The sequence below is a fragment of the Nonomuraea sp. H19 genome, assembly GCF_052068215.1.
Lineage (GTDB): Bacteria > Actinomycetota > Actinomycetes > Streptosporangiales > Streptosporangiaceae > Nonomuraea.
In genome coordinates this window covers 54,061-167,675 of record NZ_JBQHCV010000001.1, presented here as the reverse complement: position 1 = coordinate 167,675, position 113,615 = coordinate 54,061, and the positions used below count along the sequence as shown (strand labels likewise).

Sequence of the window (113,615 nt, the reverse complement as noted above, 5' to 3'; positions counted from 1 at the left end):
CTCCTCCCTGGCGAGATTTCCGCGGCGGCCCGGCCCTGCCGATGCCGCCTGAGGACACCGACGAGCTAGACCGCAGGCTCGGACCTGTCGACTTCGACCACCCGCGCAAGGTGGATGAACGCGAAGTCATCGCCGTCAACGCCGCCCTCTTTCTACGCCGGCCGCTGCTGGTCACCGGAAGTCCGGGCGTCGGCAAGTCGACGCTTCCCTACCAGGTGACCAGGGAACTGCGCCTCGGACCCGTGCTGCGCTGGCCCATCAACAGCCGCACGACCCTGCGCTCCGGCCTGTACGAATACGACGCGATCGGCCGGGTGCAGGAGGCGCGCAGGCGCGTCGAGGCCAACGACATGGAGCCGGAGACGGACATCGGCGACTACCTGCAGCTCGGTCCGCTCGGCACCGCCCTGCTCCCGCACGAGCTGCCCCGCGTGCTGCTGATCGACGAGTTCGACAAGGGCGACGCCGACCTGGCCAACGATCTGCTCGATGTGCTGGAGGAGGGCAGTTACAAGATTCCCGAGCTCTACCGCATTCGAGCCCGTAACCCCGAAGTCACCGTCCCCACCTCCGATCACGGGCATCCGGCCCGCATCAAAGAGGGCATGGTCCGCTGCCGCGCGTTCCCCTTCATCGTCATCACCAGCAATCGCGAGCGCGAGTTTCCGCCGGCCTTCCTGCGGCGATGCGTTCAGTTCGAGATGCCGGAGCCGGGGCCCGAACGCTTGGCCGATCTCGTGGCCGCGCATTTCTCCACGGCCGCGGGGCCGCACAAGGACAGGCTGATCCAGGAGTTCATGAGCTATCGAAAGCGCCAGCCGGTGGCCGCCGACCAGCTCCTGAACGCCCTCTACCTGGCCATTCAGCGATCCGGGCAGGAGCCAGAGGCGGACGACGAGGGCTGGCGGCAGGTTCTCGAGGTCGTGCTCCAGCGACTGGACACGGTGAACACGGCGTGAGGGGACAGGGCGATCCGCCAGAGCGCGTCTCAGCCGCGGGACCGCAGTGGGAGCTCGCGGCCGATGTGCTCTGGCTGGCCTCGCGGGTGGCCGAGCCACAACCTCCCATGGAGGCTCCGGTGCCGCCGAGCCCTGCACCGATCAAGGAGTCCCCGCAAGAGCCGCCCTGCACCCCATCGGACCCCGCGCCGCGGCTGGAATCTTTCCCCGACCCCGACGAGGTCCTGGTCGTCGAGAATGGGCTCGCGGAGACGCTGGATTCGTCGTCGACGGCGCTGGAAGCCGACCGGCCGCAGCTCGCCCGCCGGGCGGTCACGCGGGCGTTCAGTCCTCTGAGCACGACGGTCCCCTCGCCTCACCACCCGCCCGTGCTCAACGAGGAGGCCACCGCCGAACAGGCCGCTCATGACGGGCTCTTTCTGCCGGTCGTGGACGAAGCCCGCGAGCGCCTCCTCGATCTGGACATCGTGCTCGACGATGGGCGCTTCGCGATGATCCACCGAGAGCAGATGCTCGGCTTGGTAGCCGCGCTCGCTCATACCGGAGCGTTTCGCCGGCAACGGGTGCACCTGCTGAACACCGACATCGAGGCCGGGGAGGAACTGCAGCTACGGGCACTGCATCCGGCAAGCCCGCCCTATACCGCCACGAGACTGGCTCGTCCGGAGAAGACGCGACGGCGACTGATCATCGTCGTCACGGACGGCGTGGGCAACGCCTGGCACAACAAGGCGGCGCATCGCCTGCTGGCGCATTGGGGACGCGGATCCACCGTCTGCATGGTGCATCTCCTGCCTGCTTGGCTCTGGCGGCACACGGGCACAAGGGCGGCCCGGACGACCTTACACAGCCCCTCACAGGCGAGCCCGAATTCCTCCTACCGCGCGGATGGCCGCATTTCCGGTGCGGTACACATTCCCGTCATCGAGCTGGCGCCCGAACAGATTCAGTCCTGGGCGGAGTTCGTCATAGGCGATCACACCTCGTGGCGGGGGACCGCCATGGCGTGCTCCGCGAGGGACGAAGCAGCCGACCTGGAGGACGCCGACGACGACCTCTCGCCGGAGCAGCGGGTCCGGCGCTTCAGGATGGACGTCACACCGACCGCTTTCCAGCTTGCCGTGCATCTGGCCGCGGCACCGCTGAGCCTTCCGCTCATCCGGCTCGTGCAGCGCAAGCTGCTGCCGCGCTCCACCGAGGAACACCTGGCCGAGCTGATGGGCAGCGGGCTCGTGCAGGCCAATGCCCCGCACGGCGAGCGTCTGCCCGTGGTCGGCGCCATACCGTACGACTTCCGGCCGGGCGTCCGCGAGGAGCTCCTCCTGGCGGGGCGCAGGTCGGACACCGCCAGAGTGCTCATGACGGTCGCCGATCACCTCGGGGACGAGATCCATGAGCTACGCGAGTTACGCGAGGTGATCGCCTCTCCAGGGTCGGCCCCCTTACCGGAGCTGCCCGAGGAACTCACCCCATTGGTCGAGCCCACGGTGGCCGGGCTCGAGGCGATGGCGGGCCCGTACAGCAAGCCGGCGCGCGAGCTGAAGAGCGCCCTCAGCAGTGAAACGGAACCCGGGCGATCAGGCCACGCGCATCGCGAACTGCTGCCTCCAGAAGAGAACGTCTATCAGCACGTCGCCAGAAATCCCCCTGAACCAGATTATTTCGGAGTCACCGTGAACATGACCTCGACGCCCTCGGCCCGAAAGCGGCAGCCTGACGACCCACCTCCGGTGTGGAACGTCCCGGCGAGAAACGCGATGTTCACCGGGAGAAGCGACCTGCTGGACCTGCTCGACAAGAAACTCCAGTCGGGAAAGACGGCCGTGCTGCCCGAGGCATTGCACGGGCTCGGCGGCGTCGGGAAGTCGCAGATCGCCATCGAATACTGCTACCGGCACCAGGAGGACTATGACCTGGTCTGGTGGATCCCCTCCGAGCGCCTTCCCATCGTGCGCCAGGCGTACGTGGATCTGGCCACGCATCTTGAGCTGGACGTCAGCGAGCCGACAGTGACGGTGCCCGCCGTCAAGGAAGCCTTGCGGCTGGGCAAGCCATACAGCAAATGGCTATTGGTGTTCGATAACGCCGAAGACGTGGAAGAGATCCAGCGGTTCTTCCCGACGAACGGCCCAGGCAAGATCATCATCACCTCCCGCTCCCGCAACTGGTTCCGGCACGCCAACGGCCTGGAAGTAGACGTCTTCCATCGGGAGGAAAGCCGGGAGCTGCTGCGCCGGCGCGGCCCTGAGTTCACCGACGCGGAGGCCGACGAGATCGCCGAGCGGCTGGGCGACCTGCCGCTGGCCATCGAACAGGCCGCGGTGCTGCTGGCGGAGACCGGCATGCCGATCGCCGACTATCTGCGGCTCTTCGACGACAAGCGTGCCGAACTGCTGCGGATGGAGGGCTCCGCCCTGCCCGTGGCGGTGGCGTGGAACATCTCGTTCGAACGGCTCCGCCAAACCGATCCCGCCGCGCTCCAGCTGCTGCAGGTGTGCGCGCACCTCGCGCCAGAGCCCATCCCCTGGCAGATCCTGACCAGTAGCCGCGATCTGGCCGGGCCGGCCGAACTCGTGGAGGGGTTGCGCGACCCGATCGCGCTCCTCCGCATGATTCGCGCCATCGGTCAGTATTCCCTCTGCAAGGTGAACCACCGCGACAACTCGCTCTCCCTGCACCGCTTGGTGCAGCGCGTGGTGACCAGCCAGATGCCAACGGAGGACGCGCATCTGGCCAAACACTGCGGGCACCTGCTGCTCGCCAACGCCGACCCCAAGAAACCGCGGGATCGCCGCAGCTGGCCCGAGTATCAGGCGCTGCTGCCGCACGTGCTGGCATCCAACCTCGAGGAGTGCGACGACCCGTGGGCGAGGCAACTCTGCCTCAACCTCATCGACTACCTCTACCTATGGGGCGACAACGACGGCTATCTGGCGATGGCGCGGCGTACCGTCGAGACGTGGAGAGCGTTGGAGTCACTCGGGCCCGAGCATGACGCGACTCTCGACGCGGAGCTGCGCCTGGGCCGGGCACAGAACAGATTCGCCGACTTCGTCGGCGCGTATCAGACACACCTGCACGTCAGGGACACCCTGCGGGACCGCCTCGGACCCGACCACGAACGCACGCTCGAGGCCGAGGGCTTCCTCAGCACCGACTTGCGTTTCCTCGGCCGGTTCAGGGAGGCGCTGGAGATCGACCTGCACGCCTACGAAACCCTGCTCCGCCGCTTCGGCCCGGACGACCCCCTCACACTGGAGCAGGCCCACCTCTTGTGCATCGACTGGCGGCTCAACGGCGAGCCGGTCAAAGCCAAGCGACTGGACGAGGACACCTACCGCCGGAAAGAGGAGGTGCTGGGCCCCGACAGCATCAGCACCCAGAGCACCCGTGCCGCTCTGGTGATCGACGAGATGGAATGCGGCAACTACCTCGAGGCCCTCAAGCTGCAGGAGCAGCACAACGCCGTCATGGTCCGCAGGTACGGCAAGGGCCACCCAGGAGCCATGGAGAGCACCGCTCTGCTGTCAGTGATGAAGCGCAAGGCCGGTCATCACGACGAGGCGCTCAAGCTCTCCGAGGAGGCACTGGCGCTGTTCACCGCCCGTTACGGGGAGAACTACCAGAGTACGGTGGCCACATCACTCAACCATTCGGTGAACCTGCGCCACATCGGTGATCTCACCAAGTCGGTGGAACTCGGGCAGAAGGCCAGGGAGTCCTACGAAAGGCTCTTCGGCCCGGAGCATCCGAACGCGCCGATCGCCGACGTCAACGTCGCGGTCAGCCTCCGGCTCCTCCGGCAGCTCGACGAGGCCTACAAGCTGGATCAGGAGGCTCTGGCCGCCTTCACCGCGCTGCTCGGACCCGACCATCCACGAACGCTGGTCTGCGCGGTCAACCTGGCCAGCGATCTGTACGAACTCGGGCAGTACGACAAGGCGCTGGCGCGCGACCGCGACACCCTGGAGCGGCTGCGCACGCTGCAGGGCGCCGACCACCCGACCACCCTGGCCTGTGCGCACAATCTCGGCCTCGACCTGCGCGCACTGGGGCAGGAGAGCGAGGCACGACCGCTACTGGCGGAAACGCTCACGAGATACCAACGAGTGCTCGGAGAGAAGCATCCCGCTTATGCCTCCGCTCGCAAGGGGGATCGGCAGAACTGCGACATCTATCCCATCCCGCTCTAGGGGAGGCTCGTCCAAGCGCTGGTAGGTTCCCAAACCGACCTGGAGTCAAGCAACGTGATCAACGAAGCGGATCTCGCAAGGGCCAGCTGGCACAAGAGCACGTGGAGCAACGAACAAGGGGGCTGCGTCAGTGTCGCGAATCTGGGGCTGCATTGCGCGGTCAGGGACAGCAAGAACGTCGACCGGTATTTCGTGGTGTCGTTGTCGTCCTGGCGGGCTTTCGTCACGGGGGTGAAAGAGGGGAAGTTCGGCTTTCCGGGGCGCGAAGCCGGCGGATCCGCGCCCCAGCCCGTCAGAGCGACCGAGACCTGATCGCCCGGACGAACGCCGACCAAGAGTCCCTGGAGAACGTCAAATGAGGCCCGCTCGGGTCCTTCGAGTCACGCACCCCCAGATGCGAACCGAGCTCCGCCACCTCCACACAAGTGCCGAAGTCCTGCTCAGCGCTGTAGCTGCTCTTACGCCAAACTGGCGCCTGCGCGTCCCGCATAGATCTTCCTCTCTCATAGGGTGGGCGTCCACAGCCAGGATAGCTGTATGCAATCAAACGAACACTCTCCGCGACACATCGTGCGGACACGAGTCCTCGTGCCGCTCCGCTGATCGCCCCGATCCGGATAGGATCCACGCATGACGCAGGTCAAGCCCACGCCCGATGACTTCGATCTGTCCGCTGTCGAGTGGGTCGGCAGCGCGGAACATCTTAGTGAAGATCCAGTCCAGGTGGCATTCGTCGGTGAAAACGTTTTGATGCGCAACGGCGCGGAGACGGATCGGGTGCTGGTGTTCACCCAGGCCGAGTGGGACGCCTTCGTCGCCGGCGCGGTGGACGGCGAGTTCGACTACTGAGAGAGCGCGGCGGCGAGGTCGCGTAGCGGCTCGGAGTCCTCGCCCTCGAGGCCGGCGAGCACCGCGATGAGCCGGTCGAATCCCGCCGGGTGCTGGGCACAGGCGTGCGCCAGGCTGAGGAGCGCGTACCGGGTCCTGTTGTCGCGAGCCACCTTGCCCTCCACCGGTGGGCCCATGAGGCGGAGCACCAGGTCCCGGTCACCGGGGGTCTGCAGCGACGGGACGAGCTCCATGAGCTTGACGAGGTCGAGCAGCTCCGGGGTGCTCTGCTGGGGGGTGACCGGTTTCAGGACATCCAGCAGCACCCGGAGATAGGCCGCCGCGGTCAGGGATGCGTACGGCTGCCAGAGATCGTTCTTGCGCGCATCGCCGTAATCACTGACCCCGCGGATCACGAGGCATTCACGCCCGCCCAAGCCCGCGCTGTTCGCCACCCCCGCCCCCTCCATTTCCATGGCGATCAGATCGTGTGCCCGCGCGGTCTCGTCTCGTCTGGCGGCGCTGCGCAGCAGCTCATCACCGCTGCCGATGAAACCGTAAACGGCCTCCGGTCCCCGCTTCGGCGCCCCGGCGGGGCGGCGGTAGGCGAGCGAGGGCAGCGGCTCCAGCCACGTCTCCCACGGCCGTTCGCCGCGTAACTGGGCCGCGCGTATCTCGTTCACGCCACGCATCAGGAACGGCGAAGCCGGTAACGGTATGCCGCGTAAGGTGACGCTCTCGTCGGTGATCCGGCGGTGGCCGTAGTGGATGACGCCGGCGCTGCCCACCACGATGTCGCCCAGCCGCACGTCCCGCTCTGGATCTTCCGGGCGCGGCACGCCCAGCGCGATGCCGCACATGACGACGGCTCGTACGCCCGGAAAACTGCGGACGAGGTGGGCGGTGGCGTCCGCGGCGCTCGTGTTGCCCGTGGTGACCAGGTTGGTCGACACCACGAGGCCGCATCCGAGCTCGGCCATGGTGTAGAGGTTGGGGTCGTTACGGCGGCGCCCTGGCTCTTTACAACCCAGGACATAGCGTACGGCGGTGGTTTCCACCGGAAGAGCGGTGATCACGCCGACGAGAGGAGAGCCGGTCATCCGTCGCTCCGCGAAAGAGGTGTCTGCTCACAGACTAGATTGGCGCGGCCGTCAACGGACGATATTTCCGAAGCATCCCGGTGAAAGGGAGGGTTCGCTACTCCCGCTCCATCAACTGAGCTTCCCGGCGCTCGATGATCCGGCGGGTGAACGGGATGAACTCGACGACGCGGCTGCCGAGGTAGGCGCCGACGAAGGCGAGCACCAGGAGCACGACGGGGCTGGTGGCGAAGCCGTTCATGGTGACGAAGGCCTGCAGGATCAACTCGAGCAAGGGGCACTCCGGGGACTGGGAGCGAGCGGGGAGGAAATCAGGCTAACCGCACCCGACCAATGCTCGCCGCCAAAACCACCAAAAGGGCGACATGATCGGTCATGTCGCCCTTTTGGGATGATCAGTGGAAGAAGTGCCGAGTGCCGGTGAAGTAGAGGGTGATGCCGGCCTTCTCGGCGGCCTCGATCACCAGCTCGTCCCGGATGGAGCCGCCGGGCTCGACGACCGCGCGTACCCCGGCCTCGATCAGCACCTCCAGGCCGTCGGGGAACGGGAAGTACGCGTCCGAGGCCGCGACCGAGCCGGGCGCGCGCTCGCCGGCCCTGGTGACCGCGAGGCGGCACGAGTCGACCCGGTTGACCTGGCCCATGCCCACGCCCACGGTCGCCCCGCCGCTGGCCAGGAGGATGGCGTTCGACTTCACCGAGCGGCAGGCCCGCCAGGCGAACTCCAGGTCGGCCAGCACCTCGGGCGAGGCCGGCGCGCCGGTCTTGAGCTCCCACTGGGCGGCCGCGTCGCCGGGCGCGTCGACCCGGTCCACGGTCTGCACCAGGAGGCCGCCGTCGACCTTGCGGAACTCCGTCGGCTGCGCCGGCCCCTCCGGGCAGGCCAGCAGCCGCAGGCTCTTCTTGGCGCGCAGCACCTCCAGCGCCTCCGCGTCGTAGCCGGGGGCGATGACGACCTCGGTGAACACGTCGGCGATCTGCCTGGCCAGCTCGGCCGTGACCGGGCGGTTGACGGCGATCACACCCCCATACGCCGACCCCGGGTCGCAGGCGTGCGCCTTGCGGTGCGCGTCGGCCACGTCGGCGCCGATCGCGATGCCGCACGGGTTCTGGTGCTTGATGATGGCCACGCAGGGGTCGGAGAAGTCCCAGGCGGCCCGCCAGGCGGCGTCGGCGTCGAGGTAGTTGTTGTAGGACATCTCCTTGCCGTGCAGCTGCTCGGCGTTGGCGAGGCCGTCGGTGCCGTCGGTGTAGAGAGCGGCGCGCTGGTGCGGGTTCTCGCCGTAACGCAGGGTCGCCTTGCGCTGGAACGCGGCCCCGGTGAAGGCGGGCAGCTCCTCCTCCCCGTACGTCCCCGCGAACCAGTTGGCCACGGCCACGTCGTAGGAGGCGGTGTGGGCGTACGCGATGCCCGCCAGCCGGCGGCGCTCGTCGAGCGTGAAGCCGTCTTCGGCCAGCGCGGTGCGTACGTCGCCGTAGAAGGCGGGGTCGACCACGACGGCGCAGGTGTTGTGGTTTTTCGCGGCGCCGCGGATCATGGCGGGCCCGCCGATGTCGATCTGCTCGACGCACTCGGCGTCGGACGCGCCGGAGGCCACGGTCTCCTGGAACGGGTAAAGGTTGACCACGACGAGCTGGAACGGGTCGATCTCCAGCTCCTCGAGCTGGGCCACGTGGTGCGGCTTGGTGACGTCGGCCAGCAGCCCGGCGTGCACGCGCGGGTGCAGCGTCTTGACCCGGCCGTCGAGGCACTCGGGAAACCCGGTCAGCTGCTCGACCTTCATCACCGGGATCCCGTACGACGCGATCGCGGCGGCCGTGCCGCCCGTCGAGACGATCTCCACGCCCGCGCCGTCGAGTGCCCTGGCCAGCTCTTCGAGCCCGGACTTGTCGTAAACAGCGATCAGCGCGCGCCGGATGGCGATGCGAGTCACGTGGATTCCCCTCCTGATTGTTTGCCGATCCGGACGCTACGTCCGGTGACCGTCCAGCCCTCGCGGGCCATCCGGCCGACGATCTCGACGAGCAGGCGCCGCTCGACGGTCTTGATGCGCTCGTGCAGGCTCGCCTCGTCGTCGTCCGGGAGCACGGGCACCGCTTCCTGGGCGACGATCGGCCCGGTGTCGATCCCCTCGTCGGCCAGCATCACCGTACAGCCGGTGACCTTGACCCCGTGGGCCAGGGCGTCGCGCACGCCGTGCGCGCCGGGGAACGACGGCAGCAGCGCCGGGTGGGTGTTGAGCACGGGGAAGGCGTCGAGCGTCGGCTTACCCAAAATCTTCATGAAGCCCGCCGACACCACCAGGTCCGGCTCGTAAGATGTGATCTTGGACGCGATCGCGGCATCCCAGTCCGCCCGCGTCGGGTAATCACGCAATTTTTCGACAAAAGTCGGGACGCCTGCCCTGACGGCCCTGGCCAGCCCTTCGATCCCATCCCTGTCGGCACCGACCGCTACCACGCGGGCGCCGTACGAGGGGTCGGCAGAAGCGTCCAGCAGGGCCTGTAGGTTGGTTCCAGAGCCGGAGACGAGGACGACGAGCCGCCCAGCCTTAGACACGCACACGCTCCAAAGAGGAAACAGGGTGGGTAGCCAGGGTATCTGTTCGTCGTCCGGCGACGCAGAGGAGGTCAGGTGTCGACACCGGTGCAAGCACCGGCAGGCCAGCAGCCCGCCGATTCGGCGGGCCGCCGAGCGATCTGGTTGTCCATCGCAGCGCTGGCCATGACGTTCATGTTGCCGCTCGCCGGCCTGGTCATGGCGCTGTTCGCGCTCGTGGCCGGGATCCGCGCGCTGCCGCTGCTCAAAGCCGCGGGCAAGCCCACAGGTGTGGCCGTGGGCGGCATCACGGTCTCCTCGATCGCGCTGACGCTGTCGGCCTTGGCCACGGGGATGCAGCTGTATCTGATGGACGAATACTCCGCCTACCAGGAGTGCATGAAGGGCGCGGGCACCGTGTCCTCGCAGGGCGAGTGCTTCACCCAGTTCAGGGACGCGGCGCAGCGCAAGCTCCCTGCCGACGTGCTCGAACTGCTCGGCGCGATGCAGCCGTAGCCGGCTAATCGCGGTCCCAGGCGTAGGGATCGACGTAGATGACGTGCCCGCCCCGGTCGTCGGACTCGTCCACGATGTCCTTCCGCGGCGGGCGCGGTGCGGGCTCGGGCGGCTGCGGGCGGGCCTGGGCCAGCGTCTCGGCCTCCGCGGAGGCGTGCTCGTCCTGCCAGTCGTCCCTGATGACCGGGATCTCCTGGGTGTCGGCCTCGGTGGCGTCCATCCAGTGGCCGGGCAGCGGCCGGTGGTCCGACTCGGCGAGCCCCACCTTGCTCGCCGCCTTGGCGATCGCGGCCCCGGCCTTGCGTACCGGGGCGGCCGCCTTGTCGAGCGGCGCGCGAGCCTTATTGCTGAGCAGCAGCAGGTTGGTCACCCCCGCCGAGATGCCCGCGGCCACGCCGACCTCCAGCGCCACCGACAGCGCGACCTCCCAGGGCGAGGGGCCGATCGCGGCCAGCCGCCCGCCGCCGATGGGCCCGCCGGACAGCGCCGCCAGCACCCCCGCCACCACGCCGGTGGAGACCCCGGTGAAGAAGCCCCAGAGCGGCGCGGCCTCATATGACGGCGACGGCGAGATCCTGGCCACCATCACCCCCGCCACGGCCCCTGCCGCGAACGGCAGCGCGACCACCGCCATCATCCACGCGGGCACGGGCCCGCTCTCCGGCAACGCCCCCAGCAGCGGCAGGCTCGGCACCGTGCCGAGCTGCACCCCCGTGGGCGCGACCAGGGTGTCCGCGCCGATGGCGAATCCCGGGCCGGCGATGTAGGAGAAGGCCCAGATGACGGCGTTGAACAGGTAAAGCACCTGAAGCAGCACCAGCAGCGCCCCGCCCACGAACCCGGGCGAGAGCACGCTGGACAGCTCCTTGACCTGGTCGAAGTTCAGCACGACGGCGACCAGCACCAGCCCCAGCCCGGACACCACCAGCAGCGCGGTGGCGACCGCCGTGCCGACGGTGAGGGCGCGCACCCGCTCGGGCAGCAGCCGGAGCATCACCCGCCAGGGCCCGATCATCCGCGCCGTGGCCAGCGCCCCGGCGAGGAACGCCAGCACGAAATGGCTGAACAGCGCCTCGCCGATGAACGGCTGCGTGATCTCGTTGCTCGCCACGAGCGCGATCAGGCCGGCGAGCAGCGCGTACGGCGCCGCCAGCGACACCCCCGCCTGCAGCACCAGCACGAGCTGCGCCCGGCGGCGCGCCTGGGCCTGCTCGCGCGGGCTGTTCTTGGGCAGCCGCGCGGGTAGCCGCAGCCGCAGGTCGGCGTCCCTGGCCATCCACCGCCCGGCCCGGTAGAGCAGCATGGCCGGCAGGAAGATCAGCCCGATCGGCAGCAGCCCGACCCGCCCGCCGGGGATCGCGAACCCGGCGTGGTGCGCGGCCAGCCAGAGCTGCGCCGCCGTACGGAACACGCCCGGCAACCCGGCGCCCAGCGTGCCGCGGGGGGCGGCCATCCAGCCGACCAGCGTGAGCGTGGTCAGCACGGCCAGGCCGACGCCCAGCGTGCAGGCGGCGGCGAGCATTCCTGACACGGGGAGCGGCCGCCTCGCCTCGTCGTCGTCGCCTGAGGCCCCGGGGAGCTTGCCGAGCACCGACCGGGGGGCAGTGCGCAACTGGTCGAGAATCGCCGTCACCGTGCGATTTTCTCAACCTTTCCCAACCAACGCTTGGTTGACGCGCCGGGCGGAGCTGCTTTCCAAGATTTACGCTCCGCCGTGGTCGCCCGTGCCATGGTCGCCCGTGGTCGCCCCGCCCATGGGAAAGCCCCGTGCGGTGAGAACCGCACGGGGCCATTCCGGGAAAGCGGCTAGCGGGACTGCATGATCTCGCGCATCAGGCGAGCCGTCTCCGAGGGGGTCTTGCCGACGCGGACGCCGACCTTCTCCAGGGCCTCCTTCTTGGCCTGGGCGGTGCCGGCCGAGCCGGAGACGATGGCGCCGGCGTGGCCCATCGTCTTGCCCTCGGGAGCCGTGAAGCCGGCCACATAGGCGACCACGGGCTTGGTGACGTGCTGCTCGATGAAAGCCGCGGCGCGCTCCTCGGCGTCGCCGCCGATCTCACCGATCATCACGATCGCGTCGGTGCCCGGGTCCGCCTGGAACGCCTGGAGGGCATCGATGTGCGTGGTGCCGATGACGGGGTCGCCGCCGATGCCCACCGCGGTCGAGAAACCGAAGTCGCGCAGCTCGTACATCAGCTGGTAGGTCAGCGTGCCCGACTTCGAGACCAGGCCGATGCGGCCGGCGGTGGTGATGTCGGCCGGGATGATGCCCGCGTTGGAAGCGCCGGGGGAGGCGATGCCGGGGCAGTTGGGACCGATGATGCGGGTCTTGTTGCCCTTGGCCACCGCGTACGCCCAGAACTCGGTGCTGTCGTGCACCGGCACACCCTCGGTGATCACCACGCAGAGCGGCATCTCGGCGTCGATGGCCTCCTTGACCGCGTCCTTGGTGAACGCCGGGGGCACGAACACGACCGACACGTCCGCGCCGGTCTGCTCCATGGCCTCCTTGACCGTGCCGAACACGGGCAGGCCCTCGTGAACGGTGCCGGCCTTGCGGGCGTTGACGCCGCCGACGACGTTGGCGCCGGAGGCGAGCATGCGGCGGGTGTGCTTGGTGCCCTCACCACCGGTCATGCCCTGAACAATGATCTTGCTGTTCTCGGTCAGCCAGATAGCCATGACTTACACACCTACCGCAGCGAGCTCGGCGGCCCGCTTGGCCGCGTCGTCCATCGTGTCTACCAGCTCGACCCGCGGGAGTGCGGCGTCGGCCAGGATCTGCCGCCCGAGCAGGGCGTTGTTGCCGTCGAGGCGGACCACCAGCGGGTGGGTCACGGCCTCGCCGCGGCTCTCCAGCAGCTTGAACGCCGAGACGATGCCGTTGGCGACGGCGTCGCAGGCGGTGATGCCGCCGAAGACGTTCACAAAGATCGACTTCACGGCGGGGTCGGAGAGAATGATCTCCAGGCCCGCGGCCATGACCTCGGCCGAGGCGCCGCCGCCGATGTCGAGGAAGTTGGCGGGGGACGGCTTGCCGGGGACCGCCTCACCGGCGTAGGCCACGACGTCGAGCGTGGACATGACCAGGCCCGCGCCGTTGCCGATGATGCCGACGCTGCCGTCGAGCTTGACGTAGTTGAGGTCCTTTTCCTTGGCCTTGGCCTCGAGCGGGTCCTCGGCGGCCTTGTCGGCCAGCGCCTCGTGGTCCGGCTGGCGGAAGGAGGCGTTTTCGTCGAGCGTGACCTTGCCGTCGAGGGCCTTGACCTGGCCGTCCGCCGACAGGATCATCGGGTTGACCTCGACGAGCGTGGCGTCCTCGTCGACGAAGCAGCACCAGAGCTTCTCGATGAGTTCGGCGGCGCCGTCGAGCGCCTTCTCCGGCAGGCCGCCGGCCACCGCGATCTCGCGGGCCTTGGCCTTGTCGATGCCGTCCAGCGCCGAGACCGGCACCTTGGCGACCTTCTCGGGCGTGCTGTGGGCGACCTCTTCGATGTCCATGCCGCCGGCGGCGGAACAGATCGCGAGGAACGTACGGTTGGCGCGGTCGAGCAGGAAGGAAAAGTAGTATTCCTCCGCGATCGCGCTGGCCTCCTCCACGAGCACCTTGTGGACCGTGTGGCCCTTGATGTCCATGCCGAGGATGGCGGTGGCCTTCTCGACGGCGTCGGTGGCGTCGTCCGCCACCTTCACGCCCCCGGCCTTGCCGCGGCCACCGGTCTTGACCTGGGCCTTGACGACAACGCGGCCGGTCAGCTCCGTGGCGGCCGCCCGCACCTCCTCCACGGTGTGGGCGACGATGCCGCGTGGCACCGGGATGCCGTAGTCAGCGAAGAGTTCCTTCGCCTGATGTTCGAACAGGTCCACGAGGGTCCGTCCTTGCTTATCCGACTGATGTTCGACGGCCCGGGCAACCCCGTGCGTGCCGGGCGTTTCCGCCAGTGAAGCCTAGCCCCAAGCTTGACCTCCCCAGGTCATCGGGGTCACGGTTCTTCCGCTATGTGACGGTCATCTCACTTCTCGACGACGTCCCCTGCACGGAAATTGCACCAATTAGACGTCGTACTACCCGACTCTCGATATACGGTCGTGATCTTCAATTGGCAGGCTTGCTCCCCCTCCTTTTATGTCGAAGGAAACCTATGAAGCGAATTCTCGCGGGCTTGGCGCTGGCGTCGTCGGCCGCGCTCATGACCGGCCCGTCCGCCCAGGCCGCGCCCGTGGATCCGGTAAAGGCGCTGAAGAAGCAGTTCGTGGCCGGGCAGGGGGTGCGAGTCTCGGAAACGGCTCGCACACTGACGAGCGGGAAGACCACCTCGGTCATGAGAACGACCGGCGCCTTCGAGTTCGGCAAGCGAGGAGTCGTCGCCGCGGACCTGCGCAACCGCGTGAAGACCGGGGACGCCGAGCTCGCCGCGCTGCTGACGCCCCTGCGGACGATCACGGTGGGCGAGCACGCCTACGCCCAGGGCGGAGTGTTCAGCAAGGACCTGCCCGAGGGCAAGAAGTGGGTGCGCTACGCGAACGCGGGCAGCCCGCGCACCGGCAACCAGCCGCTCGACATCTTCGAGCCCAAGGTGCTGAAGGCGCTCGTCTCGCACGCCAAGAGCGTCAAGGGCGGAACGTACCGCGGCTCGGTCACCTTCGGCGATCTCGGCAAGATATACGGCGAGCGGATCGACAAAAGGCTGGCTAAGATCAACATCGGCTACGTGCTCGGCCTGAACTCCAAGGGGCTGGTCACGGAGATCCGCAGCGCATATTCGCTGGACTTCGGCATTCTCGGCAAGACCACCACCGTCGCGGAAACCCGTTACACGGGATGGGGCGCCAAGATCACGATCAAGGCCCCGCCCGCCGACGAGGTGGTCGACGTCAGCGACCTCGGCTCGGACACCGAGGTCCCGCAAGAGATCCCGGACGGCTCGCCGAACTCGTTCGGCAGGATGAAGTAGTCGTCCTCGGCTCCGCCGAGCCACGTAGGTCCTCGGCTCCGCCGAGCTGATCCACAAGGCCGCACTTTGACCTTGACGCACTGAGCAAGACCAGCTTCTCCCCCTCAATCCAATGGCGACCCTCTCCCGCCGCCTGGCGGGAGAGGGTTTTGTGGTAGCCGGTCGGTCCGGCACTCCGCGAAGCCGCGCCGGACCGGACTCGCAGCGGCTATCCGAGCCGGGAATCCCGCAGGCGTGCCCACTCGAGCGAGTGCCTGATCCCCTCCTCGACGGAGTAGCGGGCCTGCCAGTCGAGCAGGCGCCGGGCGCGGTCGCTGCGGGTATAGGCGCCGGCCACGTCGCCGGGGCGCGCGGCGGCCTCGACGACCTCGATCGGGCGGTCCACGACGCGGTTGAACGCCTCGGTCAGCTCGCGCACGGTGGTCCCGGCGCCGGTGCCCAAGTTGATCACGTCGGGCTCCAGCGCGTCGAAGCGGCGCAGCGCGGCCACATGGGCGGCGGCCAGGTCCCAGACGTGGACGTAGTCGCGGATGCCGGTGCCATCGCTGGTCGGGTAGTCGGTGCCGGTGATCTGGAAGGGCACGCGGTCCTCGTACGCCTCGATCATCTTGCCCAGGGCGTGGCTGGGGCGGCGCAGCTGCAGGCCCGTGCGCATCTTCGGGTCGGCGCCGATCGGGTTGAAGTAACGCAACGACAGGATCTTGATCGGGCGGGTGGCGGCGATGTCGGCGAACATGGCCTCGCACACCGCCTTGGTCCGCGCGTACGGGCTCTGCGGGTCGAGCGGGGAGTCCTCGTCCACCGTGTGGTCCGCGCCGGTTCGGTAAATGGAGGCGGACGAGCTGAAGATCATCCGAGAGCAGCCGTTGCGCAGCAGGTGGTCGACGAACTCGAGGCTCTTGGCGACGTTCGCGCGGTAGTAGCCGACGGGGTCGGCGACGGAGTCCGGCACGACGATGAGCGCCGCGCAGTGGATGACCGCCTCGATATCCGGATATTCAGCAAAAATCTTGTCAATCAGCGCGCCGTCGCTGATATCTCCCTCATAGAACACCCGCCCATCGGCGAACTCCCGCCTCCCGGTCACGAGACTGTCGAGGATCACGGGCGTGATCCCGGCATCCAGGCACGCCGACGCGACCGTGCTGCCGATATAACCCGCCCCGCCGCTAATCAATACACGCATCCCAGCACCCTAACTTCTGGGGCTGATGGCGGCTGAGCGCCGGCGCTGCAGGCCGGCTCCGTGGTCACGGCTGGGCGGGCTCCGCGTCTCACGGCAGGGCTGTGTCCTGGGAAAGTTTGCAGGTCGGGAGGCGTTTGGCCTGGTCTTTCGGGCGTTGGCGTGCGACATTTCGTGGTATGGGCAGGGACGTGCCGGTCGTTGTGTTCAGTCGCGATGATCGCCGGAAGTATCGGGAAAAGGTGCGACGGTGTCTCGACGTCTTCGCCCAGATGCTGCGCGAATCTCGCTTCGAACTCGAACGCCCGCTCGCCGGCCTGGAGATCGAGCTCAACATCGTGGACGCGTACGGCGAGGCCTGCATGCGCAACGCCGAGGTGCTCGCCGCGATCGAACAGCCTGACTGGGCCACGGAGCTGGGCCAGTTCAACGTCGAGATCAACGTCGCGCCCCAGGAGCTGAGCGGCGACGGCCCGCTCCGCCTGGAGAACGACGTCCGGGCAAGACTCAACCACGCCGAGGAACGCGCCCGCTCCCAGGGCGGCCACCTGGTCCTGACCGGCATCCTGCCCACGCTGCGCGAAGAGGACATCGGCGAGGGCACGCTCTCCGCGAACCCCCGCTACCGCCTGCTCAACGAGCAGATCTTCGCCGCCCGCGGCGAGGACCTGCACCTGTGCATCGAGGGCGTCGAACGCCTCGACACGCACGCCGACAGCCTCGCGCCCGAGGCCGCCTGCACGAGCGTGCAGCTCCACCTGCAGGTCAGCCCGGAGGCGTTCGCCGCGAATTGGAACGCCGCCCAGGTCATCGCGGGAGCGCAGGTCGCGGTCGCGGCCAACTCCCCTTACCTGTTCGGCAAGGAGCTGCACCGCGAGACCAGGATCGCGCTGTTCGAGCAGGCCACGGACACGCGACCGGACGAGTTGAAGGCGCAGGGCGTGCGGCCGCGCGTGTGGTTCGGCGAGCGGTGGATCACGAGCGTCTTCGACCTGTTCGAGGAGAACGTCAGCTACTACCCGGCCCTGCTCCCCCTCTGCGAGGACGAGGATCCGCGCGCCGAGCTCGAAGAGGGCCGCATCCCGCAGCTCCACGAGCTGACACTGCACAATGGCACGATCTACCGCTGGAACCGGCCCGTGTACGCGGTGGTGAACGGCGTTCCGCACCTGCGCGTGGAGAACCGCGTCCTGCCCGCCGGCCCCACGGTGGCCGACATCGCCGCGAACGCCGCCTTCTACTACGGTCTGATGCGCGTGCTGCCGTACGACGAGCGGCCGATCTGGAGCCGGATGTCGTTCCGCGCGGCGGAGGACAATCTCGGCGCCGCCGCCCGGCACGGCATCGACGCGCGGCTCTACTGGCCGGGGATGGGCGAGGTGCCCGCGGCCGAGCTGATCCTGCGCCGCCTGCTGCCCATCGCGCACGAAGGGCTCGCCGAATGGGGCGTCGACCGTCCCGTCGCCGACCGGCTGCTGGGCATCATCGAGGGCCGCTGCCTGGCAGGACGTACCGGGGCGAGCTGGCAGGTGGATCGCGTACGCGCCCAGGGAGGGGACCGGCACGAGGCGCTGCGGGCCATGACTCTGGAGTACATCGAGCGGATGCACAGCAACGACCCCGTGCACACATGGGACGTGTGATGCCCGGGTCCCGTCCGCTGATCGTCGTCCTGGCGCTGTTGCTCACCGCCTGCGGCGTCGCGCCCCAGCCGTCCATGGACACGGCGGAGCAGGACTCGTTCGAGGACGACGTCCGTACGGCGCGGACGCTGACGGAGCAGTTCTGGAAGCAGCAGTTCGACCGGCTGGGCCGCACTTATCGGCCCCTCTCCGACTTCATCCCCTACTCGGGGCGCTCGGGACCGGCCTGCGGCGATCGGCCATCCGCGCCGAACAACGCCTACTACTGCCCCAAGGGGCACTTCATCGCCTACGACCAGGACTGGATGGAGGCGTTGTGGAGCGAGATGGGCGACGGGTCAGTCTATCTGATCATTCCTCATGAGTTCGGGCATGCCGTGCAGGTCCAGCTTCGTACGGACTTGGAGCTGAACGTACGGATGGAGCTTCAAGCCGACTGCTACGCGGGCGGCACCCTGTCGGCCCTGGTCAACTCGGGTGCGCTGCGAGCCGAACCGGGCGACGACAGCGAACTGCTGCTCAGCCTGGCCGCCGCGGGCGATCCCACGGACGACTGGCTCGACCCGGCCGCCCACGGCACGGCGGAGCAGCGGCAGGCGTCGTTCGCCAAGGGGTACCGGAACGGGGTCGGCGCCTGCTGAGGATGTACGTCCCGATCAACCCAAAGGATGATGTGGTCGATCACGACCACGCCTTACCTTGGATCCATGCCATCGCAGGACATCGGCTGGCTGCGCAAGGGGGCGTGCAGATCCAGCGATCCTGACCTCTTCTTCCCTCCAGCCCCCTCGCCCCTGCAGGAGGCGCGGGCCAAAGCGGTCTGCGCCGGCTGCCAGGTCATGAAGGAGTGCCGAGCCTACGCATTACGCGCCGGCGAGGCAGAGGGCATCTGGGGCGGCCTCACACCCGAGGAACGCCGCCGCGCCCGCTTCCCCGAGGGCTGGCGCAACTCGGCCGCCTCCTGACGCCCTGGGCCGGCGCGCCACCGATCTCGGCGCGCCCCCGGCCAGTCCAAGGCTCAGGGGTTCAGATGTCGCGCGGAGCGGGCCGATACGGGCGGGTCGCGACGTAGCCTTGCAAGGGTGCTGCTCCGCTCGATCGCCATCCTCGCCGCCGCCAACATCATGAACAACAAGGTCGCCCCCCGCCTGGGCCCTTTAACGTCAGCCGCCGCGACGGCCGCTCTGGTGGCCATGGCCCGCAGGTCGGGCCTGTCGTGGGAGGAGCTCGGCTTCGAGCACGGCCGCCGCGGCGCGATCGCCGGGGGCGCGCTGGCGGCGGCGGTGGCCGCCGGCTACACGATCGGCATCTCCTGGGAGCGCACCAGGCCGCTCTTCCACGACGAGCGCGCCCTGTCGCTGTCGCGTGCCCGCGTCCTGGAGGAGGCCCTGCTCCAGGTCCCGATGGGCACGGTGCTGCTGGAAGAGGTGGGCTTCAGGGGCGCTCTCTACGCCATGCTGCGCCAGCGTCACGGCACGGTCGCCGCCACGTCGATCTCCTCGGCCCTGTTCGGCCTCTGGCACATCCTCCCGGCCATCGACATGGCCCGTGCCAACCCGGCGCTCGGCGCCCTGACCGCGGCCGAGTCCCCCAGCCACCTGGACACGGCCCGGGTGGTGGCGGGCAGCGTGGTGTCCACGGCGGCGGCCGGCGTGCTGTTCTGCGAGCTACGCCGCCGCAACGGTCTGGTGGCCCCGGCCATGCTGCACCTGGCCACCAACTCCCTGGGCTACCTCTTCGCCCGGATCGCCGCCAGACGAAAGTAAGCCGCCGCACGAGGGATCACACCGTTTCTCGCGGGTGGCGGCGCAGGTTGTGATCATTCCGGGGATGAAGGTTTTCGCCCGACGGATGAAGATCCTCCCCCGGACCCTGGGGCGCTCCCTGGCAGCCGACCTTGATGCTTTACCGTCTCCTGTGCGCACTCTTTGAAGTCATTCGACTTCGGAGAGTGTGTACATCAAGATCGAAGTTCTGATATCCGGTGGAGGCACGGAGGTGTTGTCGCATGCGTACGGTGATCGATATCGACAAGGAGCTCCTGGAAGCAGCCCAGCGGAAGCTGGGGACGCCGACCATGAAGGAAACGGTTCATGCCGCGCTCCAAGCCGTCGTCGACAGGGACGCGGAAAGGGCGAGCGCGATCGAAGCGTTCGAGTTCTGGCGTACGGAGGGGAGTCCGGACCTGCTGGATCCGGAGGTCATGAAGCATGCGTGGCGACGACAGGACTGATGTACCTTCTGGACAAGAGCGCGCTGGCCCGCATCCGCACCAGCGACGTCGTCGCCAAAGCCCTTCATCCGCTCTACGCGGCCCGGGTCGTGGCGACCTGTAGCGTCATCGACCTCGAGGTGTTCTACAGCGCTCGCGATCACGCCCACTATCAGCGCATCTTGCGTGCCCAGCGCCAGTGCATCATGCTCCCCGTCGATCAGGAGGTGCAGGCACGCGCCGTAGAGGTGCAGAAGCAGCTCATCGAGATCGCGCAACACCGCGGCATCGGGCCCAACGGTCTGCTGATCGCCGCCTGTGCCGAGGTGCACGGCGCGACGATCCTGCATTACGACCGCGACTTCGACATCATCTCCGACGTCACCGGGCAGCCCTCGCTCTGGGTGGTGCCGCCCGGTTCGGTGCCGTAAGCGTCCCTAGGCCGTGGGGACGACCTGGAAGGCCTCCGCGTAGCGGCCCTCGCCGAGACCGGCCTGCTGGGCCCAGGCGGCGAAGCGGCTCTTGACGAAATCGGCGAAACCCTCCACGTGCGCGACCTGGCTCACATGCGACTGCAAGGCCGCGAGCTTGCGGTCGATGGCTTCGGTGATGTCCACCCAGTGGTTGGGTGTCGAGCCGCCGTTCAGCCAGACCTCTCGCACCGTCCACGCTTCCAGCCCCTCCTGCTGCAGCAGTTCGGGGAAGGCGTAGGGGTTGCGGGCGTCCGGGTAGACCGCGTCGAGGGCGGCGCCGCCGACGGCGCGGTGGTCGGGGTGGCTGGGGGCGATGAACTGGTAGTTGCGGTCCGGGTGGTGGGTGATGACCAGCTCCGGTCTGACCTGGCGGATCACGCGGGCGATGTCGCGCCTGAGCTCCAGTGAGGGGACCACCTGCCCGTCCGCATAGCCGAGGAAGCGCACGTCCGTGACGCCGACGGCCTTGGCCGCGGCGCGTTGCTCGGTTCTGCGGAGCTCGGCCATGCCGGAATTGTCCAAGGTACGTTCGTTGCCACCCGCGTCACCGTCCGTGACCAGCAGGTAGGTGACCTCCACACCCTTGTCGACGAACAACGCCACGCTCCCCGCGGAGCCGAAATCGGCGTCATCAGGATGAGCGGTCACGACAAGTACCCGGTTGATCTCGCCTTCCGGCAGCATGGCTCCCCTTTCTTGACTCTTCATTGGTGGACAACCCGCACCCCGGCGATCGCATTCCGGGCGCCGGTTGTCGGTGGGGCGTCTTAACCTAGGTAGGTGCAGACCCAAGTCTCTGTTGACCACCCCTTGCTCGACGGTCTCAACCCGCAGCAGCGGGAGGCCGTGATCCATCACGGCAGTCCGCTGCTCATCGTGGCGGGGGCGGGGTCCGGGAAGACGCGGGTGCTCACCCACCGCATCGCCTACATGCTGGCCGAGCGCGACGTGCATCCGGGCGAGATCCTCGCCATCACCTTCACCAACAAGGCCGCGCGCGAGATGAAGGAGCGCATCGACAAGCTGGTCGGGCCGCGGTCCAAGGCCATGTGGGTGATGACGTTCCACAGCGCGTGCATGCGCATCCTGCGGCGCGAGGCCAAGCGGCTCGGGTTCCCGTCCAGCTTCTCGATCTACGACCAGGCCGACTCGCAGCGGCTCATGGCGATGGTCTGCAGGGAGATGGACCTCGATCCGAAGCGCTATCCGCCGCGGTCGTTCTCGGCGCAGGTCAGCAACTTCAAGAACGAGCTGATCGACTACGAGACGGCGATGGAGAAGGCCGGCTCGCATCTGGAGAAGACGCTCGCGCAGGCGTACAAGGCCTATCAGCTCAAGCTGACCGAGGCCGGGGCGATGGACTTCGACGACATCATCATGAACACGGTGACGTTGTTCCAGCTCTTCCCCGAGGTGGCCGAGCACTACCGGATGCGGTTCAGGCACGTGCTGGTGGACGAATATCAGGACACCAACCACGCCCAATACATCCTGATCCGGGAGCTGGTGGGGCATCCCGAGTTGCGCACGACCGACGGCGATCTCGTGCGGTCGGGGGCCGACCAGTCCGAGCTGTGCGTGGTGGGCGACGCCGACCAGTCGATCTACGCCTTCCGCGGCGCCACGATCCGCAACATCCTGGAGTTCGAGCGGGACTACCCGGACGCGCGGACCATCCTGCTGGAGCAGAACTACCGATCGACCCAGAACATCCTGGCCGCGGCCAATGCCGTGATCTCGCGCAACGAGTCGCGCAAGCCCAAGAACCTCTGGTCGGACCAGGGCGACGGTCCCAAGATCGTGGGATACGTCGCCGACAACGAGCACGACGAGGCCATGTTCGTGGCGCAGGAGGTCGACCGGCTCTGCGACGAGGACGGCGTCAAGCCGAGCGACGTGGCGATCTTCTACCGGACCAACGCCGCCTCCCGTGTGTTCGAGGAGATCTTCATTCGCACCGGACTGCCGTACAAAGTGGTCGGGGGCGTGCGCTTCTACGAGCGCAAGGAGGTCAAGGACCTGCTGGCCTACCTGCGCGTGCTGGCCAATCCGGCCGACGTGGTGTCGTTGCGGCGCATTCTCAACGTGCCCAAGCGCGGCATCGGCGAGCGCGCGGAGGCGATGATCGAGGCGCTGTCGTCGCGTGAGCGCATCCCATACTGGGAGGCGCTGCGCCGGGCCGATGAGGCCTATGGCATGGCGACGCGTTCGCTCAACGCAGTGCGCGAGTTCGTGGCGCTGATCGAGGAGCTGATCGGCAAGGGCGCGGGCATGCCGCCGTCGGCGCTGGCCGAGGAGGTGCTGGTGGCCACCGGCTATCGCGCCGAGCTGGAGGCGTCGGAGGATCCGCAGGACGAGTCCCGGCTGGAAAACCTCAACGAGCTCATCTCCGTGGCCTCGGAGTTCGAGGAGGCCAATCCGGAGGGGACGCTGGTGGAGTTCCTGGAGCAGGTGTCGCTGGTGGCCGACGCCGACCAGATCCCCGACGCGGACGGCGGGCAGGGGGTCGTCACGCTGATGACCCTGCACACGGCCAAGGGGCTGGAGTTCCCCGTCGTCTTCCTGACGGCCATGGAGGACGGGGTCTTCCCGCACATCCGGTCGCTGGGCGAGCCGAAGGAACTGGAGGAGGAGCGGCGGCTGGCCTACGTCGGGATCACCCGGGCGCAGCAGCGGCTCTACCTCACGCGGGCGGCCGTGCGCAGCTCGTGGGGGTCGCCGTCGTTCAATCCGGCCTCGCGCTTCGTCAGCGAGGTGCCGGGCAAGCTCATCGAATGGCGCACCGATCCGGAGAAGTCGGCCTGGAGCGCGGCCACCCGGCGAGAGCCCGCCGCCCGGCCCGCGCCGGCGAAGAGCGGCGGTGCGGGCGGGCGCACGATGCCCACGTTGACGCCTGGGGACCGGGTCTCGCACGACGCGTTCGGGCTGGGCACGGTGGTGTCCGTGGACGGGGTGGCGGAGAAGACCAAGGTCAAGGTCGACTTCGGCAGCGGCGGGGAGAAGACGCTGCTGCTGGCGTACGCGCCGCTCGAGAAGCTGTGAGGCACGCCTAGGCTGCGGCGGGCGTCCCCCGCCGCAGCGGCCGGCCCTTACAGCGCGCTGCCCTTCTTCCACTGGGTCCAGTTGAGCTGCCAGTAGCTCCAGCCGTTGTCCCACTGCAGCTTGCGCTTCGTGCCGGTGATCTTGACGACGTCACCGCGCTGGGCGATCGTGTAGAACCACTTGGCGCCGGCCGGGGTGGCGCGGACGCAGCCGTGGCTCTGGTTCGACCGGCCCAGATACTGGTAGTAGCCGGCGCTCTGGTGGACGTACTCGCCGCTGGCGGAGATGCGCACCGCCCACGGGATCTCCTCCTTGTAGTAGCGCGGGTCCTTCGGGTCCGTCACGCCGAGCCAGGAGGAGGTCATGGTCTCGACGGCCTTCTTGCCCATCGTGAGGTGCACGCCGCTCGTGGTCAGGTAGACGTCCACGCCGTTCTTGATCAGCCCGCCCCTGCCTGCGCTGATCGGGATCTTCTTGGCCAGCTTGCCGTTGCGGTAGACCTTCATCGTGTGCTTGCGGGTGTCCACCAGCGAGATGTTCTGGGCGCCCACGGCGAAGCGGCGGGAGACGTCCTTGGCGCCCTTGTTGCCGGGGAGCTCGGACAGCCGCGCGGTGAAGAGCACCTTCTGGTACGGCTTCCAGTACGTCTTCGTCCGGTAGATGATCTTGCGGGGCGACACCCAGCGCCAGGCGCCCTCGACCGGCTTCTCCGCCTCCACCTCTAGCAGCGCCTCGACGGCCGCCTTGTCTTTGACGTCGCGGTCGAAGGTGACGATGATCGGGAAACCGACGCCGACCTTCTCGGTCTTCTCCCCCATGGGAGTGATGTCGGCGATGCCGAGCTTGATCTTCTTCGCCGGAGCCGTGGCGCCGACGCGGGCGGCGGCGGCAGGAGCGGCGGCGTGTTGAGAGGCCGCGGCTCGCGGGGCGGGGACGGGTACGCTTTCCGCCGCACAGGCCGTCACGGTGACCAGTGCGACCAAGGCGGGCAGCATCCGGGGGACGCGGTTCAAAGGTGTTACTCCTGGACTAATATGCTTCGATCCACCTCCTTGTGTGACACCTGAAACTCCTGTTTCGTAGCCGAAAACGGATAACTATCCTGTAACGGTCCAAACGCGGCCGTACCGGCCTAGACCAGGCGGCGCGCAGTGGCCCAGCGGGACAGCTCGTGACGGTTGGAGAGCTGCAGCTTGCGCAGCACCGACGACACGTGGGTCTCCACGGTCTTGACCGAGATGAACAGCTCCTTGGCGATCTCCTTGTACGCGTACCCGCGCGCGATCAGCCGCAGCACCTCGCGCTCGCGCTGCGTCAGCGAGTCGAGCTCGGGGTCGATCGACGGCGCCTCCGACGAGGCGAACGCGTCCAGCACGAACCCCGCCAGCCGCGGCGAGAAGACCGCGTCCCCGTCGGCCACCCGGCGGATGGCGTCGGTCAGCTCCTTGCCGCTGATGTTCTTGGTGACGTAGCCGCGGGCACCGCCCCTGATCACGCCGATGACGTCCTCGGCGGCGTCGGAGACCGACAGGGCGAGGAAGCGCACCTGGGAGCCCGAGCCGAGGACACGGCGCAGCACCTCCTGGCCGCCACCGCCCGGCATGTGCACGTCCAGCAGCACGACATCGGGCTGGTGCTCGGCGATCGCCTTGACGGCCGACTCCACGTCCTCGGCCTCGCCCACCACCTCGATCGCCTCGCCCAGCTCGGCGCGCACGCCGGACCGGAACAACCGGTGATCGTCGACGATCAACACGCGCGTCATGCTTTCTCCACCTTCATCGTCAACATCACCTCTGTGCCCTCGCCGGGCTCGGTGCGTACCCTGGCCGCGCCTCCGTGACGTTCCATTCTCCCGATGATGGACTCCCTGATCCCCATCCGGTCGAGCGGGACCGCCTCCAGATCGAAGCCCTTGCCCCGATCCTTCACGAAAATCGTGATCTCTTCACCCTCTACTTCTGCATACACGGAAATAGATGGACTTTCAGAGTATTTGGCGGCGTTGACCATCGCCTGCCTGGCCGCCTTCAACGTGGCCGCCAGTTTGCCCGCCGGGTCGATCGCGATGTCGCCGACGCAGACGACCTCGATGGGTACGCCGTGCGCGTCCTCCTCCTCGGCCGCGATCCTGCGTACGGCGGCCGCCAGCGTGGCGTCGGCGTCCTGCGCGGGCTGGTAGAGCCAGTTGCGCAGCTCGCGCTCCTGGGAGCGGGCCAGCCGGGTGACCTCGCGCGGATCGTGGGCCACGCGCTGGATGAGCGTGAGCGTGTGCAGCACCGAGTCGTGCACCATGGCGGCGACCTCGGCGCGCTCCTCCTGCCTGATGCGCTCGCGCCGCTCCAGCTGCAGTTCCTTCCACAGGCCCGCGAGCCACGGCGCGGCGATGACCGCCAGACCGCCGACGACCACGACCGTGAACAGCAGCCCCGGCCTGGCCTGGGCCAGCTCTCCCTCCGAATACAGGAAGCCGGCCGCGCCGATCACGACGAGCACCACGCCGAGCACCGTGCGTACCCGGTTCTTCCTGATGCTGAGCGCCGCCCCGCTCATCCAGTTTCTGCGGCGTTCCGGATCGGCCTGCTGCCAGAGGATCAGCGCGCCGATCCCGCCCACCGCGAACGGCAGCATGCCGATCCCGCCCTGGGAGGCCCTCGTGAGCCAGCTGAACGCGGACAGCGCCACCCCGATCGCGGTGAACGCCGCGAGCTGGCTCCAGTCCCGCTGCGGTGGCTGCCCCTCGTACGGCTGCCGCGGCGTGATCATCCACAGCACCGCGTACGCCACCATGCCGGCCCCGTCGACGATGCTGAGCAGCACGAACATCAGCCTGATCACCACGGGATCAAGCGAGAGCTGCGTGGCCAGCCCCTGGGCCACGCCGCCGAGCAAGCGGCCCTCCATGGGGCGCATCATCCGCCGATAAGGCGTGTCGCCACTGGGCTCGGCAAGTGTCTTCTGGTCAGCCATAACATGGCCATAGTCACACGTCGCGGGCACCGCGGGCATCAGGGAACAACCCCCGGGTCGGGTCAGGGGTGTCCCGGATGCGAGCACAACGCGCGTGGGTCCACGATGGTTGCATGGCAGAAGCTCCGCCCAGGCAACCCACCACTCCCCCGAAGGTGCTGAGACGCAGCAGCGAGGGACGCTTCCTCATGGGAGTGTGCGCGGGCCTCGGGCGGTATACCGGCATCGACCCCGTGGTGTTCCGCGTGGCCTTCGCGGTGCTGCTGCTCGGCTCGGGCGTCGGCCTGTTCCTCTATCTCGCGGCGTTCCTGCTGATGAAGGAGCCGAACGGCGGGCCGGGCATCATCGAGCAGTGGACCCGCCGCGACTTCGACGGCGAGACCGTGATGGCGCTGCTCACGGCGGTGCTGGCGTTCGGGCTCGCGATCAACCTGGCCTCGGTCTGGATCGACACGGGCACGCTCGTGGTGGGCATGTTCCTCGCGGTGGCGCTGCTGGCGGCGCACTCCAGCGGGGTGGATCTGCTCGGGCTGGCCCGGTCGATGCCGCAAAGGCTCAACCGGCGGCGCACCGCGGAGCAGGCCGCGCCGTCCTACGCCCCCCCGGACGTGACTCCCCCGGTGCGACCCACGCCCACCCCGACGGTGCCGCCCGCTGCTTCGCCGCGGCCCGCGCCCACCGCCCGCCCGGCGCCCACCGTCCCGCCCGCGGCTGAAGCGGACCGGACCGCGCACGCCGAAGCGGTGCCGGCCGTCGAAACGCCTGCTGAGGGGGTGTCGGCCGGCGAAACGCCTGCTGAGGCGGCCACGGCCGATGAAGCCACCCGGGCCGGCGAGGCAACGGCTCCCGCCGAGGAGGAGTGGGCGGCGCGTGCCTCGGATGACGCGGTGACCGCCGAGCACCCCGTCCCGCCGCACCAGCCGGCCGCCTACCGCCCGCAGCCCAAGACCGCCGTCGACTACACCAGCTACGGCGCGCCTTTCGCGCCCAAGGGTCCCTACCAGCCGCTCGACCCGGCCAAGCGCGGGACGGGCCAGGCGCCGTACGACCCCGGACTGTACGGCCGCCCGCTCCCGAGGAGGGAGCGCAAGCAGCGGCCGAAGTCGGTCATCGGCGTCATCACCATCCTGCTGACACTCATCATTGGAGGGATCGTCGTGGCGGTCCAAGCCAGGTCGGCCGCCGGACTGAGCCCGACCATCGTCGGCGGCGCGATGCTCATCACCATCGGCGCCGGCCTGCTGGTCGCGGCCTGGTGGGGACGCGGCGCCGGGCTGGTGGCCGCCGGCACCGCGGTCGCGCTGATCGTGAGCATGGCGTTGATGCTGGGCGGCCTGCCGAAGAAGATCGGGCCGTCCGAGTGGGCGCCGACCACGCTCGCAGAGGTGAGCCGCCTCTACGACGTCGGCATCGGAGATGGCACGCTGGACCTGTCGGAGCTGAAGCTGGCGCCGGGGACGACGGCGACGGTGAACGCCGCGGTGTCGTTCGGCGAACTGGAGGTGATCGTGCCGCCCACGGCCAAGGTGGAGGTGCACGCCGTGAACAAGGTCGGCGACATCGAGGTCGGCCAGTCGATCAGGGGCGGCGTGGACATCCGCTTCGACAAGGTGCTCGAGCCCGAGACGAAACCGAAGGGCGAGGTCTCCACGATCGTGCTCAATCTGCGGGGCGGAATGGGGGACATGGTGGTGCGCCGTGCCGCGTGAGGTCGAGCGGCCCAGGCAGCTCCACAAGACCGACTGGATGGCCCTGCTCAGTGGCATGCTGTTCGTCGTCCTGGGCATTTTGCTGGTGACAGGCGCGATCAGGGATTGGCTGGTCCTGATCAGCGTCATGGTGCTGGGACTGGCTTTCGCAGGGCTTGTGGCGATCATCGCCAAGGCGGTCCGTCATAACTAACCCTTGACCGGGATAAACACCGGCGTAGGTTCGGGTATGTCCGCCTTTCCCCTGGTTCTGAGGGAGGACGCATGCCCCGAATCACCGTCACCGTCGACGGAGTCAAGTACGAGGAAGACGTCGAGCCGCGACTCCTGCTCGTCCACCTACTACGAGAACGACTGGGGAAGACCGGCACCCCTGTCGGCTGCGACACCAGCAACTGCGGCGCCTGCACGGTCATGCTGGACGGCAAGAGCGTGAAGAGCTGCTCCGTGCTGGCGGTGCAGGCCGACGGCTGCGATGTCGTCACCATCGAGGGCCTGGGCGTCAACGGGTCGATGCACCCGATGCAGCAGGCCTTCCACGAAGAGCACGCGCTGCAGTGCGGCTACTGCACGCCGGGCATGGTCATGGCCGCGATCGACCTGCTCCGGGAGGATCCCGAGCCGTCGGAGGAGACGATCAGGCAGGGCCTGGAGGGCAACCTCTGCCGGTGCACCGGCTACTGCAACATCGTCCGCGCCGTACGCAGGGGCGCCCAGGAGATGGGTCAGGCGGTGACCACGCCATGACGATGCAAGAGGTGGGCCGGCCGAGGAAGCGCAAGGAGGACACCAGACTCCTGACGGGGCGCACGCAGTGGACGGACAATCTCTCGCGCCCGGGCACGCTGCACGTGATGTTCCTGCGCAGCCCGATGGCGCACGCCAGGATCACCAAGGTCGACGTCACGGGGGCGCGCGGCCTGCCGGGGGTCGTGGCGGCGTTCAGCGGCCAGGATTTCGCCGCCGAGCAGGGCAGCCTGCCGTGCGCGTGGCCGGTGAGCGAGGACGTCGTCATCCCCGACCACCCGCCGATGGCCGTGTCCGAGGTGCGGTACGTCGGCGAGGCCGTGGCCTGTGTGATCGCGACCGACCGCTACCGGGCGGCCGACGCCCTGGAGGCCATCGAGATCGACTACGAGCCGCTGCCGCCGGTGCTCGACATGAACGCGGCCCTGGCGGCCGACAGCCCGAAGGTGCACGAGCCGGGCAACAAGGCGTTCTCGACGAAGAGCACCACGGGTGACATCGAGGCCGCGTTCAGGGACGCTCCCATCGTCATCGACCGGACCTACCGCCAGCAGCGACTCATCCCGAGCGCGATGGAGCCGCGGGCGGTCCTGGCCGACACCGACGGCGAGACGTTCACGATCTGGTCGGCCACCCAGATCCCGCACATCCTGCGGGTCATGCTGGCGGTGGTGACCGGCATCCCCGAGCACCGGCTCCGCGTGATCGCGCCCGACGTGGGCGGCGGGTTCGGCTCGAAGCTGCAGGTCACCGCGGAGGAGGTGCTCTGCCTGCTGCTCGCCCGCAAGCTGGGCAAGCCGGTCAAGTGGACCGAGTCCCGCTCCGAGGGCAACCTGACCGTGCACCACGGCCGCGACCAGATCCAGCACCTCCGGCTGGCCGCCGACGCCGACGGGCGCATCCGCGGTCTGCAGGTGGACCTGCTGGCCGACATGGGCGCCTACCTGATGCTGGTCACGCCGGGGATTCCGCTGCTCGGCGCGCAGATGTTCAACGCCATCTACAAGATGGACGCGTACGAGTTCGCCTGCACCGGCGTGTTCACCACCAAGATGCCCACCGACGCCTACCGCGGCGCGGGCCGCCCCGAGGCGACGTTCGGCATCGAGCGGATGATGGACGAGCTGGCCGCCGAGCTGCGCATGGACCCGCTGGAGGTACGCAGGCGCAACTGGATCAAGCATGAGGACTTCCCGTACACCACGATCTCGGGGCTGACCTACGACTCGGGCAACTACGAGGCGGCGACCGACAAGGCGACCTCGATGTTCGGCTACGACAAGCTGCGGGCCGAACAGGCCGACCGGCGGGACAGGGGCGACCCGGTGCAGCTGGGGATCGGCATCAGCACGTTCACGGAGATGTGCGGCCTGGCGCCGTCCAGACTGCTCGGCGAGGCCAACTACGCCGCGGGCGGCTGGGAGCACGGCTCGGTGCGGATGCTGCCGACGGGCAAGGTCGAGGTCATCACCGGCAGTTCCCCGCACGGGCAGGGTCACGTGACGTCGTGGAGCCAGATCGTGGCCGACGCGCTCGGCGTGCCGTTCGAGGACGTCACGGTGCTGCACGGTGACACGGCGATCTCCCACAAGGGCATGGACACCTACGGCTCACGATCGCTGGTCGTGGGCGGCATGGCCGTGCTGAAGGCGTGCGACAAGGTCAAGGACAAGGCCCGCAGGCTGGCCGCGCACGTGCTCGAATGCTCGCCCGACGACCTGGAGTTCGACGCCGGGGCGTTCAAGGTGCGCGGCACGGACTCGCAGAAGACCATCCAGGAGCTGGCCTACGCCGCGTTCACGGCGCACGACCTGCCGGACGGGGTGGAGGCCAGGCTGGACTCCGACGCCACGTTCGACCCGGAGAACTACTCCTTCCCGCACGGCACCCACCTGTGCGCGGTGGAGGTGGACACCGAGACGGGCATGGTGAAGATCCGCTCGTACGTGGCGGTCGACGACGTCGGCAAGGTGATCAACCCGCTGATCGTCGAGGGCCAGGTGCACGGCGGCATCGCGCAGGGCATCGGGCAGGCGCTGTTCGAGGAGGCCGTCTACGACTCCGAGGGCAACCTGCTGACCACCACGATGGCCGACTACCTGCTGCCGTCGGCGGCGGACCTGCCGGCGTTCACCCTCGGCAGGACCGAGTCCCCGGCGACCAGCAACCCGCTCGGGGTCAAGGGCGTCGGCGAGGCCGGGACGATCGCCTCGACTCCGGCCGTCGTGAACGCCATCGTGGACGCCCTGCGCCCGTTCGGCATCCACGACGTCGAGATGCCCTGCACGCCCGAGCGCGTCTGGCGGGCCCTCAAGGAACGGGCGCAGGAAGGAGTGCGGCAATGATTCCCGCGCAGTTCGAGTACGTGCGCCCGGACTCGCTCGCCGAGGCCAGCCAGGCGCTCGCGGCGGACGAGGACGCCAAGGTCCTGGCCGGCGGGCAGTCGCTGCTGCCGCTGCTGCGGCTGCGGCTGGCGTACCCGTCGAAGCTGGTCGACGTCGGCCGGCTGGCGGACCTCAAGGGCGTGCACGATCGTGGCGATCATGTGTACATCGGCGCGATGGCCACGCACGACGAGGTCATGCGCTCGCCCGTGGTGACCGCCGGCTGCCCGCTGGTGGCGCTGGCCACCGCCCAGGTGGCGGATCCGGCGATCAGGCACCGGGGCACGTTCGGCGGCTCGCTGGCGCACTCGGACCCGGCGGGCGACCTGCCTGCCGTGGTGCTGGCCCTCGACGGCGTGTTCGTGGCCAGGTCGGCGCAGGGCGAGCGGGAGATCGCGGCCGCCGAGTTCTTCGTCGACTACCTGGAGTCGTCGCTGGCGCCCGGCGAGATCCTGGCCGGGGTGAAGATCCCGAAGCTCGGCCCGGGGTGGGGCTTCCACTACGAGAAGTTCCACAGGACGGCGCAGTCGTGGGCCATCGTCGGCGTGGCCGCGGCGGTCAAGCGCTCCAACGGCGCGATCGCCGAAGCCAGGATCGGGCTGACGAACATGGGCCCGACGCCGCTGCGGGCCCGTGCGGCCGAGTCCGCCCTGCAGGGCATGGCGCTCGGCGATCAGCTGCGGCAGGCGTGCGAGGAGGCGGCGGCGGACACCTCGCCGCCGGCCGACCTGCACGCCCAGCCGGACTATCGCCGGCACCTGGCCAGGGTCCTGACCCACCGTGCGGTACGCACCGCCGCCGGCGCGCACTGACACAAGGGGGGCGCCTCTTCCAGGGCGCCCCCGCCCCGACGTAGTGTCGCAACATCGGCAGAAGGAGCGGATCGATGGCGATGCGGTTCGAGCACGAGTTCACTGTTCCAGTTCCGATCGAGCAGGCCTGGGCGGTGCTGCTCGATGTCGAACGGGTCGCGCCGTGCCTGCCCGGGGCGACACTTGACACTTTCGAGGGCGACGAGTTCACCGGCAGGATGAAGGTCAAGGTCGGCCCGATCACGGTGACCTATCGCGGCTCGGCCAGGTTCGACGACGTGGACAAGGACGCCCACGCGCTCACGATCCAGGCGTCGGGCAAGGAGGCCAGGGGCACCGGCACGGCTTCGGCCACGGTCAAGGCCCGCATGGCGCCGCGAGAGGGGGCCACGGCGGTGTTCGTCGAGACGACGTTCAACGTGACCGGGCGGCCCGCGCAGTTCGGGCGGGGCGTGATGGCCGAGGTCGGCGCGAAGCTGATCGACAAGTTCGCCGGCAACCTCGCCGAGCTGCTCTCCGAGTCCACCGTCGAGCCCGCCCCGGCCCAACTGCAGGGACCGCCGCTGGAGGAGGAGCGGCACCTGGCCGCGGTGCCCACGCCGGAGCAGGACGTACGTCCGGCGGGCACGACGCGCACCTCGCGTACGCCGGACGAGGAGGCGCTTGACCTGCTGGAGATCGCCGGTCAGCCGGTGCTGAAGCGGCTGGCGCCGATCGCGGGCGTGGTCGCGGCGCTGCTGGTCATCGCCTGGGTGATTCGACGGCTTATGCGCTGACTTTTCGGCAAACACTCACTCAAGTCCGGACACTTCCCCCTGGCTGGGGGAAGTTGCCCCGCACGTCATTGCACCAGCGGGGGGACTTGGGATGCCGGACTACACCGTTGTCGTGATCTCGTACAACGACGCGGCCCGCCTGCCCAGGGCCGTGCGTTCCGTGCTCCGCCAGTCGCTGCGCGACCTCGAGGTGATCATCGTGGACGACGCCAGCACGGACGGCACGCCGGAGGTGGCCGCCCGGCTGATGGAGGCCGATCCGCGGGTCCGCTACCTGCGCAGGGAGACCAACAGCGGGGGCTGCGGGGCGCCCAGGAACGACGGGATCGACGCGGTGGCGGCGCCGTACGTCATGTTCCTCGACAGCGACGACGAGCTGCCCAGGCACTCGTGCAAGAGCCTGCTCACCGAGATCGAGCGGACCGGGGCCGACTTCGTGTCGGGGCAGATCTCGCGGCTGTTCGAGTCGAACGGGCGGCTGCAGCCGTACTATCCGTCACTGTTCGCCCGGCGGCGGGTGGTCGAGGGGATCCGCGAGGAGCCGGAGCTGTTCCTGGACTGCTTCAGCACCAACAAGCTCTACGCCGTGGACCGGCTGCGGGAGTGGGGGCTGCGCTTCCCCGAGGACATCCACTACGAGGACCACGTCTTCGCGGCCGGGTTGTACGCGAGGTCGCGCAGGTTTGCGGTCGTGCCATGGGTGGTCTACCACTGGCGCCGGGCACGGACGGACGGCTCGATCTCGCTGAGCATCGGCGACATGGAGAACGTGCGGCAGCGGGTCATCGCGGCCAGGATGAGCGACAGCGTCCTGCGCGCGCACGGGGCCGAGGATCTGGTGCCGCACCGGCAGCGCCGGTTCCCGCTGCAGGACCTGCGGGTTTACCTCAATCCGCTGCCCGCGCGGGATCTGGTGTGGGTCAAGGAGTTCGCCTCGGTCGTGCGGCCGTATCTCGAGGAGATCCCGGCCGAGGTGCTCGACGCTCTGGAGCCGCTGGAGCGGGTCTGCTGCCGGCTCATCCTCGACGACCGGGCCGAGGACCTGCGGATCGCGGCGGGCTCGCTGACCGGGCCACGGGCCGCGCCGCGGGCCGCCGTGCGGCGCGGCGGGCGTACGTACTGGGGGACCTCGGTCTCGCCGGGCCTGGACATCACCCGGCTGCGGCTCGCCGAGCTGCCCTTCTCGGCCTCCAGGCTGCGGCACGAGGCGTCGGAGCTCACCTCGGACGGCGAGCGGGTGCGGATGACCGTGCGCACGTACGATCCGTTCGGCGCGTTGCCGCCGGACTGGACGGCGTTCCTGCAGCTCGGCGCCGAGAGGATCCCGATCAGCCCGGAGCCGTCCGGCGACGGCGGGTACGTCAGTCACCTCCTCTTCACGCCTTCCGGCAAGTGCGATCCGCGCATCGGCTTCACCAGGACCAGCGACGGGCACACCACGACCGACCGGATCATCGCCGATCCGCATACCGAGGCGATCGAGCTACCGGGGTGCCGGCTGCAGGTCGAGGGCTACGCCGCGTACCTGTGCGTGCGGCCCGACCCCAGCCCGCAGGAGGTGTGGCGGCGGGTGAGGCGAGCGCTGCTGCGCCGGTTCAACACGCCGCGGAACAAGCTGCGGGCGTACAAGGTGCTGATCAAGGTCTTGCCGCGGCGCGGGAACCTGGCGTTGTTCGAGTCCGACGTCGGCAACAGCTACGGCGGCAGCCCGCGGGCCGTCTACGAGGAGCTGCGGCGGCGCGCGCTGCCGATCGAGGTGGTCTGGTCGGCGGCCAAGGGGCGCGGCGACTTCCCCTCGGACGTGCGGCTCGTCCGCCGGGGAAGCTGGCGCTACCTCTGGACGATGGCGCGGGCCGGGTACTGGGTGGACAGCCACGGGTTCCCGCTGGACTATCCGAAGCCGCGCGGCACCCGGTATCTGCAGACCTGGCACGGGCAGGGCATCAAGTCGATCGGATTCGACGCGCCCGACCTGCGGGCCGACTTCGACCGGCCGCGGGCCCAGTGGCGGGCGGCGGTGGCGCGGTGGGACGCGCTGGTGTCGCCGAGCGCGGAGTTCTCGCGGATCTTCGTGCCGTCCAACGGGTACACGGGCACGGTCTACCGGTACGGGACGCCGCGCTGCGACGCGCTGGTCAGGGGCGAGGCGACCGGAGATGTGCGGAAGCGGCTGGAGATTTCGTCGGGGCAAAAAATCCTGCTTTATGCGCCTACTTACCGCGATCGGGTGAAGGGCAGCGGCCAGTCCGTACGGGTGGATCTGGAGCTGATGGCCGACGAGCTGGCCGACGAATGGGTGGTCGTCCTGCGTACGCATCCGGTCGAGCGCTACAGCACGCCCGAGCACCTGAGGCACTTCGTCCGGCCGGCCGGGTCCTATCCCGAGATCAACGACCTGATGCTGGCCTCGGACGCGCTGCTGACGGACTACTCATCGGTGATGTGCGACTACGCGATCACGGGGAAGCCGATGGTGTTCTTCATCGACGACTGGGACGACTACCGGCTGTCGGAGCGCGGCGTCCACCACGATCTGCCGGCCATCGCGCCCGGTCCGTGCGTCACGACGAGCGCGGAACTGGTGGCCGTGATCAGAAGGCTGCCCGAGGTCCACGCGTCCTTCGCCGACCGGTACACCGCCTTCCGCGAGCTGTGGTGCGCCGACGAGCGCGGGGACGCGGCCGCCCGCATCGTGGCCGATTTCTTTGGGGATGTGCGGTGAGCGTGGTCTTCGCCTGCCTGGACGCCGACACACTGGGCGGCACCCAGCAGGTGACGCACACGCTCGCCCAGGGGCTGGCCGGGCGCGGGCACGAGGTGCACGTGATCGGGCTGCACCGCTCCCCCGCGCCATTCCGGTATGTCGATCGGCCGCTCTACTTCCGGCACGTGATCAGCCGGGCGCCCATGGACTCGCCGGGCCGGATCGCCCGCCTGCGGGCCGACCGGAAGCTGCGGGAGCTGCTCCGGGCGATCAGGCCGGGGTACGCGGTCCTGACCTCACCCTCGGTGGTGGCCCGGCTGTCGGGGCTGCTGCCTGCGGATTTCCGGTCGATCGGGCAGTACCACGGCTCGTACGACCACGCCCGCGGCTGCTGGCACCTCGGCTCGATCCGGAGGCACTACCCCCAGCTCGACCAGGCGGTCTTCCTCAGCGACGACGACGCCTGGCGCTTCTCCGAGCACGCGCTGCTGCCCAACGCCTGGACGCTGCCGAACCCGCTGGCCACCTGGCCGGGCGAGGTGTCCACGCTCGATTCGCCCCGGGTGCTGGGCGTGGGCCGGCTGGAGGGGGTCAAGCGGTTCGACCGGCTGATCAGCGCGTTCGCCCGGTCGGGCGCGCCGCCGTGGTGGGAGCTGCACCTGATCGGCGACGGCGCCGAGCGGGATCGGCTGCGCGAGCACGCGGCCGGGGAGGGCGTCGGCGACCGCGTGGTGTTCAGGGGGCTGGTGCCGGCCGCGCGGATGACCGCCGAATACCTGAACGCCGCGCTGCTGGGGCTGACCAGCGAGCACGAGGGCCTGCCGATCGTGCTGCTGGAGGCGGGCGCGCACGGGGTGCCGGCGGTGGCGTTCGACGTGTCGGGCGGCGTGCGGTCCACCGGTTCCGTGCTGGTGCCGCCGGGCGATGTGGGGGCCTTCGGGGCGGAGCTGGCCCGGCTCATCGGCTCGCTGGAGGAGCGGCGGCGCCTCGGAGCCGAAGCCCGGGCACGGGCCGAGGCGTTCCGCCTCGACCACGTGCTGGACCGCTGGGAGTCGCTGTTCGCCCACATCGAGCGCTAGACGGCCGGTTCGGTCACCTCGGTGCGCTGGCGCGGAACGCCCGCCAGGGAGCGCTGGCGCGAGGTCAGCATCGCGGCCACCGGGCTCGGCTCGCGCAGCCGGTTGAAGCGGTCGCGCATGTGCTTGCGCATGCGGCTGGCCCGGCGCTTCTGCATCGTCCGCTGGCATTTCAGCACGTGCTCCTTGGACGGCTTGGGTGCGCCGCTCAGCTCGTACCCCATGGACTCCAGGCGGTCGCCGAGCATGTGCTCACACAGCGCGATCTCCCAGTCGTCCAGCCGGTTCGCCCAGCTCCCCACGCGGGTGCGGATGACCTCGCCGTGCGTGTTGCTGTGCCAGACCTTGTGGGACGGCACCGCCACGCTGGCCGCCTCGCGCGGGGAGACCATCGCCGGGGAGAAGTCCTCCTCCAGGAAGTGGCAGAGCTTCTTCAGCTCGGTCATCGGGTCGTCGGTGAGGTCCTCGTAGCGCAGCTCGTAGTACGTGTCCTCGGGCAGCGTGCGCCGCAGCCGGCCGCCCGCGTCGATGGCCTCGGCCCAGGTGGAGACGGCGTGGAAGGAGTCCAGGTTGTACCAGGGCATCTCCTTCAGCGAGGACACGCAGTCACGGCCGTCCCTGATCAGGTGGATGAACTGGGCGTCGGGGAACAGCCTGAGCAGCATGTCCACCTGCTTGACGTAGCTGGGCCGCTTGTCGCCCCAGCGGCTCTTGTCGAAGCGGTCGGCGTACATGCGGAAGGCCGTGCCGATCACCGAGCCCAGCGAGCCGGGGCCCTCCACGGCCTGCCGGACGAACTCGTCCTTGTCGATCTTGAGCTCGCGGAACTTCGTGCTGCGGTCGGTGGCGATCCACTGCGCCAGGGCCCGGCGGCGGTGGGTGACCCGCAGGTCGCCCCACGAGCGGCGGCGGTAATAAGCGGGAACGAGGAAGCGCGTCTCGGGCGGCACCGCCATGCGCGGGTGCGAGTGGAGCATGAGCTGGAGCATCGTGGTGCCGGAGCGCGGACATCCGATGACAAAGACTGGCCGGTCGGACATTTCGTACTAACCCCCGAAAACTTAGACGAGAACGTGCTCTCGGCTCTCCCGAGAGGAGGCCACGGCGTGCCTGCGCGTGAAGCGCCACATCCGGTAGACAAGGAAGATCTCGTTGACGAGCAGCAGGACCCCGGCCGCCGCCGCGAGCGGGATCAGTGCCCAGGGCCCCGCGAGCGGCGCGACCACGAACACCGCGGCGTGGAACTCGATGCCGCTGATCAGGTGCGAGCGGACCCGGTGCCGGGCCAGGAACCGGTTGAGGCGCCTGGAGAAGGTGCGCTGCCGCGGCACCCGCTCCAGCGGCAGGCGCTCCAGCGGATCCGGCTCCACGAACTCCGGCCCGTCGCCGGGCGCCGGCTCCACGAGCTCCGGCCGGCCGTCGGGCGCCGGCTCCTGCCGCTCCTCCCGGACGGCCTCGCGCACCCGCTTCATTTGCGGCGCGTTGACGTACCTGAACAGGTCGAGCACGGCCACCGCCGCGCCGAGGAGGACGTAGCTCACATCTCCGGTCAGGGCGTACTGCCCGTATGCCAGCCCCCCGGCACACAGGACCACCCTGACGCGGTCCCCCACGTAGTCGAGCCAGAGGCCGAAGGGCGTCCCCGTGCCCTTGAGCCTGGCTATTTTGCCGTCCACGCAGTCGATCATGAAGCTGAGATAGAAGACCAGCGCGCCCGCCGCGAGCTGGTTCGCCGCGAAACACGCGGCCGACACCACGCCGAGGACCAGCGAGAGCACGGTGAGGCCGTTGGGCGTCAGCTGGGTGTGATTGGCGACGGGAAGGGCGACCCGGCAGGCGACCGGGTCCACGAAATACACGGTCCACCAGGAGTCTCTCCGCTTGCGTGTCTCGTAGACGTCATCGAGCGAATAGGTCCTCATGGAGACCAGCATGAACACCCTTCGCGCCCCAGCGATTACTGTCTGGAACTACTGGGTGATGTCCATGCCGGTTCTTGACCAACCCGGCACTGAAAACCGCCACGTGGAATTGGCCTCGCCATCTCTGAACCAGCCCTTGAGCACGAGTCCGCGTGTCTCGACCCGCACTTGCAGCCGCCAGCTCGGCCCGCCGCCGTCGAGCTGCCCGGGGTCGATCACGGTCTCGAACCCGTGGCGGCCGCGGCGCCGTACCTCCAGGGGGATCCGGCGGCGGCCGCTGCAGAGCCACAGGTCCAGCCGGCCGACCCGGCGATCGACGCGGTGCATGGCCACGTGACCGCGGACCCGGTATTCGGCGCCGGTCCACTCGCACTCCTCGACCCTGGCGATCAATTTGATCTCGTTCGTGGCCTCGAAGATCTCGTCCGGAATCTTGAGCCGCCAGTTGCGGAAGAAGGGGTAGTCGCCATACCAGCCCGTGGTACGCCAGCCGCGCGGCACGATGCGGGTGCCGTCCACGCAGGAGCGCCGGAACTGGCGAATCTTGCGCAGCTCCGCCACCAGGCCGCGGCTGAGCAGGTGCAGCTCCAGGCGGCGCAGCGAGGGCGCGTCCTCCAACGTCTTCTGGCCCAGCTCGGCCACCCAGGAGCGGGCCAGGTCGAGCAGCTGCTCCGGCTCCTCGCTCGTCTCCAGCGCCTGGAACAGGAAGACGAAGTCCTTCTCCAGCACCAGCGCGTCGAAGCCGTCGCGCAACTCGGGCGCCCGCTCGTCGAGGAAGGCGCGGACCGCGCGAATGGCGGTCAGCCGCTCGTGCAGGTTGTCCGGCTCCGCCCGGCGCTGCGTGATCGACGTCTCCCCCTCGTCGTCGCGCCTGCGCCAGTGGTAGACCACGTCGCCCACCATGTCCACGCTGGTGGCCAGCACGTGCGCCTGCATCGCGACCGGCACGTCCTCGTAGATGCCCGCCGGGAACTCCAGCCCGTTGCGCTCCCAGAAGTCGCGCCGGTAGACCTTGTTCCAGACCGTGCGGTCCCTGATGAGCACCTGTTTGTCGGTGATATGGGTGCACAGCACCGGCCGCCTGAACACCTTCTCGTGCAGGATCGACTCCTCCAGCTCGCCGTCCACGAGCCTGCGCACCGCGCCGCACGCCAGGTCGGAGCCGGTCTCGGCCAGCGTGGCGAGAAGCCGCTCGTACGCCTGCGGCGGCACGACGTCGTCGGCGTCGGCGAAGGCCAGATAGGCGCCCCTGGCCTGCTGGATTCCCGCGTTGCGGGCCGGACCGGGGCCTTGGTTGCGCTGCTCGATCACGATGAAGCGGCGGTCGCGCGCGGCGAAGTCCTCGGCCACCTGACGGCTGCCGTCGCACGAGCCGTCGTCGACCAGGACGACCTCGATGTCGTCCAGCGTCTGGGCGGCCAGCGATTTGAGGCACTCCGTGATGTACGGCTCCACGTTGTAGACGGGAACGACGACGCTGAGCAGGGGGATCATGCCGATGTGCTCCTTGGCTGTCGGAATGGGGATCAACGGCAGCATGCCTCGGGGGCGGCATCCGATGTCCGTCCCTGACGAGCTCTTTACCGGATGCCGATCCGCTACGTTGGGCAATGAGTCGAGCACAGACAGTAGGAGGGGCGGTGCTGAGACAAGTCCGGGACGACGATCTGCCCGCCATGCGCCGATGGCGGAACCATCCGCGGGTGCGCGCGGCCAGCTTCACCACGCACGAGATCGGCGAGGACGAGCATGCCCGCTGGTGGGCGGCCACGTGCGCGGACGCGGGCAAGCGGGTGCTGATCTACGACCACGAGGGGACCGCCGCGGGCGTCGTGACGTACGCGGCCCTGGCGCCGGGGAGCGCCTGCTGGGGCTTCTACCTGGACCTCGACGGGCTGGAACGGTCGGGGACGCTGCTGCGGGCGTGGATCGGCCTGGAGCGGGCGGCGATCGAGCACGCCTTCGGGCCGCTCGGGCTGACCACGCTCCGCGGGGAAGTGCTGGCCGGCAACGCGCCGGTCAGGTCGCTGCACAGGCGGTTCGGGTTCGTCGAGGTGGGCGCCTACCAGCGCGACGTGGACGGGGTGCCACGCGACGTCGTGGCCATCGAGCTCAGGAAGGACGAGACATGATCTCCATCGCGGGGCGGGCGATCGGGCCCGCGCATCCGCCGTTCGTGGTCGCCGAGCTGTCCGGCAACCACAACGGCAGCCTGGAACGGGCGCTGGCCATCGTGGACGCGGTGGCCGACAGCGGGGCGCACGCGCTGAAGCTGCAGACCTACCGGGCCGACACGTTGACCATCGACGTCGACGCGCCCGCGTTCCGCGTCGGCGACGGGCACGCGTTGTGGGGCGGCGAGAGCCTTTACCGGCTGTTCGAACGCGCCCACACGCCGTGGGAGTGGCACGAGCCGATCTTCGAGCGGGCGCGCTCGCGCGGGCTCGTCGCGTTCTCCTCGCCGTTCGACCCCACGGCCGTTGAGCTGCTGGAGAAGCTGGACGTGCCGGCGTACAAGATCGCCTCGTCGGAGATCGTGGACCTGCCGCTGATCAGGCTGGCGGCCGGCACGGGCAAGCCGCTGATCATCTCCACGGGGATGGCCTCGGCCGGCGAGATCCACGCCGCGGTGACCGCTGCCCGCGAGGCCGGCTGCACCCAGCTCGCCGTGCTGTCCTGCACGGCGTCCTACCCGGCCTCTCCCGCCGAGAGCAACCTGCGGGCGCTGCCGCTGCTGGCCGCGCTCACGGGGGAGGTCGTCGGCGTCTCCGACCACACGCCCGGGCTCGGGGTCCCGCTGGCCGCGGTGGCGCTGGGGGCCTGCCTGATCGAGAAGCACGTAACCGCGTCCCGGGCCGACGGCGGAGTGGACGCGGCGTTCTCGCTGGAGCCCGCCGAGCTGGCGGCGCTGGTGGTGGAGAGCGAGCGGGCCTGGCAGTCGCTGGGAAGCGCGGTGATCGGGCCGCGCGCGTCCGAGCGCGAGGGGCTGCGGTTCCGGCGATCGCTGTACGTGGTGCGCGACGTGCGCGCCGGTGAGCCGGTGACCGGGGAGAACGTACGGTCGATCCGGCCTTCCGGCGGACTGCCTCCCGATGCGGCACGGGAGGTGATGAACCGCCGCTTCACCCGCGACGTGCCCATGGGCACCCCGCTGACCTGGGACCTGATCTAGGAGAGGGCCATCAGTGCGGCGGCGACGCGTTCCCTGCCTTTGCCGTCCACCAGGCCGCGGCCCCGCCGGCCGTGTTCCTCGCGGGCGGCGGGGTCTTCCAGCAGGCGGGCCAGCACGCCGACGGCCGCCGCGTCGGGCGTGCCCCCGAGCCCGGCCGCGGCTCCCCTGTCCACGAGTTCCCGGTAGCCGATGAGCTGGTTGTCCGCCACCCAGCTCAGCGCCGTGGGCACGCCGAGATGGAGCAGCTCCCAGATGGCCGAGCCCGCGGCGGTGACCACGAGGTCGGCCGCGGCCATGAGCTCGGGCAACCGGTCCGTCGGCGGGATGACGGTGATCTGGTCGCTCGCGGGGAAGGGCGTGGGGCTGACGACCGTGCCCTGGAACGGCACCCCGGTCGCGTGGAGCGCCTCCGCCCAGGCGGGGGCGACGCCGGCGCTGTCGGTGCCACCGAAGAAGCACAGGACGCGCGGCACCGCACCGGCTCGTCGCGGCGACCGTGCACGCCCCCGCACGCTGTCGCGCAGGAGCACGTAACGCGCCCCGGCCAGCCGCCGCCCGGATTGTGCGGCCGGGAGCCGGGGGAAGGGGCGGTGCTCGGCGCCGAGGTTCTGGTCGAGGTAGAGGTCGGCCTCCTGGCCCAGCGGATCGCCGTCGACGATGGCGAGCACCGTCAGTCCCGCGCCCCTGAGCACCGCTCCCGTCTCCGCGGGCAGCTCGTAGGAGTCGAGCACCACCGCGTCCAGCCGCAGCTCGCGGGCCAGCGCCGCCAGGCGGGCCGGCGTCCGGGGCGCGGCCACCAGCGGCAACCCGCGCTCGCGAAGCTGCGCCCGCGCCCACTCCGAGCCGCGCACCTCGCCGAGGAAGACCACGTGAACCCCCCGAGCGCACAGCTCCTCGGCCAGCGCCACGCAGCGCACCAGATGGCCGACCCCGCCACGGACCCCGGCGTCGCAGCGGAAGCCCACCCGGCGACCAGAGCTCCCGGTCACGCGTCCTGGAGCGCCTTCTGCTGGACGTGCGCGTTCAGCCCGCACACCTCGGGCCGGGCCTGCAGCCAGCTCACCAGCCTCCTGGCCGGCACGCATCCGTCCCCCAGAGCGTCCACCACCCGGGAGATCAGCCGCCAGTCGTCCTCGGTGTCGAGCGTGACCCGCAGGTCGGCGGCGACCGGCCGGTATGCGAGCCCGAGCAGCCGCGCGTCCCCCGGATGCTCGTAGACGTAGGAGGTCACGTGGGCCCGGTGGAACGACGTGGCCTCCCGGTCCGCCCACTCCAGCGCCGAGCGGCTCACGATCTCCACGTCCAGCCCGCGCGGCAGCGTACGCGCCAGGCTCGTGCTCAGGTAGTCGAGCCCGGGGACGGCACGATAGACCAGCGCCGCCTCCCTGATCACGGTGGGGTCCAGCAGCGGGCAGTCCGCCGTGAACCGCATCACCGCCTCCCCCGCCCGGCCCTCCAGCACCTGCATGAACCGCGCCAGCACGTCGTCGACCGGCCCCCGATGCCAGGCCACGTCCAGCCGCCGGCACTCGGCGACCACCGCGTCGTCGGCCGCCTCCGTCGTGGTGGCCACCACGAGGTCGTCGAGCGCGTGCGACTCGCGTACGGCCCGGACCACCCACCCCAGCACCGACCGTCCACCCAGCTCCCGCAACACCTTCCCGGGCAGGCGCGTGGAGCCCATGCGCGCCTGAACAATTCCGACAATACGCACCGAAGCCCCATTCCCCCGAGTGACCGTACGTCATCGCACGATCGCGCTATGCTACCGCCCCGGTACGCGATTTCAGGGGGCCACGTGAGCATTCTCAGTGGATCGTCCATTCTGATTACCGGAGGCACGGGGTCCTTCGGCAAGGCGTTCATCCGCCACGCGCTCGACACCCTCGGGGTGCGGCGCCTGGCGGTCTTCTCCCGCGACGAGCTGAAACAGTACGAGATCCGCCAGCTCTTCGGCGACGACGAGCGGCTGCGCTGGTTCATCGGCGACGTCAGGGACCGCGACCGGCTGACCCGCGCCATGCGCGGCATCGACCATGTCGTCCACGCGGCGGCGCTCAAGCAGGTCGACACGGCCGAATACAACCCGTTCGAATACGTGCGCACCAATGTCGCCGGATCGCAGAACGTCGTCGAGGCGGCCATCGACTGCGGCGTGCGCAAGGTCGTCGCGCTCTCCACCGACAAGGCCTCGAGCCCGATCAACCTCTACGGCGCCACGAAGCTGGTCGCGGACAAGCTGTTCGTGTCGGCCAACCACTACGCCGCCGGGCACGAGACCCGCTTCGCCGTGGTCCGCTACGGCAACGTCGTGGGCAGCAGAGGCTCGGTGGTCCCGCTGTTCCAGAAGCTGGCCGAGCAGGGCGGCAGCCTGCCGATCACCGACAAGCGCATGACGAGGTTCTGGATCACTCTCGACCAGGCGGTCAGGTTCGTGGTGGAGTCGTTCGAGTTCATGCAGGGCGGCGAGCTCTACGTGCCGCGCATCCCCAGCATGCGGCTCACCGACCTGGCCGAGGCGCTGGCGCCGGACAGCCCGATCTACGAGATCGGCGTCCGGCCGGGCGAGAAACTGCACGAGGAGATGATCGCCCCGGACGACAGCCGCAGGACGCTGCGGCTGCCCGACCGCTTCGTGGTCCAGCCCACGATCGCGACCTGGGGCTACGTGCCGCCGCAGAGCGGCGAGCTGCTGCCCGAGGGCTTCGCCTACCGCTCCGACACCAACGACGAGTGGCTGACCGTGGACGACCTGCGCGGCATGGTGGCCGGCTGATGCTGCCCTACGGGCGGCAGTCGATCACCGAGTCCGACGTCGAGGCGGTGGCCGAGGTGCTGCGCGGCGACTGGCTGACCACCGGTCCGGCGGTGGCCGCGTTCGAGGCGGAGCTGGCCCGCTGGACGGGCGGGGTGCCGTGCGTGGCGGTCACGTCGGGCACGGCCGCGCTGCACGTCGCCTACATGGCGGCCGGGGTGCGGGCGGGTGATGAGGTGGTCACGTCGCCGCTGACGTTCGTGGCCACGGCTTCCACCGCGGCGCTGCTCGGCGCGCGGGTGGTCTTCGCCGACGTGCAGCCCGACACCGGCAACCTCGACCCCGACGCCGTCGCCTCGCTGGTCACCGCCCGGACGCGGGCGGTCACGGCAGTGGACTACGCGGGCCATCCCGCCGACTACGACGAGCTCCGGGCGGTCACCGACCGGACCGGGGCGGTGCTGGTGGGCGACGCGGCGCATTCCATCGGGGCGGCGTACAAACATCGGCCCGTGGGGGCGCTGGCGGACCTCACGACGTTCTCGTTCTTCCCGACCAAGACCGTCACGACCGCGGAGGGCGGCGCGGTCGCGGCGGCCGACCCCGAGCGGCACGCGCGGGCCGCCCGCTTCAGGAACCACGGCCTGGTCAGGGACCCCGCCGAGCAGCGGGCGCCGGACGAGGGCGAGTGGCATCAGGAGGTGCACGAGTTCGGGCTCAACTACCGGCTGCCCGACGTGCTCTGCGCGCTCGGCATCAGCCAGCTGCGGCGCCTGACCCGCTTCCGCGAGCGCAGATCCGCGCTGGTCGCCCGCTACAACGCGCTGCTGCGCGACGTGCCGGGGCTGACTCTTCCCGCACAGCGGGCGTACGCGTCGCCGAGCTGGCACCTCTATCCGCTGCGGATCCGCGACGGACGCCGGCGCGAGGTCTACGAACGCATGCGGGCCGCGGGCATCGGCGTGCAGGTCAACTACCTGCCGGCGTACTGGCATCCGGTGTTCGAGGACCTCGGCTACCGGCGTGGGCTCTGCCCGCGCGCGGAGGCCTACTACGCCGAGGAGCTGTCGCTGCCGCTGTTCGCCGACCTCACCGACGCCCAGCAGGACCGGGTCGTGGAGACGCTGGCGCAGATCATGGACTGACCGTCAGAGTTCGGCGAGCAGCAGGCCGCCTTCCTCGCACCGGTCGATGAGGAAGCGCCGGTCGGCGACGGTCGCGACGGGACGCTCCCTGGTCCGCGCCAGCGGGCGGAGCGGTTTGCCCTGGTCGATGACGACCTCCCACAACGACTCGTCGCCGACGCCCTCGTCGATGCCGGCCAGCGGCACCCGCGCGTGGAAGTCCTTGCCCGCCAGCGTCACCGGGAAATACATCTCCTCGCCGTCGCTCCTGCGTCTCAGCCTGAGCACCGGCTCGCCGTCGCCGACGTCAGCCATCTCTCCCGAGAACACCAGGTCGCCGCCGTCCACCCGGCACTTCCCGATGATCGCCTCCGCCCGGCGCAGCCGCAGGCCCCACGTACCTTTGGCGTTGCGTACCGGCACCAGCCACACACCCGACCTGCGGCGCGGCGCCGGGATCAGGGGCGGCAGCCACCGCGGCCCCCGCACCTTGCCGTCGAGCCGCAGCCCTTGGCCCCTGAGCTGGACGCGCAGGTCCCAGTGGCCGCGCCGGGCGAGCTGGGCGGGCGACAACGCGGCCGGGTCGAAGGTGAACTCGAACGGGAACGCGTGCTCGGGCACCGTCACGCCTTCCTCCTGCTCGACGCTCTCCCAGCTCGGCGTGGCGTCCCCCTCCGACAGCGGTACGGTCTCGCCGGTCCTGCGTTCCTGCAGCCAGACGCGTACGCGCACGCGGCGCAGCTCGCCGGCGTCGAACCCCTCGAGGGCCACCCGGCCCGCGCCGCTGAGCACGCCGTCGCGCCAGTCGAGGCGAACCAGCCAGGCCAGCAGGCCCAGCTCGGCCGAGACATCCGACAGATGTCCCGGCATCCATGGATGCCTGCCGCGCCAGGACCTGCGCAACAGCCCGGCCGGGCTGACCCGGGGCCGCAGCCGCCCGTCGCGGGCCTGGGCGGCCACGTCGGCCAGCTCGTCCAGGCGACGCTGGTGCAGCAGGTGGACCTGGAGCCGGTGCGCGAACGGGATGCTCTGCCACGCCTCGCGCGACACGCCGTCGAGATAGCGGACGATCAGGTCGAGCAGCTCAGGATCCGCTGACGCGCCCATGGCGGCCATGGCCTCCACCGCCACGCTCATGTCGATGTCGAGCGTGTCGCGATCGAAGTCCGGCTTGAGGCGCGGCGCCCGGCGGCTGAGCAGGCCGGCGGTCTCCAGCACCGACAGCAGGCGGTCACGCAGGTTGTCCGGCTCCAGGCTGCGCTGGGTGATCGAGGAGCCCGGCTCGTCCCGCTGCCGCCAGTGGTAGACGATCCTGGCCAGCACGTCCACCGAACCGGCCCCCACGTGGGCGGCCATGGCGACGGGCTGGTCCTCGTACATGCGCTCGGGGAAGCTCAGGCCGAGGTCGTCCCAGAAGGTACGGCGGTAGACCTTGTTCCACAGCATGCGGTCGCGGATCAGCAGCGGGTGGCGGGTGATGTGGGTGCCTTTGATGGGCCTGGCGAACGCCTTCTTGTGCGCCCACGACGGGATCAGCAGGTTCCTGTAGAGACGCATGACGTTTCCGCAGGCCAGGTCGGAGCCGGTGGATTCGAGCGAGGACACCAGGCGCCTGAACGCGTCCGGGGGCACGGTGTCGTCGCCGTCCACGAAGGCGAGATAGCGGCCCTTCGCCTGGCGTATGCCGACGTTGCGGGCCCGGCCCACGCCCCGGTTGTCCTGTCTGATGAGGGTGATCCGGCGGTCCTCGGCCTGCCTGGACTCGACGACGGCCGGGCCGCCGTCGTCGCTGCCGTCGTCCACGCAGATCACCTCCAGGTCGTCCAGCGTCTGGGCGGCGATGGAGTCCAGGCAGGGTCCGATGTACTTTTCGACGTTGTAGAACGGGACGATCACCGAAAGAACCGGCACAAGCTCTCCTTCTTTCAGGTTCCTCAGCCCTTTTCGGGTCTTCAGCCGGACAGCATGCGGATGACCTTGCGGGCGACCCTGCGTGGGCGGGCCAGGCGGCGTGAGAGCCGGTATCCGAGCGTCCTGCGGTAGGCGGTGGCCTTGCGCTGGGTCCTTCTCAGCTTGGCTTTGGCCCTGACCAGCTCGCGTTCGCGGTAGGAGAGCTTGGTCTCCAGGCGCGAGATGCGCGCCAGGGCGGCGGTGAGCTGGTCGGCCAGGCGGTCGCGGGCGCCGAGCAGGTCGCGGTAGGTGGGTGCCTGCTCGGCCGGCTCGGCATCCTGGCCCAGCTCGGCGTCGAGCTTTCTGGCCAGGTCGAGGTCGCCTGCGTCGCAGGGGCGGTCGGCCATGCCGCACAGGGTCAGCGTGAGCTGGTCCGCCTCCAGCGGCCACGGCCACGGATGGTGGTGACCGGCGGCCAGCAGCCTGACCGCGAACCGCCACAGGATCCGGCACAGGACGACGCGGGGTTCTGGCGCCGTGGACGGGGGCGGTGCCGGGTTGGTGGCGGCGAACCGCTCACCGTCGTACACCAGGCTGTCGGTGGCCGCCGTGACGTCGCCGCCCGCCTCCAGCCAGGTGGCCAGGTCGGCGAGCAGCTCACGTACGGTCTTCACGTCCTCGCGGGCGCACGCCTCGACGAGGATCTCCTCGACCACCCTGCCGGTCGGGATCGGGCGTACGGTGCCGTCGGGGAGCTGTTTGAGTCCGGCACGGGTGAGCTCGTAGACGACTGAGCCCTCCTCGATCAGCCCCAACGGCAGCTCTTCGCGGACCCGTCGCGGCTCCGCCACCTCGCCATCGGGGACCGGCGCCGGCTCCCCCGCCTCACACGGACCCCCCTCCGGCCACGCCACCTCACACGGACCGCCATCCGGCCACGCCGCCTCGGCCTCGCAGTCCGGAGGTGCCACGACGGCGGGGGCGCCGGCCGGTCGGCGGGAGGCCACGGTCAGCCAGAGCGGGGCCAGTTCCTCACCCAGGCGGTGCCGGAACACCAGACGCGTCAGCCGCAACGGGTCGGTCACCAGCATCCGGTCACCGTCGAGGGCGCTCAGCGGGAACGTGAGCGCGTCGGGCAGGTCGAAGGCCAGCGCCTCGCGGGCGAGCAACGCCCGCGGCGACTGTCGGCCCGGATACGCCGCGTAGCACCGCTGGACGGTCAGTCCCACGGACTCCAGCCCCGCGTCCAAGACCCCAGGGCCGCTGGGATAGCTGGGGTCGAAACCGTGCGGGGCCCACTGGTCGTCGGCACCTTCCCGGTCGGCGGTCCTGGCCTCGATGAAGCGGTCGACGCCCAGGTCGTTGCGTACGCCGAGCACCAGCCGCCCGCCGGGGGCGACGAGCGCGGCCAGCGCGTCGAGCGACTCGATCCAGGCCGCCGCCGGCGCCTCCGCGGAGTGCGTACGCAAGAGCCCGTCGAGCGCCAGCACCAGATCGTACGGCTCGTCCGCGGCGAACACCTCCAGCCGCCCGCAGAAGACCGCCAGCCCCGGATGGCGTTCGCCGAGCGCACAGGCGTCAGGGTAGGAGCGCAGCAGCACGGCCGCCGCAGGGGCGCGCGCGACCACCTCGTCGACCACCACCTGCGGATGCGGGCCGACGAGCAGCACTCTGCCGCTCACCGGGACCATCCGGCTGATCAGCTCCAGTGCCGCCCACCGCCAGTCCGTGATGCCACCCACGTTGGACATGTCGGACCACAGCAGCATTTCTCCGCCGATCAACCGGACGGTCTCGGGTGCCTCGTTCATGCGGGTGTTCATGACCTCACTCCGTGAGGCGGCTCGGTCGCCATCCGCCGCGCGGCCCGCTTCCATCCGAACATTCGCCGTAGCTCCTCCGGTGTCGCCTGATACTCGAATCCCAGCTCCCGCCGCGCCACCTCGGCCGCCAGCTCGGGATCGACGCGCGTGCCGTGCAGCTCCGGCCAGAGCCGCAGGCGGCGCGCCGTGCCGCCGTATTCGGGACGCTCGTCCTCGAACTGCATCGGGTCCCCGTATACAGCCACCTCGCACCCCACCGAGGCGCCGTAGAACACCGCGCTGCCGAGCCTGTTGGAGGCCACCCTGCGATGGCGCCGGAGCTGGACCAGCTGCTTGCGCAGGAAGTCGCGTCCCTTGCTCTCCCAGCGGGATCCGCGGTCGCCATGGCAGATGACCCGAAATCCTCTCGATTCGTACGCCTGCCGAATGTCCGGATTCGCGAATTCCAGCCAATAAAGACAAACCGTGACCGGACCCGTCTCGACATTTCGGATTTCGTCGGCGAGGCGTGCGTGGTCACCCTTGACGGAATGCTTCTCCCAGCCGTGAAAGGGATACCAGATCGTACCCTTGCGCTCGGCCGTCACGCCCAGCTCGGGCTCCAGGTAAAGGAGGTAAATCCAGGGGGCGCCGATGAGGTAGTGTCCTCTGCGGCCCATCGACCAGCCTCGGCGTCGCAGCACGTCAGACCAGATGAAACGGGGATATCCAGGACTGCACCAGTGGTCGTTCGGGGGAAATCCATGGAGATAGTTCCATCCATGCTGGAGGAAGCCTTGAATTCGCTTCGGCGTCTCGTCCTGCAGCCCGCAATACCTGCCGAGTATGCGGGAGTGCCCATACCAATGATTGGATTCGTCCATCATTCCCCCTGTAGTGGTCGGCGCGCCCCATCCGACATTCCCAGCCCCGAACATGCCGCACGCGCCGTTATACAGTTCCATTACCCGGCGCGGGGGCTTGGTTTCTCCTGACTCGAAAGTGCCGCTACACTACGTCGTGGCTTGAGGACAGAGAGTGAGATGATCATGAATCAGCTCGATCGCCTGCGGGCCGTCTTCCGCAGGGCGCTCAACCTTCCCGCCGACGCCGACGTCGACGGCCTCGAATACCGTGCCATCCCGCAGTGGGACTCACTGGCCCACATGGCGTTGGTCGCCGCGATGGAGGACGAGTTCTCCATCATGATCGACACGACCGAAATGATCGACATGAGCTCGTTCGCGAAGGCGGCAGAGCTGCTGGAGAAGCATGGCATCGGCGCCGCCGCCCGCTGAGGGCCGCGCCGACATGGCCTCGGCGCTGCCATCCGAAAGCCGCGCCGGGGTCTCGGCGCCGCCACCCGAAAGCCGGGCCGACATGGCCTCGGCGCTGCTGCCGTCCGATGCTTTGGAGGACCGCGTCGCCCTGGTCACGGGCTCGACGGCGGGCATCGGCCGGGCGGTCGCGGCCACGCTGGCGGCGCGCGGCCACACCGTCGTGCTGCACGGCCGCGGCGAGGAGCGCGCCGCGAAGGCCGCCGCCGAGGTGGGCGCGCAGACCGGCGGGCTGACCGATTCAGTGCACGGCGACGTGTCGGAGCCCGCTCTCGTCTCGGCCATGATGCGGCAGATCTACCAGCGGCACGGCCGGCTCGACGCCCTCGTGATCAACGCCGGCATCCACGCCGCGGGCCTGCTCGGCATGGTCCACCACGACACGGTCAGCCGGCTCTTCGAGGTCAACGCGATGGGCGCGACACACACCCTGCAGGCCTCACTCAGGCTGCTGCGCCGGGGCACCAGCCCCGCCGTGGTGCTCATCTCCTCGATCATGGGCCGGGCGGGCGGTCCGGGGCAGGCGGTCTACTCCGCCACCAAGGCGTCGGTCATCGGGCTCACCCTGGCCGCGGCCAAGGAGCTGGGTCCCACCGGGGTCAGGGTCAACGCCGTGGCCCCCGGCTACATCCAGACGAACATGCTCGCCACGCTCGACGGCCAGGCCCGCGCGGCCACGATCGCGGCGACCCCGCTCGGCCGCCTGGGCAGGCCCGACGACGTCGCCCGCGCCGTCGCGTTCCTGCTCTCGTCCGACGCGTGCTTCATCACCGGCCAGGTCATCGGTGTGGACGGCGGGCTGGTGCTGTGACATTCCCACACCCACGAGCCCGGCTCGTCGTCGCCGGAAACCGGGAGAGCTGCCTCACCGGCGACGAGCTGGTCCACCACGTTACCCGCACGGCCGAGGCCCTGGCCCGGCTGCGGCCGGGGCCGCTGTTCTGCGGCATGCGCAACAACCTCATGTCCGTGTTGCGCTACCTCGCCGCCTGGCGCTCCGGCCGGGCGATCGCACTGCTCGACCCCGACCTGTCCGCCGGGACGCTGGCCGACCTGGTGGGGCGGTTCAGGCCCGCCGCGTTGCTCGGGTTCACGCACGCGACCGACGGCTCGCCGCCGGCGCGCCGCGGCGCGCCGGAGCCGCATCCCGACCTGGCCGTCCTCCTCGCCACGTCGGGCTCGACAGGCAACCCCAAGCTCGTCCGCCTGTCGCGCCAGGCCGTGCTGGCCAACGCCGCCGCCATCACCACGGCCCTGTCCATCACCGCCGACGAGGTCGCGCCCACGAGCCTGCCGCTGCACTACAGCTACGGCCTGTCGGTGCTCAACAGCCATCTGGCGGCGGGCGCGACCGTGATGCTGACGGAGGCGGGGCTGCTGGAGCGATCGTTCTGGACGCATCTGGACGCGCACCGGTGCACGTCGCTGGCCGCCGTCCCCTACCAGTACGAAATGCTGCGCCGGCTCCGCTACGACCGCTCCGAGCACCCGACGGTCGCCACGCTCACGCAGGCGGGCGGACGGCTCAGTCCCGAGCTGGTCATGGAGTTCGCGGGGAAGGCGGACCGGTTCTTCGTCATGTACGGGCAGACGGAGGCCACGGCGCGCATCGCCGTCCTGCCGCCGGACCGGCTCGCCGACAAGCCCGGCTCGGTGGGGCTCGCCGTTCCCGGGGGGCGGCTGGCCATCGATGACGGGGAGGTCGTCTACCACGGGCCCAACGTCATGATGGGCTACGCGGAGACGGCCGAGGACCTGGCCGGAGGGGACGCTCTGGGCGGGGTGCTGCGCACGGGCGATCTCGGGCGGCTGGATTCCGAGGGGTTCCTCTACCTCACCGGGCGGCTCAAGCGGATCGCCAAGATCTTCGGGATCCGGGTGAATCTCGACGACGTCGAGCGCCTGCTGCGCGACGCGGGGCCGGTGGCCGCCACCAGCGGGGACGACCGGGTGACGGTGTGGGCCGAGGGGCTGGACGCGGCCGGGTGCGCGGGACTGGCCCGGCGGCTGGGCGCCGAGTTGCAGGTGCATTGGAGCGGGTTCGACGTGCGCGGCGTCGACCGGTTGCCCCTGCTGGCCACCGGCAAGGTCGACTACCGAGCCCTGGAAGCACAGGCATGAACGGCCACGCGCTACCTGCGGCTGGGCACTCGGGGCGGTTGCCCGACCCGGACGCACACCACGCAGCCGCCCGCCCGGGCCCACACCACCCAGCCGCCCACCCCGGCGCACGCCGGGCAGCCACCCACCCGGACGCACGCCAGGCAGCCGCCCGCCCGGACGCACGCCAGGCAGCCGCCCGCCCGCACGCGCGCCTCGCAGTTGCGGGCCGGCGAGCGAAGGTCGTCCCGTGCTTGGTCGTTGCGCAGGCAGGGGGCGGCGGGTGAGTGTGTTCACGCTGGCTGAGGCGGAGCGGGAGGCGGTGCTGGCGCCCGAGTTGGCCGCGCTGACCGAGCGGCACCGGCAGGCGTGCCCGCCGTACCGCCGTATTCTCGACGCGATCGGAGCGGCGCCACCGTACGGGCGGGTGGCGGACCTGCCGTGGCTGCCGGTGCGGCTGTTCAAGACGCACGAGTTGCGCAGCGTGCCGCAAGATCAGGTGTTCCGGGTGTTGACCTCCAGCGGGACCACCGGGCAGCGGCCGAGCCGGGTCTACCTCGACCGGGAGGCGGCCGCGGCGCAGACACGCATGCTGGCGGCGACGCTCAAGGGCGTGCTGGGCGGGCGGCGGCTGCCGATGCTGATCGTCGACAGCCGCTCCGTGGTGCGTGATCCGATGTTGAGCGCTCGCGGCGCCGGGGTGCTCGGGATGATGAACTTCGGCAGGGACCACACGTTCGTGCTCGACGAGCAGGGGCGGCTGGACGCGGAGGCGGTCAAGGGGTTCCTGGCGCGGCACGGGGGCGAGCGATTCCTGATCTTCGGGTTCACCTACCTGGTGTGGCTCAGCCTGCGCGGCCTCGGGGCGGACCTGTCGCAGGGGGTGCTGATCCATTCCGGCGGCTGGAAGCGGCTGGCGGAGCAGGCGGTGGACAACGCCGAGTTCCGCCGGCGGCTGGCGGCGGAGTACGGGCTGAGCAGGGTGCACAACTTCTACGGGATGGTGGAGCAGATCGGGACCGTCTTCCTGGAAGGGCCGGACGGGGATGGGCTCTACTGCCCTGATTTCGCCGATGTCGTGATCCGTGATCCCGAGACCTGGCAGGAGGCTCCGCCGGGCGTGCCGGGGCTGATCGAGGTGGTCAGCACACTGCCGACGTCCTATCCCGGGCATGTGCTGCTCACCGAGGATCTCGGCGTCGTACACGGCGTCGACGACGGGGCTTGGCCGGGGAAGCGGTTCGCGGTCCTCGGCAGGCTGCCGCAGGCGGAGGCGCGCGGCTGCAGTGACACCATGGGGCAGGGCTGATGCCGAACCACTCCAACACGACAACACCGGTCAGCGACTCCGGCGGCGCGGCGCTGGGCGGCGGTCCACCTGGCGCCGTCACGGACGGCGGTCCACATGGCGCTGTCGCGGGCGGTTCGAATGGTGAGGCGGCGAGCCGGGGTGACGCTTCCAAGGCAGTGGTGCGGTTTCCGGACGCGGCGACCGTACCTGTCGAAGAGCTGCTCGCAGGGCTGCACGGCGAGCTTGAGGTCGGGGACGCGCGGGTTCGGGAGTTCCTCGCGGCGTTCGGGAAGCGGCTGCTGCGGCCGGCGCTGGCGCGGCGCCACCCCGAGCTCGGGTCGCTCGGCTTCTTCCTGCGCCCCAGCGAGCTGACCCGCACCCTGGAAGGGCTTTCTCACGAGCACGAGCACGAGCACGTACGCGTGCCACGCGGCCTGATCTTCCACATCCCGCCCGCGAACGTCGACACCGTCTTCGTCTACTCCTGGGCACTGTCGGCGCTGATGGGCAACCGCAACGTCGTACGCCTGTCGCCGCGCTCCGGCCCGGTCGCCGAGGTGATCGTGGAGACGCTGCACGAGGCCCTGGCCGACGCCGACCCGGTGGTCGGCGAGACGCAGCGAATCGTCTCCTATGACCGCTCCTGCGACACCGTCACCGCCGCGCTCTCGGCCGCCTGCGACCTGCGGGTGGTGTGGGGCGGGGATCGTACGGTGCGGGACATCCGGCGGCACCCGCTCCTGCCGCACGCCCGGGACCTGGTGTTCCCCGACCGATCGTCCTTCGCCGTCATCCGGGCGGCGGCCTGGCTGTGCGCGCCCAGGGCCGCGCGGGTGAGCGTGGCCGAGGGCTTCGTCAACGACACCTACTGGTTCGATCAGGCGGCCTGCTCCTCGCCGCGGACCGTGTTCTGGGTGGGGGCCGAGGGCGACTGCGACGCGGCGCGGGCGGACTTCATCGATCACGTGTCGCGGGTGCTCACGGTGCGCGGGTGGGGCGTGGATGCCGCGATGGCCGTGGAGAAGCGGGTCTCCACCTACGGACTGGCCGCGGACGGGCTGGTGGAGAGCGTCGAGTTCCGTGGGAACGCGCTGGCCAACGTGATGCTGTCGGCCGCGACCGCGGCGCCGCGGCGGTGGCTGGGGGCGGGGACGTTCGCGCACGCCAGGCTCGGCTCCCTGGCGGAGCTGGGCTCCCTCGTCGAGCGGCGCGATCAGACGATGACGCACTTCGGGTTCGCGCGGCCCGAGTTGGAAGAGCTGGCCAGGATACTGGCCGGGCGCGGGGTCGATCGGATGGTGCCGGTCGGCGGCGCGCTGAGTTTTCATCGGGTGTGGGACGGAGTGGATCTGCCGGCCGAATTCACCCGGTTGGTGACCGTGCTGCGATGACGATCGCGCCTGCCGACCGCACGCTCGACCGCCCGGCGCGCTCTCCCGGCGGGTGGCTCGGCTGGGGCCGGCTGCCTGCCGGGTTCGTGGCCGCCGGCGCGGTGGCCGTGTTCCTGTGGTGCGGGGTGTCCGCGCGTGACCTGGCGGCCTTCTCGGCGTATCTCGGGGTCGGGGTGGCGCTGCCGGGGACGCTGCTGTGGCGGGCGCTGACCGGCGGCGGGCGGTCCATGGCCGAGGACGTCGCGGCCGGGCTGGCACTCGGTTACGCGGTCGAGGTGCTGGCCTACGTCCCGGCCCGGGCTGTGGGGCTGCCGCTGCTGGTGCTGGTCCCGCCCGTGGCCGTGATCGGCACGTTCGCCTGCGTGCCGGGATTGCGGCGGCACTGGCGGGGCGAGGCCGTCAAGGAGCGGATGCCGGCGTGGTGCGCCTGGGCGCTGGCAGGAGTGGTCGGATACCTGATCACGTGGACCACGCTCGCCCTCTATCGGGTGCCGATCGCGAGCGCATACGTGGACATGCCCTACCACCTGGCGCTGGTCGGCGAGGTCAAGCACCATCTGCCGCCCACGTTCCCGGCCGTGCTGGGCGAGCGGCTGTCCTACCACTGGTTCGTGTACGCCGATATGGCCGCCACGAGCTGGGTCACCGGGATCGAGCCGGTGACGCTGGTCTACCGGCTGTCCACGCTGCCGATGACGGTGGCGATGGTCGTGCTGGTGGCGGTGCTCGGGCGGCGGCTCGGCGGGAGCTGGGGGGCCGGGGCGGCGGCGGTCGGGGTGACGTACTTCCTGTTCAGCCCGGTCCTGCAGGAGGGAGTGGTCTTCACCTCGCGGTCGATGTTCACCGCGTGGGCGAGCCCGACGCAGACGTTCGGGGCGTTGCTGTTCGCGTCCGTGGTGTTGCTGCTGGTGACATGGCCAGGGAGCCGGGTGGCGCTGACGGTGCTGCTGCTGGCGCTCGCCGGTGCGAAGGCCACGTTCCTGCCGTTGCTGCTGGCCGGGTTGCTGGTCGTGGTGGCGGTGCGGGGCGTGGTGGAGCGGCGGTTGCCCGGCGAGTGGCTGGTTCCGGCCGCCGTCACGCTGGCATGCCTGCTGATCGCGCAGCTCGTGGTGTTCGGGCGCGGGACTCATGGGACGGCGGTGGCGCCGTTCGCGACGATGCGGGCGCTCTGGGGTGCGGCGGCGGGCATCGGGATGCCCGAGCTGGCCGCCACGCCGGCGGCGCCGGTCGTGGTGCTGACGCTCGTGCACCTGTTCTGCCTGGTCTGCGTGTGGGGCGGGGTGGCGGGGCTGGGGCGCCGGGTGCTGGATCCGGCCATGCTGCTGTTGCTCGGCATGGGGGTCACGGGCGTCGGTGCGGCCGTCATGCTGGGGCATCCGGCGTACTCGCAGCTCTACTTCCTGGAGGGTGTCCGGCCGTACCTGTCGATCGCGGCCGTGTGCGGGGTGGTGGCGGCCATGGGCGGGCAGCTCGTGCCGCGGGCGGTGGTCCCCTGCCTGGCGGGGGTGGGGGTGGCGCTGGTCGTCGCACAGATCGACGTGTCCGGGGGGCCGCTGGAGCGGGTGGTGGTGCCGTACCTCGTGCTCGTGGCCGGGGCGGTGGTGGTGTGGCGGCGCGGGGCCGTGCTGGCGGTGGCCGGGGTGCTGGCGGGGTACGCGGTTCCGGCCTCCGTCCGTGACGTGGTCGCGCACGTGACGCCCATGGAGGGGGAACGCGCGCGGCTGATCCCTGACGGGGCGCTGGAGGCGGGGAGGTGGTTGCGCGAGCATTCCTCGCCCGACGACGTGGTGGCCACCGACCTGCACTGCCGTCCCGTCCCTGTGCCGGGGTGCGACAGCAGGCACTACTGGGTGTCGGGGTTCAGCGAGCGGCGGGTCCTGGTGGAGGGGTGGGGGTACGCCGAGAGCACGCTGTCGCGGACCGAACTGTTCGTGACGTCGTACCTCAGCGTGCCGTTCGCGGACTCCGCCCGGCTGGCGGCGAACGACGCGGCGTTCGCGGCGCCGTCGGCGGAGAACGTCCAACGCCTCGCCCGGAAATACGGCGTCAAATGGCTCTTCACCGGGCTGAATCCAGAGCTGGAGAAGTTCGCCGCATTACGCTTCCGCAACACCACCTCCGCCGTTTACGAAGTCTCCCCTGGTAAAAAGCTGCCATATTCCAGGAATGGTGGCGAGAAAGCGCACGCGCCGCAGTGGACGGCCACCGAAAAATCATGGGGTACGCCGTAGGCAAAAAGACCAGGGGATTCTATGGAAACGCGTGCCGCCATGGAGCCGGGCCCCCGCATCCTCGCCCCCGCTGCCAGGCCGGCGAGCGTCGACATCGTCATCCCCGTGCTCAACGAGGAGCGGGCCCTGCCCGGCTGCGTACGCACGCTGGCCCGCTTCCTCGAGGGCGGCTTCCCGCTGCCGTGGCGCATCACGATCGTCGACAACGGCAGCACCGACGCCACCTGGCCGGTCGCGACCGCGCTGGCCGGACGGTTCGAGCGCGTGTACGCCCGCAGGATCGACATCCGCGGCCGTGGCGCGGCGCTGCGCACGGCCTGGCGGGACAGCCCGGCCGACATCGTCGCGTACATGGACGTGGACCTGTCCACCGACCTCGACGCCCTGTTCCCGCTGGTCGCGGCGGTGGCCAGCGGCCACTCGGAGATAGCCGTCGGCACGCGGCTGGCGCCCGGCGCGCGCACCCGCCGCTCGCTGCGCCGCGAGGTGGTCTCGCGGGCCTACAACGCGCTGCTCAGGTACGGTTTCGGCGCCGCGTTCAGCGACGCCCAGTGCGGTTTCAAGGCGGCCAGGGCCGACGTGGTCCGGCCGCTCATGAACAAGATCGAGGATGACGCCTGGTTCTTCGACACCGAGCTGCTCCTGCTGGCCGAGCACAACGGGCTGCGGGTGCACGAGGTGCCCGTCGACTGGATCGAGGACATCGACTCCCGCGTACGCGTGGTCAGGACCGCGATCGACGACCTGAAGGGCCTGGCCAGGGTCGCGTGGTCGATGTCGATGGGCCGGGCGCGGGTCGAGGTGACGCGGTCGGAGCCCACGCCGAGGCACCCGGACGCGATCGTGGCCCGGCCGCGGGCGGTGACCCTGGCGAAATTCATGTCATTCGCCGCGATAGGCGTCGTCTCGGTCGTCCTGTACTCACTCATTTATCTTCCGCTCCGCGAATTCTGGTCACCGGCGACGGCGAATCTCGGCGCGCTCGTCCTCACCGGGATCCTCAATACCGAGGCGAATCGGCGCTGGACGTTCGGCCGGCGTACCGCCATGCGGCTGCGTGCGGCGGCGCTTTTCCTGGCGAATTACGTGCTCACCACCATGGCCGTGCTCGCGGTGCCGCCCGGCGCCGGGCGGCCGGCCGAGGTGGCCGCGGTCGTGGCCACGTACTGCCTGCTCATCATGATCCGCTTCACCGCACTGGACCGCTGGGTCTTCTCCCGCTCGAGGAACTGAAGCCATGGAAACCACAGAGATCCGCCGCCTGATCGAGCTCGAGGACACCCACTGGTGGTACCGCGAGCGCCGGGCCATCCTGCGCAGGGAGCTGCGCGAGCTCGGCCGGCCGGGGCGGGCGCTGGACATCGGCGCCGCAGGCGGCGGGAACACCAGGGTGCTGGCCGAGGCGGGGTGGGACGCGGCGGCGACGGACACCAGCGAGACGGCCGTCGCGCTGGCCAGGCAGCGCGGGCTCAAGGTGGTCCAGGCGGACGCCCGGGAGCTGCCGTTCGGGTCCGGCTGCGTCGATCTGGTGACCGCGTTCGACGTACTGGAGCACGTGCGCGAGGACTACCTGGTCACCACGGAGATCGCCAGGGTGCTGGCGCCGGGCGGGCACGCGCTGATCGCGGTGCCGTGCGACATGGCGCTGTGGTCGTCCCACGACGACGCCGTCGGCCACGTACGCAGGTACGCCCGCCACTCCCTCACCGTCGTCGTCGAGCGGGCAGGGCTGCACATCGACCGCGTCTGGAGCTGGAACGTGCTGCTGCGCCCCCTCGTGGCCCGGCACCGCCGCCGCTCCCAGGGCAGCGACCTGCGGCGAATGCCCGTCCTGGTCAACGCGGGCCTGTCGGCGGTGGTCCGCGCCGAACGGTACCTGCCGGTCAAGTCGCTCAAAGGCGTGACATTGTTCCTGCGCGCCCGCCGGGAAAAGTGAGCCGGGAGCGTGACAACAGGCGGGCGGTATTGGGCCTAGGCTGTCGTTTGTGGTGATTCACGCCTTACTCGCGGCCTCTCTGGCCATGACCTCCATGCCCGCGACCGCCTTGCAGGCGAGGGTCGACTGTGCCCGGGTGAAGTGCCTGGCGCTGACGTTCGACGACGGCCCCGGCACGACGACGCCCGCCCTGCTCAAGATCCTCGGCAAGGCGGGCGCCAAGGCCACGTTCTTCCTGGTGGGCAAGCAGGTGGAGAAACGTCCCGAGATCGCCGCGCAGGTGGTCAAGCAGGGGCACGCGATCGGCAACCACACCTACTCCCACGCCTCGCTGCCGACGCTCCGCGACGACGAGATCCTCGAGGAGCTCAAAGTCACCCAGGAGGTGATCGGGCAGGCCACGGGGCAGCAGCCGACGATGTTCCGCCCGCCGTACGGGCACACCGACGAGCGGGTGCTGGGCCTGGCCGATGAGGCGAATCTGGCGCAGGTGCTGTGGACGGCGACGACGCTCGACTGGCAGTTACGCGACGCGAAGAAGATCAAGGCGGCCGTGCTGAGACTGGCCGGGCGTGACGGCGTGATCCTCATGCACGACACGGTCCCCGCTACAGTAAAGGCCATGCCGGAGATCGTCACGGAGCTCAAAAAGCGCGGCTACCACCTGGTCACGGTGCCGACGCTGCTCCGCGGCAAGAGGCCGCAGTCCGGGGTGAGCTACTTCTAGCGCTCTCCCGGCAGCTCGGGATTGGAACCATGGGGAGCGACACCAACGTCGAAAAGCCCAGGCCGTGGGTCGCGTTCGCGACCTTCCTCGTCATCCAGGCGGTCCTCGGGTGCTGGTGGGCTGCCTTCTACCCCGGCCTGTTCAGCCGTGACTCCGTCCTCTACCTCAGCCACACCATCGCCGGGCCCTGGATCAGCGATCACTCGGTGCTCTACGACGCGCTGCTGTGGCTGAGCTTCACCCGTACCGGTGATCTGGGCGCCGTCACGTTCTTACAGACCACGGCCATGGCGGCAACGCTGACATTCCTGGCCCAGTCGCTCAAGGCGGTCGGCGCGCCACGCAAGCTCACCACTTTGGTGGTGGTGCTGATGCCGCTGGCACCGCCCGTGGGGGCGTTCTCGGTCACGTTATGGAAGGACGTGCCCTTCACGATCTGCGTGGTCGCGATCGCGGGGGTGTGCGCGCGCTTCGCGGCCCGGCGCGCGGTCACCGTGCCGGGCTTGATCGGGCTCGCGGCGCTGACGCTGGCGCTGGGGTTGTTCCGGGCGAACGGCTTCCTCGTCGTGGGCGTGGCGGTGGTCGTGCTGCTGCTGATCGTCAAAACCATGCGGGTACGCCTGCTGCTCGCCGGAACCGTGGCGGCGGCCCTTCCGCTCGTCCTCACCAATCTGGTCTTCCCCCAGTTCGGGATCGCCGCTCCGTCGAAGACGTACGTCTACCACACGGCCTTCGGCGACATCGCGGTGGCCTACCGGGACCGGCCCGACCTGTTCACCGAGCAGGACAAGGCGCTCATGACGTCGGTGGCCCCCTTGACCCGGTGGTGGGAGGGCGGCACCTGCTACACGATCAATCCGCTGATCTGGCGGCGGAACTTCAGCTGGCCGCAAGCCGACGCGCATGCCACCGAGCTGCTGGAGCTGTGGCGGCGGCTGCTGGTCGCCGAGCCTCGCATGGTCATCGACACCCGGCTCTGCCGTGGGGCGATCGCGTGGAAGCCGGTGCAGGACGAGTCGGCGACCGGCGGGACGACATACCGGTTCTCTCGGCGGCCCAATGCCGACACCTACGTGGGGCCCACGAAGGTGACCGACTTCCCTGGGCGGTGGGTCTATTCGCTCCGGCCGTTGTCCCAGGAGCTGCACCAAGTGGGCGACTCGTGGCTGACGGCCGCGCTGGCGCCTCAGTACGACTGGGTGCTGTGGCGGGGGGCGTCGTGGGCGTACCTGTCGTACCTGGCTGTGGGGCTGGCCGCTTGGGTGCTGCGTAATCGGTATGTGGTGGGGGTGGCGGCCGTGGTGGCCGGGCAGCAGCTCGCGATCCTGGCCAACATCTCGGCGCAGGACTTCCGGTACATGGCCTCGCCGATCCTCATCGGGGCGCTGCTGGTGCCGCTGCTCTTGGGGAGTGTGGGGCGGCTCGTGCGGGGGTTCTGGCGCCCACGGCCGTCGCGGCCCGAGCCTGCGCCCGTACTCGCGGCTTCGTCTGCGCCCGAGCCCTTGCCCGGACCCGGCGCCACGCCCGAGCCGGCCTTCGAACTCGACACGACGAACGACCCTTCGCCCCAATCGGACGCCACGCCGAGCCCTTCGCCCCAATCGGACGCCACGCCGAGCCCTTCGCCCCGATCGGACGCCACGCCGGATCCTTTGCTCGAACCGGACGCCGCGCCGGATCCTTCGCCGGGGCCTGGGCACGCATCGGAAGCGGCGGCTGAGCCGACCAAGCCCAAGCAAGCGTAGGCACCCGGCACACTCGCAGGCTCGGCCGGCCGCCGGCTGGGCGGGCCTCGTACCCGCTCGCGGAAGATGGCCATCTGCCCGGACCGTGAAAGCATCGCGGCGTTCCGGGCAAGAAGGGGCGTTCACCGTTCGTTCGACTCAGCGGAGATGCCCGTATGGCCCTGCCACCCGACCTGGCCCACCCACCCGATCTCCGGGCCGGCTTCGAGCAGATCTTCAACATGCACTTCGCCGAGATCCACCGCTACATCGCCAGGCGGCTGTCCGATGACGTCGCCGACGACGTGGCCGCCGAGGTGTTCCTGGCCGCCTACCGGGGCGGCTATGACGCCTCGCGCGGCGGGGTGCGGCCGTGGCTGTACGGCATCGCCACGCATCTCGTCGCGCGTCACCGCCGTACCGAGATTCGCAGGTGGAAGGCGCTCAGCCGGACGGCGGAGCGCCCGCAGCACAGTCATGAGGACGCCGCGCTGACCCGCGTGGCCGCGGGCGAGCTGACCGGCAGGCTGGCGAGGGCGCTCGCCGGGCTCAACCGCAGGGACCGCGATGTCGTTCTGCTGAGCGTGCTGGGCGGCCTCAGTCACGCCGAGGTCGCCGCGGCCCTCGAAATCCCGGCGGGCACGGTCGCATCCCGCCTCAGCCGCGCTCGCAAGCAGCTCCGCAAGGCACTCGGCGACGTCAACCCCCTGGAGGAGAACCATGGATGAGCTGAGTCTCCTGGCGAGGTCGCTGCCCGACGCCGCACCGCCATCGGACGAAGTGTTCGAGCGGGCCCGTGCCCGGCTGTCCACGGCCATGGACCAGCCCGTACGGACAGGCCGGCCCCGCCTGATCCGGGGATGGACTCTGGCGGCAGCGGCGGCCACAGTGGCCGTCATCACGACCGTCATAGCGTTGGTGTCGAACCTGGCCGTCGCGCCGGTACCGATGCTGGTCCCGGCCGGCGGCAACGATGCGCTGCTGTCTCTGGCGGACCAGGTCGCCCGGCTGCCGGACGACACGGGCGCGTACTGGCGCAGGTCGGTGATCAACAACGGCCTCACCCGGGTGCGGGCTGGGGGGAAGACGTTCAACGTGCTGTACTCGGCGCAGACCGACCTCTGGCAGCCGCGCGATCCCCGGGACCCTGTCCAACTTCAGACACGGCAGGAGTTCATGCGCCCGGCCACTCCTGCTGACGAGCGTGCCTGGCGGGCGGCCGGCTCGCCGGAGTGGGTCCAGCGGGTGTGCACGCCGGGCACGCGTGCGCAGGACTGCAAGCGGCTACGGCTGCGTACCAAGCCGTGGGGGTGCGTGTACACGCGAGCCGCCAAGCCGGGCGGCGTCTTCGGCGACCGCCGGCTGGGCGAGTTCACGCTGGCCGACCTCGCGGCGCTGCCCGGTGACGCCGCCCAGTTGCGGGAGAAGCTCCATACGTACTGGGAGGCCGATCGGGACGGCCGGCTCAAGTCCAGCTTCGACGAGTACCTGTCCTGGTCGACGGCCCTGCTGGAAATGCCGGTCAGGCCCGCGGTCAAGGCGGCCGCCCTGCGCCTCGTGGCCGGGCTGCCGACGACCAAGGTGAGCGGCCCGATCACCGACCCCCTGGGGCGTGCGGGCCTCGCGGTCGCCTTCGTCAAGAGCGAGGGCTTCTTCGCCGAGTTCGGCGAAGACGACGAGGTGGCCGAGCGGTACACCACCATCCTCGACCCGTGGACCGGCGCCGTTCTGGCGACCAATGCGTCGATCGCCGCTGAGAGCACCGAAGGGCTGCAGAAGGGCACGTTCATGCACTACACGGCCTGGGCGTCTGAGACGGGCTGGACCGACGACCGCCCGGAGCGGCCGCGCGACTGCAAGCTCGGCGACCGCCCGATCCCCTGACGGCCGGCGATTACCAGTTGCCCCAGTGGAGCTGGCCGCGCACCGCGCCGCCGGGGAACTCGGCGGTGTGCAGGTTGACGTACCAGTTCTTGGGGTTGTTCTTGATGCGGGTGGTGACCTCGACCGTGCTGGGGGCCGTGCCGGCTACGCCGTTGACGCCGGGCGGGAGGCCCTTCTCGGCGGCGAAGAAGGGCACCACCACGGGGCCATTCTTGCCCTTCGGGGCGCGGTGGATGTGGGCGCCGACCGGCGGGGCGATCCCCTTCCACGCAGTGGCGAAGTGCACCTTGCTACCCTTCAGCCAAAGTAGCCAGGGGGACCGCCCGTCCATGTCGCCGGCCTTGGAATCGGGCGCCGAGACCTCCTGGTCGCCGTCGGCCATCGTGGTGAGCGTGGTGCGCGACCCGTGGGCCAGCACCGATTCGAGCAACACCGGCCGGATCCGGTGTAGCTGAGCGCGTACGGCGCCGCCGGGGAACTCGCCGGAGTGCAGGTTGGCGTACCAGCCCATGGGGTTGTTCACGATCCTGTTGAGCAGGTTGAGGTCCTTGACCATGACGGTGCCCTTGACGGCGCTGAGCGTGGCCGGCAGCGCCGCGCCGAAGAACGGGATCCTGACGTCGCCGTTCTCGCCGGCGCGGCCCCTGTGGATGTGGAAGCCTGTCGGCGCGGCCACCTTGTGCCACCGGATGGCGTAGTCGACGCGCTGGCCATGGATGCGGAACACGGCGATCGCGCTGCCGTTCCCGTCACCGGCCTTCGTGCCCTGGGCGGGAACTTCGTTCTTGCCCAGGAGCGACGCCGCCAGGTACACGGCGGTGTTCGTCTCCGTGCCCGCTTGTGCGACGGCTGGGCTGACGGAGGCGGCGACCAGGGTGGTGGCGAGCGCGAGGCCGGGGACGGTGAGGATGCGCTTCGTCATGAGTGAGCCCTTCAGTTGCCTCGGGGGTGAGGCTCATAGATATTTACGCAGGGTGGTACGGCCTGCGTCTGGCGCCGGGTTCAATCCGGGAATGCGGACAAATACGCATTCGTGGCACCGGGTGGCGGACGCAGCCCACTGAACCCTCCCGATTGCGGCCCCGTACCTCTCGAAGATCGGACTTTCCTGCGTCACGACATCGGAAGGAGTGGTCGCATGCGGATCCCATCGGGGGGAAGGCGATTCAGACCCTGGTCAGGGGCCGTTTTCTTAGGCGGGAGCATCGCACTCGCACTGCTGGGGTCTCCGTTGTCCGCGCAGGCCGGCACGTTGGCGGCCCAGACGATCGTCTGCCCGAGCGTGGCCGACAAGCTCCCCGAGATCCCAGCCGCCGCACAGGCGGAAGTCGACCGCAATCTCGCGCTGCTGGACAAGCAACTCGCCGAGGCCAACGACCGGCTAGCCCGCTCAGTCGGCCAAGGCGGACCCAACTTCGTCCAGAACGCCATCCTCGGCCCCCTCGCCTCCAAACGAGGCGCCGCCATCGACCGCATCGCCATAGCCATCGGCCGCGTCGCACAACGCCCCACCGGCCTCGACGCCCTCTCCACCTGCACACTCAGCGACTCCGACACCCCGGCGCCCGACAACGGCACCCCCTCTCCGGCACCTGACTACGGCACCCCCTCCCCAGCACCCAGCAACGGCGCCACCTCCCCAGCCCCAAGCCCGAGCACCAGCACGGGAGCGGGAACCGGGACGGGAACGGGCACCATCGTCTGCCCGAGCGTGGCCGACAAGCTCCCCGAGATCCCAGCCGCCGCACAGGCGGAAGTCGACCGCAATCTCGCGCTGCTGGACAAGCAACTCGCCGAGGCCAACGACCGGCTAGCCCGCTCAGTCGGCCAAGGCGGACCCAACTTCGTCCAGAACGCCATCCTCGGCCCCCTCGCCTCCAAACGAGGCGCCGCCATCGACCGCATCGCCATAGCCATCGGCCGCGTCGCACAACGCCCCACCGGCCTCGACGCCCTCTCCACCTGCACGCTCAACAACGCCGAAGCCGATGCGACGGCCACTGAACTGTCGGCCGACGACTCCGTCGACATCCGGGAGGTCCCGCGTACCGAGCAGCCGCAAGTGACGTCGAACGGCTCCCGAGGCACGTTCGTCTCCCGATGCAGCATGAACAGCGAAGGGGGCAACAACGACAACGTGATCACGGCCCCCGGCGTGTCCGACGGGGCTCAGCCCCTGCTGGATTACGTGGGCAACATGTCCGCGGACGCCTTCTCCACGAACGAAAGCCTCGCCGCCGCCGACACGACCTGCCGCAACGAGGCCGACCAGTCGGCCTACTTCTGGCCGGCCCTGCGGGTGCTCAACGGCGAGTCCAGCGCCGATGAAGACGCCGGCACACCTGTGCAGCCGTCACAGGTGCGGCTGGAGTACCGCGGCAACCCCACGTCGGAGGTCACAGCGTCACCGCAATTCCTGAGACTGTTCTCCGGTGACGCCAGGGCGGCGACCAACGGCGGGGACGACGCCAGGCCGACGTTCACCTGCACCGGCTTCACCGATCGGCTGACCGACAAGTATCCGATCTGTCCCGCCGGCAGCGAACTGGTCCGCGTCTTCGACATGCCCAGTTGCTGGGACGGCGAGAACATCGACAGCGCCGGCCACCGTACGCACCTCGTGTTCCCCGACGAGGACGGCGCCTGCCCGAGCGGCACCCAAGCCGTGCCGCAGCTGCGCATGACGCTGGTCTACGACGACGTGCCCAACACCGCGCCCAGCGATACGGAGGTCCCGTTCGCGGTGGACGCGTTCGACAGTGAGGGCAACGACCCGAGCACCGACCACGCCGGCTCCATCAGCGTGATGTCGAAGCAGCTCATGACCAACGTCGTGCGATGCATCAACAGCGGCAGGAGATGCTGACGGAGTAAGAATCCGGCCGACGCGGCACAAACGCCGCCCGCGGTCCCCGGCGGAGCTTCCGTCCGGAATGACCACGGGCGGCGCCCGCGTCGGCCGTTCGGCTTCCCGGCCCCGATCCGGCCGGTTATTACTCCTTACAGGTGATTCCTTAGCGTCTTCGGGCGTTTACGGAAGCCCGATTCGCCATTCGCGATGCGCGCGGCACCCTGTTGCGTTTTGTCTGACTATTACAGCAGAGGCACCCTTAGTTGCCATTCGATCGCGGTAGGTAACCGGGAGTCTTGCAACAACTGTGGAGCTGGCGATGGGGCCCGTTCCAAGGGAGAGACCGATGACTTCCATGACGCAACCGTTCCAGGCGCAGCAGCAACAGCCGCAACACGGTCAGCAGATTCCGCCGCAGCAGTATGGCCAGCAGGGCATGGAGCCGATGGGACTCGGCAGCATGCTGGGCGGTGGGCTGCAGATCCCGCAGCAGTACGGCCAGCAGATCCCGCCGCACCTCCAACAGCAGTTGGGCCAGCAGGTTCCACCGCACCTCCAGCAGCAATACGGTCAGCAGCAGCCGCAGCAGTACGGCCAGCAGATCTCACCGCAGCAGTTCGGTCAGCAGGTTCCACCGCAGCAGTTCGGTCAGCAGATCCCCCCGCACCTCCAACAGCAGCAATACGGCCAGCAGATTCCCCCGCAGCTTCAGCAGCAGTACGGCCAGCCAGGGATGACACCGATGGGACTCGGCGGCATGCCCGGCGGGGCCGGCGGTGGCCTCGGCAATCTGCAGCCTCTCCAGGTTGGGAGCGAGCAGATCCACCCGATGGAGCACCAGCTGAGCCCGACGACCTTCTGGGAGAAGATCGCCCGCTGCGGCGTGCAGTACGGCCTCCCAGTTGTCAGGCAGATCCTCGCGCGCATCCCGGAGCAGCCGCAGCAGCAGTTCGGCCAGCAGATGCAGCCCGGCGGCATGCAAGGCCAGATGATGCCGCAGCAGTACGGCCAGCAGATGCAGCCCGGCGGCATGCAAGGCCAGATGATGCCGCAGCAGTACGGCCAGCAGACGCAGCCCGGCGGCATGCAAGGCCAGATGATGCCGCAGCAGTACGGCCAGCAGACGCAGCCCGGCGGCATGCAAGGCCAGATGATGCCGCAGCAGTACGGCCAGCAGACGCAGCCCGGCGGCATGCAAGGCCAGATGATGCCGCAGCAGTACGGCCAGCAGACGCAGCCCGGCGGCATGCAAGGCCAGATGGGCCAGCAGCCGTCGTTCGCCGGAGTCGGACAGTAAGCGGGGATCAGATGGAGCCGATGGGAGGACAGGAGCGCTGGCCAGGCATGGCATACGGAGGCGTCGCCGTCGCGCCTGGTGGCGCGATGACGCAGCAAGGTCAATTGCAGCAGCAGTGCGCGATGGCGCTCATGCAACTGCACGCCTGGCTTCAGGCGACGCTTCCGCAGGCGCCCCAGCTCGCCGAAGTCATACCGCTGACGATCCAGGCCGTGCGCCTGTATCGATCCGGCCAGTATGAGGCCTGCTTGGCACAGGTCCAGCAGGTGGTCAATCTCGTCGGCGGATCGGGCCAGCACAGCCGGCCATCGTTGTGATCAAGCCATCGGAGCAGCCCGGACCGGCCAGTGACCGGTCCGGGCGCATGCCGTACATGATCGGTGCGGAGCCCGCGTTGCTCGCCGAGCTGGCGCGGGCGCTTCGCGATGATCCCGACGTGACGATACGGCGGATGGTCGGGCAGCCGGACCGGCCGACTCTGATCGCGGTGGACATGCCTCCGGAACGCGTTGAGGCGCTGCAGGCGGAGTACGGATCCCGGCTCACGATCGAGCCCGATTCGCCTATCGAGCTCTACTAGCACAGGAAAGTCGAAAGACGTTATGGCCAACAGTTCTGGTTCGAACAACGGAAACGAGTCGCGGCCGCGTTCGTCGGGACGCGGCAAGCACCCGCCGCAGCAGGCGCTGCAGCCACGCCCGCGGCGTTACATGGCGGCGGTCGTACCCCGGCCCTTTTTGGAGGCGCAGGGCGTGATCGCACCCCCGCTCGAGCCCACCGACCTCCGTGACATGCTTGAGCGCGACCCGGAGGTCCAGGTGCAGCGGCATCTGGAGATGCCCCAACGGGTGGGACTGATGGGCCTCGAAGGCGTCTCCTTCCCGAGCGTGACCGTGGCGAGCATGAGCCGCGAGCATGCCGACGCACTCCGCAGGCAGCTCCCCCAAGTGCACATCGAGCGTGACCGCCTGCTCACCTACACAGAAGTGTCGGCCATGCCGCGCAGGGCCACCCGCCGCCAGGTCGTCCAGCCCGTGGGCCTCGACGTCACCTTCACTTTCCTGGTCACCGATCCCGACGGCAAGCCGGTACCCGGCGCCACCATCCTGGTCAACGGCTACCTCTGGCCCGCGCAGACCGTCACGGGGACGGACGGGCGAGGCACGATCACGATGGTCGGCGAAACGCCGGAGTCGATCGCCAGCGTGCAGGTCAAACCGCAGAGCGGGTTCTGGAGCCGCATCGTCGACCGGCCCGCGCTCAAACCGGACCGGGACAACCTGATCGTCTTGAAGCGGCTCTCGGACACCTTGCCGGGCTTCCCCGACCAGCAGTTGTTCGGATGGGGTCAGCAGGCCATGCACGTACACCGGCTGCCTCCCACGTTCCGGGGGGCCGGGGTGAAGATCGCGGTGATCGACTCGGGCGCGGCCTTGGCGCACCCGGATCTGGCCGGCCAGGTGGTCGCCGGTTGCGACGTGTCCGGCCGCAAGGCGGGCGGCTGGAAGATGGACACCGTACACCACGGCTCGCATTGCACCGGCGTCATCACCGGCGCCGACAACGGCCAGGGCATCGTGGGTTTCGCTGTGGAGGCGGAGGTGCACGCCTGCAAGATCTTCCCGGGCGGCCGGCTGAGTGACCTCATCGAGGCGCTGGACTACTGCCTCGACAAGGAAATCGACGTCGTCAACCTCAGTCTGGGCACCAAGGAGTTCTCTCCACTCGTCGCAGCCAAGATCGAAGAGCTCCGGAACGGGGGTGTCGCCTGCGTCGCCGCGGCCGGCAACGACGGCGGCCCGGTCAACTTCCCCGGCAGCATGCCGATCGTGCTCACCGTCGCGGCGATAGGGAAGGCCGGCGCGTTCCCGGACGACAGTACGCACGTCGACCAGATTCGCGAACCGCGCACCCGCGAGGGTTACTTCTCGGCCGAGTTCACCTGCTTCGGTCCCGAGATCGACGTGTGCGCGCCGGGCGTGGGGATCGTGTCGGCGATACCCCCGGACGCCTACGCGGCATGGGACGGCACATCCATGGCCGCGCCCCATGTCACCGGCCTCGCCGCTCTCGTACTCGCCCATCACGGCGACTTCGTCGACGGCTTCAGAGAGCGAAACGCGCGACGCGTCGACCGCCTCATCCAGATCATCAAATCCAGCTGCACTCCGCTGAACCTCGGCGACCCGCGCCGCACCGGTGCCGGGCTGCCCGACGCAGCCCGCGCCCTCGCGCCCTCGCTGCCCGGCGTCGCCCCGCACGCAGCCGACATCCAGTCGATGCTGGACCAGCTCGCCGGCGAAATGGCCTGGGCCGGCCTGCTGCCCACCGTCCCGGGACAGGTCCCGTTCCAGCCGCCCGGGATCCCGATGGGCGCCTACGGCGGGCTCGCCCAGCTGAATCAGGAGATGTACGCCGCCGGCCTCACCGCTCCTCATCCGTACGGCTGGCAGTGAAGTTCACCGACGTCGTGAAGCGCCGCCCTCGGGGATTTCCCTACAGCCCTGGATCGGAGCCGGTGGCCGCAATGATCGCCACCGTCGGCCGGTCGAGAGCGGAGGGCGGCCATGCCGTCGGCCGCACCGCAAAAGCTCAGGATGCTGAAAGCTCCACAACGCGACCGCCCCGGGATCGGGCTCCTGACCGCTGCACGAGGGACATGTCTCGCGCTGCCTTCGTCGCAGGGTCGCGTCGGCGACGATCTTGTTGATCCAGCGTTCCCACCGATCGGGCGTCCAGCCGCGTACGTCGGCAAGCAGAAGGTCGGCGTTGATCACGCCCCCTGTCTCCGACCCCTCGCATCCACCTGAACCGGATCAAGGAGCGCGCCCGCACCGACCGCGCTGAGCGATACGCCGTGCTCGACGCGGTGCTCGACGCCGGTCTGGTCTGCCAGTGCATGCGGGCGCCGGCCGCCCCCGCCCCTGGGCGTCACACGACGGCGACGGCGTCCATCTCGACGAGGCACCCGGGGCCCAAGCCGGCCACTACGTGGACCGTGATGGCCGGCGGCGGGTCGGCCCGGTTCCACACCTCCTGGAAGGCGGCCACACCCTCGTCGAACGTGTGTCCGTCCACCACGGCGATGCGCCAGTGCACGATGTTCGCCAGGCTCGCGCCCTCGCTCTCCAAGATGGTAGTGAGGTTGCGGAACACCTGCCTGGCCTGCTCCCCGACCGTGGGACCGACGACCTTGCCGTCGGCGTCGACACCGTTCTGCCCGCCGACGTAGATCGTCTTCGTCGGCTGTTCGACCACGACGGCCTGGCTGAAAGCCGGGCTGCGATGGACTCCCTCGGGGTTGATGTGCCGTACACCCATGTGCTGCTCCTCCGATGATGAAACCAGTTAAAGCGGTTTCGCGCGACACCAGTTATAGTGGTTTCATGCGAGCGAACGCAACCGGCCGAGTGCTGCACGACCCCAAGGGCGGATCGTTCCGGTTCGACGCCGGCGCCATCTGCCTGGACTTCGCCCACACAGGCGGCGAGGGCCTATACGCGGTGTTCGAGACCCTCCACGAACCTGCCGACCTCGGCGAATGGCTGGCCCAGCCGCCCATGACCGCGGTCATGACGGTCCCTGTGACGGCCCGCGAGCTGACCGCGGCCAAGACTCTCCGCCAAGCGATTTGGGACGCGGCACACGCCCAGGCGGCGCGTCGCCCCCTCCCCACCGGGACTGTCGCGACCATCAACCGCGCCGCGGCCGCGGCGCCGCTGATCCCCGAGCTCGCCGCCGACGCCACGACCGCGGGGTGGGCGCCGCCGGTGCGGACGACGCAAGCGTTGTCGACGCTGGCACGGGAGATGATCGAGCTGCTGTCCGGGCCACTCGCCGGGCGCATCCGCGAGTGCGCGAGCGACAACTGCCCGCTGGTGTTCGTCGACACGTCCCGCCCCGGCGCCCGACGCTGGTGCGCAATGGAGCGCTGCGGCAACCGCCACAAGCTCCGGGCTCTCCGCGCCCGACAGGCGACGGACCCATGACGCAGCCTCAAGTATGGCCAACCCTGGGTTGTCCCAGCCCGTAAGTGCCGTTCCTAACGACTTCCCATGGGGCCGATCGAGGGCCTCGTGGCGGCAGACCGGGAGGCGCCCGGCGAACGCCTATGCCCGTTCCGGACGGCGTGTGGCATCATCCACCTGCACCGCCTCCGGTTCACCCTGAGCCGATCACCCGGGCAGGCGAGCAACCGGTTCTTCGGCCCACCCTGGATATCGATGTTCGGCTGAGTTTTCGCGGTTACTCCCACTCGATGGTGCCCGGGGGCTTGCTGGTCACGTCCAGCACCACCCGGTTGACCTCCCGGACCTCATTGGTGATCCGGGTCGAGATGCGCGACAGCACGTCATAAGGCACCCGCGCCCAGTCCGCCGTCATGGCGTCCTCCGATGTGACCGGCCGCAGCACCACCGGATGGCCGTACGTCCGCCCGTCTCCCTGCACCCCCACCGACCGCACGTCGGCCAGCAGCACCACCGGGCACTGCCAGATCTTGCGGTCGAGGCCCGCGCGTGACAGCTCCTCGCGGGCAATGGCGTCGGCCTCCTGGAGCAGGGCCAGGCGCTCGCGGGTCACCTCACCGACGATGCGGATGCCGAGGCCGGGGCCGGGGAAGGGCTGGCGCCAGACCATGGCGGCGGGCAGGCCGAGCTCCTCGCCGGCGCGGCGCACCTCGTCCTTGAACAGTGCGCGCAGCGGCTCAACCAGCGTGAACTGGAGGTCCTCCGGCAGGCCGCCGACGTTGTGGTGGGACTTGATGTTGGCGGTGCCGGTGCCGCCGCCCGACTCGACCACGTCGGGGTAGAGGGTGCCCTGGACCAGGAACTCCACGGGGCCGTCGGCCATGATGGCGCGCTGCTCGTCCTCGAAGACGCGGATGAACTCGCGGCCGATGATCTTGCGCTTCTCCTCCGGGTCCGTGACGCCTTCCAGCGCCTTCAGGAAGCGGTCGGAGGCGTCGACCACGCGTAGCTTCACGCCGGTGGCGGCGACGAAGTCGCGCTCGACCTGCTCAGCCTCACCCTTGCGCAGCAGGCCGTGGTCGACGAAGACACAGGTCAGCCGGTCGCCGATGGCGCGCTGGACGATGGCGGCGGCCACCGCGGAGTCGACGCCGCCGGACAGCGCGCAGATGGCGCGGCCGTTGCCGACCTGCTGGCGTACGGTCTCGACGGACTCCTCGACGATGTTGAGCATGGTCCACGTCGGACGGCAGCCGGCCGCGTCGAGGAAGTGTTTGAGCACCACCTGGCCGTGCTCGGAGTGGAGGACCTCGGGGTGGAACTGCACGCCGTAGAGCCCGCGCTCGGGGTGCTCGAAAGCGGCGACCGGGGTCTCGCGGGTCGAGGCGGTGACCTTGAAGCCCTCGGGCGCGGCCGCGACGCTGTCGCCGTGGGACATCCAGACGGTCTGGGTAGCCGGCAGACCGGCGAAGATCACGCCCTCGTCGAGCACGTCGAGCGCGGTGCCGCCGTATTCGGCCACGCCCGTGCGGGCCACGTCGCCGCCCAGCGCCTGGGCCATGGCCTGGAAGCCGTAGCAGATGCCGAACGTGGGTACGCCCGTCGCGAACAGGCCCTGCGGTACGGGCGGCGCCCCTTCGGCGTAGACCGAGGACGGTCCGCCGGACAGGATGATCGCCTTGGGGTTCTTGGCCATCATCTCCTCGACCGGCATCGTCGAGGGAACGATCTCCGAGTAGACGTGGCACTCGCGCACCCGCCTGGCGATGAGCTGCGCGTACTGCGCGCCGAAGTCGACCACGAGCACTGTGTCGAATTCAGACACCGTAAGAACCCCCCAAAGGCGAAATGCGGTGCCCTCAGTCTATCCGCCTTGGATATTGCGCCTGGCCTGGCACGGGCACTCGTGCTAACACAGAACGGTGGATCTTGTCTGGCCCGTGGCCGCATGGGCTCTGTGGATCGCTGCGCTGGCCGCCGCCTTCAAGGTGTCCGGCCGGGAGCGGTCTTCTCCGGTGTCTGAGCACCCGGCGCCCCAGCCCGTGGTCGAACTCCTGCGCGGGATGCGTGCACAGGAGGTGTTCCATTCGGCGCTGTTCGAACTGGCCGGGCGCGGGTGGGTGACGATCGAGGGCGACCGTGTCTCGCTTGCGGCGCCCCGGGCGGAGCCGCTGCTGCCGTACGAGCGGTGGGTGCTGGAAAAGGTGACCGCCCTCCTGAGGGGAGCCCGGCAGGCGCCGGTGATCGCGCTCATGCCGGAGGGGGCCGATCTCGAAAGCGACTTCACGCCTCTCGTCCGGCAGTGTGCCATCGATCTCGGCCTGGCACGGCGACGGTGGCCCACCATGATCGCGCCGATGCTCCTGGCCGGCGCGCTCGTCGTTCCCTGGTACGCCACCATCTCCTGGGCCGGCCTCACGTGGCCCGGGATGATCGCGACGATGGTGGCGTTCGTGGCAGGAGTCGGGCTGATCAGCGGCGGCCGGGGGTTCCTGCTGACGGCACGCGGCCGGGAGGCCGCCGGGCCGGAAAGCGCACCGATCAACCCGCAGCAGGAGTGGATCTTCACCGGTAGCGGATGGCCGGGCGTGGAGATCGAGCTCCCGCGACGTTCCGCGCAGGGGGCCAATCGTCGGGAGATCGCCGGGTATGTCGTCAAGCGCTGGGCCGAGGTCGAATCAAGCGGCGAGACCGGTTCCTGGAACTCCTACCACATCGCGGTGCACGACGGCCGCTCGGAGAAGGCCACGGCGTTCACCGTCAAATCGGCGTTCTACCGGGACGTGCTGCCCGGCGACTCCGTACGGCTGCTGATCGACACGCGGCGCGGCACGGTCGTGCGGGCGCTGGCCCACGAGCGTCACTGGTAGAGCGGCAGGCTTCCGGTCAGCAGGGTTTCGGTCTGTCGGCGCAGCCGCTCGGCATATTTCGGGTCGGTCAGCACCAGGAACCGCTCCTCATGAATGGCCGCCACGGCCAGGTCGGCGACCTCGGACGGCTCGATGCCGCCCGCGACCGCCCGGTCGATGGCGGCCCGCGCGTCCACCTCGTCCTGGGTGGGGGTGTGCGCGAGCCCGGGCGGGCGTACGCGGTCCGACTCGCCGATGCGCGTCCTGACCGCGCCCGGGCAGAGCGCGGTCACGCGGAGCTTCGAGCCCGCGGCGGCGAGGTCCTGGGCGAGCGCCTGGGAGGCGGCCAGGGCGGCGTGCTTGGTGACGGCGTACGCGCCCGAGCCCGGCACGGCGAACAGGCCGGCCACCGACACCGTGTTGACGATGTGTCCCTCGGTGTCCTGCTCGATCATGCGGGGCACGAACTCGTGGATGGCGTGCAGCACGCCCCGCAGGTTGACGCCGAGCAGCCAGTCGAAGTCCTCCTGGCCGCGGGTCCAGATGTGGCCGCCCTGATAGACGCCGGCGTTGTTGCACAGCACGTGCACGGCGCCGAGTTCGCCGAAGCAGCGGTTGGCCAGGTGCGCGACCTCGGTCGCCGCGGACACGTCGGTGATCTGGGTGAGCACCTTGGCGTCCCCGGCCAGCGCGGCCGTGTCCGCGAGCCCGCGGTGGTCGACGTCGGCGAGCATCAGCGTCATGCCCTCCGCCGCTAACCGCAGGGCCAGCGCCCGGCCGATGCCGCTCCCCGCACCCGTCACCACGGCTACCTTGCCGGCGAGCTCGCGCACAGACGTACCTCCTCGGTGATGGACGCTACAGGATCGCCCCGATCAGTCCCAGAGGCGGCGAGCCAAGATCGAGCAGCGCCTTGTGGAAGCGCTGCAGGGTGTAGCCCGCACCCCACTCCCTGCGCGCCCGCTCGCGCAGGTCGAGGATGAGCAGCTTGCCCCAGGTGTAGCGACCGTACGTCGGGTCGAACGTCGCCCGCCGGGCCTCCGCCAGCGCCGCCGGCCCCGCCAGATGCGTGTCGGACTCGAAGCGCCGGGCGCCCTCCTCGACCGTCATCTGACCGGTGTGCACACCGATCGCGCAGGCCAGCCGGGTGACGCGGATCAGCGCCTCCACCCACACGCCGATCTCGAAGCGGGGGTCGTCGGACGCGAAGCCCTCCTCCACGCACAGTTCCTCGGCGTAGTGCGCCCACCCCTCGATGAAGGCCGTCGACTGCAGCAGCCGGCGTACGTCCGACGGTGCCCTGCGCAGGGCGAGACCGTGCGAGACGTGCCCGGGGGCCACCTCGTGTACGTTGATCGCCGGCAGCGTCGTATAGCTGAAGACCTCCAGCCACTCCTCCTGCTCCTGCTGGGGCCAGGACGGGTCGGGCGGCGTGATGTGGTACCAGGAGGGGCCCTCCGGCTCGCCCGGCGAATTCCACGACATCATGGCCATCGCCCAGCGGCGCGACTCGGGAGCCAGCCCGACCAGGCATTCACCGTCGTGGTAGGGCACGAGGTCCTTCTCGCGGGTGAACGCGATGGCCTTCTCCGTGCCGGCCCTGGCCGCCTCGATGACGCCGTCCGCGTCCGGATGGTCCTTGACCAGCTCCCGTACGACGTCGAGGGGATTTCCTGGACGGCCCAGCTTGGCGCAGGATTCGGCCAGCAGCGTCATGAGCCGGTCGCGCTCGGCGTCGGCCCGCTCGGCCAGCCGGACCAGGTCCACCGGCAGGCCCTCGGCCGTGCCCATCAGCTCGGCCAGCGCCGCACCGCCGAGCGCGGCGTCGGGGTCGCCTTCGACCGCGGCTCGCTCGAGGTGGGCGACGAGCCTGCCGTGCGCCTCCAGAGCGGCCTCATCCGTGATCCCGGCCGCCAGCCCCTTGGCGGCGCCGATCAGGGACTTCGCGACGGGAGCGCTGACCTGGTCGAGGGAGTCGAGGGCATGGCGTACGGCGTCCGGCCAGAGCGCGAGGTGGGCCGCCTTCGCCGCGGCGCGCTCCTCCTCGGGGCCGTAGTCGCGGTCGTAGCAGGCGAGGTCCAGGTTGGAGAGGTGGACCAGCGGGTTCTTGCGGTGCAGCTGGAGCTCGCCGAACTGCGTACGCAGGCTCCGCTCGAACACGCTCAGGTGCTCGGCGTCATGCGGATCGTCCGGCGCGGCCCCCTCGCCGAGCCGCGCCAGCCCGGTCCGCACGCCGTCGGGCGACAGGTCCTGGATCCGCCCGTCGTACTCGTGCCTGCCACCGCCCTCGCGTGCCTCCGCCACGATGAGGTCGGTGACGGCACGCAGCCTGGGGTCGAGTTCTGTCATGCCGCCGACGCTAGCGCACCTCCGATAGGCCGGTAAGCATCGAAATATTATGTGATTCCTGGCGAATCGGTGATGTGAGAATGATCTACATGGCTCTCCAGATCACCACGCTCGCCGAGCGTCCGGAGCTCGCATCGGAACTGTGGGACATGGACCATACCTGGCCCGAGTTCATGTTCCAGGACCCGATCGCCGACCTGTTCTACCCGTTCGCCGACTCGACCTACGCCGAGTACGTGCTGGTGGCCGACGACGATGCCGATCCCGGCCGGCTGGTGGCGCGGAGCTGCATGATCCCGTACCGGGCGGAGGGCGCCGAGTTGCCGGACGACGGGTGGGACGGCGTGATCCGGTGGGGCTTGCTGACCCGCGAGCGCGGCGAGCGGCCCGACAGCATCTCGGCTCTGGAGATCAGCGTCCGCCGCGACCTGCAGGGGAAGGGCCTGTCGCCGCTGATGCTGGCGGCGATGCGCGCCCACGCCGCCCGCCTCGGCTTCAGCGAGCTGGTGGCGCCGGTCAGGCCCAACGGCAAACACCTCGAACCCCACACCCCCATGATCGAGTACGCCTACCGCACCCGTGACGACGGCCTGCCCCATGACGCTTGGCTGCGGGTGCACGTGCGGGCGGGCGGGAAGATCATCAAGGTGGCGCCGCGCTCGATGGTGATCGCGGGCACGCCGGCGGAGTGGCGAGGGTGGACCGGCCTGCCGTTCGACCGCACGGGCGTGGTCGAGGTGCCGGGCGCGCTCAGCCCGGTGCACTGTCACGCGGAGCACGACCATGCCGTCTACGTGGAGCCGAACGTCTGGGTCAGCCACCCTTTGGGTTAGCCGGGGGCCTTTTGGGCGGTGGTGCGGCCGTTCTAGTGGATGTGCGTACGGCGCCGCAGCTCGTCCGTATATTTCCGGACATCGAGCCCCTTCTCGGCGGCCCACTCGTCATCGTGACAGGTCGCCAGATGACGATCGGCCGCGTCGCCGAGCACGGACACCACGGTGCCGGTCTCGCCCCTGGCATGCATGCGCTCGACCAGCTCCAGCGCCGCCCAGAGCGCGGTGCCCGACGCGCCGCCCACCGGCAGCCCGGTGACCTCCCTGATGCGCCTGGCCGCCGCCGCGCTCGCCGTGTCGGGCACGGGGATGACCAGATCGACGAGGTCGGCACGGAAGCCGGGCTCCATGCGCGGCCGGCCGATGCCCTCGATGCGAGAGGGCATGCCGGTGGAGTAGTCGGGGGCGTCGAGCGTCCATCCCGGGAAATACGCCGAGTTTTCAGGGTCTGCCACCGCCACCCGACACCGCCCCGCCCCATCGACCGCCGCCCTGCCGTCTGCGCTGGTCACGACCACGTCCGGCGCGCGTGGGACGCCCCCATCGGCTACAGGAGCCGAGACAGGGCCGGGGGCGGGGTTGTCGGCGGCGCTCGGCGCAGGGTAGTCGGCGGCGCTCGGCGCAGGGTAGTCGGCGGCGCTCGGCGCAGGGTAGTCGGCGGCGCTCGGCGCAGGGTAGTCGGCGGCGCTCGGCGCAGGGTAGTCGGCGGCGCTCGGCGCAGGGTAGTCGGCGGCGCTCGGCGCAGGGTTGTCGGCGGTGCTCGGCGCAGGGTTGTCGGCGGTGCTCGGGGCCGGGTTGTCGGCGGTGCTCGGGGCCGGGCCGGTGGGCGTGCTGTGGGAGCGTAGCCACTGGCCCAGCGTGGCCGAGGTCGCGCCGGTGCCGGCACCCGTCACCACCCAGTCGGGCCGCACCTGCGCGAACAGCTCCTCCGCCAGGTCATGATGCGCCGCCCGCCCGAACTGGTCGAGGAAGTGCCCGCCGACCTGCCGCGCCGTCTCCCGAGCCGCTTCATAGATCGCCAGCGGCGGCGTCACGAACCGGCACTCCCCGCCCAGTGCCTCCACCGGCCGCGCCCGTGCCTCGCTCCGCTTGCCCGGCATGACCACGATGTACGGCAGCCCGAGCCGCTGCGCGAACCACGCCTGCGCCACGGCCGCGTTGCCACCCGTCGCCTCGACGACGGTCGTGCCCTCGGTGATCAACCCGTCGCGGATGGCCTGGCGGAACAGCGCCCTGGCATGCCGATGGCGCAGGCTCCCGGTCGGCTGCGCGGACTCGTCCTTCAGCAGCAGCCTGATCCCGGGCGCCGGCACGGGGAGGTCGATCAGCGGGGTCGGCGGCCCCGCAGCCAGCACGTCCAGCGCTCGCGCAGTCCAGCTCACCGCTCCACCCTGCCAGCCGCGGGCGGAGAAGATCGCGCCGTTCGCCACAGGCGTGCAACCCAAGCGCACCAATCCACCCGGGCGACCGAGCCCCCACGATGCGACCAAGCGCATGAGCCCACGCGAGCGACTGAGCCCACATGATGCGGCCAAGCGCGGTAAACCACGGCGAGCAGCCGGCCTCAGACGCCCGTCAGGGGAAAGAGAGGTGCGTCCGCTCGCCGGGCGCCAGCAGCCGCAGCCGGTCGCCGAAGCCCGCGAACGCCTGCTCCACCGTGTCCCTGCCCTGCGTGAAATGCGCCCAGTGCTCGAAATGCAGCGGCACCACGTACCTGGCCCCCAGGATCTCGGCGGCGGTGACGGCGGCCTCGCTCGGCAACGTCAAATACCCATCCACCAGCGGCGTCCGCGCCCCGCCCGCGAACAGCAGCGCCACGTCCACCGGACCCACCCGCTCCGCGACGGCCCGCACGACGTCGAGCGAAGCGTTGTCCCCGCTGACGTAAACGGTCGGCAGCCCGTCGCCATCGAGCACGAACCCGGTCACCTCCCCCACCAGGTGCTCGGTCCCGTCGGGCCCGTGCTGCGCCGGCACCCCCGTCACCCGCAGCCCGTCGCCGAGCTCGACGGAGGTCCAGTTCGGCAGAGCGCGCACCGGCGGCCCCACCCGCTCGGCCGCCGCCCCCGTGGACAGGACCAGTGGCACGGACGCCAGATAAGCCCGGCCGGCCTTGTCCAGATTGTCGGGATGCTGGTCGTGTGAGAGCAGCACGGCATCGACCACGCCGGCCTCCGCGGCCTCGAAGGCCGGACCGGCGGTCTTGGTGAGCGCCCTGTTCCCGATCGGGTAGTCGCCGGGCGCGTCGAACGTGGGATCGGTCAGCAACCGCACCCCGCCGATCTCCAGCATCGCGGTCGGCCCGCCGACGTAACGAATCTTCATGAACGTCATGGACACCCCGCCCCGCCGGGTTATTCCGCCGGCGCGCACCAGTCCCCGCGCACACGACGTGGCGACCAGCGCGCGCATGCCCCCTGGACCGAGCCCCGTGACGACGCTGAACGGCGGCCCCCCACGTTTACAGCGTTTTACTTGAGCCGGAGTCTGCGCATCGTCTTCAGCGTGCCGGCCAGTACGTCCGCCCACTTCTCGTACGGCAGGTCGAACGGCGGCTCGAAGCCCAGCCAGCTCGCCTGCGAGGCCACGGTCTTGGCCTCGGTGTAGCGCAGCAGGCCCTCCGCGCCGTGCCTGCGGCCGAGGCCCGAGGCCTTCATGCCGCCCATGGGGGCGTCGTAGGAGGCGAACGCGGCGGCGTACCCCTCGTTGATGTTGACCGTGCCGGCCTTGACGCGGGCGGCGAGCGCGCGGCCGCGCGCCAGGTCGGCGGTCCAGATGGAGGCGTTGAGTCCGTAGATGGTGTCGTTGGCCAGCTCGACCACCTCTTGGTCGGTGGCGAACGGATAGAGCGCGACCACCGGCCCGAACGTCTCGTTGCGGCACAGCTCCATGTCCTCGGTGACACCGGTGAGCACGGTGGGCTCGTAGAACAGCGGGCCGAGGTCGGGCCTGGCCTTGCCGCCGGCCAGCAGCGTCGCGCCCTTGGCCAGGGCGTCGTCCACGTGCGCGCTGACCGCGTCGAGCTGGCGCCGCGAGGTGAGCGAGCCCATCTGGACCGACCAGTCGTGGCCGGCGCCGAGCTTGAGGTTCCTGACCTGCTTGACGAAGCGCCGGGCGAAGTCGTCGAAGACTCCCTCGTGCACGTACAGCCGCTCGATCGACAGGCAGAGCTGGCCCGCGTTGGTGAAACAGGCGCGCAGCGCGCCCTGTACGGCCACGTCGAGGTCGGCGTCGTCGAGCACCACCATCGGGTTCTTGCCACCGAGCTCCAGCGAGCAGCCGATGAGCCGCTTGGCCGCCTCCTCGGCGATCTTCCTGCCGCCGCGCGTGGAGCCGGTGAACGCCACGTAGTCGGCGTGGTCGAGCAGCGCGTCGCCGATGTCGGCGGGCTCGCCGAGCACGACCTGCCAGATCTCGCGCGGCATGCCGAGCTCGGCCAGCAGGTCGATGGTCCACAGTGTGGACAGGGCGGTCTGCGTGTCCGGCTTGTGCACGATCGCGTTCCCGGCCAGCAGCGCGGGCACGGCGTCGGTGACGCCGAGCGAGAGCGGGTAGTTCCACGGGGAGATCAGCGCGACCACGCCTTTGGGCTGGCGCAGCTCGGCCACGCGGGTGGCGCCGGGGAAGACGCCCTTGCGCCCGCGCGGGGCGAGCAGTCCCGGCGCGCGGCGCGCGTAGTAGAGGCTGCAGCCCGCGACGTCGAACACCTCCTCGAGGGCGTGCTTGCGAGCCTTGCCGGTCTCGTTCTGGACGATGTCCAGGATCTCGGCCCGCCGGTCGAGGATCGCGTCGTGCAGCAGCAGGAACGGCTTCGCCCGGGCCGCGGCGGATTCGCTCGCCCACTCGATCTGGGCCGCCCTGGCGTTCTCGTACGCCCGCCGGACATCATCAACACCCGATATGGGCAGCTCAGCGATGGTTTCGCCGGTGAAGGGGGCGATGATGTCCTGCGTCCTGCCACTGGAGGTCACATGCATGCCAGAAGAATATTCCGTAAAGCTACCGGCGGGTAGTTTTTGCGGATTCGCGGCATAGCGACAGAATCCCCTCATGGCATCCTTCGCTCAGCTACGACCCGGAGATCCACAGCGGCTGGGGGGCCTGGATCTCCTCGGCAGGCTCGGCGAGGGCGGCCAGGGCGTCGTCTACCTCGCCAAGGACGACGCAGACGCCCACGTCGCGGTCAAGTGGCTGCGGCCCGACCTGTCGGCCGACCAGGTGAGCGTGGAGCGCTTCCTGCGCGAGGTCCAGGTGGCCCAGCAGGTGGCGCCGTTCTGCACCGCCACCGTCCTCGGCACCGGGATCGAGCAGGACCGGCCTTACATCATCAGCGAGTTCATCGAAGGACCCTCGCTGCAGCGGGTCGTGCAGGAGGAGGGCCCGCGCACCGGGTCCGTGCTACACCGGCTGGCCATCGGCACGGCGACCGCGCTGGCCGCCATCCACCAGGCCGGGATCGTGCACCGCGACTTCAAACCGGCCAACGTGATCATCGGCGCGGACGGACCGCGAGTGATCGACTTCGGCATCGCCCGGGCTTTGAACGCCACCTCGACGATCAGCAGCATGGTCGTGGGGACGCCGGCGTACATGCCGCCCGAGCAGATCATGGGGCACACCGTCGGGCCGGCCGCGGACATGTTCGCATGGGGAAGCGCGATGGTGTTCGCGGCGTCGGGGCGGGCGCCGTTCGGCAGCGACACGATGCCCGCGGTGATCAACCGGGTGCTCAACCAGCACCCGGATCTCGGCATGCTGGACGGGGTGCTGCGGGACGTGGTGGCCGCGTGCCTGGCCAAGGACCCGGCGCAGCGGCCCACGGCCGAGCAGGTGATCATGCGGCTGCTGCAGCAGTCGACGCCCAACTCGGGCATGCTGGCGCAGGCCGCCGCCGAAGCGGCGCCCCACCCGCCCATGGGGCCTCCTTCCGGCGCGCCTTTCGCGCACCCTGCCGGCCCGACCTCCGGCCCGGTCCCGCACGCCCACTCCGGCCCCGTCCCGCCGCACCCTGCCGGCCCGCCGTCGGGCCCGGTCCAGTACCCCCACTCCGGCCCGCCGCATCCTCAGCAGCACCAGCAGTGGCAGCCGCCGGCGCCGCACTACGGGGCCGCGCCCACGTATCCGAGCATGTACAACCAGCCGCAGCCGCCGCGGAAGAAGAGCAGGGGCCCGCTGATCGCCGGCATCACGGTGGCAGTGGCGTTACTGCTGCTCGCCGGGGTGTTCGTGATCATCCAGCTCGACAAGTCGCCGGTGGCGGGGCCGGTGAACTCGCCGACGCCCACGCAGACCGGGCGCTCGACGCGGCCGTCCCCTTCCCCCTCCACGTCCACGAGCCAGGTGGCGGGCGTGCCGCGCACGGGCACCAGGAAGGCGCTCCCCGGCGCCAGTGTCTCGTTCTACGAGAACCCGGGCGACGCGATCTTCCTGACCTCGTACGAGATCCTCGACAAGAAGAAGGACGACTGGATCGACTACGCCAGGGGCTCGCTGCGCGGCACGTTCACGAAATACTCCGGCAACTGGGAGTCGATGGTCTCGCCCGACGGCCGCTACCTGGCCAGCAGGGGCAGGAGCTACAGCTCCGACGGCTACGACTTCATCGTCATCACCGACCGGCAGACCGGCGACCGTACGACGATCAAGACCGTCAAGGATCCGTTGATCAGCAGCATCCGGGCCTGGTCGAAGGACGGCGCGAGGATCCTGCTCAACACCGAGAAGAAGGTCGGCGACGACTGGCACTACCTGGGCTTCGTCATCGTCGACGTGGCGAGTAAGGATGCCGCCGTGGTCGACGTGAAGGACAGCACCGTCCGCCAGACGGCCTTCGGCTTCGACGGCGATGACCAGGGCACGGTCAATATCTACGGCGACGAGAAGAACCGAGGCCTGCGCTTCTTCAACACCCAGGGCAAGGCCACGCGTTCGATGCCCGGCATAGGCACGCTGCCCGCCGGCACCCAGGACATCTTCTCGCCCTCGGGCAAGACGTTCGTCACGAACTGCCCCAATGGCGGCGACGGCGACCACTGCATCTGGGACTCCGCCACCGGCGATCGCCTGCGCAAGTTCTCCTCCGACTGCGACAAGGTGCTCGGCTTCTACGACGAGACCCATCTTTACTGCTGGGAACAGGACAACGGCAGCAACGACGAGGTCCAGGTGGTCGACTTCACCGGCAAGCTGCTGCGCAAGCTGCTGGAGGTGCCGGAGAACGTCGACTTCAGCCCCGCGTACACGATCAATCCGCAAAAGGTCTCCTGAACCATTCGTCGCGGGCAGCCGTGAATGAGGTCATGAAGACCCTCATCCGCACGGCTGCGACCGCCGCGGCGCTCGCGACGGTCACGGCCGCCTGCACCTCGTCGACGGGAAGCACGCCGCCGCCGAAGGCGACGACTCTTGGCGCGGTCCGCCTGGTCGCCTACACCGGCTGCGACGACATGCTGGCCGGGCTGCGCGAGCGCGCCGCGGCGAACGTCGGCCCATGGGGGCTGGGCAACTCGGTGCCCATGACCGCGCGGATGGAGCAGGACACCGCCATGGCCAAGACGGACACCCCCGAGCACTCCACGACCAACGTGCACGAGGCCGGCGTGGACGAGCCCGATCTGGTCAAGACCGACGGCAACCGGATCGTCACGGTCAAGGACGGCATCCTGCGGGTGATCGACACCGCCACGAGGAAAGTCACCTCCTCGCTCAAGCTCACGGAGGGCGACGAGCGCGTCTACGCCCCCGCCGACCTGCTGCTGTCCGGCGAGCGCGCGCTGGTGCTGTTCCGTGGCGGCGGCGACATCATGTACAAGTCCATGGTCCCGGTCGGGGACACCCGATACGTGCTGGTCGACCTGGCCGGCCCGCCCAAGGTGCTGAGCACGATCAAGCCCCAGGGCACGTACGTGGACGCCAGGATGGTCGGCTCCACGGTCCGGATCGTCACCCGAAACCAGCCGAACATCACGTTTCCTCAGCTCAAGGACACGGCCTCGGAGGCCGAGCGGATCAAGGCCAACCAGGCGGCGGTGCGCCAGGCCCCGATCGACGCCTGGCTCCCCAAGATCGAGATCACCGACGCGTCCGGCGCGGTCAAGAAGGACGCGGTCAAGTGCGAGCGGGTCAGCCACCCCGCCGACTACACCGGCACCTCGCTGCTGACCGTGCACACCGTGGACCTGGCGCAGGGCGTCACCGCGTCGGGCACCGACCCGATCAGCCTGGCCGCCGACGGCGACATCGTGTACGGCACCGGCGCCGGCCTGTACGTGGCCAGCAACCCGCGCTGGTGGCAGTCCTTCCCCATGCCGATCGAGGACACCCCGAATGTGCCCCCGGCCGAGGAGCCCACACCCGACGAGCCGACTCCCACGGTCCCGCCGGAGGAGACCGAGATCCACAAGTTCGACGTCACCTCGCCCGGCGCGCCTGCCTACGTGGCCTCGGGCAAGGTCAAGGGACGCCTGCTGAACCAGTACTCGATGTCGGAGCACGACGGTCACCTCCGCATCGCCACCACGCTCACCTCCCCGGACGGCCGGAACAGCTCCAGCACCGTCTACACCCTCAAGGCCGACACCATGGCCAAGACCGGCGAGGTCGGCGGCCTGGGCGAGGGCGAGCGCATCTACTCCGTCAGGTTCATGGGCCCGGTCGGCTACTGCGTCACGTTCAAGCAGGTGGACCCGCTCTACACGCTCGACCTGCGCGACCCGGCGGCGCCCAAGGTGACCGGCGAGCTGAAGATCACCGGCTACTCGGCCTACCTGCACCCCGGCGGCGAGGGCCGGCTGATCGGCATCGGTCAGGAGGCCAGCGAGAAGGGCAGGACGCTCGGCACCCAGGTCTCGCTCTTCGACGTCAGCGACCCGGCCAGCCCGCGCAGGCTGTCGCAGCTGTTCCAGAAGGACTCCGGCTCGGAGGCCGAGTGGGACCCGCACGCGTTCCTCTACTGGCCCAAGACGGGCCTGTCGGTCATCCCACTAACCCAGCAGACAGAGTCAGGCGCGCTCGTGCTCAAGATCGACGACTCCGGCGTCTCCAAGCTCGGCATGATCAAACACCCGGTGCAGCAGGGGCAGGACTACCAGCCCGGCATCCAGCGGTCGATGATCATCGGTGCGTCGATCTGGACGGTCTCGCACGAGGGCGTCCAGGTCAACGACGCCGCCACGCTTGCCTCGCAAGCCTGGATTCCGCTCCGTTAAGCCACCAAAAGGTGCCGTTTCATAGCGAATCGGCACCTTTTTTATGGACTTTTCCTAACCTTTGATGAAAGCTTTATTGACATCATCGTGTCGAGGAAGGGCTTCCATGCGATCACTCACCCCCCTGCTCGCATTGCTCGCCGGTGCACTGGCGTTACCCATGGCGCCGCTCCCCGTCTCCGCCGCCGCACCGGACGGCACCTACATCGTCCAGCTCAACCCGGCGATGCGGGCGCCCCGCTCCGCCGCCCAGGACCAGGTCTCCCAGCACGGCGGCCAGCTCGTCGGCGTGTACGAGCACGCCTTCAAGGGCTACACCGCCCGCCTGAGCGCGACCGCCGCCGAGCAGCTCAAGAAGAACCCGAACGTGCTCAGCGTGGAGCCCGACGCCGAGGTCACCGCCTTCCCGCAGACCACGCCCACCGGCGTACGGCGGATCTTCGGCCCCGACAACCCGAACCTCGACATCGACGGCACCGATGACGTGCGCATCGACGTGGACGTCGCCGTCGTCGACACCGGCGTGGACTACACCCACCCCGACCTGAACGTGGTCGCGCGCGCCAACTGCCAGAGCGGCGCCTGCGTGAACAACTCCGGCACCGACGACAACGGCCACGGCTCGCACGTCGCGGGCACCGTCGGCGCGATCGACAACGCCATCGGCCCGGTCGGCGTCGCGCCCGGCGCCCGCATCCACGGCGTCAAGGTGCTCAACGCGGCGGGCTCGGGCACCCTGTCCGGCATCGCCGCCGGCCTCAACTGGGTGGTGGCCCGCGCCTCCACCATCGAGGTCATCAACCTGAGCCTGGGCTGCAACGGCTGCTCCAGCAGCGCGATCAGCACCGCGATCACGAACGCGGTCAACGCCGGCATCGTGGTCGTCGTGGCCGCGGGCAACAACCACGCGAACGCCTCCACGTTCTTCCCGGCCAACCACCCCGACGTGGTCACCGTCTCGGCGCTGACCGACAACGACGGCCTGCCCGGCGGCGCGGGCGGCAGCACGCTGTCCTGCCGCAGCGAGAGCGACCAGGACGACACCTCGGCGTTCTACTCCAACTACGGCGCCACCATCGAGATCACCGCGCCGGGGACCTGCATCTACTCGACCTGGCGGAACGGCGGCTACAACACGATCAGCGGCACGTCGATGGCCAGCCCTCACGTGGCGGGCGCGGCCGGCCTCCTCACCTCGGGCGCCGGCAAGCCGACGACCAGGGCGGGCTCGCTGGCCGTACGCAGCACGCTGATCTCCACCGGCAACTCCAACTGGACCGACGACTCAGGTGACGGCGTCAAGGAGCCGTTGCTCGACGTGCACGACGCCACGCGGTATCCGCCCGCGCGGTGATCTGAAGGGGCGGCCCGCGTACCCCCGGGCCGCCCCTATCCCTCGGCCAGCTCGCGGGCGATGTCCAGGTGCCCGGCGTGCCGCATGTACTCCTCCAGCACGTGGAACATGATCCACGCCAGCGTCGGCGGCTCCTTCGGCGGCGCGAACCATCCGATCCGCGACCCCACGTCGGACATCCGTCCCTGGGCCGCGATCTGGCGGGACCGCTCACACTGCGCCAGGTAGAACTTCTTGATCTCGTCGAACGACTCGCTCGCGATCAACCTGCCCTCGGCGTCGCGGTCACCGGCGGGCTCCTCGACCGGCTCGCCCGCGAAGCCCCAGACGAACCATCGCCGCTCCATGTATGCCAGGTGCTTCAGCAGTGCCAGCGGCGTCCACCCTGTCGGAACCCGGCTCACCTCGGGGTCCGGGAACTCCTCGAGCGCCCGCAGGATCTCCTCGCGGTAGTGGTCGAGATACGCGGCCACCAGCTCTCCCGGGTCGGAAAGCTGCCTCGACGGTTCACTCATGTGCGCTCCGATCCGGTACGACGACGGGGACGATCTCGGGGGCGCCGAGCCTGATGGCGTCGGCTTCCTGGTCGGAGTCCTGCTCTTGGGAGCGGCGCTCGGCCTCGACGCGCTTGGTGAAGTATTCGACCTCCCTCTTCACCTGCTCGCCGTCCCAGCCGAGCGGCTCGGCCAGCAGCTCGGCCGCCTCCTGCGCCACGGCCAGGCCGCGGTGGAAGGTCTCGATGGAGATGTGCGTACGCCGGGTCAGCACGTCGTTGAGATGCCTGGCGCCCTCGTGGGTGGCAGCGTAGACGATCTCGGCCCGGAGGTAGTCGTCGGCCCCGGACAGCGGCGCGCCCAGCGACGGGTCGCGCTCGATCAGCTCCAGCACCTCGTCGATCAGCGAGCCGTACCGCTGGAGCAGGTGCTCGATCCTGGCCACGTGAAGGGAGGAGTCCTGCGCGAGCCGGTGCCTGGAGTTCCACAGCGCCTGGTAGCCCTCGGCGCCGGCGAGCGGTATGCGGTCGGTGCACGAGCGCGGCACCCGCTGGTCGAGCCCATGCACCACGGCGTCCACGGCGTCCTGGGCCATGACCCGGTAGGTCGTGTATTTCCCCCCGGCGATCAGCACGAGCCCCGGCACCGGGTGCGCCACCACGTGCTCCCTGGACAGCTTGGACGTCTCGTCCGACTCGCCCGACAGCAGCGGCCGCAGCCCCGCGTAGACGCCCTCGACGTCGTCGCGGGTCAGCGGCACGGACAGCACGGCGTTGACGTGGTCGAGCAGATAGTCGATGTCGACGCGGGAGGCGGCGGGGTGGGACTTGTCGAGCGTCCACTCGGTGTCGGTGGTGCCGATGATCCAGTGGCGGCCCCAGGGGATCACGAAGAGCACCGACTTCTCGGTCCGCAGGATGATCCCGGTCAGGGAGTGGATCCGGTCACGCGGCACAACCAAATGGATGCCCTTGGAGGCGCGTACGTGGATCTGGCCGCGCCCGCCCACCAGCTCCTGGATGTCGTCGGTCCAGACGCCGGTGGCGTTGACCACCTGCTGGGCGCGTACCTCGAGCTCGTCGCCGCACTCCAGGTCGCGCACGCGCACGCCGGTGACCCGCTCACCCTCCCGCAGGAACCCCACCACCTGCGCCCTGGGCGCGATGTGGGCACCGTAGGTGGCCGCGGTGCGGAGCATGGTCATCACGTAGCGGGCGTCGTCCACCTGCGCGTCCCAGTATTGGATCGCCCCGGTGAAGGCGGCCTTCTTCAACGCCGGAGCCAGCCGCAGGGCCCGCGACCTGGACAGGTGCCGATGCCCGGGGACGCCGCGGTTGAGCCCGGAGGCGTGGCCGAGCGTGTCGTAGAGTGCCACGCCCGCGCCGACGTAGGGGCGTTCCCAGCCGTAGTGGGTCATCGGGAAGAGGAACGGAACAGGTCTGACCAGATGCGGGGCGATCCGCTGGAGCAGCAGGGAGCGCTCGCGGAGCGCCTCGCGTACGAGCTCGAAGTTGAGCTGCTCCAGATAGCGCAGGCCGCCGTGGATGAGCTTGGAGGAGCGCGAGGAGGTGCCGGAGGCGAAGTCCCTGGCCTCGACCAGGCCGACGTCGAGCCCCCGGGTCGCGGCGTCGAGCGCTATCCCCGCCCCGACGACGCCGCCGCCGACCACGACCACGTCGAGCTCCCGCGCGGCCATGCGCTCCAGCGCCGCGGTGCGCTCCGCGGGCCCGAGCCGAGCCACGCCCCTTCCCGACACCATAAGTCCCCCTGGGATGGCCTATCGTCTGCGGTCCATACCTACCCACCTAACCCCTGTCAGGCGCGTACGACCTTGACACCCGCGTCGCTGAGCTGTCCCGCGAAGGCGTCGGAGAGCTCGGAGTCGCTGACCAGCGTGTCGATCTGACCGATGGGGCAGATGCGGGAGAACGCCCGCTTGCCGACCTTCGAGGAGTCGGCCACCACGACGACCTGCGCGGCCCGGCTGATCAACAGGTTGTTGACGCTGGCCTCGCCCTCGTGGTGGGCCGAGGCGCCCAGCTCGATGTCGAGCGCGTCCACGCCGAGGAACGCCACGTCCAGCGTCACCTGCTCCAGCACGCCGGTCGCCAGCGGCCCGATGAGCTCGTACGACTGCTGCCTGGCCACCCCACCGGTCACCACGATCTTGACGTGCTGCCGCACGGTGAGCTCGGCGGCGATGTTGAGTGCGTTCGTGACGATGGTGAAACCGCTCTCCAGGGTGGACGACGTGGCAAGGGTGCGCGCCAGCTCGGAGGTCGTGGTGCCGCCGTTGAGTCCCACGATCGCGCCCGGCGTGACCAGCTCGGCCGCCGCGGCGGCGATGCGGTGCTTGGCGTCGGCATGCCTGGCCGTCTTGTAGCGCAGCGGCAGGTCGTAGCTCACGCTTTGCGCCACCGCGCCGCCCCGCGTGCGCATGAGCATCTGCTGCTGGGCCAGTTGGTCGAAGTCCCGCCGGATCGTCGCGGTGGAGACGTCGAGCGCCTGGGCGGCCTCCTCCACCGACAACCGGCCCTCCTGGGCCAGCAGCTCGAGGATGGAGTTCCAGCGGTCGTAGCGGGACACGGAGGCCTCCTAGCGGATGCGGTCAGGAGCAAGCGTGGCACACCGGGGAGACCAGAGCCACCACTGCACATTGCTGCACTAATATGATATGAAATCAGCAGAAACAATCAGTCATGGAGGCATGTGGTGACGACCCACACCGAGACCGAGATCGCGTCCCAGCCGTCGTGCTGGCGCCGCGCCGTCGAGAGCCTTCCTGCCGACGCGCTGCCGCGCCGGGGCGAGCGGGTCGCCGTCATCGGCTGCGGTACGTCGTGGTTCATCGCGATGGCGTACGCGGTGCTGCGCGAGCAGGCCGGGCACGGCGAGACCGACGCCTTCGCCGCCTCCGAGTTCCCCCTCGGGCGCCGCTACGACCGCGTGCTCGCGCTGTCCCGCTCGGGCACCACGACCGAGGTCCTGGAGCTGCTGGCCAGGACGGAAATGAGCACCACGGCCATCACCGCGGACCCGAAGACGCCGATCATGACGGCCGCCGGCGAGGTCGTCGTGCTCGACTACGCCGACGAGCGCTCAGTCGTGCAGACCAGGTTCGCCACCACGCAGCTCGCCCTGCTGCGCGCCGGCCTCGGTGAGGACCTCACCCAGGCGATCGCGGACGCCGAGGAGGCCGTGGCCGCGCCGCTGCCCGCCGAGCTGGTCGACGCCGAACAGTTCACCTTCCTCGGCACCGGCTGGTCGGTCGGCCTGGCGCAGGAAGCGGCCCTGAAGATGCGCGAGGCGTCCCGGTCGTGGACGGAGGCGTACCCGGCGATGGAATACCGCCACGGCCCGATCAGCATCGCCGCTCCGGGGCGGGTGACGTGGATGCTCGGCACCGCGCCCGACGGGCTGCGCGCGCAGGTCGAGGAGACCGGCGGAACCTTCTTCGAGACCGGGCTCGACCCGATGGCCGAGCTGATCCGCGCGCAGCGGGTGGCCGTCGCCAGGGCGTCCGCCCGCGGCCTCGACCCCGACGAGCCCATGCACCTCACGCGATCTGTGATTCTTTCTTCATGAGCCTTACTCTCGCCGACGCCAGGATCGTGACTCCCGAGGGAGTGCACGAGGGGTGGCTGACCATCGAAGACGGCCGCATCACGCACGTCGGCCGCGGATCCGCCCCCGGCCAGGGCCAGAGCATGGGTGGGCGGCACGTCATCCCCGGGTTCGTGGACATCCACAACCACGGCGGCGCGGGCGGCTCCTTCCCCACCGGCGAGCAGGACCGGGCCCGCGACGCGGTGGCGCTGCACCGCCGCCACGGCACCACGACGACCATGGCCAGCCTGGTCACCGACTCGCTCGCCGGGCTGACGCGGGCCACGGCGGCGCTGGCCGAGCTGTGTGACGAGGGACTGCTGGCGGGCATCCACTTCGAGGGCCCCTACATCGCCAGGAGCCGCTGCGGCGCGCACGACCCCACGCAGCTGCGCGAGCCGTCGCGTCACGAGTTCGCGGAGCTGCTCAAGAGCGGGCGCGGGCACGTACGCATGCTCACGATCGCCGCCGAGCTGCCCGGCGCGCTCGAGGTGATCCGCATGGCCGCCGCCGAGGGGGTGATCGCGGCCATCGGGCACAGCGACGCCGACTACGACCAGACGATCGCCGGCATCGAGGCAGGCGCGAGCGTGGCCACGCACCTCTACAACGCGATGCCGCCGCTGGGCCACCGTGCGCCTGGGCCCGTGGCCGCGCTGCTGGACGACGAGCGGGTGACGGTCGAGCTGATCAACGACGGCGTGCACGTACACCCGGCCATGCTGCGGCTGGCGTACGAGGTGGCGGGGCCGGGGAGGACCGCGCTGGTCACGGACGCGATGTCGGCCGCCGGGCTGGGCGACGGCGACTACGTGCTCGGCCCCATGCGGGTACGCGTGGAGGACGGCGTGGCCCGGCTGGTCGAGGGCGGCTCGATCGCGGGCTCCACGCTGACCATGGACGTGGCGTTCCGCCGCGCCGTGCGGGAGGTGGGCCTGTCGCTGCCCGACGCCGTACAGGTGACCTCGCTGACGCCCGCCCGGGTGCTGGGCCTGGCCGACCGGATCGGCTCGATCGCCGTCGGGAAGGCGGCCGACCTGGTGGTGCTCTCCGACGAGCTGGAGGTGGCCGGGGTGATGAAGGACGGCGGCTGGATCACGGAGCCGCGATGATCCTCACCGTGACGCTCAACCTGGCGCTCGACGTGACCTACCAGGTGCCGGCCGTCGACTGGGACGGGGTCAACCGGGTCGGCGCGGTGCACCGGCGCGCGGGCGGCAAGGGCGTCAACGTGGCCCGCGTGCTGGCCGCGCTCGGGCAGGAGGTGCTGGTCACCGGCCTGGCGGGCGGGCCGACCGGCCGGGCGATCGAGGAGGACCTGCGGGCGGCGCGGCTGCCGAGCGCGCTGTGCGCCATCGCCGCCGACTCCCGCACGACGCTGGCGGTCTGCGAAACGGGTGCGGCGTCCGGGGTGCGGCGCACGGCGCTGTTCAACGAGCCCGGCCCCGAGGTCACGGCCGACGAGCTGACGGCCTTCGTACGGCACTACACGTCGCTGGTGGCCGCCGCCGACGCGGTCGTCATCTCGGGCAGCCTGCCGCGCGGCGTGCCCGACGGCATCTACGCCACGCTCGCGGACCTCGCCGGCGTGCCGGTCATCGTGGACGCCGACGGGGAGCCGCTGCGCCACGCCCCCAAGGGACGGCCGGCCGTCGTCAAGCCCAACGCGGAGGAGCTGGGCAGGGCCGTGCCCGGCGGCACGCCCGCCGAGGGCGCGCAGGCTCTGCGCGGCCAGGGCGCCGAGGCGGTCGTGGTGTCCCTGGGCGCCGACGGGCTGCTGGCCGTGACCGGGGAAGGAACGTTCCGGGCGCGGATGCCGTACCCCGTGGTGGGCAACCCCACCGGCGCGGGTGACGCGCTGGTCGCGGGCCTGGCGCTGGGGCTGGTGGAGCCGGCGCCGTGGCCCGACCGGCTCAGGCGGGCCGCGGCGCTCGGCGCGGCGGCCGTGGCCGCGCCGGTGGCCGGGGAGTTCGATCGGAACGTGTACGCCGACGTCCATCCGAAGATCGTCATCACCTGAAGGAGCACGTCATGCCCCTCGCCGCCATCGGCGACATCGTCAGCCAGTCCCCCGCGGGCGTGGGCGCGTTCAACGTGATCCAACTGGAGCACGCCACCGCCATCGTGGCCGGCGCCGAGGCGCTCGGCCTGCCGGTCGTGCTGCAGATCAGCGAGAACTGCGTGCGCTACCACGGCGCGCTGGAGCCGATCGCGCTGGCCTCGCTCGCGGTCGCACGGCGGGCCGGGGTGCCGGTCGCGGTGCACCTCGACCACGCCACTGACCGCGCGCTCGTGGAGGAGGCGGTGGAGCTGGGGGTGGGCTCGGTGATGTACGACGCCTCAGCGCTGCCCGACGAGGCGAACGTCCACGCGACCGCCGAGGTGGCGGCCTGGTGCCACGAGCGCGGTGTGTGGGTGGAGGCGGAGCTGGGCGAGGTCGGGGGCAAGGACGGCGTGCACGCACCGGGCGCCCGGACGAAGCCGCACGAGGCGGCCGACTACGTCGCCAGCACCGGCGTTGACGCGCTGGCCGTGGCCGTGGGCACCTCACACGCGATGACCACCAAGGACGCCGTGCTGGACCTGGCGCTGATCGCCGAGCTGGCCGCCGCCGTGCCGGTGCCGCTGGTGCTGCACGGCTCTTCAGGGGTGCCCGACGACGTGCTGCGCGAGGCCGTACGGCACGGCATGAAGAAGATCAACATCGCGACGCACCTGAACAAGGCGTTCACCGGTGCCGTGCGCGACTATCTGGACCACGACCAGCGGGTCGTCGACCCGCGCAAATACGTGAAAGCGGGCCGGGACGCGGTGGCGCGGGAGGTCTCGCACCTGCTCGGCGTGCTCACGGGCTGAGCTCTTTCCTCATCACAATGACGCCAGCACCCGCTCGACCTGTCGCTGGAAGGTGCCCGGCGGGTTGCGCGGGCTCTCGTGCGACAGCAGGAACAGCCAGACGATCGCGTGCAGCTTGCGGCACTCGCGCAGCCGCCGCTCCTCCCGCGGGCCCAGCTCGAACCTCGGCGCGACCACCACTTCGCCCTCCACCCACATCGACACGTGCTCGGCCAGCTCCGCCAGCTCGAACGCCAGGTCGCTGCGCCCGGAGTCCTCGAAGTCGACGATGCGGACGCGGGCGCCGTCCCACAGGAAGTTGGCCAGGTTGCCGTCGCCGGCCCCGAACACCGGCCTCACCCCCGACTCGCCGGGCCGCCAGCTCTTCAGCCACCGCAGGCCCTCCTTCACGGCCCGGTCCGCCAGCGGGTCCCGCGGCTGCCAGGCCGCGGCCCGCCGCCTGATCCAGTCGGCGACCGCCGCGCGCTGCCACGGGCGTACCGGGATGGTCTCGAGCACCGGGTGCGGCACCGCGGCGTACATCTCGGTGAGGGCCTCGGCCAGGGCCACGGCGTGTACGGCCTCCCGCGCGATCAGCCCGCGCAGCGACACCCCGTCGATCCTGGACATCGACACCACGCCGTCCTCGAACGCGATCGGCGCCGGCGTCAGCCCGGGGGCGTGTTCGGCCAGCAGCTGCAGCGCCCGCCATTCGCGCTCGGCCGCGCCGGGCTTGCTGTCGACGTACCGCTTGGTGACGACGTCGCCGTCGTAGGTCAGCTCGTGCGTGTGCTGAAGATCGGCCACGACGGGATGCTACGGCACAAGGCGAATCAGGCATCCTCGTCCAGCGCCCGGCGCTTGCGCCGCAGGAGCTCCCGCTCCACCTCGTTCCCCGCCCGGCCGATCGCCGCCTCGTACGCCTGCGCCGCCTCCGCATCCCGTCCCAGCCGATGCAGCAGATCAGCGCGTACGGCATGGAACAGGTGATATCCCTCCAGATCCAGCCCATCGACGATCGCCAGCGCGGCCTCCGCTCCCGCCACCTCGGCCACCGCCACCGCCCGATGCACGGCGACGACCGGGCTCGGCTGGAACGCCAGCAACTGGTCGTACAGCCGGACGATCTGCTCCCAGTCCGTCTCCTCCGCCGAGGCAGCGTCGCTGTGCACCGCGTTGATCGCCGCCTGGATCTGGTAGGGGCCCGGTTGGTCGCGCCGCAGGCAGGCCCGCACGATGGCCTGCCCCTCCTCGATCAGCGCCCGATCCCAAAGGCCCCGATCCTGCTCGGCCAGCAGCACCATCTCGCCGGCGGCGTCGGTACGGGCCGGGCGCCGCGCCTCGATCAGCAGCATGAGCGCCAGCAGCCCCCAGACCTCAGGATCGCCGGGCATGAGCGCGGCCAGCAGCCGCCCGAGCCTGATGGCCTCGGCGCACAGATCCTCCCGGCCGAGCCGATCCCCGGAACTGGCCGCATAGCCTTCGTTGAAGATGAGATAGACGACCGCCAGGACGCCCCGGAGCCGCTCGGGCAGATCGGCCTCGCCCGGCACCCGGTACGGAATCTTCGCGGCCCGGATCTTGCTCTTGGCCCTGACCAGCCGCTGCGCCATCGTGGACTCCGGCACCAGGAACGCGCGGGCGATCTCGGCCGTGGTGAGCCCGCCGAGCAGCCGCAGCGTGAGCGCCACCTGGGTGGGGGTGGCCAGCGCCGGATGGCAGCAGGTGAAGATCAGGCGCAGCCGGTCATCATGGACGGGACCCTCGTCAGCGGCCTCGCCGGAGGCCTGCAGCAGGGTGGCCTCCACGTGCCGTTCGTGGCGGGTGGACTCCCTGCGCAGCCGGTCGATGGCCCGGTTCCGCGCCGTGGTGATGATCCATCCCGCCGGGCTCGGCGGCAGCCCGTCATCCGGCCACTTCCGCACCGCGACCGTGAAGGCCTCCTGCACCGCTTCCTCGGCCAGGTCGATGTCCCCGAAGACGCGGACGAGCACGGACACCGCCCGCCCGTACTCCTCCCGGAACACCCGCTCAACCATGGGCCCGTCCATGAGGTCCCCGCTATTCGCCGTGCTGGGCCCGGCGCGCCAGTGCCTCGACCGCGTTCTTGGCATCCCGCAGGGAGGCCCCCGTCACGTCCCGGTAGATCTTGATGCCCATGATGAGCTTCCCCTTCGCCAACGCCTGGTAGAAGGCCGGCGGCAGGAACGGCCCGCCCTCTTCCACCAACCGGGGATCGATGCCGAGATGCCGCTGGAGGTACGCGACCTGCTGCTCAAGACGGGCGATTCTCGCCTCAACCGACTCCATAGCGAAACCCTACGGGCCGAGAAGCACCTGCATGAGCTGTTATGACCGGCGGGATCGAAGCGCCCTGAGAACCTTCACCTCCGGCACGTCTCCGGCGGCGAGCCGCTCATACTCCGCGATTCCATGGGACACAGGCGCACCCGGCCGGCTTCGTCGCAGAGCAGGCCCCAGCCGTACTTCTTCGGCAGCGGCGACGCCCGCAGGCAGGCCTGTGGCTTGGCGAAGAACTGCGCGCGCAGCCGCGCACGCTCGGACGAGGGCCGGTCGTTGCGGATCAGCCAGCTCTCGAAGAGCACATCTTCCTGGGTCAGGCCGCCGGGATCGGCCGCGATCAGCTCGTACTGGACGACCGCGACCGTCTTCTTCCCACCTCTCGCGGCAGGCACCACGGCGCTGCTCACGGGACAGTCGTCCGCGACCGCGATGAGCGTGTCGTAATAGTTGAGGTCCACCCACGCATGATGCCGGGCCGCCATATCGGGACATAAGCAACGGTCCGCAGTATTCCAAGTACAGTGAGTAATGAGGCCTCGACGATGACGGGAGCTAATCGTGAAGGAGGAGTCACAAAAAGTGACCGTTGCTGTCATTACCCAGCAAGAAAAGTCGCGCGTCGTCTTGCCCGACTCGCCATCTCAGATGTGGGTTGACGGTGAGCTCCACGACTATCTCCACATCCCGCACGACGGCAGCCGAGTCGAAATCATCGATGGAGAGATCGTCGTATCCCCCGCCCCCCGCCTCATGCACAACGTCATCTGCACGGAGATCGCCAGCCTCATCCATGGGGCGCGTTCCAGGGACCCGTCATACCGATGGAGCAGTGTCGTCGGCAGCGGGCTGAACTTCATCGCCGTGGAGAACGGCTACATCCCGGATGTCACCGTCCTGGACGCCGAGGTCCTGCAGGAGGCGTTGAGGCTCAGGCAGATCCACCTGATCACCGATCAAGCCGAAATGGTCGTCGAAGTGACATCCCCCTCGACGGCGAGGCAGGACCGGCCTTCAACCGGCAAGCAGGCAGGCAAGGGCAAGTGGTGCGGTTATGCCCGGGCCGAGGTTCCCTACTACCTGCTTGTCGACCTCGACCCGGCCGTATCGAGGATCATCCTCTACTCGATTCCCGACCAGGCCTCCGGCGCCTACCTCCACGAGGAGAGCTAGGGTCTCGGCGAGACGCTGATCCTGCCGGATCCGATCCGCATTGAGATCCCCACAGAGGACTGGAAGCCCTGGGAGTGATCACTCCAGGCTGCCCAGCGTGACACCCACCCCATCAAGCAGCAGGTGCCGGAGGGACGCGAGCACCCCTCCGGCGGATGGTGAATTCCGGCAGGATCAGCGCTGGATCGGCGCGACGACGACCTCGACCCGCTGGAACTCCTTGATGTCGGAGTAGCCCGTGGAGGCCATGGTCCGCTTCAGCGCGCCCATCAGGTTCATCGACCCGTCAGCCACGCTGGACGGCCCGTGCAGGATCTGCGCCAGCGTCCCCACGGTCCCGAACTCGACCCGCCGCCCGCGGGGCAGGTCCGGGTGGTGCGCCTCCGACCCCCAGTGGAACCCATGCCCGGGCGCCTCGGCCGCGCGGGCCAGCGGCGAGCCCACCATCACGGCGTCGGCCCCGCACGCGATGGCCTTGGCGATGTCGCCGGACGTCCCCATGCCGCCGTCAGCGATCACGTGCACGTAGCGCCCGCCCGACTCGTCCATGTAGTCCCGGCGCGCCGCCGCGACGTCGGAGATCGCGGTGGCCATCGGCACGGCCACGCCCAGCACGTTACGCGTCGTGTGCGAGGCGCCGCCGCCGAACCCGACCAGCACCCCGGCCGCGCCCGTGCGCATGAGGTGCAGGGCGGCCGTGTAGGTGGCGCATCCGCCCACGATGACCGGCACGTCCAGCTCGTAGATGAACTGCTTGAGGTTGAGCGGCTCGGCGCGCCCCGACACGTGCTCGGCCGACACGGTCGTGCCGCGGATGACGAAGATGTCGACGCCCGCGTCGATCACGGCCTTGTGGTATTGGACGGTGCGCTGCGGCGACAGGCGCACGGCCGTCGTCACGCCGGAGGCCCTGATCTCCTCGATCCGCCGGCCGATCAGCTCTTCCTGGATCGGCGCCGCGTAGATCTCCTGGAGCCGCTTCGTGGCCGCCGCCGTGTCCAGCGTGGAGCACTCCTCCAGCAGCGGCAACGGGTCTTCGTACCGCGTCCAGAGCCCTTCGAGGTCGAGGGGGGCCAGGCCGCCCAGGCGGCCGATCTCGATGGCGGTGGCGGGCGACACCACGCTGTCCATGGGCGCGACGACCACGGGCAGCTCGAACCGGTAAGCGTCGATCTGCCAGGCGATCGAGACCTCCTCCGGGTCACGCGTGCGCCGCGAGGGCACCAGGCCGATCTCGTCAAGCGAATACGCCCGCCGCCCGGACTTCCCCCGGCCGATCTCCACCTGCTGAGTCATGAACTTACCTTCTGTGATAGTTCGGGGCTTCCACGGTCATCTGGATGTCGTGGGGGTGGCTCTCCTTGAGCCCTGCCGAGGTGATCGGCATGAGCTCGCAGTCCGTGTGCATCTGCTCGATCGTGCGACATCCGGCGTACCACATGCCCTGGCGCAGCCCGCCGACGAGCTGGTGCGCGACGGCCGCGACCGGGCCGCGGTAGGGCACCTGCCCCTCGATGCCCTCGGGGATGTACTTGTCCTCGCCGCCGACGTCGGCCTGCGCGTAGCGGTCCTTGCTGAAGGAGGCGCCGCCGCGCTCGCGGTTGCGTACGGCGCCCAGCGAGCCCATGCCCCGGTACGACTTGAACTGCTTGCCGTTGATGAAGATCAGCTCACCGGGCGACTCCTCGCACCCGGCGAGCAGCGAGCCCAGCATGACCGTGTTCGCACCGGCCGCGATCGCCTTGACGATGTCGCCGGAGTATTGCAGCCCGCCGTCGCCGATGACCGGGACCCCCGCGGGCCCGCACGCCTTGGACGCCTCGTAGATGGCCGTCACCTGCGGCGCGCCCACCCCGGCCACCACCCGGGTGGTGCAGATGGAGCCGGGTCCGACCCCCACCTTGACCGCGTCCGCGCCCGCGTCGACCAGCATCTGCGCGCCCGCCCTGGTCGCGATGTTGCCGCCGATGACCTGCACCTTGGCGTTGGCCTTGATCTTGGCGATCATGTCGGCCAGTCCTTTGGAGTGCCCGTGTGCCACGTCCACGACCACCACGTCGACCCCGGCCTCGATCAGCGCCTTGGCGCGCAGCTCGGCGTCGCCGCCCACACCCACGGCCGCACCCACGAGAAGGCGCCCGTCGGGATCCTTGGTGGCCAGCGGGTATTGCTCGCTCTTGGTGAAGTCCTTGACCGTGATCAGGCCGCGCAGCCTGCCCTCGGAGTCGACCAGGGGCAGCTTTTCGATCTTGTTCTTCCTGAGCAGGGCGAACGCCTCGTCGCGCGACACCCCTACCGGGGCGGTGACGAGCGGCATCTTGGTCATGACCTCGCGTACGGGCCGCGAATGGTCGTTCTCGAAGCGCATGTCGCGATTTGTCACGATGCCGACGAGCGTGCCCGACACGTCCGTCACCGGCACCCCGGAGATCCGGTACGTCGCGCACAGCCGCTCCACGTCGGCCAGCGTGTCGTCCGGGCTGCAGGTGACCGGGTTGGTCACCATGCCGGCCTCGGACCGCTTGACCAGGTCGGCCTGCTGGGCCTGCTCGTCGATGGACAGGTTGCGGTGGAGGATGCCGATGCCGCCCTGGCGGGCCATGGCGACCGCCATGCGAGCCTCGGTGACGGTGTCCATGGCCGCAGAGACCAGCGGGATGGACAGCGTGATGCCCCGTGAAAGACGAGATCTGGTGTCGGCCTCACCTGGCTGGAGGTCTGAATAGCCCGGCACCAGCAGCACGTCGTCGAAGGTCAAACCCATCTCGGTGAACTTGGACATGCTGCGGCCCCCTCCTGCCGATGCGCTGATTCCAGTAAGTCTAGGGCCTGCGTCCAAACGCACTCATGGCGGTAGGGGCGACCGGGGCCGGCGCCGGGGAGAACCATGACCACGCACTGATGCCGGGAGGACGATGACCCCCACGGTCCGTCGTACTCCCGGCATCGAAAGTGCCGGGCGACGGGACGGTCGGTGATCCGTCCCATCGCCCGGCCACCGGCATCCGGGTGCAGAGGCGCAACGCGCCACCGAACCCCCCTCCGCGTCCTGATGGCCAGCGCCTCCGCGCCCGTTTCAGGATGCCGACGCTAAGTGAATCCTGCGTTACTCAACGGCACATCGCAATGTGAAAACGTGCAATTGCACGAAGTTGCACCTCCCCTCCCATGAGTCGGCGCAAGACCCGGACACGGGCGTAATGCGGCGTTATTCTCACGGCACGCCCGTGTACCCCCTACGGAGCCGCCCACAATGCGTAACGAGTCCCAAATCCGGTCCGAACCATTCGAGACGCTGGGCCTCGACCCGGCCCAGACGGCGCTCTACACAGCCGTCCTGCGCCTGCACAGAGCGACGCGCACCGATCTTGCGCAGGCCATGGACGGCCCGGTCGAGAAGGTCGGCCGCCAGCTCGACGACCTGGTCAAACTGGGAGTGGTCGACGAGCAGTCGGGAGAATACCTGGCCCGGCATCCGGCCGCCGCGCTCGGCCGGTTGATCGCCGAGCGGCTCGACCGACTGGCCGAGGAGAGCCGGATGATCGACTCGGCGTTCGGCTCGATTCGCAGGCTGATCAGCGATTACGACGCCGGGCGGGACTACCAGAGCGGCTCGTTCACAGTGGAGATGGTGAACGGTGCGGACGCGCTTTACGAGAGCGTGGTCGGTATCGCCGTACAGTCCCATTCCCCACCGATGCATTTACTCACCGCAGTTCCGGACGAGCGCACCATGACCGATTTTGCCCGCAAATTTGCGGATTCGTGGATTGATGCGCAGAAACGAAACTTGCTCATCGTCCACGCTGTCATCCCGGTGTCCACCCTGACGCTGCCCGGCGTCCGCGACCAGCTGACCCAGCTGATCGAGGCGGGCGGCCAGGTACGCACCCTCGCCACGGTGCCGAGCTGGTTCATGACGGCGGGCGCGGAGGTCGCCGGCCTGCCCCCGTTCTGGGGAGGCAACCTGCCCGACCACGCGTACAACTTCTATCTAGTGCGCACGCCCATCGTGGTCGGCATGCTGCGCGCCCTGTTCGACGAGCTGTGGGCCAGGGCCGTGCCCCTGCCCTGGGGCCGCCGGGGCGACGGGATGGTGCAGGTCCTGCGGCTGGCGGCGCAAGGCATGTGCGACGACTCCATCGCCCGCCAGCTCGGAGTGTCGGTCAGGACCGTACGCGCCAGATTCGCCGACGCCATGGCCGAGCTGGGCACTCAATCCCGCTTCCACGCAGGTGTGGAGGCCACTCGTCGCGGATGGCTGAGCTAATACTCACCGCTGGGGCCGCATCGGTCATATGGTGGGAAGGTGCTGGAAGACGTCCCCCGCGACCCGTTCGCGGACGACCCGAACGACCCTTCCTCAGCGATGGGCGCGCTCGACGACGCTGAGCCGCTCACCGCAGCCGAGCGCGATGAGGCCATCACCGACCTTGCCGACGTCGAGGTCTTCCGCTCCCTGCTCGAACCTCAGGGGGTGCTGGGTCTCGTACTTGACTGCCCGGAATGCGGCGAGCAGCACTTCTTCGACTGGGAGCTACTCCGCGGCAACCTACGACAAATGATCGAGAAGGGCCAGCCCCAGGTCCACGAGCCGGCCTTCCACCCGGACCCGGCAGACTACGTCAGCTGGGAGTACGCCAGAGGCTACGTCGACGGCGTCATCGACACGGAGGAACGCCGCTGACCCACCTCACCGAGCCCGGAACCGCCGAGCCCGGCGTTGTCGAGTACGGCATTGTCGAGCACGGAGGACGACGGCCGCCGGCGCCTGACATCATCGACCAGGGCGGCCAGCAACCGCACGGCCGGATCTGGATCGCCTGAGTCAGGCGGCACCTCTCCACGACCGAGCGCATCGAGCAGCGCGTCGGTCTCCCCCTCGTCTGGCGTCAAGCGGACTCCAGCTCCGCCATCTGCCGCAGCCTGGCCAGCGCCCGATGCTGGGCGACGCGGACCGCACCTGGTGACATACCGAGTACATTACCGGTCTCCTCCGCAGAGAGACCCGACACCACCCGCAACAGCAGCAACTCCCGCTGATTCTCCGGCAGCCTTGCCAGCAGCCTGCGCGCGTGCTCCACCTCGATGTAGCGGACCACGGTCTCCTCCGGCCCCGGCCCCTCGTCGGGCCCGTCGGGCAGGTCCTGAGTCGGTACGGCCGACCGCACCGAACTCCGCAACGCATCGGCCACCTTGTGCGAGGCGATCCCGAAGACGAAGGACGCGAAAGGCCGTCCCATGTCCCGGTATCGCGGCAACGCGGACAACACCGCGATGCACACCTCCTGGGCAACATCGTCGGCAATGTGATATTGCCCTGAAACCCTGCCCAGCCTGGCGCGGCAATACCGCACCACCATGGGACGCAACTCGCCGAGCAGAGATTCGATCGCACTGCGATCTCCCTGTACGGCGAGGCTCGTCAGTTCCCTAAGGTCGGAGTCATCCGTTCGTGCCGGAAGTCTCGACGCGAGCCTTACCCCAATTTTGGCGTCGGCGACGCTTCCCTCGCTCACGATAGGCATGATGCCCGCACTGATCCGGCGTGTCGTCATAGCGAACGGCTACGGATTGGTCACATTGAAGCGACGATAACTAACCGTAATCAAATGACCACACTAAGGCTTAAGTACCGACATAATGTTTCACTCATAAGCCGAAATGCGCGACAATTGTCAGACCCCAGACGCTTATCCCCTACTTCTGGTTTACTCCAATAATCCACCTTTTCCCCCACTTCCCCCCAAAGCGCCAGGCGGCGGCCTCCCGGCCCCGGCGCCCCCCTGCTCGGCCTGCCGCCCAAGACTTCCATGGAAGCCATCCGTACGGCGCCGTCATGGAATGCCTCATCGGGCGCGCCCTCCGCGCACCATGATCTACAGCCGGCGGTTTCTTGTCCCGCTCTCCGGGACCCGGTCGCGGAGGAGTTGGAGACCGATCGGAGCCGGCACAGCGCGGAGACCCGCTGCGATGATCACGTCGGTGAGCGCCGCCGTCTTTGGTTTGGTCCAGCCCGATGTCCGGCGGCTCGCCCGCACGATAGGACTGGGCGACGACATAGCAGCGTATGGTGCACGTTGCGGGGGTGGCGTGATTCAGCGGGTGGCGGGCTCGGCGGCGAGGGCGTTATCCGGGCTGAAGGCCGCGTCGAGCACGTCGGTGAAGATTCCCATGGGCGGGACGCCCCAGTCGCCGTTGACGTTCTGGACGGACACGCGCTTGCCGTCGCGGGTGCCGTACAGGTAGGACCAGGTGCCGGTGATCATGCCGCCGTGGCCGTAGACGGTGGTGCCGCAGGGCAGCTCGACCGAGGAGATGCCCAGGCCGTAGCTGTAGCCGTCGAGCCACTTGCCGTCGGGCACCGGGGTCATGGTGAACATCTCGTTCTGCTGTGCGGGCGGGAGGAGCCGGCCCTTCAGGAGCGCGCCCAGGAAGGTGTTAAGGTCGGCGGCGGTGGAGATGAGCTCGCCGACCCCGAAGGCGTACGACGGGCTCAGCTCGGTCACGTCGTGGACCGGGGCGTCGGCGTCGGGCAGCATCAGCTTGGAGTAGGCGCATGTGTGCGGGCCGCGGAATCCTGTCTCGTCGCCGGGAGCGTACGTTCCGGTCAGCTTGAGCGGGCGGGCGATGCGATATTCGATCGCGTCGGCGTACGACATGCCGGCCGCCTTTTCCACGATCATGGCGGCGAGGACGAAGTTGGTGTTGGAGTAGCCCCAGTCCTGGCCCGGCTGGAAGTCGGCCGGGTGGGACACGGCGATCTTCACCAGGTCCTCGGGGGTCAGCTTGTCGAAGCGGTGCTCCAGCAGGGCGGGGGTCCAGTAGCGCTCGAGCATGCCTTCGTCGAGGGTGTAGGCGAAGATGCCGCTGGTGTGGTTGAGGAGCTGCCTGATGGTGATTTTCGCGCCGTCGTGGCCGTTGCCCTGCACCAGCCCGGGCAGCCACTGCTCCACGGTGTCGTCGAGACTGAGCTTGTACTCGGCGGCCAGTTGCAGCACCAGTGTGGCGGTGAAGGTCTTGGTGATGCTGCCGACGCGGAACTGGTCCTGTGCCGCGCGTTCCCGGCCGGTGGCGATGTCGGCCACGCCTGCCGCGCCGAACCACTGCCGTGCGCCGTCGCGGATCTCAGCGATCATGCCGGGGTAGCCCTGCTCGGCCACGGCCCGCTCCAGCAGGCCCTGGACCTCGGCCTGGCCGGGGACGATCGTCATCGGGTAGTCGCTCATGGGGATCTCCTTCAAAACAAGGGAGGCCGACCGGCCTCGCCGCTGTCGCGGAGCTTCGCGACATCGCAAAAGTTACGTTGCATTCTCCTATTTCGTCAATCACGAAAGCGCGAAAGAGCTTCATCACTGCAGGTAGACACGCATAAATCGTTGCAACATGGCTGACGATTAATGCAACTCACCCGCTCCTACGGATTGCAATATGCTGTCGTCGAACCAGGAAGCTTCATCGGGCCGCACGCGACGGCCGAGCGACCACGAGGTGGATGCCGATGCCCGGAGACAGGCTCACCCAGCAGGACCGCCGGCACATCGCCGCCGGACTGGCCGACGGCCTCACCTACGCCGAGATCGCCCGGCGCCTGGAGCGGCCGACCTCGACCGTCACCCGCGAGGTGATGCGCAACGGCGGCCCCGCCGACTACCGCGCCGACCACGCCCACCGGGCCACCGAACGCCGCGTGCACCGGCGCAAGACCACCCCTCCGGCCGCGGCCCCCGGCGGCGCCGACGCCTTCGGGCGCGACCCGCAAACGGTGCGCGAGGTGGCCGACCAGCTCACCGACCTGCTGGTGCAGGGCGGGATCCCGCAGATGATGGCCAAAGTGCTGGCCGCCCTGTACACCACCGACACCGGCAGCCTCACCTCCGCCGAGCTGGTGCGACGCCTGCAGGTCAGCCCGGCATCGATCTCCAAGGCCGTCGGCTACCTCGAAGATCAGGAGCTCATCAGACGCGAACGCGACCCCCGCCGGCGCGCCGAACGGTACGCCATCGACGACGACGTCTGGTTCCAGGCCATGCTGGCCAGCGCCCGCGCCAACGCCCTGCTGGCCGACGCCGCCCGGCAAAGCGCCCAAACTCTCGGCACCACCACACCCGCCGGCATCCGGCTGGAGAACATGAGCCAGTTCCTCAGCCGCGTCGGCGACGACCTGGTCCGCTCTGCCGAGCACTGGCGCCAGGTCTACTCCCCGCCAGACCGCCGGTGACCAGCGCTACTGCTGGGCGCCCCAGTCCCAGAGCGCTTGGAGGACGGGGCCGAGGCGGCGCCCATGAGGGGTGAGCCCGTAGTGCGTACGGGGTGGCCAGCCGGGCCGGCGGTGGCGGTCGAGGACACCGACCTCGGTGAGGTGGGCCAGCCGGTCGGAAAGGACCTTGTCCGACAGCGCGGGCAGCGCCTCCCGGAGCGCGGTGAAGGTGCGCTCACCCTGCAGCAGCTCGCGGATCACCAAGGTCGTCCACCGGCCTCGCAGAGCATCGAGGGTGATCTCCACCGGGCAGGACGGGGTGGGCTCGGTGACGTTCGCGCGGGGGTCATCGGGCAGGCCCGGACGGGCCGGGTGACCAACCGTTTGGTGAGTCACGAGGGCGCCTCCTAACGTTTGCCGCGTCTCAGCGCTTTCTGAAAGGTGTGTCGATGCAGCTTGCCAAGCGTCCAGAGGACGTGCCCATGGTATTCGCCGAGCGATTCAACAGCGGCGATCTGTCAGCGGTGATGGAGGTGTACGAGAGCGGGGCGGTGTTCGTACCCGAGCCGGGGTCCGCGCTCACCGGGACCGGAGCCGAGGCGGCGAACGCCGATTTCCTGGGCCTCGGCCTGCCGATCACCGTGCGGCCACGGCACGTCTACACCACCGGCGACCTCGCGTTGCTGATCGTGGACTGGGTCATCGACGGCACGGACAGCGGCGGGTCGCCCGTGCACATCGAGGGCACCGCCACCGACGTCGCCCGGCGCGGGCCGGACGGCTGCTGGCGGTACGTCATCGACAACCCCTTCGGCGTGCGCCTGGATGCTTAGCGAGGGCGCGCCCGCACGGTCACGCGCTCGGTTCGGCTGTATCCGGTGAGAGCCGCGTACCCGGTGCGATGTCCCCCACGACGCCGGCGATGCGCTCAGGTCTCTCCGCCGCGGCCCCGGCGTCGGGGAGGACTTGGATGTCGTGGTGGCTAGATCAGCGGGAGGCGGCGCACTCCCGTCATGGTCGGCGTGGGCATGAAGTCCACGGGGTCGTCCGGATCGGTGCGCAGGGAGCCGAACCGATCGAGCAGGATGTCGAGGGCGACCCGTCCTTCCAGCCGGGCCAGGGGCGCGCCCAGGCAGAAGTGGATGCCACGGCCGAAGCCGAGATGCGGGTTGGGGTCGCGGGCGGGGTCGAAGACGTCGGGGTCGGGAAACTGCCGCGGGTCTCTGTTGGCCGCGCCCAGCCAGACCATGAGCAGTTGATCGGCCGGTATCGTCACGCCGCCGAGTTCGACGTCGCGCGTGGTGGAGCGGCCGAGTGCGGCGAACGGGGTGAAGAAGCGCAGGGATTCCTCGATCACGGCCGGGATCGAGGCGCGGTCGGCCCGGACCCGGTCCTGCTGCTCGGGGAAGGCGTCCAGGCACAGCACCGTGTTGCCGAGCAGCATCGTCGTGGTGATGTGCCCGGCGAGCAGGAGGATGATCGCGAAGTTGACCACCTGGTCGTCGGGAAGGCGTTCGCCGTCCACCTCGGCCTCGACCAGCTTGGTGAGCAGGTCGGCGCGTGGCTGTCGCCTGCGCTCCGCGGCGTGGCCGGCGAGATAGTCGGTCATTTCCTTCCACGGTTTCAGCGTGGCCTGCATGTCCACGCGCTGTTCGCCGGCGGGCTCGGTGAGTGAGATCTTGGCATCGCGTTGGAACAGCGCATCGGCCCACTGCTTGAACAGGGCGCGATCGCTGCTGGGCACCCCCAGCAGCTCGGCGATGACGATGACCGGAAGCGGATAGGCCAGATCGGTCACCAGCTCAAACCGGCCGCGATCGCCCGCCGCGTCGAGCAGGTCGTCGGTGATGGCGGCGATCCTCGGCTCGAGATCCGCGACGACCTTCCGGGTGAAGGCGCTGCTGACCAGCTTGCGCAGCTTGCCGTGCTCCGGCGGGTCGATCTGGGTGATGAAGCCCGCCATCGAGAATTCTTCGCTCTCCGGCATCAGGTGCTTGGGGATCACGCGCATGGTGTCAGAGGAGAAGGTCGCGGGGTCACTGAGGATCTCCTGGACCTCCGGGTAACCGTAGACGTTCCAGATGCCGCTGCCGGCGTCGAACTCGACCGGCCGGCCCGATCGCGGCCCGTGCAGCCAGAAGTGCTGCGAGGGGATGTTGTACCGCTCGACGATGTCAGCCATCGCCTCTCCTTAGTCGTAGATCCACTTGCGGTAGGGCGGGATCAGTTCCTCGAAAATCGAGATGTACTCCGTGGCCGCCGCGGCGAGCACCTCCGCGGAAGGCTCCGCGGCCGGCTCGAAGGCGTGCCGTACGGTGAAAGCGAGCGAGTCGGCCCTGGCTTCGACGTCCAGCTCCGAGTCCGCCACCTCATGACCGTTGAGCAGGTAGAAGCCCGTCTGCGCGGCGGTCATCGTGTACCGCAGGTTGGGCACGTCGGTCCTGAGCAGCGCGAACCGGTCCGCCACACGGAAGAAGCGGTCGGCCGCGAGGAGGTCGTGGCTGCGCAGCTGATGGTTGGCGAGCTTGCCGAGCAGCTCAAGATCCGTGGTGAACAGCGCCTGGAGGAGCGGCTTGCGGCTCATGGCGAGAAAGGACGCGCGCGCGAAGCGGTGCGGCCGCACCTGCGCCGGATCCCGGCGCAACATCGCGGTGAACTCCTCCACGACCTCGATGGACTCACGTAGCAAGAGCGCCTCGAAGAGCTCGTCCTTGGTGCGCCAGTGCAGGTAGATGGTGCCCTTGCCGACCTCGGCCCGCACCGCGATGTCTTCGACGGTGACCTTGCGATATCCGTGTCGAAGGATCAGCTCACCCGCCGCGTCGAGAATCCGGTCGGCCCGCTCGAACACTTGCGTGCCTCCTGACTGGATATGAAATCTGGTCATCAGTCACGCTACGCCGTGCCACGGCCCCGTTCAAGACTTCCCGCTCGTTCGCGGCCGGCGTACGGGGCCACATCACCCCGATGCCCATCTAATCTGGGCCAGTGCTGTCGATTCCGGGCCGGCCGTCCGACGTAAGGGTGTAGGGCGTCTACCCGAGATGGAGAACCCATGGCCCAGTACGCGATCCTGCTGTACGCGAAAACCCCCGCCGACGCCGATGACCTGACACCTGAGCAGCGCCAGGCGCACGACCGGCACGGCCAGGACGTGCCGGCGCTCGGCGGCACCATGCTCACGGCGTTCGCGCTGCAACCCACTACCACCGCGACCTCGATCCGCGGCGACGTGATGACGGACGGCCCTTTCCTCGATGCCAAGGAGGTCGTCGCGGGCGTCTACGTGATCGAGGCCCCCGACCTCGACGTCGCCCTGGACATCGCCCGGCGCAACCCGATCATCCAGCAGGGCGGCGGCGTCGAGGTACGCCCCGTCGCGAGCGGCTTCATCCAGGCGCCCGCCGGGGGATGACCGCCGTCGAGGCTGCGGTCGCGGACGCGCACCGTCGCGGGTGGGGACTGGTTCTCGCCTCGACGGCGCGCGTCGCGCGCGACCTGGACCTGGCCGAGGAATGCGTGCAGGAGGCGTATGCCGCCGCGCTGGTGGGCTGGGCGCGCGACGGGATCCCGGACAACCCGGAGGCCTGGCTCACCACCGCGGCCAAGCGCCGCGCGATGGACGCGGTACGGCGCGAGCAGGTGTTCCGCTCGAAGCTGCCGTTGCTGGTGGAATCCGAGGAAATGGCGGACGAAATGGTGCCCGTGAAGGAGCCGGAGGACGCCGTGCCGGATGAGCGACTGCGGCTGATCTTCATGTGCTGCCATCCGGCGCTGGCGCAGGAGGCGCAGTTGGCACTGACTCTGCGGCTGGTGTGCGGGGTGCCGACCGGTGACATCGCCCGGGCGTTCCTGGTGTCGGAGCCGACGATGGCCGCGCGCCTGACGCGGGCGAAGAAGAAGATATCGGCCGCCCGGATCCCGTACCGGGTGCCGGGAGCGGCCGAACTGCCCGATCGGCTGAGCGCGGTGCTCGGGGTGATCCATCTGCTGTTCACCGCCGGGCACACCGCGCCGTCGGGTGCGTCGCTGATGCGTGCAGACCTGGTGGACCAGGCGCTGCACCTGGCCCGGATGCTGCGCGAGCTGATGCCCGACGAGCGGGAGGTGTGGGGCCTGCTCGCGCTGCTGCTGGGCAGCGACGCCCGGCGGGCCACCCGGGTCGACGCCCACGGCCGGCTGCTGCGACTGGAGGAGCAGGACCGATCGCGGTGGGACCGGGCGGCGATCGCCGAGGCGCACGACCTGATAGTGGACGGCCTGCGTGGTGGGCGACCGGGGCGTTATGTGCTGCAGGCCGCGATCGCCTCGCTGTACGCCGAGGCGCCGGCCTACGAGCAGACGGACTGGCCGCAGATCGTGACGATGTACGACGCGCTGCTGGCGGTGTGGCCGTCACCGGTGGTGGCGTTGAACCGCACGGTGGCGCTGGCCCGCGTCTCCGGCCCCGCGCGAGCGCTGGCGGAGGTCGAGGAGCTGGAAAAGGACGGCCGGCTCGCGGGATACCACTACCTGCCGGCGATCAAGGCAGACCTGCTGCGCCGGCTCGGCCGCGCCGACGAGGCCGCGGCCGCCTATCGGCAAGCACTCGGGCTGACCGCGAACGAGGCCGAGCGTGAGTTCCTGGCCGAGCGCCTGGCCGCCCTTCGAGCGGCAGTGGATCACGAGGCGTGACAAGCAGAGGCTTGTAGGCCCTCATAAACCGCACGGCCCGCACCCCTTCGCGAAGGGTGCGGGCCGTACAGCAGGAAACGGGTCAGTGGCCGTGGCCGTGACCGTGGCCCTGGCCGCCGGCCGGGGCCTCGTCCTCGGGCTTGTCCACCACGAGCACCTCGGTGGTGAGCAGCATGCCCGCGATCGACGCCGCGTTCTGCACGGCCGAGCGCGTGACCTTCACCGGGTCGATGACGCCCTGGTCGAGCAGGTTGCCGTATTCGCCGGTCGCGGCGTTGAGGCCGTGACCCGCGGACAGCTCGGAAACCTTGTGGGTCACCACGTAGCCCTCGAGGCCGGCGTTCTCGGCGATCCAGCGGGCCGGCTCGACCAGCGCGCGGCGCACGACGCCGACGCCCGTGGCCTCGTCGCCCGACAGGCCGAGGTCGCCGAGCTCCTTGGAGACGTGGATCAGCGCGGAGCCGCCGCCGGAGACGATGCCCTCCTCGATCGCGGCGCGCGTCGCGGAGATCGCGTCCTCGAGGCGGTGCTTCTTCTCCTTCAGCTCCACCTCGGTGGCGGCGCCGACACGCAGCACGCACACACCGCCGGCCAGCTTGGCCAGGCGCTCCTGCAGCTTCTCGCGGTCCCAGTCGGAGTCGGACTGCTCGATGGCAATCTTGATCTCCTTGACCCGGTCCTCGATGGCCGTCGGGTCACCGGCGCCGTCGACGATGGTCGTGGCGTCCTTGGTGACGACGACGCGGCGGGCAGTGCCGAGCACTTCGAGGCCGACGTGCTCCAGCTTGAGGCCGACCTCCTCGCTGACGACCTGGCCGCCGGTGAGGATGGCCATGTCCTGCAGCATCGCCTTGCGGCGGTCGCCGAAGCCGGGGGCCTTGACGGCCACGGAGGTGAAGGTGCCGCGGATCTTGTTGGTGACCAGGACGGCCAGGGCCTCGCCCTCGACGTCCTCGGCGACCACGAGCAGCGGCTTCTTCGTCTGGGCGATCTTCTCCAGCAGCGGCAGGAAGTCCGCGATGGAGGAGATCTTGCTCTGGGTGAGCAGGATGTAGGCGTCCTCGAGGACGGACTCCATCCGCTCGGGGTCGGTCACCATGTAGGCGGACAGGTAACCCTTGTCGAACTGCATGCCCTCGGTGAACTCGAGCTCCATGCCCATGGCGTTGGACTCTTCGACGGTGAGGACACCGTCCTTGCCCACCTTGTCGAACGCCTCGGCGATCAGGTCGCCGATCTGCGCGTCCTGAGCGGAGATCGTCGCGACGTTCGCGATCTCCTTCTTGTCCTCGACCGGGCGGGCGCTGGCGAGCAGCTTGTCGCTGATCTCCTTGGCGGCCTTGTCGATGCCGCGCTTGAGCGACAGCGGCGAGGCGCCGGCCGCCACGTTGCGCAGGCCCTCGCGGACCATCGCCTGGGCCAGGACGGTCGCGGTGGTGGTGCCGTCGCCCGCGATGTCGTTGGTCTTGGTGGCAACTTCCTTGGCGAGCTGGGCGCCGAGGTTTTCGTAGCGCTCCTCCAGCTCGATCTCACGAGCGATGGTGACACCGTCGTTCGTGATCGTCGGAGCACCGAACTTCTTGTCGATGACGACGTTGCGGCCCCTGGGGCCGAGCGTTACCTTCACAGCGTCCGCGAGGGCGTTGACACCGCGCTCAAGCGCGCGCCGTGCGTCCTCGTCGAACTGCAGGATCTTCGGCATTACTGAAAGTCCTCTCCTAGCGTCGAAAGCCCCGGTCGCCCTGAAGAGCGCCCGGGGCTCGACACATCCGGCCTACTTCTCGATGATTGCGAGAACGTCGCGGGCGGAGAGCACGAGGTACTCCTCGCCGCCGTACTTGACCTCGGTGCCGCCGTACTTGCTGTAGAGGACGATGTCGCCCTCCGAGACGTCGAGCGGAATACGCTTGTCGCCGTCCTCATCCCAGTTGCCCGGGCCCACCGCGAGGACCTTGCCCTCTTGCGGCTTCTCCTTGGCGGTGTCAGGGATGACCAGGCCGGAAGCGGTCGTCTGCTCGGCCTCAAGCGGCTGAACCACGATGCGGTCGCCGAGCGGCTTAACGGGAACCTTGGTGGCGGTCGTCACGATCGGACCTCCCCTTCAGATTTGAATGATCTAGAAGAGGCGACCAGCGGGGCCTGCCGTCGCGGGTGTCAGACCTGCCTCGTCGCACGTTGGCACTCTCAAGGGGAGAGTGCCAACAGGAAACATATGCAAGAGGGCCTTGACAGTCAACACGAACGCGTCTGCTGAGAGCGATCGCGTCGCCATCAGCGAATTTCGGGTGTATGACCCTGCGACGATGCCGGGGCGGGCGGGCCGCCGGCCGAGGGGCCGGCGGGTGCGGGCCGCGCCGATGCGCCGACTGAGGGCCGGGGCCTGCGGGTCCACGTGCACGAACGTCCACGTCGGCACCGCGCCGCCGGCCGTGACGTAGACACCGGTCCCGCGCTGCGCGGCCTGGGCGCGCGGCGGCGCCGGGATGCCCGCGCCGCGCCCATGCACGACGCCGGGCC

The 113,615-nt window shown here is 69.7% G+C and carries 106 protein-coding genes (1 of these 106 running past the window's edge); 59 read left to right on the top strand and 47 right to left on the bottom strand.

Annotated elements, in window-relative coordinates; translation table 11 throughout:
* The first annotated feature begins 41 nt into the window (after positions 1-41).
* From ACTMTI_RS00850 to ACTMTI_RS00840, 3 genes are read left to right on the top strand one after another with little or no spacing between them, the layout of a single operon-like run.
* Positions 42-959, top strand: coding sequence for an AAA family ATPase (locus ACTMTI_RS00850; RefSeq protein ID WP_441117521.1), 918 nt, complete (start codon positions 42-44; stop codon positions 957-959).
* Positions 956-5,152, top strand: a complete 4,197-nt coding sequence (gene fxsT / locus ACTMTI_RS00845) for an FxSxx-COOH system tetratricopeptide repeat protein (protein ID WP_441117519.1) — start codon at positions 956-958, stop codon at positions 5,150-5,152. Before ACTMTI_RS00850 ends, fxsT begins: the two co-directional genes overlap by 4 nt.
* Positions 5,153-5,206: 54 nt before the next feature.
* A complete protein-coding gene (locus ACTMTI_RS00840) occupies positions 5,207-5,464 on the top strand; it encodes a DUF397 domain-containing protein (protein ID WP_441117517.1) in 258 nt (85 codons plus the stop codon).
* Here the strand turns inward: ACTMTI_RS00840 and ACTMTI_RS00835 are convergent.
* Entirely contained in the window at positions 5,445-5,642 is a 198-nt protein-coding gene (locus ACTMTI_RS00835; protein ID WP_441117515.1) for a DUF397 domain-containing protein, read from the bottom strand. The genes ACTMTI_RS00840 and ACTMTI_RS00835 overlap by 20 nt on opposite strands.
* Before the next feature lie 140 nt (positions 5,643-5,782).
* Here ACTMTI_RS00835 and ACTMTI_RS00830 point away from each other — a divergent pair, with 140 nt between their 5' ends.
* Positions 5,783-6,001 carry a DUF397 domain-containing protein gene (locus ACTMTI_RS00830; RefSeq protein WP_441117513.1) on the top strand — a complete coding sequence of 73 codons (219 nt, stop codon included), beginning with the start codon at positions 5,783-5,785 and terminating at the stop codon, positions 5,999-6,001.
* Here ACTMTI_RS00830 and ACTMTI_RS00825 read toward each other — a convergent pair.
* The 4 genes from ACTMTI_RS00825 to purN all read right to left on the bottom strand — a co-directional run bounded on the left by ACTMTI_RS00825 (position 5,995) and on the right by purN (position 9,640).
* Positions 5,995-7,080, bottom strand: a complete 1,086-nt coding sequence (locus ACTMTI_RS00825) for an effector-associated domain 2-containing protein (RefSeq protein WP_441117511.1) — start codon at positions 7,078-7,080, stop codon at positions 5,995-5,997. The genes ACTMTI_RS00830 and ACTMTI_RS00825 overlap by 7 nt on opposite strands.
* Positions 7,081-7,177: 97 nt before the next feature.
* The gene (locus ACTMTI_RS00820; RefSeq protein WP_441117509.1) at positions 7,178-7,354 is read right to left on the bottom strand and encodes a hypothetical protein; all 177 of its coding nucleotides are present in this window, start codon (positions 7,352-7,354) and stop codon (positions 7,178-7,180) included.
* A 121-nt stretch (positions 7,355-7,475) separates the two neighbouring features.
* Complete coding sequence (gene purH / locus ACTMTI_RS00815; protein WP_441117507.1) at positions 7,476-9,014, bottom strand: bifunctional phosphoribosylaminoimidazolecarboxamide formyltransferase/IMP cyclohydrolase; 1,539 nt, start codon at positions 9,012-9,014, stop codon at positions 7,476-7,478.
* Positions 9,011-9,640, bottom strand: a complete 630-nt coding sequence (gene purN / locus ACTMTI_RS00810) for a phosphoribosylglycinamide formyltransferase (protein ID WP_441117505.1) — start codon at positions 9,638-9,640, stop codon at positions 9,011-9,013. Before purN ends, purH begins: the two co-directional genes overlap by 4 nt.
* Before the next feature lie 75 nt (positions 9,641-9,715).
* Between purN and ACTMTI_RS00805 the strand changes: the two genes are divergently transcribed.
* A complete protein-coding gene (locus ACTMTI_RS00805) occupies positions 9,716-10,135 on the top strand; it encodes a hypothetical protein (RefSeq protein WP_441117503.1) in 420 nt (139 codons plus the stop codon).
* Between the two features lie 4 nt (positions 10,136-10,139).
* Here ACTMTI_RS00805 and ACTMTI_RS00800 read toward each other — a convergent pair whose 3' ends face one another.
* The 3 genes from ACTMTI_RS00800 to sucC form a co-directional block, all read right to left on the bottom strand.
* Entirely contained in the window at positions 10,140-11,768 is a 1,629-nt protein-coding gene (locus ACTMTI_RS00800; protein WP_441117501.1) for a cell division protein PerM, read from the bottom strand.
* A 173-nt stretch (positions 11,769-11,941) separates the two neighbouring features.
* Positions 11,942-12,817 carry a succinate--CoA ligase subunit alpha gene (gene sucD, locus ACTMTI_RS00795; RefSeq protein ID WP_441117499.1) on the bottom strand — a complete coding sequence of 292 codons (876 nt, stop codon included), beginning with the start codon at positions 12,815-12,817 and terminating at the stop codon, positions 11,942-11,944.
* Positions 12,818-12,820: 3 nt separating this feature from the next.
* Complete coding sequence (gene sucC / locus ACTMTI_RS00790) at positions 12,821-14,002, bottom strand: ADP-forming succinate--CoA ligase subunit beta (RefSeq protein WP_441117498.1); 1,182 nt, start codon at positions 14,000-14,002, stop codon at positions 12,821-12,823.
* Positions 14,003-14,277: 275 nt separating this feature from the next.
* Here sucC and ACTMTI_RS00785 point away from each other — a divergent pair, with 275 nt between their 5' ends.
* Positions 14,278-15,090, top strand: coding sequence for a hypothetical protein (locus ACTMTI_RS00785; RefSeq protein WP_441117497.1), 813 nt, complete (start codon positions 14,278-14,280; stop codon positions 15,088-15,090).
* Positions 15,091-15,298: 208 nt separating this feature from the next.
* On the opposite strand, the gene galE is transcribed toward ACTMTI_RS00785, so the two are convergent.
* Entirely contained in the window at positions 15,299-16,276 is a 978-nt protein-coding gene (galE, locus tag ACTMTI_RS00780; protein WP_441117496.1) for a UDP-glucose 4-epimerase GalE, read from the bottom strand.
* 239 nt (positions 16,277-16,515) lie between these two features.
* Between galE and ACTMTI_RS00775 the strand changes: the two genes are divergently transcribed.
* The 6 genes from ACTMTI_RS00775 (at position 16,516) to ACTMTI_RS00750 (ending at position 20,559) form a co-directional block, all read left to right on the top strand.
* A complete protein-coding gene (locus tag ACTMTI_RS00775; RefSeq protein ID WP_441117494.1) occupies positions 16,516-17,916 on the top strand; it encodes a glutamate--cysteine ligase in 1,401 nt (466 codons plus the stop codon).
* A complete protein-coding gene (locus ACTMTI_RS00770) occupies positions 17,916-18,557 on the top strand; it encodes a neutral zinc metallopeptidase (RefSeq protein WP_441117493.1) in 642 nt (213 codons plus the stop codon). Before ACTMTI_RS00775 ends, ACTMTI_RS00770 begins: the two co-directional genes overlap by 1 nt.
* A gap of 66 nt (positions 18,558-18,623) precedes the next feature.
* Positions 18,624-18,881, top strand: a complete 258-nt coding sequence (locus ACTMTI_RS00765) for a WhiB family transcriptional regulator (RefSeq protein WP_441117491.1) — start codon at positions 18,624-18,626, stop codon at positions 18,879-18,881.
* Positions 18,882-18,998: 117 nt separating this feature from the next.
* Entirely contained in the window at positions 18,999-19,682 is a 684-nt protein-coding gene (locus ACTMTI_RS00760; RefSeq protein ID WP_441117490.1) for a lysostaphin resistance A-like protein, read from the top strand.
* Positions 19,683-19,924: 242 nt separating this feature from the next.
* A complete protein-coding gene (locus tag ACTMTI_RS00755; protein ID WP_441117489.1) occupies positions 19,925-20,149 on the top strand; it encodes a type II toxin-antitoxin system VapB family antitoxin in 225 nt (74 codons plus the stop codon).
* Positions 20,131-20,559 carry a PIN domain nuclease gene (locus tag ACTMTI_RS00750; protein WP_441117488.1) on the top strand — a complete coding sequence of 143 codons (429 nt, stop codon included), beginning with the start codon at positions 20,131-20,133 and terminating at the stop codon, positions 20,557-20,559. Before ACTMTI_RS00755 ends, ACTMTI_RS00750 begins: the two co-directional genes overlap by 19 nt.
* 6 nt (positions 20,560-20,565) lie before the next feature.
* Here ACTMTI_RS00750 and ACTMTI_RS00745 read toward each other — a convergent pair whose 3' ends face one another.
* Positions 20,566-21,285, bottom strand: a complete 720-nt coding sequence (locus tag ACTMTI_RS00745; protein WP_441117486.1) for a PIG-L deacetylase family protein — start codon at positions 21,283-21,285, stop codon at positions 20,566-20,568.
* A gap of 96 nt (positions 21,286-21,381) precedes the next feature.
* On the opposite strand from ACTMTI_RS00745, the gene pcrA reads away from it, so the two are divergent.
* A complete protein-coding gene (gene pcrA / locus ACTMTI_RS00740) occupies positions 21,382-23,643 on the top strand; it encodes a DNA helicase PcrA (RefSeq protein ID WP_441117485.1) in 2,262 nt (753 codons plus the stop codon).
* Positions 23,644-23,690: 47 nt separating this feature from the next.
* Here pcrA and ACTMTI_RS00735 read toward each other — a convergent pair whose 3' ends face one another.
* The 3 genes from ACTMTI_RS00735 to ACTMTI_RS00725 form a co-directional block, all read right to left on the bottom strand.
* On the bottom strand, positions 23,691-24,656 hold the full coding sequence (locus tag ACTMTI_RS00735; RefSeq protein WP_441117484.1) for a L,D-transpeptidase: 966 nt from the start codon (positions 24,654-24,656) through the stop codon (positions 23,691-23,693).
* Between the two features lie 119 nt (positions 24,657-24,775).
* The gene (locus ACTMTI_RS00730) at positions 24,776-25,408 is read right to left on the bottom strand and encodes a response regulator (protein WP_441117483.1); all 633 of its coding nucleotides are present in this window, start codon (positions 25,406-25,408) and stop codon (positions 24,776-24,778) included.
* A complete protein-coding gene (locus ACTMTI_RS00725; protein WP_441117482.1) occupies positions 25,405-26,613 on the bottom strand; it encodes an ATP-binding protein in 1,209 nt (402 codons plus the stop codon). The genes ACTMTI_RS00730 and ACTMTI_RS00725 overlap by 4 nt, the downstream gene beginning before the upstream one ends.
* Before the next feature lie 113 nt (positions 26,614-26,726).
* Here ACTMTI_RS00725 and ACTMTI_RS00720 point away from each other — a divergent pair, with 113 nt between their 5' ends.
* From ACTMTI_RS00720 to ACTMTI_RS00685, 8 genes are all read left to right on the top strand, one after another.
* Positions 26,727-28,322: a PspC domain-containing protein gene (locus ACTMTI_RS00720; RefSeq protein WP_441117481.1), complete on the top strand. Its 1,596-nt coding sequence runs from the start codon at positions 26,727-26,729 to the stop codon at positions 28,320-28,322.
* A complete protein-coding gene (locus tag ACTMTI_RS00715; protein ID WP_441117480.1) occupies positions 28,312-28,515 on the top strand; it encodes a hypothetical protein in 204 nt (67 codons plus the stop codon). The genes ACTMTI_RS00720 and ACTMTI_RS00715 overlap by 11 nt, the downstream gene beginning before the upstream one ends.
* 71 nt (positions 28,516-28,586) lie before the next feature.
* Entirely contained in the window at positions 28,587-29,069 is a 483-nt protein-coding gene (locus ACTMTI_RS00710) for a (2Fe-2S)-binding protein (protein WP_441117479.1), read from the top strand.
* The gene (locus ACTMTI_RS00705) at positions 29,066-31,414 is read left to right on the top strand and encodes a xanthine dehydrogenase family protein molybdopterin-binding subunit (RefSeq protein WP_441117478.1); all 2,349 of its coding nucleotides are present in this window, start codon (positions 29,066-29,068) and stop codon (positions 31,412-31,414) included. The genes ACTMTI_RS00710 and ACTMTI_RS00705 overlap by 4 nt, the downstream gene beginning before the upstream one ends.
* Positions 31,411-32,265 carry an FAD binding domain-containing protein gene (locus ACTMTI_RS00700; RefSeq protein ID WP_441117477.1) on the top strand — a complete coding sequence of 285 codons (855 nt, stop codon included), beginning with the start codon at positions 31,411-31,413 and terminating at the stop codon, positions 32,263-32,265. Before ACTMTI_RS00705 ends, ACTMTI_RS00700 begins: the two co-directional genes overlap by 4 nt.
* 74 nt (positions 32,266-32,339) lie before the next feature.
* Positions 32,340-33,041: an SRPBCC family protein gene (locus ACTMTI_RS00695; protein WP_441117476.1), complete on the top strand. Its 702-nt coding sequence runs from the start codon at positions 32,340-32,342 to the stop codon at positions 33,039-33,041.
* Between the two features lie 91 nt (positions 33,042-33,132).
* Positions 33,133-35,763, top strand: a complete 2,631-nt coding sequence (locus ACTMTI_RS00690; protein ID WP_441117475.1) for a bifunctional glycosyltransferase/CDP-glycerol:glycerophosphate glycerophosphotransferase — start codon at positions 33,133-33,135, stop codon at positions 35,761-35,763.
* Positions 35,760-36,824, top strand: coding sequence for a glycosyltransferase (locus tag ACTMTI_RS00685; protein WP_441117473.1), 1,065 nt, complete (start codon positions 35,760-35,762; stop codon positions 36,822-36,824). The genes ACTMTI_RS00690 and ACTMTI_RS00685 overlap by 4 nt, the downstream gene beginning before the upstream one ends.
* On the opposite strand, the gene ACTMTI_RS00680 is transcribed toward ACTMTI_RS00685, so the two are convergent.
* Genes ACTMTI_RS00680 through ACTMTI_RS00670 form a run of 3 tightly spaced genes read right to left on the bottom strand, consistent with a single transcriptional unit; the run spans position 36,821 to position 40,237 of the window.
* A complete protein-coding gene (locus ACTMTI_RS00680) occupies positions 36,821-37,861 on the bottom strand; it encodes a sulfotransferase family protein (RefSeq protein ID WP_441117472.1) in 1,041 nt (346 codons plus the stop codon). The genes ACTMTI_RS00685 and ACTMTI_RS00680 overlap by 4 nt on opposite strands.
* A 21-nt stretch (positions 37,862-37,882) precedes the next feature.
* Complete coding sequence (locus ACTMTI_RS00675) at positions 37,883-38,743, bottom strand: CDP-alcohol phosphatidyltransferase family protein (protein ID WP_441117470.1); 861 nt, start codon at positions 38,741-38,743, stop codon at positions 37,883-37,885.
* Positions 38,744-38,791: 48 nt separating this feature from the next.
* Positions 38,792-40,237 (bottom strand): glycosyltransferase family 2 protein, encoded by a 1,446-nt coding sequence (locus ACTMTI_RS00670; RefSeq protein WP_441117468.1) that lies wholly within the window; start codon positions 40,235-40,237, stop codon positions 38,792-38,794.
* 146 nt (positions 40,238-40,383) lie between these two features.
* Here ACTMTI_RS00670 and ACTMTI_RS00665 point away from each other — a divergent pair, with 146 nt between their 5' ends.
* Complete coding sequence (locus tag ACTMTI_RS00665) at positions 40,384-40,875, top strand: GNAT family N-acetyltransferase (protein WP_441117466.1); 492 nt, start codon at positions 40,384-40,386, stop codon at positions 40,873-40,875.
* The gene (gene pseI, locus ACTMTI_RS00660) at positions 40,872-41,915 is read left to right on the top strand and encodes a pseudaminic acid synthase (RefSeq protein ID WP_441117464.1); all 1,044 of its coding nucleotides are present in this window, start codon (positions 40,872-40,874) and stop codon (positions 41,913-41,915) included. The genes ACTMTI_RS00665 and pseI overlap by 4 nt, the downstream gene beginning before the upstream one ends.
* Here the strand turns inward: pseI and ACTMTI_RS00655 are convergent.
* Together ACTMTI_RS00655 and ACTMTI_RS00650 are read right to left on the bottom strand one after the other, a co-directional pair.
* Positions 41,912-42,904, bottom strand: coding sequence for a PseG/SpsG family protein (locus ACTMTI_RS00655; protein WP_441117463.1), 993 nt, complete (start codon positions 42,902-42,904; stop codon positions 41,912-41,914). The two genes, pseI and ACTMTI_RS00655, sit on opposite strands and share 4 nt — an antisense overlap.
* Positions 42,901-43,629: a cytidylyltransferase domain-containing protein gene (locus tag ACTMTI_RS00650; RefSeq protein WP_441117461.1), complete on the bottom strand. Its 729-nt coding sequence runs from the start codon at positions 43,627-43,629 to the stop codon at positions 42,901-42,903. The genes ACTMTI_RS00655 and ACTMTI_RS00650 overlap by 4 nt, the downstream gene beginning before the upstream one ends.
* An 84-nt stretch (positions 43,630-43,713) precedes the next feature.
* Here ACTMTI_RS00650 and pseB point away from each other — a divergent pair, with 84 nt between their 5' ends.
* Together pseB and ACTMTI_RS00640 are read left to right on the top strand one after the other, a co-directional pair.
* Positions 43,714-44,691, top strand: coding sequence for a UDP-N-acetylglucosamine 4,6-dehydratase (inverting) (gene pseB / locus ACTMTI_RS00645; RefSeq protein ID WP_441117459.1), 978 nt, complete (start codon positions 43,714-43,716; stop codon positions 44,689-44,691).
* Entirely contained in the window at positions 44,691-45,815 is a 1,125-nt protein-coding gene (locus ACTMTI_RS00640) for a DegT/DnrJ/EryC1/StrS family aminotransferase (RefSeq protein WP_441117458.1), read from the top strand. The genes pseB and ACTMTI_RS00640 overlap by 1 nt, the downstream gene beginning before the upstream one ends.
* 3 nt (positions 45,816-45,818) lie before the next feature.
* Here the strand turns inward: ACTMTI_RS00640 and ACTMTI_RS00635 are convergent, their stop codons facing one another.
* Genes ACTMTI_RS00635 through ACTMTI_RS00625 form a run of 3 tightly spaced genes read right to left on the bottom strand, consistent with a single transcriptional unit; the run spans position 45,819 to position 50,190 of the window.
* Entirely contained in the window at positions 45,819-47,705 is a 1,887-nt protein-coding gene (locus tag ACTMTI_RS00635) for a glycosyltransferase family 2 protein (RefSeq protein ID WP_441117456.1), read from the bottom strand.
* 41 nt (positions 47,706-47,746) lie between these two features.
* The gene (locus ACTMTI_RS00630) at positions 47,747-49,507 is read right to left on the bottom strand and encodes a hypothetical protein (RefSeq protein ID WP_441117455.1); all 1,761 of its coding nucleotides are present in this window, start codon (positions 49,505-49,507) and stop codon (positions 47,747-47,749) included.
* Positions 49,504-50,190, bottom strand: coding sequence for a hypothetical protein (locus tag ACTMTI_RS00625; RefSeq protein ID WP_441117454.1), 687 nt, complete (start codon positions 50,188-50,190; stop codon positions 49,504-49,506). The genes ACTMTI_RS00630 and ACTMTI_RS00625 overlap by 4 nt, the downstream gene beginning before the upstream one ends.
* A 345-nt stretch (positions 50,191-50,535) precedes the next feature.
* Between ACTMTI_RS00625 and ACTMTI_RS00620 the strand changes: the two genes are divergently transcribed.
* From ACTMTI_RS00620 to ACTMTI_RS00565, 12 genes are all read left to right on the top strand, one after another.
* Positions 50,536-50,784 carry an acyl carrier protein gene (locus ACTMTI_RS00620; RefSeq protein WP_441117452.1) on the top strand — a complete coding sequence of 83 codons (249 nt, stop codon included), beginning with the start codon at positions 50,536-50,538 and terminating at the stop codon, positions 50,782-50,784.
* Positions 50,759-51,634: an SDR family oxidoreductase gene (locus ACTMTI_RS00615; protein ID WP_441117451.1), complete on the top strand. Its 876-nt coding sequence runs from the start codon at positions 50,759-50,761 to the stop codon at positions 51,632-51,634. Before ACTMTI_RS00620 ends, ACTMTI_RS00615 begins: the two co-directional genes overlap by 26 nt.
* Positions 51,631-52,944, top strand: a complete 1,314-nt coding sequence (locus ACTMTI_RS00610) for an AMP-binding protein (protein WP_441117449.1) — start codon at positions 51,631-51,633, stop codon at positions 52,942-52,944. Before ACTMTI_RS00615 ends, ACTMTI_RS00610 begins: the two co-directional genes overlap by 4 nt.
* Positions 52,945-53,206: 262 nt before the next feature.
* Positions 53,207-54,232 (top strand): LuxE/PaaK family acyltransferase, encoded by a 1,026-nt coding sequence (locus ACTMTI_RS00605; protein ID WP_441117447.1) that lies wholly within the window; start codon positions 53,207-53,209, stop codon positions 54,230-54,232.
* 158 nt (positions 54,233-54,390) lie between these two features.
* A complete protein-coding gene (locus ACTMTI_RS00600; RefSeq protein ID WP_441117445.1) occupies positions 54,391-55,605 on the top strand; it encodes an acyl-CoA reductase in 1,215 nt (404 codons plus the stop codon).
* Positions 55,602-57,836, top strand: coding sequence for a hypothetical protein (locus ACTMTI_RS00595; protein ID WP_441117443.1), 2,235 nt, complete (start codon positions 55,602-55,604; stop codon positions 57,834-57,836). Before ACTMTI_RS00600 ends, ACTMTI_RS00595 begins: the two co-directional genes overlap by 4 nt.
* 21 nt (positions 57,837-57,857) lie before the next feature.
* On the top strand, positions 57,858-59,069 hold the full coding sequence (locus tag ACTMTI_RS00590) for a glycosyltransferase (RefSeq protein ID WP_441117442.1): 1,212 nt from the start codon (positions 57,858-57,860) through the stop codon (positions 59,067-59,069).
* A gap of 4 nt (positions 59,070-59,073) precedes the next feature.
* Entirely contained in the window at positions 59,074-59,772 is a 699-nt protein-coding gene (locus ACTMTI_RS00585; protein ID WP_441117441.1) for a class I SAM-dependent methyltransferase, read from the top strand.
* Between the two features lie 49 nt (positions 59,773-59,821).
* A complete protein-coding gene (locus ACTMTI_RS00580; protein ID WP_441117440.1) occupies positions 59,822-60,499 on the top strand; it encodes a polysaccharide deacetylase family protein in 678 nt (225 codons plus the stop codon).
* A gap of 29 nt (positions 60,500-60,528) precedes the next feature.
* The gene (locus ACTMTI_RS00575) at positions 60,529-62,244 is read left to right on the top strand and encodes a hypothetical protein (protein ID WP_441117439.1); all 1,716 of its coding nucleotides are present in this window, start codon (positions 60,529-60,531) and stop codon (positions 62,242-62,244) included.
* Between the two features lie 155 nt (positions 62,245-62,399).
* Positions 62,400-62,951: an RNA polymerase sigma factor gene (locus tag ACTMTI_RS00570; protein ID WP_441117437.1), complete on the top strand. Its 552-nt coding sequence runs from the start codon at positions 62,400-62,402 to the stop codon at positions 62,949-62,951.
* Positions 62,944-64,107 carry a CU044_5270 family protein gene (locus ACTMTI_RS00565; RefSeq protein ID WP_441117436.1) on the top strand — a complete coding sequence of 388 codons (1,164 nt, stop codon included), beginning with the start codon at positions 62,944-62,946 and terminating at the stop codon, positions 64,105-64,107. The genes ACTMTI_RS00570 and ACTMTI_RS00565 overlap by 8 nt, the downstream gene beginning before the upstream one ends.
* Positions 64,108-64,117: 10 nt before the next feature.
* On the opposite strand, the gene ACTMTI_RS00560 is transcribed toward ACTMTI_RS00565, so the two are convergent.
* Positions 64,118-65,029 carry a CHRD domain-containing protein gene (locus ACTMTI_RS00560; RefSeq protein WP_441117435.1) on the bottom strand — a complete coding sequence of 304 codons (912 nt, stop codon included), beginning with the start codon at positions 65,027-65,029 and terminating at the stop codon, positions 64,118-64,120.
* A gap of 309 nt (positions 65,030-65,338) precedes the next feature.
* On the opposite strand from ACTMTI_RS00560, the gene ACTMTI_RS00555 reads away from it, so the two are divergent.
* From ACTMTI_RS00555 to ACTMTI_RS00535, 5 genes are all read left to right on the top strand, one after another.
* Positions 65,339-66,973 carry a DUF1996 domain-containing protein gene (locus tag ACTMTI_RS00555; RefSeq protein WP_441117434.1) on the top strand — a complete coding sequence of 545 codons (1,635 nt, stop codon included), beginning with the start codon at positions 65,339-65,341 and terminating at the stop codon, positions 66,971-66,973.
* A 331-nt stretch (positions 66,974-67,304) separates the two neighbouring features.
* On the top strand, positions 67,305-68,255 hold the full coding sequence (locus tag ACTMTI_RS00550) for a hypothetical protein (protein ID WP_441117433.1): 951 nt from the start codon (positions 67,305-67,307) through the stop codon (positions 68,253-68,255).
* An 86-nt stretch (positions 68,256-68,341) separates the two neighbouring features.
* Positions 68,342-68,572 (top strand): hypothetical protein, encoded by a 231-nt coding sequence (locus ACTMTI_RS00545; RefSeq protein WP_441117432.1) that lies wholly within the window; start codon positions 68,342-68,344, stop codon positions 68,570-68,572.
* Between the two features lie 56 nt (positions 68,573-68,628).
* Positions 68,629-68,835, top strand: a complete 207-nt coding sequence (locus ACTMTI_RS00540; RefSeq protein ID WP_441117431.1) for a hypothetical protein — start codon at positions 68,629-68,631, stop codon at positions 68,833-68,835.
* 172 nt (positions 68,836-69,007) lie between these two features.
* Positions 69,008-70,711, top strand: coding sequence for a S8 family serine peptidase (locus ACTMTI_RS00535; RefSeq protein WP_441117430.1), 1,704 nt, complete (start codon positions 69,008-69,010; stop codon positions 70,709-70,711).
* Positions 70,712-71,186: 475 nt separating this feature from the next.
* Here the strand turns inward: ACTMTI_RS00535 and ACTMTI_RS00530 are convergent, their stop codons facing one another.
* Positions 71,187-71,576, bottom strand: a complete 390-nt coding sequence (locus ACTMTI_RS00530; protein WP_441117429.1) for a RidA family protein — start codon at positions 71,574-71,576, stop codon at positions 71,187-71,189.
* A gap of 65 nt (positions 71,577-71,641) precedes the next feature.
* On the opposite strand from ACTMTI_RS00530, the gene ACTMTI_RS00525 reads away from it, so the two are divergent.
* Entirely contained in the window at positions 71,642-72,244 is a 603-nt protein-coding gene (locus tag ACTMTI_RS00525; RefSeq protein WP_441117428.1) for a CGNR zinc finger domain-containing protein, read from the top strand.
* A gap of 256 nt (positions 72,245-72,500) precedes the next feature.
* Here ACTMTI_RS00525 and guaA read toward each other — a convergent pair whose 3' ends face one another.
* The gene (guaA, locus tag ACTMTI_RS00520) at positions 72,501-74,048 is read right to left on the bottom strand and encodes a glutamine-hydrolyzing GMP synthase (RefSeq protein WP_441117426.1); all 1,548 of its coding nucleotides are present in this window, start codon (positions 74,046-74,048) and stop codon (positions 72,501-72,503) included.
* A 97-nt stretch (positions 74,049-74,145) separates the two neighbouring features.
* Here guaA and ACTMTI_RS00515 point away from each other — a divergent pair, with 97 nt between their 5' ends.
* Positions 74,146-75,093 (top strand): hypothetical protein, encoded by a 948-nt coding sequence (locus ACTMTI_RS00515; RefSeq protein WP_441117425.1) that lies wholly within the window; start codon positions 74,146-74,148, stop codon positions 75,091-75,093.
* Here ACTMTI_RS00515 and ACTMTI_RS00510 read toward each other — a convergent pair.
* Both ACTMTI_RS00510 and ACTMTI_RS00505 read right to left on the bottom strand, forming a co-directional pair.
* Positions 75,084-75,905, bottom strand: coding sequence for an SDR family NAD(P)-dependent oxidoreductase (locus tag ACTMTI_RS00510; protein ID WP_441117424.1), 822 nt, complete (start codon positions 75,903-75,905; stop codon positions 75,084-75,086). The two genes, ACTMTI_RS00515 and ACTMTI_RS00510, sit on opposite strands and share 10 nt — an antisense overlap.
* Before the next feature lie 25 nt (positions 75,906-75,930).
* Positions 75,931-77,421 (bottom strand): DUF885 family protein, encoded by a 1,491-nt coding sequence (locus ACTMTI_RS00505; protein WP_441117423.1) that lies wholly within the window; start codon positions 77,419-77,421, stop codon positions 75,931-75,933.
* 89 nt (positions 77,422-77,510) lie between these two features.
* Here ACTMTI_RS00505 and ACTMTI_RS00500 point away from each other — a divergent pair, with 89 nt between their 5' ends.
* Positions 77,511-78,254 (top strand): N-acetyltransferase, encoded by a 744-nt coding sequence (locus ACTMTI_RS00500; protein ID WP_441117422.1) that lies wholly within the window; start codon positions 77,511-77,513, stop codon positions 78,252-78,254.
* Positions 78,255-78,286: 32 nt separating this feature from the next.
* On the opposite strand, the gene ACTMTI_RS00495 is transcribed toward ACTMTI_RS00500, so the two are convergent.
* The 3 genes from ACTMTI_RS00495 to ACTMTI_RS00485 form a co-directional block, all read right to left on the bottom strand.
* A complete protein-coding gene (locus ACTMTI_RS00495) occupies positions 78,287-79,636 on the bottom strand; it encodes a pyridoxal-phosphate dependent enzyme (protein WP_441117420.1) in 1,350 nt (449 codons plus the stop codon).
* 193 nt (positions 79,637-79,829) lie between these two features.
* The gene (locus ACTMTI_RS00490; protein WP_441117419.1) at positions 79,830-80,579 is read right to left on the bottom strand and encodes an MBL fold metallo-hydrolase; all 750 of its coding nucleotides are present in this window, start codon (positions 80,577-80,579) and stop codon (positions 79,830-79,832) included.
* Between the two features lie 146 nt (positions 80,580-80,725).
* A complete protein-coding gene (locus ACTMTI_RS00485) occupies positions 80,726-82,231 on the bottom strand; it encodes a succinic semialdehyde dehydrogenase (protein ID WP_441117418.1) in 1,506 nt (501 codons plus the stop codon).
* 73 nt (positions 82,232-82,304) lie between these two features.
* Between ACTMTI_RS00485 and ACTMTI_RS00480 the strand changes: the two genes are divergently transcribed.
* From ACTMTI_RS00480 to ACTMTI_RS00470, 3 genes are all read left to right on the top strand, one after another.
* The gene (locus tag ACTMTI_RS00480; protein WP_441117417.1) at positions 82,305-84,521 is read left to right on the top strand and encodes a protein kinase domain-containing protein; all 2,217 of its coding nucleotides are present in this window, start codon (positions 82,305-82,307) and stop codon (positions 84,519-84,521) included.
* Between the two features lie 32 nt (positions 84,522-84,553).
* Positions 84,554-86,461 carry a beta-propeller domain-containing protein gene (locus ACTMTI_RS00475; RefSeq protein ID WP_441117416.1) on the top strand — a complete coding sequence of 636 codons (1,908 nt, stop codon included), beginning with the start codon at positions 84,554-84,556 and terminating at the stop codon, positions 86,459-86,461.
* Positions 86,462-86,567: 106 nt separating this feature from the next.
* Complete coding sequence (locus ACTMTI_RS00470) at positions 86,568-87,815, top strand: S8 family peptidase (RefSeq protein ID WP_441117415.1); 1,248 nt, start codon at positions 86,568-86,570, stop codon at positions 87,813-87,815.
* A gap of 35 nt (positions 87,816-87,850) precedes the next feature.
* On the opposite strand, the gene ACTMTI_RS00465 is transcribed toward ACTMTI_RS00470, so the two are convergent.
* Genes ACTMTI_RS00465 through ACTMTI_RS00455 form a run of 3 tightly spaced genes read right to left on the bottom strand, consistent with a single transcriptional unit; the run spans position 87,851 to position 90,895 of the window.
* Complete coding sequence (locus tag ACTMTI_RS00465; protein WP_441117414.1) at positions 87,851-88,330, bottom strand: DinB family protein; 480 nt, start codon at positions 88,328-88,330, stop codon at positions 87,851-87,853.
* Positions 88,323-90,068 carry a glycerol-3-phosphate dehydrogenase/oxidase gene (locus tag ACTMTI_RS00460; RefSeq protein ID WP_441117412.1) on the bottom strand — a complete coding sequence of 582 codons (1,746 nt, stop codon included), beginning with the start codon at positions 90,066-90,068 and terminating at the stop codon, positions 88,323-88,325. Before ACTMTI_RS00460 ends, ACTMTI_RS00465 begins: the two co-directional genes overlap by 8 nt.
* 56 nt (positions 90,069-90,124) lie before the next feature.
* Positions 90,125-90,895, bottom strand: a complete 771-nt coding sequence (locus ACTMTI_RS00455) for a DeoR/GlpR family DNA-binding transcription regulator (RefSeq protein ID WP_441117410.1) — start codon at positions 90,893-90,895, stop codon at positions 90,125-90,127.
* Between the two features lie 126 nt (positions 90,896-91,021).
* Between ACTMTI_RS00455 and ACTMTI_RS00450 the strand changes: the two genes are divergently transcribed.
* The 4 genes from ACTMTI_RS00450 to ACTMTI_RS00435 are packed head-to-tail and all read left to right on the top strand — an operon-like array spanning position 91,022 to position 94,771.
* Positions 91,022-91,894: an SIS domain-containing protein gene (locus tag ACTMTI_RS00450; protein ID WP_441117409.1), complete on the top strand. Its 873-nt coding sequence runs from the start codon at positions 91,022-91,024 to the stop codon at positions 91,892-91,894.
* The gene (gene nagA, locus ACTMTI_RS00445; RefSeq protein ID WP_441117407.1) at positions 91,891-93,027 is read left to right on the top strand and encodes an N-acetylglucosamine-6-phosphate deacetylase; all 1,137 of its coding nucleotides are present in this window, start codon (positions 91,891-91,893) and stop codon (positions 93,025-93,027) included. The genes ACTMTI_RS00450 and nagA overlap by 4 nt, the downstream gene beginning before the upstream one ends.
* Entirely contained in the window at positions 93,024-93,935 is a 912-nt protein-coding gene (locus tag ACTMTI_RS00440; RefSeq protein WP_441117405.1) for a 1-phosphofructokinase family hexose kinase, read from the top strand. The genes nagA and ACTMTI_RS00440 overlap by 4 nt, the downstream gene beginning before the upstream one ends.
* Before the next feature lie 11 nt (positions 93,936-93,946).
* On the top strand, positions 93,947-94,771 hold the full coding sequence (locus ACTMTI_RS00435; RefSeq protein WP_441117403.1) for a class II fructose-bisphosphate aldolase: 825 nt from the start codon (positions 93,947-93,949) through the stop codon (positions 94,769-94,771).
* Positions 94,772-94,783: 12 nt separating this feature from the next.
* Here ACTMTI_RS00435 and ACTMTI_RS00430 read toward each other — a convergent pair whose 3' ends face one another.
* From ACTMTI_RS00430 to ACTMTI_RS00415, 4 genes are all read right to left on the bottom strand, one after another.
* Complete coding sequence (locus tag ACTMTI_RS00430; RefSeq protein ID WP_441117401.1) at positions 94,784-95,557, bottom strand: phosphotransferase family protein; 774 nt, start codon at positions 95,555-95,557, stop codon at positions 94,784-94,786.
* Between the two features lie 26 nt (positions 95,558-95,583).
* Complete coding sequence (locus ACTMTI_RS00425) at positions 95,584-96,789, bottom strand: RNA polymerase sigma factor (RefSeq protein WP_441117399.1); 1,206 nt, start codon at positions 96,787-96,789, stop codon at positions 95,584-95,586.
* Between the two features lie 22 nt (positions 96,790-96,811).
* Positions 96,812-97,060 carry a hypothetical protein gene (locus ACTMTI_RS00420; protein ID WP_441117398.1) on the bottom strand — a complete coding sequence of 83 codons (249 nt, stop codon included), beginning with the start codon at positions 97,058-97,060 and terminating at the stop codon, positions 96,812-96,814.
* 74 nt (positions 97,061-97,134) lie between these two features.
* Positions 97,135-97,512 carry a DUF6157 family protein gene (locus tag ACTMTI_RS00415; RefSeq protein WP_441117397.1) on the bottom strand — a complete coding sequence of 126 codons (378 nt, stop codon included), beginning with the start codon at positions 97,510-97,512 and terminating at the stop codon, positions 97,135-97,137.
* 100 nt (positions 97,513-97,612) lie between these two features.
* On the opposite strand from ACTMTI_RS00415, the gene ACTMTI_RS00410 reads away from it, so the two are divergent.
* Positions 97,613-98,224, top strand: a complete 612-nt coding sequence (locus ACTMTI_RS00410) for a Uma2 family endonuclease (protein WP_441117395.1) — start codon at positions 97,613-97,615, stop codon at positions 98,222-98,224.
* Positions 98,225-98,398: 174 nt separating this feature from the next.
* On the opposite strand, the gene ACTMTI_RS00405 is transcribed toward ACTMTI_RS00410, so the two are convergent.
* Positions 98,399-99,520, bottom strand: a complete 1,122-nt coding sequence (locus ACTMTI_RS00405) for a GuaB3 family IMP dehydrogenase-related protein (RefSeq protein WP_441117393.1) — start codon at positions 99,518-99,520, stop codon at positions 98,399-98,401.
* Between the two features lie 4 nt (positions 99,521-99,524).
* Complete coding sequence (gene guaB, locus ACTMTI_RS00400) at positions 99,525-101,006, bottom strand: IMP dehydrogenase (protein ID WP_441117391.1); 1,482 nt, start codon at positions 101,004-101,006, stop codon at positions 99,525-99,527.
* A gap of 471 nt (positions 101,007-101,477) precedes the next feature.
* Here guaB and ACTMTI_RS00395 point away from each other — a divergent pair, with 471 nt between their 5' ends.
* Positions 101,478-102,494, top strand: a complete 1,017-nt coding sequence (locus ACTMTI_RS00395) for a LuxR C-terminal-related transcriptional regulator (RefSeq protein WP_441117389.1) — start codon at positions 101,478-101,480, stop codon at positions 102,492-102,494.
* Positions 102,495-102,533: 39 nt separating this feature from the next.
* A complete protein-coding gene (locus ACTMTI_RS00390) occupies positions 102,534-102,911 on the top strand; it encodes a DUF5319 domain-containing protein (protein ID WP_090930411.1) in 378 nt (125 codons plus the stop codon).
* On the opposite strand, the gene ACTMTI_RS00385 is transcribed toward ACTMTI_RS00390, so the two are convergent.
* From ACTMTI_RS00385 to ACTMTI_RS00375, 3 genes are all read right to left on the bottom strand, one after another.
* On the bottom strand, positions 102,872-103,120 hold the full coding sequence (locus ACTMTI_RS00385; protein WP_441117387.1) for a hypothetical protein: 249 nt from the start codon (positions 103,118-103,120) through the stop codon (positions 102,872-102,874). The two genes, ACTMTI_RS00390 and ACTMTI_RS00385, sit on opposite strands and share 40 nt — an antisense overlap.
* A complete protein-coding gene (locus ACTMTI_RS00380) occupies positions 103,117-103,752 on the bottom strand; it encodes a sigma-70 family RNA polymerase sigma factor (RefSeq protein WP_085995996.1) in 636 nt (211 codons plus the stop codon). The genes ACTMTI_RS00385 and ACTMTI_RS00380 overlap by 4 nt, the downstream gene beginning before the upstream one ends.
* A gap of 570 nt (positions 103,753-104,322) precedes the next feature.
* Positions 104,323-105,453 carry a serine hydrolase domain-containing protein gene (locus ACTMTI_RS00375; RefSeq protein ID WP_441117385.1) on the bottom strand — a complete coding sequence of 377 codons (1,131 nt, stop codon included), beginning with the start codon at positions 105,451-105,453 and terminating at the stop codon, positions 104,323-104,325.
* Positions 105,454-105,725: 272 nt separating this feature from the next.
* Between ACTMTI_RS00375 and ACTMTI_RS00370 the strand changes: the two genes are divergently transcribed.
* The gene (locus ACTMTI_RS00370) at positions 105,726-106,445 is read left to right on the top strand and encodes a helix-turn-helix domain-containing protein (protein ID WP_441117384.1); all 720 of its coding nucleotides are present in this window, start codon (positions 105,726-105,728) and stop codon (positions 106,443-106,445) included.
* Between the two features lie 6 nt (positions 106,446-106,451).
* Here the strand turns inward: ACTMTI_RS00370 and ACTMTI_RS00365 are convergent, their stop codons facing one another.
* Positions 106,452-106,820 (bottom strand): winged helix-turn-helix transcriptional regulator, encoded by a 369-nt coding sequence (locus ACTMTI_RS00365; RefSeq protein WP_441117383.1) that lies wholly within the window; start codon positions 106,818-106,820, stop codon positions 106,452-106,454.
* A gap of 53 nt (positions 106,821-106,873) precedes the next feature.
* Between ACTMTI_RS00365 and ACTMTI_RS00360 the strand changes: the two genes are divergently transcribed.
* On the top strand, positions 106,874-107,257 hold the full coding sequence (locus ACTMTI_RS00360; protein WP_441117382.1) for a YybH family protein: 384 nt from the start codon (positions 106,874-106,876) through the stop codon (positions 107,255-107,257).
* Between the two features lie 149 nt (positions 107,258-107,406).
* Here the strand turns inward: ACTMTI_RS00360 and ACTMTI_RS00355 are convergent, their stop codons facing one another.
* Both ACTMTI_RS00355 and ACTMTI_RS00350 read right to left on the bottom strand, forming a co-directional pair.
* Positions 107,407-108,606, bottom strand: coding sequence for a cytochrome P450 (locus ACTMTI_RS00355; protein WP_441117381.1), 1,200 nt, complete (start codon positions 108,604-108,606; stop codon positions 107,407-107,409).
* Positions 108,607-108,615: 9 nt separating this feature from the next.
* Positions 108,616-109,275 (bottom strand): TetR/AcrR family transcriptional regulator, encoded by a 660-nt coding sequence (locus ACTMTI_RS00350; protein WP_441117380.1) that lies wholly within the window; start codon positions 109,273-109,275, stop codon positions 108,616-108,618.
* Between the two features lie 204 nt (positions 109,276-109,479).
* Between ACTMTI_RS00350 and ACTMTI_RS00345 the strand changes: the two genes are divergently transcribed.
* Positions 109,480-109,839 (top strand): YciI family protein, encoded by a 360-nt coding sequence (locus ACTMTI_RS00345; protein WP_441117379.1) that lies wholly within the window; start codon positions 109,480-109,482, stop codon positions 109,837-109,839.
* Positions 109,836-111,098: an RNA polymerase sigma factor gene (locus ACTMTI_RS00340; RefSeq protein WP_441117378.1), complete on the top strand. Its 1,263-nt coding sequence runs from the start codon at positions 109,836-109,838 to the stop codon at positions 111,096-111,098. The genes ACTMTI_RS00345 and ACTMTI_RS00340 overlap by 4 nt, the downstream gene beginning before the upstream one ends.
* Before the next feature lie 82 nt (positions 111,099-111,180).
* On the opposite strand, the gene groL is transcribed toward ACTMTI_RS00340, so the two are convergent.
* The 3 genes from groL to ACTMTI_RS00325 all read right to left on the bottom strand — a co-directional run.
* Complete coding sequence (gene groL, locus ACTMTI_RS00335) at positions 111,181-112,800, bottom strand: chaperonin GroEL (RefSeq protein WP_441117376.1); 1,620 nt, start codon at positions 112,798-112,800, stop codon at positions 111,181-111,183.
* 72 nt (positions 112,801-112,872) lie between these two features.
* The gene (gene groES, locus ACTMTI_RS00330; RefSeq protein ID WP_043623565.1) at positions 112,873-113,184 is read right to left on the bottom strand and encodes a co-chaperone GroES; all 312 of its coding nucleotides are present in this window, start codon (positions 113,182-113,184) and stop codon (positions 112,873-112,875) included.
* A gap of 30 nt (positions 113,185-113,214) precedes the next feature.
* Positions 113,215-113,615: the 3' portion of a hypothetical protein gene (locus tag ACTMTI_RS00325; RefSeq protein WP_441117375.1), read on the bottom strand. It continues 316 nt past the right edge of the window; 401 of the gene's 717 nt are visible here — the last part of the coding sequence; its start codon lies off the right edge, out of view; the stop codon is at positions 113,215-113,217.

Excerpts from the sequence above, each read along its gene's own strand:
- ACTMTI_RS00825 (WP_441117511.1), bottom strand. The coding sequence starts at position 7,080 with ATGACCGGCTCTCCTCTCGTCGGCGTGATCACCGCTCTTCCGGTGGAA.
- ACTMTI_RS00530 (WP_441117429.1), bottom strand. The coding sequence starts at position 71,576 with ATGGGTGTACGGCACATCAACCCCGAGGGAGTCCATCGCAGCCCGGCT.
- ACTMTI_RS00480 (WP_441117417.1), top strand. The coding sequence starts at position 82,305 with ATGGCATCCTTCGCTCAGCTACGACCCGGAGATCCACAGCGGCTGGGG.
- ACTMTI_RS00490 (WP_441117419.1), bottom strand. The coding sequence starts at position 80,579 with ATGAAGATTCGTTACGTCGGCGGGCCGACCGCGATGCTGGAGATCGGC.
- ACTMTI_RS00670 (WP_441117468.1), bottom strand. The coding sequence starts at position 40,237 with ATGATCCCCCTGCTCAGCGTCGTCGTTCCCGTCTACAACGTGGAGCCG.
- ACTMTI_RS00765 (WP_441117491.1), top strand. The coding sequence starts at position 18,624 with ATGCCATCGCAGGACATCGGCTGGCTGCGCAAGGGGGCGTGCAGATCC.
- ACTMTI_RS00380 (WP_085995996.1), bottom strand. The coding sequence starts at position 103,752 with ATGCCTATCGTGAGCGAGGGAAGCGTCGCCGACGCCAAAATTGGGGTA.
- galE (WP_441117496.1), bottom strand. The coding sequence starts at position 16,276 with ATGCGTGTATTGATTAGCGGCGGGGCGGGTTATATCGGCAGCACGGTC.
- ACTMTI_RS00525 (WP_441117428.1), top strand. The coding sequence starts at position 71,642 with ATGCGAGCGAACGCAACCGGCCGAGTGCTGCACGACCCCAAGGGCGGA.
- ACTMTI_RS00470 (WP_441117415.1), top strand. The coding sequence starts at position 86,568 with ATGCGATCACTCACCCCCCTGCTCGCATTGCTCGCCGGTGCACTGGCG.
- ACTMTI_RS00505 (WP_441117423.1), bottom strand. The coding sequence starts at position 77,421 with ATGACAGAACTCGACCCCAGGCTGCGTGCCGTCACCGACCTCATCGTG.
- ACTMTI_RS00850 (WP_441117521.1), top strand. The coding sequence starts at position 42 with ATGCCGCCTGAGGACACCGACGAGCTAGACCGCAGGCTCGGACCTGTC.
- ACTMTI_RS00435 (WP_441117403.1), top strand. The coding sequence starts at position 93,947 with ATGCCCCTCGCCGCCATCGGCGACATCGTCAGCCAGTCCCCCGCGGGC.
- ACTMTI_RS00730 (WP_441117483.1), bottom strand. The coding sequence starts at position 25,408 with ATGACGCGCGTGTTGATCGTCGACGATCACCGGTTGTTCCGGTCCGGC.
- ACTMTI_RS00460 (WP_441117412.1), bottom strand. The coding sequence starts at position 90,068 with ATGGTGTCGGGAAGGGGCGTGGCTCGGCTCGGGCCCGCGGAGCGCACC.
- ACTMTI_RS00585 (WP_441117441.1), top strand. The coding sequence starts at position 59,074 with ATGGAAACCACAGAGATCCGCCGCCTGATCGAGCTCGAGGACACCCAC.
- ACTMTI_RS00640 (WP_441117458.1), top strand. The coding sequence starts at position 44,691 with ATGCTGCCCTACGGGCGGCAGTCGATCACCGAGTCCGACGTCGAGGCG.
- ACTMTI_RS00720 (WP_441117481.1), top strand. The coding sequence starts at position 26,727 with ATGGCAGAAGCTCCGCCCAGGCAACCCACCACTCCCCCGAAGGTGCTG.
- pseI (WP_441117464.1), top strand. The coding sequence starts at position 40,872 with ATGATCTCCATCGCGGGGCGGGCGATCGGGCCCGCGCATCCGCCGTTC.
- ACTMTI_RS00465 (WP_441117414.1), bottom strand. The coding sequence starts at position 88,330 with ATGAGTGAACCGTCGAGGCAGCTTTCCGACCCGGGAGAGCTGGTGGCC.
- ACTMTI_RS00485 (WP_441117418.1), bottom strand. The coding sequence starts at position 82,231 with ATGCATGTGACCTCCAGTGGCAGGACGCAGGACATCATCGCCCCCTTC.
- ACTMTI_RS00475 (WP_441117416.1), top strand. The coding sequence starts at position 84,554 with ATGAAGACCCTCATCCGCACGGCTGCGACCGCCGCGGCGCTCGCGACG.
- ACTMTI_RS00725 (WP_441117482.1), bottom strand. The coding sequence starts at position 26,613 with ATGGCTGACCAGAAGACACTTGCCGAGCCCAGTGGCGACACGCCTTAT.
- ACTMTI_RS00575 (WP_441117439.1), top strand. The coding sequence starts at position 60,529 with ATGGGGAGCGACACCAACGTCGAAAAGCCCAGGCCGTGGGTCGCGTTC.
- ACTMTI_RS00545 (WP_441117432.1), top strand. The coding sequence starts at position 68,342 with ATGACGCAGCAAGGTCAATTGCAGCAGCAGTGCGCGATGGCGCTCATG.
- nagA (WP_441117407.1), top strand. The coding sequence starts at position 91,891 with ATGAGCCTTACTCTCGCCGACGCCAGGATCGTGACTCCCGAGGGAGTG.
- ACTMTI_RS00570 (WP_441117437.1), top strand. The coding sequence starts at position 62,400 with ATGGCCCTGCCACCCGACCTGGCCCACCCACCCGATCTCCGGGCCGGC.
- ACTMTI_RS00700 (WP_441117477.1), top strand. The coding sequence starts at position 31,411 with ATGATTCCCGCGCAGTTCGAGTACGTGCGCCCGGACTCGCTCGCCGAG.
- ACTMTI_RS00405 (WP_441117393.1), bottom strand. The coding sequence starts at position 99,520 with ATGACTCAGCAGGTGGAGATCGGCCGGGGGAAGTCCGGGCGGCGGGCG.
- ACTMTI_RS00710 (WP_441117479.1), top strand. The coding sequence starts at position 28,587 with ATGCCCCGAATCACCGTCACCGTCGACGGAGTCAAGTACGAGGAAGAC.
- ACTMTI_RS00675 (WP_441117470.1), bottom strand. The coding sequence starts at position 38,743 with ATGAGGACCTATTCGCTCGATGACGTCTACGAGACACGCAAGCGGAGA.
- ACTMTI_RS00345 (WP_441117379.1), top strand. The coding sequence starts at position 109,480 with ATGGCCCAGTACGCGATCCTGCTGTACGCGAAAACCCCCGCCGACGCC.
- ACTMTI_RS00500 (WP_441117422.1), top strand. The coding sequence starts at position 77,511 with ATGGCTCTCCAGATCACCACGCTCGCCGAGCGTCCGGAGCTCGCATCG.
- ACTMTI_RS00690 (WP_441117475.1), top strand. The coding sequence starts at position 33,133 with ATGCCGGACTACACCGTTGTCGTGATCTCGTACAACGACGCGGCCCGC.
- ACTMTI_RS00695 (WP_441117476.1), top strand. The coding sequence starts at position 32,340 with ATGGCGATGCGGTTCGAGCACGAGTTCACTGTTCCAGTTCCGATCGAG.
- ACTMTI_RS00630 (WP_441117455.1), bottom strand. The coding sequence starts at position 49,507 with ATGAACACCCGCATGAACGAGGCACCCGAGACCGTCCGGTTGATCGGC.
- ACTMTI_RS00565 (WP_441117436.1), top strand. The coding sequence starts at position 62,944 with ATGGATGAGCTGAGTCTCCTGGCGAGGTCGCTGCCCGACGCCGCACCG.
- ACTMTI_RS00540 (WP_441117431.1), top strand. The coding sequence starts at position 68,629 with ATGATCGGTGCGGAGCCCGCGTTGCTCGCCGAGCTGGCGCGGGCGCTT.
- ACTMTI_RS00835 (WP_441117515.1), bottom strand. The coding sequence starts at position 5,642 with ATGCGGGACGCGCAGGCGCCAGTTTGGCGTAAGAGCAGCTACAGCGCT.
- ACTMTI_RS00355 (WP_441117381.1), bottom strand. The coding sequence starts at position 108,606 with ATGGCTGACATCGTCGAGCGGTACAACATCCCCTCGCAGCACTTCTGG.
- ACTMTI_RS00395 (WP_441117389.1), top strand. The coding sequence starts at position 101,478 with ATGCGTAACGAGTCCCAAATCCGGTCCGAACCATTCGAGACGCTGGGC.
- ACTMTI_RS00620 (WP_441117452.1), top strand. The coding sequence starts at position 50,536 with ATGAATCAGCTCGATCGCCTGCGGGCCGTCTTCCGCAGGGCGCTCAAC.
- ACTMTI_RS00680 (WP_441117472.1), bottom strand. The coding sequence starts at position 37,861 with ATGTCCGACCGGCCAGTCTTTGTCATCGGATGTCCGCGCTCCGGCACC.
- ACTMTI_RS00590 (WP_441117442.1), top strand. The coding sequence starts at position 57,858 with ATGGAAACGCGTGCCGCCATGGAGCCGGGCCCCCGCATCCTCGCCCCC.
- sucD (WP_441117499.1), bottom strand. The coding sequence starts at position 12,817 with ATGGCTATCTGGCTGACCGAGAACAGCAAGATCATTGTTCAGGGCATG.
- ACTMTI_RS00360 (WP_441117382.1), top strand. The coding sequence starts at position 106,874 with ATGCAGCTTGCCAAGCGTCCAGAGGACGTGCCCATGGTATTCGCCGAG.
- guaB (WP_441117391.1), bottom strand. The coding sequence starts at position 101,006 with ATGTCCAAGTTCACCGAGATGGGTTTGACCTTCGACGACGTGCTGCTG.
- ACTMTI_RS00705 (WP_441117478.1), top strand. The coding sequence starts at position 29,066 with ATGACGATGCAAGAGGTGGGCCGGCCGAGGAAGCGCAAGGAGGACACC.
- ACTMTI_RS00560 (WP_441117435.1), bottom strand. The coding sequence starts at position 65,029 with ATGACGAAGCGCATCCTCACCGTCCCCGGCCTCGCGCTCGCCACCACC.
- groL (WP_441117376.1), bottom strand. The coding sequence starts at position 112,800 with ATGCCGAAGATCCTGCAGTTCGACGAGGACGCACGGCGCGCGCTTGAG.
- ACTMTI_RS00830 (WP_441117513.1), top strand. The coding sequence starts at position 5,783 with ATGACGCAGGTCAAGCCCACGCCCGATGACTTCGATCTGTCCGCTGTC.
- ACTMTI_RS00550 (WP_441117433.1), top strand. The coding sequence starts at position 67,305 with ATGACTTCCATGACGCAACCGTTCCAGGCGCAGCAGCAACAGCCGCAA.
- ACTMTI_RS00440 (WP_441117405.1), top strand. The coding sequence starts at position 93,024 with ATGATCCTCACCGTGACGCTCAACCTGGCGCTCGACGTGACCTACCAG.
- ACTMTI_RS00425 (WP_441117399.1), bottom strand. The coding sequence starts at position 96,789 with ATGGTTGAGCGGGTGTTCCGGGAGGAGTACGGGCGGGCGGTGTCCGTG.
- ACTMTI_RS00615 (WP_441117451.1), top strand. The coding sequence starts at position 50,759 with ATGGCATCGGCGCCGCCGCCCGCTGAGGGCCGCGCCGACATGGCCTCG.
- ACTMTI_RS00755 (WP_441117489.1), top strand. The coding sequence starts at position 19,925 with ATGCGTACGGTGATCGATATCGACAAGGAGCTCCTGGAAGCAGCCCAG.
- ACTMTI_RS00745 (WP_441117486.1), bottom strand. The coding sequence starts at position 21,285 with ATGCTGCCGGAAGGCGAGATCAACCGGGTACTTGTCGTGACCGCTCAT.
- ACTMTI_RS00785 (WP_441117497.1), top strand. The coding sequence starts at position 14,278 with ATGAAGCGAATTCTCGCGGGCTTGGCGCTGGCGTCGTCGGCCGCGCTC.
- ACTMTI_RS00340 (WP_441117378.1), top strand. The coding sequence starts at position 109,836 with ATGACCGCCGTCGAGGCTGCGGTCGCGGACGCGCACCGTCGCGGGTGG.
- ACTMTI_RS00595 (WP_441117443.1), top strand. The coding sequence starts at position 55,602 with ATGACGATCGCGCCTGCCGACCGCACGCTCGACCGCCCGGCGCGCTCT.
- ACTMTI_RS00370 (WP_441117384.1), top strand. The coding sequence starts at position 105,726 with ATGCCCGGAGACAGGCTCACCCAGCAGGACCGCCGGCACATCGCCGCC.
- ACTMTI_RS00770 (WP_441117493.1), top strand. The coding sequence starts at position 17,916 with ATGCCCGGGTCCCGTCCGCTGATCGTCGTCCTGGCGCTGTTGCTCACC.
- ACTMTI_RS00420 (WP_441117398.1), bottom strand. The coding sequence starts at position 97,060 with ATGGAGTCGGTTGAGGCGAGAATCGCCCGTCTTGAGCAGCAGGTCGCG.
- ACTMTI_RS00375 (WP_441117385.1), bottom strand. The coding sequence starts at position 105,453 with ATGAGCGACTACCCGATGACGATCGTCCCCGGCCAGGCCGAGGTCCAG.